We start from the raw sequence: 115,343 nt of genomic DNA, 5'->3' as shown, positions 1-115,343 counted from the left end.
AACGTATTAACCGGATTCAAGTTCATTGCGCAAGTGATGGCAAAAATTGATAAAAGTAAAACCGATTTCTTTTTATTCGGAGGAGAAGAATCTTTTGGTTATCTTCCGGTCTCTTTTGTGAGGGATAAGGATTCACTTTCTTCTGCTTTATTACTTTTAGAAATTCTTACAGAAAAAAAAGATCTTTTCAATTATATGGACGAGATTTATCTTAAATACGGTCTTTTTCAAGAAAGTCTCAAATCACTTACTTTAGAAGGAAGTGCCGGTAAAGAAAAAATCCGTAAGTCTTTGGAATCTCTACGAACCCTAGATTTGTTAGGAAAAAAAATTCATCATAGAAAAATTACCGGAATTCTCGATTATAAAACTCAGATCGCCAAAGGAAACGCTTCCAAATCCGCGTTTTCTGGTTGTCCTTCATCGGACGTGATTCAAGTCATTTTAGAAGGAAATGCAAAACTCACAATCCGACCTTCCGGAACGGAACCTAAAATTAAAATTTATTCTTCCTTTCAAAGCCTAAAAGCTCCTAAGTCCAAAGAAGAAATTAAAATACTTACCAAAGATCTTCTTTCTGAAATCAAAACTTCCGAAGAAATATTTTTACAACTGGCGGGGCTCTCATGAATGACGCAGACATCCACAAAGAACTTTTTCAACACACAAAAGAATTAGCGGATCATTATCTACTCAATACGTATGCAAGATACGACGTAGCGTTTCGTTATGGAGTTAACGAACTTCTATTCGATTTTGATAATAAACAATATATTGATTTCCATTGCGGAGTTGCGGTTACAAACCTAGGGCACGCAGATCCTGACATCATAGAAGTAGTCCGTTCCCAAGCGGATAAATTATTTCACACTTCCAATCTATTTTATTCTGAAGAAGCTTCAAAACTTGCAGAACTTCTCATATTAAACTCTTTTCCTGGAAAAGTGTTTTTAACCAATTCAGGAACCGAAGCGATCGAAGGAGCGTTTAAACTCGCAAGAAAATACGCATATTCAAAAAGTATCGTAGATCCTATCATCCTTTCCTTGGAAAAAAGTTTTCACGGAAGATCCGTTTCGGGTATGAGTTTAACCGGACAAGATAAAATCAGAAAAGGTTATGGAGAACTTCTAAAAGGAATCGAATTTATAGAACCGAACAACGACGAAGCCCTTGTAGCTGCATTCGAAAGATACCAGGGAAGAATCGTAGCCTTAATCGAAGAACCCATCTTAGGCGAAAGTGGAATTATACCTTTATCTAGAAATTTCCTTACACTTTCCAGAGAACTAACAGAAGAAAACGAAGCGCTTCTAATTTTCGACGAAATCCAAACCGGAATGGGTAGAACTGGAACGTTATTCGCATTTGAAACGATGGGTTTTAGTCCAGACGCAATGACACTTGCCAAAGGGCTCGGATCTGGATTTCCAATCGGCGCTTTGATTGTAGGAGAAAAATATCAGGACCTTTTTACGCAAGGATCTCACGGCTCCACATTTGGAGGTAATCATTTGGCTGCTGCGGTCGCTTATGAAACGATTCGTATCATTCAAACCAGAGAAATTTTAAACAACGTAAATATTTGCTCTGACATTGCTTTTACAAGACTGAGAGAAATGCAGGAAAAATATCCAGTGATTTCAGAAGTAAGAGGAAAAGGACTTCACATCGGACTTGAATTGAAAGTTCCTTCCAAACCAATTGCGGAAGCCTGTTTGTCCGCAGGGCTCGTAGTCAATGCAACGGCGGATAACGTAGTTCGGATTATGCCTCCACTTACAATTTCGACAGATTTTTTAAATCAAGGATTAGACATCTTAGAATCCGTACTCAAACAAAACTAAAAGGATCTAAAAAAGAATGAAGAATGTAGCAGTACTTTCCGGAGACGGAATCGGACCGGAAGTCATGGAGATAGCCATCTCCGTTTTGAAAAAGGCTCTCGGTGCAAAAGTTTCCGAGTTTCAATTTAAAGAAGGATTTGTAGGTGGAATCGCAATCGATAAAACCGGACACCCACTTCCACCGGAAACTCTTAAACTATGTGAAGAATCTTCCGCAATTCTTTTCGGAAGTGTGGGAGGTCCTAAATGGGAAACACTCCCTCCGGAAAAACAACCGGAACGAGGAGCACTTCTACCTTTGAGAAAACATTTTGATCTATTTGCAAATTTAAGACCTGCGATCATTTATCCAGAGTTGAAAAATGCTTCTCCAGTTCGTTCTGATATTATTGGAAACGGATTAGATATTCTCATATTAAGAGAGTTAACCGGAGGAATTTATTTCGGACAACCAAAAGGAAGAGAAGGATCAGGTCAGGAAGAATTTGCATACGACACGATGAAGTATTCCAGAAGAGAAATCGAAAGGATTGCTAAAGTCGCATTCCAGGCGGCCAGAAAAAGAAATAATAAAGTGACTAGTATCGATAAAGCAAACGTCTTGACTACTTCCGTTTTTTGGAAGGAAGTAGTAATCGAATTGCATAAGAAAGAATTTTCAGACGTCCAATTGAATCATCTTTATGTGGACAATGCGGCGATGCAGTTAATCGTAAATCCGAAACAATTCGACGTGGTTCTTTGTGAGAATATGTTTGGTGATATTCTTTCGGACGAGGCTTCCATCATTACTGGTTCAATCGGAATGCTTCCTTCTGCCTCTCTTTCCGAATCTGGATTTGGATTGTATGAACCTTCTGGTGGTTCTGCGCCGGACATAGCCGGAAAAGGAGTGGCAAATCCGATTGCTCAAGTATTGAGTGCGGCGTTGATGTTACGTTATTCTTTTTCTATGGAAGAAGAAGCAAACAAGATAGAAACCGCCGTGCGTAAAACGATTGCCTCCGGAAAAAGAACCAGAGACATAGCGGAAGTAGGATCTACGATCGTAGGAACTAAAGAAATCGGTCAATTGATCGAATCCTTTCTCTAAAAAGAGGTAAAAAAATATGAAAGCAGGTGTAGCTCCCAACGGAAGACCGTATCAAGTATTGATCGCAGAAAATTCCAGATTCCAAGCAAAACAGTTGGCCCAGATTTTGGAATCGGAAGGTTATCAGGTGATTGGGTTTGCAGAGAACGGAAAGGAACTCGTCAAACTCTATGATGAACACAGACTTGTAGATTTAATTACATTGGATTTAAACCTTCCAGTAATGGACGGTTATGCGACCTTTTTTGAAATTAAAGGAAAAGGAGTTCTTCCCAGAATTGTAATCGTTTCCGAAGAGAATACCCCCGCCGTTTTAAAAAATCTTATAGACGAAGGTGCAATGGATTATATTCCAAAACCGATTAAACGGGAAAAAATCTTGGAAAAAGTTAACGCAGCGATCAAAAAAGTTCCCAAGGTCTAACCTTCTTTCCAAATCAAATTCAGATTTCTTCCTACTTCTTTTTTACGATGACTGAAGAAATCTGAATTTTCTTCTAAAGTACAAATTTTATCAGATTGAAGTAAAACTCGAATTCCATTCTTCTCCAAACGAAATTTGAGAAAGGATTCTAAATCGAGTAAAATTTTACCTTCTTTGTCCCTTCTCAAACAATCCGAAAATTCTTTTCGAAACAAAGAAGCTACGTCTTCACCTACTTCATATCTTAGACCACTTGCATAAGGTCCTAGATAACCTACAAGTGAACCTTCTTTTAAAATAGAATCTGAAAAGGAACGTTTTAAAGTTTTTTCTGTAATTCCAGCCAAGGTTCCTTTCCAACCGGAATGAATTGCTACAAACTTAGGGCTTTGAGTAGACCAAAAAAATAAAGGCATACAATCCGCAGTTTTAATACATAAAATTTGATTCAACTCTTCTCCGATCCACGCATCTCCTTCCGGAAAAGAAAGATTCTTGGAAGTTCTCAGATCAACAACTCCGTCACCGTGAACCTGATTCAAAAGATAAACGGAAGATTCCGAAACACCAATCCGTTTCGAAATTTCGGACCTTTGTGTTTGCACCTCCATAGAAACCAGGGGGAGTTCCTTTTTCCCAAGGATAAGAATTTTGATCTTTTCTCGGTTTGTAAGCGGGAACGATCGAATAAGAGACATTGATTCCAAAAGTAAATCTTTAACTCAAACCGGCGAGTATTAAAAGCTTGTCCTAAAACCTCAAAGAATTTACACGATAATTCTTTAGAAATTTCTAATAAAATGCAGTAGTTCCTACATTTTAGGTTGCATTTGGCAATTTGCGAACTTTCGAGCAGTTCTAATGTCGTTAAATTTTTGCAGTAAGTTCCTACATTGGACGGTTTTGGGACAAGTTCTAAAGTAATCGAAGCCGTCTGTTTTAGTTTATCCGAAACGATCGGTGTCACGATCCATAAACCTGAGATTACAGACACTACGACGGAAGCTATAACACGATTTCGTTGACAATCGATCATTCCTTTTTTCAAAGTTTATTTGCAACGCGACTTTTTTAAAAATGGAAAAACAGATTTTTGAGGAATATCTTGATTTTAACGATTTTAGTCTTCGTTTTTGCACCTCGCCGCAAAAATAAAAAAGAAAGGAGATAAAATTGTATACCGATTTGGAAGTCGAGGCGATCTACGAAAAGTTCCTTCATAAAAAATATCAGACCGATCACCAAACTTCGCCGAGAATGAAACGCTTCCAATGGTGTTCGGATTCTCAGAATTCAAAACAACTTGCCAAAAATTCAAAAAGATAAACTGCGAGATTGATGCAATCGAACCAATTACGAAAACAGATTTCGTTCCCCATCCATAAAGAGGAGCCAATCAATCGTATTTCATAAAACTTATAGATAAAGTTTATGAATCCACCTGCATTCCCGTTTAAAGTACGTGATCTAAAGAAACCCCTTTGGAAGATTGGATCATGATAACGAATTCTTTGCAAAAAACAAAGGTCAAGATCTGTGGAATTAAAGACCTAGAAATTGCAAAAATTTGCAAAGAAGAAGGAGCCGATTACATCGGATTCAATTTCGTATCGAGTAGTCCTAGAAAGATCGAACTTTCAAACGCTCAAAAAATCGTGGAATATTATAAATCGGAAAAAAATTCTCCCGAAATTGTACTTTTGTTTTATCAAAATTCATTCGAAGAAATTGAGTCCATTACATCGGTATTAGATCACGATTTAGTTCAATGGGTTTGGGACGACCCCTTAATCAATCGGAAAAAACTTTTATACAAACGACAAATTTGTTCTTATAGAGTCCAAACTCAGATTCATGATCAGGATTTAAAAGACATTGAAGCGGAGTTTTTAATCTTAGATAGTTATTCTAAAGGTGTGGGGGGCGGAACTGGCGAAACATTCAATTGGGAATTGATTTCCAAAGTTAAAAGAAAGTTTCTTTTAGCTGGAGGTTTAGATCCGTCTAACGTAGTCAATGCGATTGAAATCGTAAAACCGTTCGGAGTAGACGTTGCCAGTGGAGTAGAATCTTCTCCAGGAATCAAAGATCCACAAAAAGTAATTCAATTTATCAGGAACGTAAAATCTACATCATGAATTTGGAAAGTACAGCAACTTCGGCAGAATATTGGAGCGATTTAGCGGATGCTCTCAATACACCTATGATGAAACAATTCCTGGCGATCAAAAAGGATTTCCCGGATACAATTCTTTTTTTTCGGATGGGAGATTTTTACGAAATGTTTTTAGAGGATGCTAAAATTGCTTCCTCGATTTTAGACATTGCACTCACCAAAAGACAAAATGCAGTGCCAATGTGCGGAATTCCCTATCATTCCAAAGATAATTATATATCCCGTCTTTTAAACGCAGGAAAAAAGATTGCTATTTGTGAACAATCTAAACCGGAAGAAGCGGGTTCTAAATTGATGACTCGGGACGTGGTTCGGATTATCACACCTGGAACGGTAATTGAAGAAAATCTTCTTTCAGGTTTTCAAAACAATTATTTAGCAGTATTACATCTTAAAAAAAGTCTAATTTACTTTGCTATCGCCGATTTTTCGACTGGTGAAGTGTTTTATTCTTCTGTCTCAGTTACCGGTCTGGAAAGATTAATAGCCGAATTAGAAAAGTTTAAACCTTCCGAAATTTGTGTTCCAAAATCTGAACATACTTTCTTTCAAGAATTAGAATATTTTAAAAATAGAGAATTCACGGTTTTAAAAAACCAAATAGAAACTTCCGAAAAAGATTCGTTTCAGGTCCTTTCAAAATATTTAAACGAATATATCCGAGAAACATACAGAGATAACAAACTGGTTCTTAGAGAACCTAAAATACTGAGCTCTGGAAAATTTCTAGAAATGGATCGGGAAACGATTCGTAATTTGGAACTTGTAGAAAACGAAAAAGAAAAGAACAACACTCTTTATTCTATATTCAATTTTTGCAATACTGCAAAAGGAAAAAGACTGCTCAAACAAAGGATATTATTTCCGGAATGTGATCCTGTTGTTCTTTATTCTCGTTGGGAAAAACAAGATATTCTTTTAAAAACGGTATTAGCCCCTTATATCACCGCATTAAAAGACTTCGGAGATTTGGAAAGAATTCTAACACGTTTTAGAGGAAACCACGCATACCCTAGAGATTTTCGTTCCTTATTAAACTCAATTTCTTCAGGTATAAAATTAAAAGAAGAATTGGAAAAAGTTTCTTATCCATTCTTGATCCCGATCGAAGAATTAAAAAAAATTTCTGATTTTATCCAGGAACGCCTACATCCGGGAGACGATCTACCGGTGATTTTAGGAAACGGTATCTTTCTAAAAAAAGGATTTTCTCAAAAACTAGATCAGGCCAGAGAAGCTGGAGTCAAAGGAAAAGATTGGATCTTAGATCTTGAAACGAAAGAGAAAAAAAGAACCGGTTTAAATACACTAAAGATTCGTTATAATAAAATCGTAGGATATTTTATAGAAATTTCCAGGGCTCAAGCGGAACAAGCTCCTAAAGATTATCTCAAAAAACAAACACTCGTAGGAAGTGAACGTTTTACAATGCCTAAGTTAGAAGAGATAGAAAGAACCATTCTGGAAGCAGATGAAATCATACAAGAAATTGAAAGAACGGAATTCAATCGAATGGTGGAAGAAGTCTTAAAATTTTCATCTTCACTTCTTTCTTTTTCAGAAGAAATTGGAGATTTAGATTTTCAAATTTCGCTTTTAACCGCCAAAGACAAGTTTGGCTGGATTCGCCCAAAACTTTCCGAAGATCGTTCTTTAGATCTGAACGACTCTAGACATCCAGTTGTAGAAGCAACTCTTCCACCTGGTCAAGAATTTATTCCCAATTCCGTTTATTTAGATACTCAGGATAAAGCGATCGCAGTTTTGACAGGTCCAAATATGGCGGGTAAATCTACGTTTATGAGACAAATCGCCCTCAATCAGATCTTATTTCAGATAGGTGCCTTTGTTCCCGCAAAATCTGCAAAACTTCCGATTGTAGATAAATTATTTACTAGAATCGGAGCGGGAGACAATCTCACCGCAGGAGAATCTACGTTCTTCGTAGAAATGAAAGAAACCGCGAATATACTCAATCATTATACGGAGGATTCTTTAATTCTATTTGATGAAGTAGGTAGGGGAACTTCTACTTATGACGGAATGAGCATCGCTTGGTCTATTCTAGAATATCTATCTTCTTTGTCCGTAAGACCTAAGACCATCTTTGCGACACATTATCATGAACTTACGGAACTTTCCCGTTTAGGAGGAATATTCAATCTTTATCTAGAAACTTTAGAAAAAGAAGATAGAGTTTTATTTCTTCGAAAAGTAAAAGTGGGAAAGGCAAAAAAATCTTTTGGGATCTATGTAGCAAAGATTGCGGGAGTACCAGAACCAATTGTAAAAAGGGCAGCAGAACTACTAACCGATTTAGAATCCAAGAAAAAAGAAATTAAAATCCAAGAAGCACAACCTACTCTATTTACAGAACCAGAAACTAAAAATTTTAATTCACAAACAGAGGAATCCATTTTAAAACTCAAACTAGAAGAAATGACTCCGATAGAAGCATTAAAAACTTTGGAAGATTTTCAAAAGAAGTTAAGGAAACAAAAATAAAAGAACGTCCATAGGAGCAAAATCAATCCAGTTTACGATCTGCTTTTTTAAACCTTCCTTTGCGTGAAAACCAATCCCAATTCCGGCTTCGTTTAACATCAAAGAATCATTTGCACCGTCACCAATCGCCACTACTTGAGAAGGGTGAATTTTTTCCCGGTCTCGAATTGTTTTTAAATACTCTAATTTTTTATTTTTGTCTACGATTTCTCCAAGAACGTTTCCAGAAAGCTCTCCATCTTTTTTTTCTAAAATATTTGCATAAACTTCATCTATTCCATACTGTTTTTGGAACATTTCTAAAATATCCGTAAAACCTCCGGAAAAAACTGCGGTTCTAGTATTATTTTCCTTTAATATTTTCAGAAGTCTTTCTACACCAGTATTCAATTCCAATTTAGGATATAATTCTGTAAAAATAGAACTAGAAAGACCTTTTAGATAAATACATCTCTTTTTTAAAGCCTCATGAAAATCTAGGTTTCCTTCCATGGCCTCTTTGGTTACAGAAGCAACTTCCTCATAAACTCCAGCGAGTCTTGCCAATTCGTCTATAACCTCTTGACGAATCAAAGTAGAATCCATATCAAACGAGAAAAAACTTTTTTCCTTAGGATCCAGCAAACGATTCACTTGAATCAAATCCGTATTTTTTTTAGCAAAAGTTTCTCTCAATTGAAGTAATTCGGAACGTTCTAAGATACGTGGAATTTTCCATTCAATACAACTCCAAAAACCTCTATTCCGTATCTTAGAAGAAGAAAGTAAAAAGGTTTCTTCCGGTTTTAAAGAAATCCCCCCCCCCATTCCTAATAGGATTTCTTTTCGAATTTCTTCTGGCTTTTCTGTAAGAACTAAAAGCAAGGGAACCTTAAAGATAGGGTAAAAGTATCGGTTTTAATTTATGAATCCAGGCTCGATATGCTTTTTCGTTCACATGAATTTTATCCTGGCCTGGCCAAAATTCCGAATCCAAAACGGGTCGATCCTTTTCTCTCAAGAATTGCCAACCGTCTAAAAATTCCACATTCTTATAAGGTCGAATGATAGAAATCCAGGTAAGATTGAGTACGGGAGAAACTCTATTTACAGTTTGATTCCGAACAGGAGGAATTCCTAAAATAACTATTTTTATATTCGGGTTGAACTTGAGAATTTTTTCTAAAATTCGATTTAAATTCGTTTCTGTAATATGTAGACATTTTCCTTGGATGAGATCATTTCCACCAATCTCTAAAACGATTACTTTTGGATTTAAACTTAAAACGTCTTCTTCTATTCTTTCCAGAAGAGTTTCCGTCAAATCTCCACCAATACCGCGATTAACCGCACCTGGAAATTCTTGGACCATCAGCTCTTTGGGAAACAATTGAATCAAAGAATCTCCTACAAAGACTATATTTGCAGATTTAATTTTCTGATTTTCAATTTTATAAAAATTTCGAAGCTCGGCCCATGCAGATTTGTATAATCCGAACGTTTCGGAATCGCGAAAACCGGATCCAGACCAACATTCAAAATTAGGACTAGAATAATCGTCCGTATATGATTTCTTAATCAAGGAAGAACAGTAAGTAAAAAGAAAAAGCAAAGAAATAGAAAAAAGAAACTTTGCCAAAGATAAACTACTGCTCCTGCGGTTCTTTCATGTGAAAGCGTTTGTGCCAATCTGCGATTTGTGCTTGAAGATAGTCTTCAGAATCACAGATTCGGAACTCAATCGGATTGTTGGAGGCAGTATCAATTAGCTTAGCTTCTATGTAACCGTTTTTCAGCTTATTGATTTCTATTTTATATTTCATTCATCAAACTCCAGTAATGCCAGATTTTTAGATCAATGTAGGCTTTCAATCGATTCTAAAAAAGGGAACAACCTTTTTCAGATCCCAAAAGAATAACTTTAATTCTGACATTTCCATATTATTTTTTCAATTTTTTTCATTTCGAAATTCAAACAACAAGACACATAACGCATTCGAAAATCGAATTTTACCTTTCTTCGCCTAAATCGTGTTTCATGTTTAAACTCAACTTCATATCCAAATTCTGGAATTTTAAATTACGAAACGGTGTATAACAATCCACATTGTTCTCAGACTCAATTTAATAAAAAAAAGTTGCTGGGAAAGCTTAAAAAATATTAAAATCCACTTTTTTTGAAATTTTTTAAATCTTTAAAATTTCTTAAATTTATAGAGTTCGGGAAAATTTTTCTCAGAATAAAATGATTCCGTGCCGAAATTTTCTGGAAGAATTTCCCCATTGGATAATTCAGGAACAAAACCGGCGTCCCGGATCATTGCAACCGTTTCTAAAATCTCCGACCCCTTTACGTTTAAATAACCGGAAGAGAATAAGGAATTAGCGGCAAACAAAGCTGTTGCGGAAAGGCTTCTAAGATGTCCTTCTCTTCCAGCCGCAATTCGAATTTCAGAATCCGGATTTATCAATCGAAACATACAAAGAATTCTTACACAAAGTTCCGGAGTTAAAACGCTTGGATTTTTAATTGTATGCCCTTTCACTGGAATGAAAAAATTCACTGGAATTGAAATTACACGAAAAGATTTTAGTTGAAAAGCAACATCCACAATATCTTGAAAAGACTCCCCCATTCCCACAATCACTCCACTACACATTCCGATTCCAGCCTTAGAAACCGAGTCTAATGTTTGAGCTCTTTGTAAATAAGTATGAGTATCGCAGATTTCCGAATAATGATTTTCAGAAGTATTGAGGTTATGATTGTAACGATCTAGACCAGCTTCTTTTAAAACTTGAGCTTTTTCTATATCTAACAAACCCGCAGAAAGACAAACCTTCATGTTGAGTTCGTCAGTAATTCTTTGAATGGTAGAAGCAAGTTTTTCAGTTGTTAAACGATTCGGCCCTGTTCCAGAAGTTACCATACAAAAACGATAAGCTCCGTTTTTTTTAGCCTGAACAGCATCCTCATAAATCTCTTGTTCGGATTTCATAGGGTATTCCTGAACGCCTGAGTTTGCGTTTTTTCTTTGGGCACAATAACCACAGTCTTCCGGACAATAACCATTTTTAATATTATCTAAAATATGAATTCTTACTTTATTTTCGAAGTAACGATTTCTTTCTTGAAACGCTTTATCTAAACAGGTAGTTAAAGGAATGACACCGTTTAGAATTTTTAAACCTTCTTCTTTTGTAATTATACTAGGGGTTTCGGAGAATATTTTTTCGGATGTCTTGAGCATTCTGCAGACAGATTCAAGCAAATGAGTTTTCTTGAAAAGTCTAATTCCCAAAAGAAATTTCAGAGAGGGTTTCTCGGATCGCGGAAAAGATTTTTTCCAAAGAAGAATTTTCTATATTGTATGGAGGAGTAAGATAAATTACGTTTCCCAAAGGACGGAGTAAAACTCCTTTTTCTAGAAATTTCTTCTTGAGAATTTTATTTCCAGGATAATGATAACCGCTTGCTTTACCTACTTCCAATTCTAAAACTCCTACGGCCCCTAAAACCCTACAATTTTTTACTGCTTTTGGAAATTCTTTCGCGATCTTTTTTAAACCTACGTTGAGTTTAGATTCTAACCTTAAAATTTGTTCCAATCGATTCTCTTCAAAAAAAATTTTTAAAGAGGCAAGCGCCGCAGAACAAGCAATCGGATTTCCGGTCATGGTATGTCCATGGTAAAATCCTTTTTCTGGATCAGCAGTTACAAAAGCTGAATGAATCCGATCCGTTGTCAACGTTACGGCAACCGCAGAGACACCAGCACTCAGCCCTTTTGCCAGCGCAATAAAATCGGGTCGTATCTTTGCTCTTTGATAAGCAAAAACAGATCCGGTTCTACCAAAACCAGTAAAAACCTCGTCCAGCAAAAGTAAACTGCCGTATTTTTTGGAGATGGTTTCTAATCTTTGAAGGACTTCTTCTTTATAAAAAATCATTCCTCCAGAACCTAAAATCAAAGGTTCAATTACAATTCCTGCAACTGCTTTCGGACTTTTTTGAAAAAATTCTTCTATCGGATCAATACATTCTACCTTGCAAGATTCCGGTTTTTTACCCATAGGACAAAAGTTACAATTAGGAGTTTGAAATTCCTTTGTAGGGAACATCAATCCCTGAAAAACACGATTGAAGACAGAATTTCCGCCTACGCTCATAGTCCCGATCGTATCTCCATGATAAGAAGAATTCCATTTTATGAATATTTTACGATCGACTTCTCCTATATTTTGAAAATACTGATAAGCAAGTTTAATCATAATTTCAACAGCAGTCGAACCGTTGTCTGAATATAAAACTTTTTGAAACAGCCCATCTGTAATTTTTAAAAGTTCGGCAGCAAGTTTTTCAGCGGGATCGTGTGTAAAACCCGCAAGCAAAACATGATCTAATTTTTCCAACTGATTCTTAACCGCTTGAACAATTTTAGGGTGATTGTGTCCGTGAATACTTACCCACCAGGAAGAAATTCCATCTATATAAGAATTCCCTAATTCATCGTATAAAAATTCGCCTTTGGCTCTTTCTATTTTTAAGGGAGAATCCGGTTCAAATTGTAGAGTAAAAGGATACCAGATCATACCAGTATATTTTTTATAGATTCGTCTAGATCAAATTTTGGAATACATTCCTCTTGAAAACATTCACAACTAATCCTTTCATTAGAATTCAAAAAGAAACTTCCAAGGGAAATTACACCGCTCCATTCTGTGATCGTTCGGATATTATCTTCCGTAGTTTTATCTGGAATTCCTAAAAAATAAATTCCTTTCAAATCGATATTTCTATTTTGAATTGCTTCAATTGAAAGAAGAGTTTGATTGATCGCGCCCAAAGAAGTAGGTGCTACTAAAATTAAAGGTATCTCCGCTTGACGAATTACTTCTAAGGTAAGCATTCTACGATTCAATGGTACGAGTAAGCCACCCGCTCCTTCTATAATGATTTTCTCATCACGAATACTATAAAGATGTCTAGAGAGTTCATCTGTATCTATTTCCGTTCCTTCCAGTTCGGAAGAATAGTGAGGGGAACCTGCAAATGCCAAAGAATAGTAATTTTTCAAAACATAACTTTCGTGTAATCCTGTAAGACGCATCAGAGTGATACGATCACTATCATCTCCAGTCTGAACCGGTTTAAAATACTTAAGCCCTAAAGACTCTCCATATTTTCCTAAGATGAGAGAACTAAAAAAAGTTTTCCCTACATCGGTTCCAGTACCTCCTATAAAAACTGCCATTAGAACTCCGGTAAAATAGAAATCAATTTTTCTAATATAGATTCAGTCGTATCGGAATGAATACTGATTCTAAGCCTGGGAACATTCACAGTGGGAGGCCGAATCGCCTTTACATAAAGTCCGTTTTTTCTACAAAGTTCTGCAGCGTCTAAAACTTCTTTTTCGGACGAAAACAATACGGGAACAATCTGGGATTCAGAAGTAGTCTTTGGATAATTTTTAGTCTGAATAGAAACTCGAAAACGACTGGCTTTTTGTAAAAGATCTACTCTTTCTTTTTCCATAGACTTTACAATTGAAATGGAAGTAGGAACCGCATGTGCAATAGCAGGCATAGGCGCTGTAGAATAAATGAATGTTCTCATTTTGTTAATCAAAAATTCTTTTCCAATTTTAGAAGTTCCTATCCAAGCACCTTCCAAACCTAAAGATTTCCCACTTGTATATGTGATAAAATCCACTTCTTTGATTTTTTCTGAACCTAAAACTTGAGAAACCCTACCTTCTCCTTTTTGTCCAAATACACCAATTCCATGTGCGTCATCTAAGATTAAAACCGCATCGTATTTATTTTTAAGGTAGAGAAGATCCTCAATCGGTGCCAAATCCCCATCCATACTAAAGACGGTTTCAGATATGATAATTTTTTCTTTTCTATTGGACTTTTGAAGAAGTTCCTCTAAATGATTTAAGTTTAGATGTTTATAATATATTTTTTGTGCGCCGGAAAGACGGATTCCATCTAAAATTGAAGCGTGATTGAGCCTATCCGTAAAAACCTCAGACTTGGCATTTGCAATACAAGAAATCAATCCTACGTTGGCTGAGTAACCATTTGAGACCCAAAGAGAAGTTTCAGTTCCTATCCATTCGGAGCAGCACTGCTCGGCTCTTTCAAAAGAATTTCTATGTCCACTAACCAAACGAGAAGCACCAGATCCAGCACCATAAAGATCCAATCCTTCTTTTACGCTTTCAATAAGTTTAGGATGGTGAGTAAGCCCCAGATAATTGTTGGAAGATAAATCTACTCCGTAAGGAATTTCTAGAGATCGAAATAAAAAATCCTTTTTCAAGGATTCTAAAATGGAAGAGGTTTTCTGAATGAAATTAGATGGACTCAGGTTCAAAAAACCTCTTTGAAATGTTAGAGCATTTCCTTCACTTCATTTCTTTCTGAAACAAGTTCTTCATGAGTGATTTTAAATTTTTCTTTTGCAAAATCGTTTAATGAAATACCTTGAATGATTTCTACTTTCTTTCCGTCAGACTTTAAAGGAAATCCAAAAATAAGTCCTTTTTCTGCTCCGTAAGATCCATCGGAAACAACCGCCGCAGAAAAACAATCCCCAGGAGCAGTAGGAGTGATGATTCCTCGAACCGTGTCTACTACCCCATTCGCTGCACTAGCTGCAGAAGAGGCACCTCTTGCTTTAATAATTTCTGCGCCTCTTTGTTGTACATTTTTGATAAAATCACCTTTTAACCATTCGTGGTCTGAGATTACATCGGTAACCGGTTTTCCAGAAATTTTTGTATTGTAAAAATCAGGGTACTGAGTAGCGGAATGATTTCCCCAAATTCCAAGATGAGTCACTTCTTTTACAGGAACTCCTGCTTTAGAAGCAAGTTGGGATTTTGCTCTGTTTTCATCCAATTTAGTCATCGCAAACCAACGATCTTGAGAGATTCCTTTTGCGTTATTCATAGCGATCAAACAGTTTGTATTACAAGGATTCCCAACTACTAGAATTCTCACGTCAGAAGCAGCATTTTTTTCAATCGCTTTTCCCTGGTTTACAAAAATCCCACCATTAATTTTGAGTAAATCTCCTCTTTCCATTCCAGCTTTTCTAGGAACGGAACCAACTAACAACGCCCAGTTGATCTCTTTAAAAGCCGTATCCAAATCGGAAGAGACGGTCACCTTTTGCAGAAGAGGAAACGCACAGTCTTCCAATTCCATAATGACACCTTTAGCCGCAGGAATTGCAGCTTCCAATTCAAGCATCTGAATTTCAACTGCAGTATCGGCGCCGAACATTTGTCCCGAAGCAATTCTAAAAAGTAAAGAATATCCGATTTGTCCCGCAGCGCCTGTAACAGCGACTTTTACAGTCTTACTCATATTTGGGTGACTCCTAATTTCTAATTTTAATTTTTAAGTTCTTGATCAATTACCTTAATAAAAGCTTCTATCGGTTGAGCACCTTCTATCATAACTCCGTTGATAAAAAACGCAGGTGTTCCACTGACTCCGTATTTTTCACCTTCCGCCATATCTGCTTCTACTTCCTTACGCACTTCAGAATCATTCACACATTGACTAAAAACTTTCATATCCAACCCTAGCCCTCTTGCTAAATCCAAAACTCTGTCTTTAGGAAGATTTCCGGAATTGTCAAAAAGAACTTTAAAAAATTCCCAATACTTTCCCTGAGAAGCAGAACAATTAGCCGCAATATGCGCAAACATTGCGTTTGGATGAAAAGAAAGAGGATAATCCCTAAAAACCCAACGGATTTGATCTTTGTATTTTTCTCTTAACTGAGAATTTACTGACTGACTTCTTTTACAGAATGGACATTCAAAATCAGAAAACTCTATCACGGTGACTTTTGCGTTTTCTGGTCCGATAGAAGGATTATTTCCAGCCAGAATTGTATTATCTCTAAGAGGGGGAAGTTCTTTGACCTTTACGGAAATATTATATTGATTTCGAAGTTGTCCAAAGAAATTATTTCTTGCTTCTTCTTTCTTTTGCGAAATGAGATGATTTTCGATTTCGGCTTTCACCTGATCAAAAGACTTTCCTTTTAATGCTGGAGAATTCTTATATTGTTCATAGACGGCTCTCATTTCTTCGATACTAGGAGCCGAGACCGAAGGTTCCAAAAGTTCTTTTTCAGAAACATTACGCTCTTTTGCCGCGAGAGATACTACTTTTTTACTAGCAAATTCGGAAAGAACACGATAAAGACGATCATTTGTTTCCGAATAGAACTTACGAGCAATTCTAGGATTTTCCTTTTCAACGTCTTTGATCGTATAATTTTTGCCGTTAATTTCAACGACTCCGTCAGGAGAAAAATACGAAATTAGCGGAAAAATGGTAAACGCGATATAAATCAAAAAAATGGCTGAAAGTATCAGCAGGGGTCTGAATTCCTTAGTTTTCAGTTTTTCGATTATGTCTTTCATGGAAATATTCCCTCCAATGGTCGGAAAAACGACGACTTAGTTTCCCCTACTTGCCAACTTAGAAATCTGAGACAGGGTGGCAAACTATAAATTCGGATTTCATTTTTGCCACTTTTAAAACCCTAAAATCGAAAGCGGAGATGAAAACAGTTCTTAAACAGGAAAAAATCCGAAAAATAACTAAAGTGTTTCTCTGATTACCGATAGTTTTAATAGAGAAGATCGGTTTGATCTTATTTTAAAAAGGAGGTTGGCTTTATGAATATAGGGGGACTTACAATCCAACCATTTTTGTCTTACTGGTTTCAATTTAACAAAGAAACGGAACCAGTAGCTTCTGAGGCACAGAACCAAGAAGAAATTTCCATTTCCGGAACAACACCCAGTGCAAAAATCAATGAAATCAAACCGGAAGAGCTTGTTATGAAACCTTCTCCTGTGTCTTTTGAAGAGAGGATGAATCAAGTTATCAGTCCTGAACAAATGAAAAATCTTCTTTCTATGATGACACGCTCTAGAATGAGCGAAAATTTAAATAATCACAAAATCGATATAAGGCGATAAAGAAAATTTTGGTTTTAGGTCTTATCTACACGGTCGGTCTGGACATTTTTTTGATCCTGATGGGTTCTGCTGCATTTCTTGGTTTATGTTTTCTATTTTTTAAGGAAGTCATTTATCCCGCCATAAAAAAAGGAAGTGCAGGGATCGGAACTCCGCCAGAAGAAGGAGATCGATTTCTGCTCGTGGTTCCCGAAAGTCAGAGAAATGTTCGGTTCAGTGTGGGACAAACTTCTGGAAATATTAGAACTTACTGTAACACGATTTCCGATAATCATTTGATATTTAACTTAAAAAAAGCAAAAGACTCAGAAGATTACGAAATTCAAATATTAAGAAATTCTGCTGTACTATTCAAACCACCTGGAATGCCTACTTTCTCTAAAATGGAATCCAGCGAAAAATTAGATAGTTATGAAGTGATCGGTAAAAGTGCAGATTTTAGAATTTCAGACAAAGTAGTAAAAGAAAGAATGACTCAGTATTTTGAAATTGGTCTTTCCTCTGAATTTTTTATCAATAATTTTGGAAAAGAAAGGATGAGATTTATTTTTACGATCACAAAAATCCACCCTGGTCTCAACCGAAAAACTCCAATCAAAAAAGGTCTCTACGCCTTTGGTAAAGAAGAAAGAGAAGAACCAGAAGAATGATTTTTTGAAATCCTGAAAGGTTTTTTTGTGATTTTTCTTTCTTACGTCCCTAAATAATCATCAAGTCGTTTTGTCGTTTGAATCAATAGAAATCGTTCTTAATTTTTAAGTACGTTATGTACTATAAAATTGTAAACTAACCGATACGATTATACATTTAAATGAACAGAGAAAAGTAATTATACCCTATTTATTTTTATTAACGCTGATTGTTTGTAAAAAAGAGGAAGACACCAATCTACTTTCTTTGTTTTTTAGCAAAGTTAAAAGGACCGGCCTAAAAAATGAGACCGAGAAATACAAATCGCTCCACATACAATGATTAAAGTCAATCAGACGATTTCTGATATGAACCGTTTTTGGTTTTTTGAAGGAGCAGACGATACAGAAATAAAAACGTAAAATTCTCAAATGTAGCGTAATTAATTTTTAATTCTCTCTTTTTTAACACACATATTTTAATCAATTAGAATATTCTCAAATTTTAATTTCTTTTGAGGATTCTAAAATACCATCCTCTTCTACTTTTAAAGAAAGAATCTGACAATGAAAATGATTTTCTTGCACAAACTCGGAGATTTTTTCTTTGAGAATCTTTTCGACTCTTACTGCCTTATTTCTTTCCGAAAATAAAAGAACAGAAGGACCACTCCCGGAAAGAGAATATCCAATTAAATTTTTATGGATCTGCATTAAAAAAGGATTTAATTCGAATTCTGAATGCATTCTATATGGAGTGTGAATTCGATCATCCAGCGCCAGTTTCAAAAGTGAAATTTTTCCGGAGTCCAAAAATTCCATCCAAGTAACAACCCGACTCATATTAAAAATCACGTCTTCTGTGGAATACGAACTAGGAAGAGTTTTTCTAGATTGATGAGTAGAAGTTTCTAAATTCGGCACGATCAAAAAACAACGCACTTTCTTTGGAAATTTTTTTTTGACAAATTCTAAACGATTTCCGTTGAAATAAGAAAACACAAAACCACCTAAATAAGCTGGAATTGTATTATCCGGATGTCCTTCGATCTGACCAAGATGAAATAAAAACTCGTTTTCTTTAGGAATAGAAATTTCTGGATAAAATTTTTTATGTACAAATCTAGCAGAACAGACTCCAGCAACGGCTGCGCTGGCGCTAGAACCAAGCCCTCCTTTCATGGGAAGTTTTAAATCCATCAAAAGAGAATATGGAATAATTTCTTTTCCTGATAAAAATCTTTTAAAATAAGATCGATACGATGATAAAACTAGATCTTCATCCGGACCAAATGGAAGTGTTTCCATTCCTTTTACAGAAGTTTTAAACTCCTTTCCGGGTAAAAATTGAAATTGAAATTGATTGTAAATTCGAAACGCAAGACCAAAAAGATCAAAACCTGGCCCTAAGTTAGCCGAGGTTCCAGGAACTCGAATGGAATATTGTAAAATCGAAGACATAAAAAGAAAATCGATCTTAGAAAGATCGAAAAAGTTACGACCAGAATTTCTTTCCGAATGAAAACGTCATTTTATTTTCCGCTTTCAAAATCAGGATTTTCATACACAACTACAAATTCTTAAATCAGAAACTGCAACTCGTGAACACAATCAAACAAGAAAACTTGTGGGAATTCCAATTTCATTTTTGCGAAAAAAATCCGATGTGTTGCTTGAGTTCTTATAAAGAACCTCAATTCAAAGAAAAAGAGTTTTCCGGGTCTTTTGAAAATGAATTCTGCCTGATTATGCACTTTTCATTTTTAGATCTAACCGTTTTACTTTTCTATGTTGGTTTGGTTCTTTTTTCGGGATGGTTCACTTCTAGAAAAAAAGATAAGGATTCCGCTTCTTACTTTCTTGCAGGAAAAGAAATTTCTTGGATTGCTTTGAGCTTTTCAATCGTTGCCACAGAAACGTCTACTCTTACTTTTTTGAGCATTCCTGGACTTAGTTATTCAAGTAATCTTACCTTTCTTAGCCTCGGTTTGGGTTTTGTTTTAGGAAGAATTATCGTAGCCAAACTTTTTATTCCTATGTATTACAAATCCGGTTTTATTTCCGTTTATGAATGGGTAGGAAACCACTATGGAAAAATTTCTCAAAAGACGGTCACATTTTTATTCAAACTCACTCGCATTTTAGGAGACGGAGTGAGAATGTATGCATCCGCTATTCCGGTTGCGATTTTACTTGAAGTTTTCTTAAAACAGTTTTCTTTATTAAAAACCACAAATCTACACATAGAAATTTTAAGTCTTCTACTCATTTCCGGAATCACAATTCTTTACACAGTTCAGGGAGGATTTCGTTCCGTGGTCTGGGTAGATTCGATTCAATTTTTAATCTACGTCGCAGGAGGAATTTTTGCGCTTTTCTATTTAGGTTCTATACTTCTTAAAAATGGATTCGACGCTTCTTATCTGATCGAAAATGCAAATCAAACAAATAAGTTTCAAATTTTTGAATGGACAGATTTTTCATCCGCTTATTTTTTTCCCACTGCTATTTTAGGAGGAATTCTTTTAACCTTAGGAACCCACGGAGTAGATCAGATGTTTGTTCAAAGAATACTCGCGTGTAGATCAGAATCGGACGCCCAAAAGGCGATGATTTCTTCTGGAATTTTTGTATTTTTTCAGTTCGTATTATTTTTAAGCATTGGAGTTTTATTATATTTTTATTATAAAGATCCCTCTATTCCTAAAGATAAGGTTTTTTCCAAATTTATTTTAGAGGAAGTACCTTCGCCAATCACAGGTTTTTTATTAGCCGCTATTTTGGCTTCGGCTATGTCTACATTATCTAGTTCTATCAATTCTCTTTCTTTGACTACTAAAGTAGATTTAAAAATAGAACAATTCGGTTCTGGTACTTTAAGCTTATTCTGGGGGATGATTCTTCTCTTAAGTTCCCTACTTCCTCTATTTTTAACAACCGGAAAAAAGGGTCTTGTAGAATTAGGATTATCTATCTCTTCTTATACTGTTGGTCCAATCATTTCAATTTTTCTAAGCGGAAGAATACAAAGTTTTTATTATATGCAAAAATTAAAGGATTCTTTTGCGTCTTTGGCGATCGGACTAACTCCAATTTTAACATTAATTTTCGGTAAATGGACCGGTTCCAGTTTTACTCTTCTGGTTCCATTCGGGATCGGAACCTGCTGGTTGCTCGGATTTAGTTTACTACAAATTCAGAATCGTCTAACTTCTCAAAAATAGATTCCAAAATTTTTTTAAACTCAAATGACTTTGTAAAATGAATATAATGGTCACCGCCAGGAATTAAGTAAAATTTAGAATTTGGAAAAAAATTTCGAGCTATCTCAATGTCTTCTTTATGAAAATATTCCGAAACTCCTCCTGTAATAAAATACGTTCTTCCTGTATATGGATAATTTGTATATTTATCAAAAAAGTCCTGAAATAACCTAGGAGAATTCGCAACTCCTTCTACGTTGAGTTTCCAACGATAACCTCCGTTATTTTCGAGACGTTCTAAGTTCATCTCTAAAAAATTTCGGATAAAAGCATTCGGAAGAATTTTTGTCAGTGCCGAATCAATTTCCTGCCTAGATTTAAAACTGGAAACGTCCGTTCTAAGACATAAAAGTTCGCTTTCATAATGAAACGGATAGTTTCTAGGAGCAATGTCCTCTATAAATAATAAAGACAGAATATTCGGATTTTTTAATGCAAATCCCATAGAAACAAGTCCACCCATGGAATGTCCTAAAATCACCGGTTTTTCTAGTTTTTGTTTTGTTACCCATACTTCTATATCTTCCACCATGGAAGCAATAGAATGTTCACTGGAATGCGGAGAATCTCCATGATTTCTGAGATCCAAAAGATATACGTCTGCATACTGACTTAAAAAATCTCCTACACTCAGCCAATTTTTGGAAGATCCAAAAAGACCGTGTAAAACAATAATCGGTCCACAAACGGGAGAAAAAAATTTACCGTTTTGAAAATCAATTTTACGAAAACTTAAATTTACTGCAGACATTCTTTGTGGATTATTTTTAGAAAATTATGATATTTTCTACCGTATCTATAAGGAAGAGATTGTAGATCTTTTCGGAAAGATTCGTAAATTTCTTTTCTGGATTCACCTTTTCCGCACTGAATCGTTTCTGGATCTTTTGTTAAAGTTTCTAACTTTTTGGAAATCTGATTGGCAAAAACATTCGCATAATTACCGTTTGGGTGCAATTGAAGATAACGAATTCTTCTTTTTTTCTCTTCATTTAAAAAACAAAAAACGTCTCTTTTGCAATTGATTTCTGGAGTATGTTTTACTCCTAAAAAAGCCGCAAAATCTCCGGGGCCCTTGTCTTTAAAATCTTCCCCAATTTTCCAAAACACCTCCGGATTGATCTTAGCGGGTTTGCCCGGAATAATTTCTTCCGAATGTTTGGAAATATAATCCGTTAATTTAGATTCTTTACGTTTATTTTCTAGTTCTTGCAGAATTTCTAATATTCTAATTAAAACTACAATTCTTCTAATTTTTAGATAAATATATTCGTCTCCATGATAATTTTTATTTTCTTCCACGGAACTCAAATATTGAAAAACGGATTCTAATTCGTTCAATCCAGTATTAGTAGAATATAACATTCTATCGATAGAGCGCAAGATTACTTTATAAGCACCTTTTTCTTCCAAATCGAAAAGATACTGAGTTTCAACCCAACCACTCAAACCGGAAGAATCGGATACAAAACGAAATTTACGATCGTTTTGTCTTTCGTTTTTACTCTGAACGATTTCACCAAAGCTGAGACGACGTAGAATTTCAGATTTTTTATCTGGAAATAAATAAAGAGGAGAATTTGGTTTTAGAACCAATCTATCCCCTCCCCAAAGACATGGAAAAGAAGTAAAAAAGATTAGGATCAGAACGATCCGTCTCATCATTTACTAGTTCAAATCCCTTATCATTTCCGCGATTCTTTCCACCCCGCGTCGGATGTCGTTTTCTCCCATTGCGTAAGAAAGTCTGAGAGCCTGGTCTTCTCCAAATGCAATTCCTGGAACCGCGGCTACTTTATATTTTTCTAATAAAGTGCTACAGAAAATTTTACTGAGAGAGGTTTCGGAAGATCCTTGTTTTAGTTTTATAAAACCAGTAGTTTTGTAAACATCCGTCAAATACGGAAATACGTAAAAGGCTCCTTGAGGGTTGTTACATTTTACACCCGGAATCGCATTTAAAAGAGAAACGATAAGATCTCTTCTGACTTGAAACGCTTTTCTCATCTCCTCTACACAGGATTGATCTCCTGCAATTGCAGCTTGTGCAGCTGCCTGAGAAATCGAAGAAGGATTCGAAGTAGATTGACTTTGAATCGTTTCCATATTTTTAACGATATTCAAATCGCCCGCCCCGTAGCCAATTCTCCAACCGGTCATGGAATACGTTTTAGAAACTCCATTGATTACAAAGGTTTGTTTTTTAAGTTCCGGAGACAACATAGCAAGATTAGAAAATACGAATCCGTCATAGACTATTTTTTCGTAAATGTCATCGCTCATGACTTGAATTCCGGTAGAAAGTACAACCTCTCCCAAAGCTTCTATATCTTTCTTAGTATATCCCGCACCGGTAGGATTGGAGGGAGAATTTAGAATCAAACATTTTGTCTTAGGAGTAATTACCTTTTTCAATTGTTCCGGAGTAATTTGAAAATTTGCCTCCGGAGTAGTGTTGACAATCACAGGAACACCTTCTGCCAAACGAACAATATCCGCATAACTCACCCAATACGGAGCGGGAATGATTACTTCGTCCCCCGCATTTAAGGTTGCGAGAAAGTAGTTGTAAATAACTTGTTTACCACCGGTTCCAACGATTACCTGACTTTTATCGTAATCAAGACCATTGTCTCTTTTGAACTTGTGGACGATTGCTTCTTTCAATTCAACCGTTCCAGAAACAGCCGTATAACGAGTCATTCCCCTATCGATTGCATTTTTTGCAGCGTCTCTGATATGAGATGGAGTTTCAAAATCCGGCTCACCGGCTCCAAAACTAACAATATCTTCTCCCTTTTTTTTCAACTCGTTTGCCTTAGCAGTAATTACGAGAGTAGGAGAAGGTTCGATGACATTCAGCCTCTTTGCGCTGAGATCCATGCTATTCCTCTTTTTTTATTTTGATCCGTTTTTTCAATTACACGGAAAAAATTAGACATTATTCAATTGTAACTGAGCCAATTCTTCTTGAGCTTCTCTAAACTGGTCCAAGGTATAAATCTCGTATTCATATCCTTGTTCTGTAAGAAACAACTGACGATTTTGTCCAAAACGTTCTTCGTTTGTATCTCTGGATATAAGAGAATAAAATACGGCAGTATTATCGTGACCTTTAGGTCTCAAAATACGACCTAATCTCTGTGCTTCTTCTTGTCTGGAACCAAAAGTACCAGAAACCTGGATCGCAATATTGGCATCTGGCAAGTCGATTGAAAAGTTCGCCACTTTACTCACTACAAGAGATTTGATTTTACCGGAACGGAACGCGTCATACAATGTTTGTCTTTCCGGAAGAGGGGTTTTACCTGTAATCAAAGGAATATTAAATTTCTTTGATATTTCTTCCAATTGATTGATATACTGTCCAATTACTAACAAATGAGACTCGGAATGTTTTTTCATGATGAGACCAATCGCCTTCATCTTTTCTGGATTTTCAGAAGCCAGTCTGAACTTTTCTCTATCGTCCGCAATGGAATATTTCAGACGAAGATCGTCTTCCATATTAACTCGAATTTCTTTACATTTTGCTTCTGCAATCCAAGATTTACTTTCTAACTCTTTCCAAGGAACGTCATATTTTTTAGGTCCAATCAGAGAGAATACGTCTTCTTCTAAACCGTCTTCTCTTACCAAAGTAGCAGTCAAACCGAGTCTTCTTTTTGCCTGAAGTTCGGAAGTCATTCTAAACACAGGGGCAGGAAGTAAATGTACCTCGTCGTAAACGATCAATCCCCAATTATTGGCCCCGAATAAATGAAAGTGGGTAAAATCTCCGCCTTTTTTCTTTCTATGAGTGAGAATGTTGTATGTAGCAATTGTAATAGGACGAATTTCTTTGACTTCGCCAGAATATTCTCCTATATCTTCAGGAGGAATATCCGTTTTATCCAGAATTTCATTTCTCCATTGACGAATAGAAAGTGTGTTTGTGACTAAAATCAAAGTTTCAGCACCTACAATTTGCATTACTCCGATTCCTACGATGGTTTTTCCAGCGCCACAGGGAAGTACTACAACTCCAGAACCACCTTCGTTTCCTCCGCCAGCGTGAAATACTTCCACACAAGCTCTCTGATAATCTCGCATTCCAAATTTTTTGCCACTGATGCTCGTAGGTCTTAAATTAAATCCGTATTTATTTCCCTCGTCATAACCGGCCAGGTCTTCAACTGGAAAACCAATCTTGATCAAAGCTTGTTTGATATGACCACGATATTCTTTTTTGATATATATCTTATCTGGGAAAGTAGATTCTATAAACGGTTGAACGGCTCTATGATTTCCAATTTCTTGCAGGAATCCTTTTTCATTGGATAGAATTGCGAGTTCCCCGGATTCTTCTTTAACAAGTTTTACCTTTCCGTACCGACTGATCTGCTCTCGGATTTCGTTGACTATGTTTTTGGGAACAGAATACCTAGAGAATTTTTCCAAACATTCAACAATTTCATCCGCAGACATTTTGATTGATGCGGCGTTCCAAAGGGAAAGTGGGGAAATTCTATATGTGTGAAGGTATTCCGGACTTTTTTCCAATTCAGCAAATTTGGAAACTACACTTTGACAGGCTTCAAATTCCGGATTATCCACCTCTAAAAGCATGGTTCTGTCGCTCTGAACGATTAAGGGTTTACTCATTTGTATCTGGTTTCCTGTTTGTTTAGACTGAAAATCGACCTCTTTCTGTCAAGAAGAATGCGAACATAAGTTCCAACCGAGTAAGAAACCTATAAATAGAATAGCAAGACGCTTTTCCCACCGTAATGATTGCAATTATAGATTCTCAAATTCAGCTGTAGTTACGACTAAAAATCCGAAAAAGAATTCTGTAAGAACTTGGTCGAGAGGCTTTTCTTTATCATAAAATTATATTTTTACAAGTAAAAAGGTTTCTTTTGTGGGAACTCCCATAAATTTAAATTTTACAACTCATTCCGATCCGTGTGGGAACTACTACTTTTTTAACTTTCTTACGTCGAGTTCACACTAAGCCTTGTCCCAAATCCTGCCGAACGCCAAAGAAATGAGACGCTGAATTTCCACCAACCTTTAGACCCTTTTTGCTGAGTTTGAACGCGACCCGGAAAATTCAGCGAGTGCGGCCTCCCTCTAAGCATAACCTTACCCACAAATATTTGATCTCAATATAAATCTGTCGGAGTTACGACAAATCCTCTGTAAAACTTAGTTCCCACCCTTTTATTTTTGGGTGGGGGTGGAGGCGGTAAAGTTCGGAAAATTTTTCTCTATCAGAAAAACATACTTTTTGCAAGTAAAAAGACTCATTCTTGTCGGAACACTTGAAAAATGTGCCTTTTTGAGCCCAGAACGGCGATCCATAGAAAGCCCGTTCTGTTGAGTTCATTCTGATTCTAAAATCCTATTCAACTTGTGGGTAAGGTTATGCCCTCTAAGGATTAGCATTCAGGAAGTGAAATTTGAGTTTCACAAAAATGTGAGACCCTACTACGAAAATTTAACAACATTAGAACTGCTCGAAAGTTCACAAATTTCTAAATGCGACCTGCAAAGCGACTATAGAAGCGATGCATTGAGTTTCACAAAAATGTAGGAACTACTGCATTTTATTAAAAATTTCTAAAGAATTATTACGTAAACTTTTTGAGGTTTTGAAACAAAAGCCCTAAATACATTTCACAACGATTTGAAAACTTCCGCTCTTTTTTTCTTGGGGAAGAATGGTAGTTAAGGAAAAGCCATTTACAATCGCATTTCCTGGTGCACTCATCGGTTCTATCGCAATTCTATTCTTAGAGAAGTCTGTATAAATTTGAAAATAAGAAAGTTGTATATCGTTTTTATTCGACAAGTTAGATCGAATTCGAACTTCATAAGAATCGTCTGGAATTTGCAAAAGAACCCAAGCGTCTTCTCCAAAAAATAAAGAATCCAAAACTGGAATTTTTTCTAATCTAAATCGATCCGTTTCTCTTGTATAAATTGGATATATAGGCGTCAGATCTTCTTTTAAAGGAATCTGTTTTGAAAGATTAGATCTAAGAACACAAGACTGTTTGTCAGATTGGATTCTAAAATAAGGATGATACCCATAACAAAATCGAAACGGATATGAATTATGGTTTAAAAAATCGGTTTTGAGAGTCAGAATTTCTTCGTTGAAAATTCTTCTAAGAGAATACGTCTCTCGAACGATTACATTTCCCAAGGAAGAATTCAATAATTCTTTTTCCGGAGAAAGTTCAAACTGGATAGAATCTTCCGTCTTTTGTAGAATCTTGCGCTTCCAAGCAAAACCAAGCCCGTGGATAGGATAACCATTTTTATCTTTATTTGTGATGGAGGATAATGAAATCCATTCTTCTCCCAAACGAATTCGATCATTTGTATGTCGATTGACCCATGGATACATTAAATAAGAACCGGAAGAAAAAAAAGATTCACTTTGATTATAGCCGGAAATAATTTCCAACTCCTTTCCACTTAAGGGATGTTTCCAAACCCAAGAAAGAATTTGTTCACCGTGATCCGTAAATTTTAACCGAGAACAATCGCTAAAAATCTCAAACACATCGCAAACTTTTCAGAAATTCAAAATCCTTTCCATTCATTTTGTAAAAACGGCTTTTCTAGACACAAAATTTAAGAACTGGAAAGGAATTGAAAACCTATTTGATTCGAGGAAACTGACGATTCCACAGGAGAATTTCTTTTGAAACACTCGATTCTAATTTGGACCCAAATTCTTTTTCTAAATCTTTTTTTTTCTAATTGTTACGTTCCAGTAAATGCGAATTTATTTCCCTCAAAAACAGTGGAATTAAGGGAGAAACTTATTTCCGGTCAAAATGAAGATAAGATTCTAATCATACCTATAGACGGAGTGATCAGTGACGAAGGTGAAAAAAACTTTTTTGGAGGCCAAGAAGATTCTATCTTAGTCGAAGTCAAAAAACAACTAGAACTCGCAGAATTAGATCCGGAAATCAAAGCAGTAATTTTGAAAATCAATTCTCCAGGCGGTTCTGTTACTGCAAGCGACATCATTTACAGAGAAATCCTTCAATTTAAAACCAAAAAGAAAATTCCTGTAGTTTCTCTTTTTATGGATACTGCTGCCAGCGGCGCCTATTATATTTCTATGGCTACCGATCTTTTGATCGCTCACCCTACTTCTGTGACCGGTTCTATCGGTGTAATTCTTTCTGGAATCAACGTCAAAGAAGGTTTAGATAAACTTGGAATCAAAGATCAGTCGATTCGTTCTGGTGGAAATAAAACCATTGGTTCTCCATTGGAAGAACTTTCCCCGGAGCAAAGAAAATTACTTCAATCCATTGTAGATGATCTTTTTGAAAAATTCTTTGATATTGTCAAAAAAGGAAGACCTGGAAAAAATCCGTCGGAACTTCGTAAAGTTGCAGATGGCAGAATTTTCACAGCGTCCCAAGCGCTTCAACACGGTTTAATTGATAAAATAGGTTACTTTGACAACGCAGTACAAGAGACGATGGCTCTTTCGAATTACAAAAAAAATCCGGGAAATACAAATCCTAGAATCATTTATTATACTCGTAGTACCAACCAAAGAACAAATTTTTACCAAGTACAGTCCACTGAACTCAAACCGGATTCTACTATTTCTAAAATTCTAGGAACGAGTAGACAAGTTCGTTTTTTATATCTTTGGTCTTACTAAGTAAACATTAGAAATTTAGGAATCTATTAATATCAATGTTATTCAATTCCCTACCCTTTTTATTTTTATTTCTGATCACGTATTTGATCTACTGGAATGTAGACGTACCAGCGAAAAAGAAAGTTTTATTCGTTTCTTCCATCGTATTTTACGGTTATTCTCATATAACGTTTTTGATTCATTTTCTTCTAATAATCGGGATCAATTATTATCTTTCTGTTAAACTCTGGGAAAAGAAAAAAAAAGGGGAATCCACAAAAGGTCTTCTAAAGTGGACGATCATACTCAATACGATCAACCTAGCATTTTTTAAATATTATTATTTTCTAATGGATTCTCTAAGCACATTTACCGGTATGGAACTTTGGCAAAGGTTAGGAACTTCTGTAGAAATCCTTTTACCTCTTGCTATTAGTTTTTACACGTTCCAATTAATTGCACTTCAAGTAGATATTCATAGAGATCTAATTCCGGAAAAAATCAGCTCTCTGGATTACTTTTTATTTATCCTTTTTTTTCCTCAGCTGATTGCAGGGCCGATCATGAGATCAACCGATTTTTTGCCCAAACTCAATTTTCCTGAAATCGATAAACAAAGAATGAAACAAGGAATCTTTCTTTTAATCTTCGGATTATTTAAAAAGTCAGTTTTAGCGGATTCTATCTCTGGAATCATTTCTCCTCTTTATTTGGAACCTGACCAATATCATTCTGCTTCCGTTTACATCGGAGCGTTCGGTTTTATTTGCCAGGTTTATTGCGATTTTTCTGGATACACAGATATTGCCAGAGGTTGTGCGTTTTTACTTGGATACGAAATTCCTGAAAATTTTAAAGGACCTTTCTTATCTACTTCGTTCCGAGAATTTTGGGGGAGATGGCACATAACGCTTTCTTCTTGGCTCAGAGATTATATCTATATTCCTCTTGGTGGAAGTAGAAAAGGAGAACTTAGATCTCAGTGGAATATGTTTCTTACGATGTGTTTGGGTGGTCTCTGGCACGGAGCCAATATAGCATTCGTTCTTTGGGGAGCTTATTTAGGTTTTGTACTCGCTATAGAAAGAATCTTAGAACCAAAACTAGTACAAGGCACAAATATTATTTCGTCAAAAACGATTCGTTTTTTAAGAAACACAATTACTCTGAACCTATTCTTAATTTCCGGTTTATTTTTTAGGGCCGGTTCTGCCGGAAAAAATTCAGTTTCCTTTTTGTTTGATTTGATGAAAGGTTTTCAAAATTTTTTTTCTGGAAAAGTTCTTCCTCGTTGGGAAGAACTCTTGTTATTCATACTACTAACCATAGGTTTTAATGCTCTTCAATACTTTCCTAAATCGACGGAAAAAATAGAAAAGCGTTCTAGGGTCTTAATTCCTGTCTTCAGTGTCATTTTACTTTTACTCTTAGGCGTATTTGGAGACGGCGGCGGGGAATTTATTTATTTTCAATTTTAAAACCTTTTGTTAAAAAAAGGATGAAAATTTGAAAGGGAGGTTGAATTGAATCATAAAAGTAAATCTCTTCTTTTAAATTTAAAATTACGCGAGTTTAATATAACCAATACGAAAGCGATTATTCTGTTGTACCTGTCGAATAACCTAACACTGCGATCCGTGGAAAGTAGTGTTACCGAGTTCAGGGAATGAGACATTGAATTCAAGAAACAACATTGAGCTTAAATTCATTCCTTTTATTTTTTTTATTTTTCTCGAATGTTCTACTTCATGGATTCGAACCCTTCCTCCTAATTCTATCTTAGAAACAGATCCAGAAAAAATTCCTGAGGGAATATATATGAGAAATCGGCCTGAAAGATCTCACATCAATACTCTTTTCTATAAAAATATCGTTCAGGAAAAAATCTTACTGAATCGTAAAAATCTAACATTTGAAAAATCCATGAAACGGGAAGTGAAGGATAAAAACGAATATACAACTCATATCGTAATTGGAAAAGGTAAGTATTGTGTTTCAGGAAACTGGGTTTTGTTGGAGACACACGAAAAAGGAGAAGTTTTTTTTCAGGGAAATAGAGAAACATTTCAAATCGAATATCTTCCATTTGATCATAAATTGTTATATCACTACGACCCTTTTACCAAAACCCTCGTCCCATTATTGTATGAATCCGGTTATCAGGAAAAAAAATACGGACTGTTAGACGGAATCCACGAACCCTATTTGGAAGATCAGTATTTTCAAATTTCGAGAAAAAATTTTCTTAAGAAAGAGTTTCAGTTTCACGCCTATTTTTATCAACCATGAATTTGAAAGATTATATCAAAAGCTACTTCCAAAGAGTCGGCTGGATTCCACCTATTATAAATTTGGTCTGTTTTATCGCCCCAATCGTATTTCTACAAAACTCTTCGTTTTCGGAAAAAGAAAAAATTCTACTTTATTTAGGTATCATTGGTTTTATTTATTTAGTAAATTATATTTCTTTTATATTCTTTCTCACAAAAAAAATCCTTCCAGAGGAAGAAATACGTTCAAAGATGAGAAAACGTTATCGAAAGGGCGACGACCGAATGCAGAGTTATCTTTTTCCCCTACCTTTAGATGACGAAAACTACGAAATCTACGGAAGAACTCTCACATATAATCCAATCGGAGGCGATTTTTATAACTTTTTAACGGATCCTCAAGGAAATTATTGGATCGGTATAGGAGACTCTGTGGGACACGGCTATCTCGCCGGAATTTTTAGTATGATGATTTTTCAAAACATGTCCTTACTCGTAAAACACAACTTAAGTCCTTACGAAGTTATAGAACAAATCAACGAAGACCTTTTAAAAAGAACGGAACAAAACCCTAAAATTAATCCAAATCTATATGCAACTTTCCTTTTAATCAAAATAGACAAGGAAGGAAACTTGGAACATTCAGGTCTTCACCCTAGTTTTGTAATCCATCAAAAAAAAACGAGAAAAAACAAAATCATAGAAACCGATGGAAAATTTGTATCGATTACCATGAATTCTACTTTAAAAAATGTACAAGGCAAAAGTAAATTTCAATTGGAAACAGGGGATATAGTATTTTGCTTTACAGACGGACTCTACGAACAAAAAAATAATGGAAATCTATATTTTGGTGAAAGCCTATTTCAATTTTTAGATGAGATTCCCAAAAACGATCTTACTAAAATTGCAGATGTACTTTTCACCGAAATCCTAAAACATACGGGTGGAAAACTTCAGGACGATATGACGATTCTGATGATTCGCAAAAAATGATTATGTTAGAATTGAGCGAGCTTGAACTTAAAATCCTAAATCTAATCCCTCTAGAAGAAAGAGATGTTCGTAAACTGGGCAGAATTCTTCAGGACGTTTCCCTGGTTACCGGAATGACCGAAGACGAAATCATAGATTTTATCCCTTTCGGATTGGAAGATGAAATTCACATTCTAAAAATTGAATATAATTTCAATAATTTTAAAAAAGCTCTTGTTTCTAAACTCACTAAAAAAAGTTATTCTCCTCCAGGACTTTCCTCTCCAATCCCGGAAACGGTTCGCCAAACTTTTTAGAAACTATTTTTTTAAATCAAATCTCTGAATTTTATACTCGTTTTTCGAAAATTAATTGAATCATAAATTAAAAGAAAAAATTCTCCACATTTTCAAAATTAATCTGTTATATTTTAGAACCAATTAAAATACGATGTCTTTCGAAGAAGGGTTAAACTATTTTTTCGTCAAAGCAGATTCCGATTCTGTCGTTCGACTAAAATCTACAATAGATCCATTTTACAATTTTAAGCCAACAGAAATCGAAGAACTACCATTTCTATTCGCATTTCCTGCACTCATACCTAGATTCTTATATTCTTTAGAATGGAATCGAATTTCATTTTCCTCAAAGTCTATAGACTTCAAAGCTTACTTGAGTTTTAAAGAAGGGAAAATTTATTCTAAAAACGAACGTTTTCCAGAAAAATCTTTTGAGATTTCGGATAACGTTGAATTTCCAATTTTACAAAATCCATATCTTCCAGTTGGCTCTATTCCCTTTCAAATTTCTAGACGAGAATCAGAGCTTACTACCATAGGAGTTGTAAGAACTGGAAATTTTATTTTATATAAACAAATAAGAAACAAGATGTTTTCAACACGTTATTTATCTTTAAAAGATATAATAAACCCAGAATTATCCGAATCGGAAGTAGAGAAAAAAATTGAATCTCTTTACTTCAACGCAAAACAAAAATCATATTTATTTCGTTTGGTAAAAATTCTTTTTGCAGGAACTCCCGCAGAAGAGCAAACAATCGTTTCTAATCTATTCAGCCACGAACCTGAGTTCGCCATATTTCTACGAGATCAAATTTTCCAGATTGAAATTCTTCCTTTGATACACGGTCCTTTTTTAAATCGGATTTTAACGTCAATGGATGAAAGAATCATTCGATTTTCTTATCCTAAACTTTCTCCTCCAGTCAAAGTGATGATTGAAAAAAACATTTCCAAAAACAAATTAAAATCAATCTTAAATTCTCCGATTAAAAAACCAGAAGCGGGCGAATCTCTGGAAGAAATAGTTGAAAAGGAAATTTTTAAAAACTTTTCCAGAAAAATTTATTATGAAAATGGAATATTCCCTATTTATCAAGAATCTTTAGAAAATTCTAAAACCGATCCAAATCAAAAAATGGAAGTGATGTTTCAAAGTCTTGGGGAAACTTTTAAATTCAATTTTCAAATTTTCGGAACTCGTTCTATTCGACTTTACTCCGTAACAAAAAAAACGATTCTTTTCCAGGTTCTAGAATGGATAGAAATCGTCCGAATGGATACTTTAATTTCTAAACGGGAACGAAACGAACAATTCTTTTTAAAAATTCCTCCCGGAAGAATTTTAGAAATTCTTTTTTTTTCTGAATTTAGAGTTTTATGCGGAGCTGGAATTACATCCTCTAAAAAGACATTTGAATTTTGTTTATTAGGTTTTGATTATTGATTGGTTCGGATCCTATGGACAGAATCCTTCCAAATCTGAATCTCTTTTTCTCTCTGAGGTTGTTTCATCTGTGGAGAAAACTCCTTACTCGTTTTTAGTTTCTTTTTTAGATCCACTACGGAAGGAAAAAATCCCCTTTCTAATCCCGCCAAAAATGCCGCACCTAATACCGTGGTATCTACATTGGAAGGACGAACTACACGTTTTCCTAATATATCAGATTGATACTGCATCAACCAAGAATTTCCAGTCGCACCCCCGTCTACTTTTAAAACTTTTAATTTAGAACCAGTATCGTTTTCCATTGCCTCTACAAGTTCATAAGATTGGAGGGCAATCGATTTGAGCGCAGCTCTTGTGATCTGTTCCGCTGTAGTATCTCTTGTCAGACCTAAAATTGCACCCCTCGCGTTCATATCCCAATAAGGAGCACCTAACCCTGCAAAGGCGGGAATAAAAACTACATCGTCTTCTTTTTTTACCGAAGACGCATACTTTTCGGAAATTTTGGATTCTTTAAAAAATTTCAGATTATCTCTTAAAAATTGAACGACAGCGCCTCCTATAAAAACGGATCCTTCCAAACAATAAACAGTCTTTCCTTCCGGTCCACATCCTAAGGTAGTAAGTAAATTGTTCTTAGAAATCTGAAAATTATTTCCAGTATTAAAAAGAAGAAAACATCCGGTTCCATACGTGTTCTTGGCTTCCCCAGGCTCTGTGCAAAGTTGGCCAAATAAGGCCCCTTGTTGATCTCCCACAAGAGAGGAAATTGGAATTCCGTCAGGAAGTCCTTTTACCTTTTCCGTTCTTCCGAACAATGAACTAGAATTATGCGTCTCTGGTAAAATAGAATCAGGAATTCCTAATATTTGAGTTAATTCCTTATCCCATTCTTTCTTTTCGATATTGTAGATCAAAGTTCTACTTGCATTCGTATGATCGGTCTTATGCGATTTTCCGTTGGTCAAACGATATAGTAAATACGTATCTATGGTTCCAAAAAATATCTTTCCTTTTTCCGCTCTGGCTTTTACACCTTTTACATTTTCCAAAATCCATTGAATTTTGGTTCCACTAAAGTATGCATCTAAAACCAATCCCGTTTTTTTACGAAAAAAAGATTCCAATCCTTTAGATTTAAGATCCATACAGGTTTCAGAAGTTCTTCTACATTGCCATACGATCGCATTATAAACAGGTTTTCCGGTATCTTTATCAAACAATACTGTGGTTTCTCTTTGATTTGTAATTCCAATTGCGACTGCTTTAGAAGGACTCAACTTTCCATTTCGAATCGCTTTTAATATGAGCTTTTCAGTTTTGGCCCAGATTTCTTCCGCATCGTGTTCCACCCAACCAGGTTTCGGATAATGCTGGTTAAATTCGGAATACGCGCTGGAAATTACGTTTCCTGATTTATTAAAACAAAAAATTCGAATCCCGGTAGTTCCGGCGTCTATACCGATGATATAATCACTCATAGAAGATCGTCTCCAAAAAATTTAAAGTGAAAGATGAAATTTAATTTATAATATTAGAAAAACTGCAAGCTATACTTCCAGTTCTAGGCCTTCATGCGCCATGATAATTTCAAGACGATTGTTGGGATCAAACATCTCTTTATATTTTAAGGCTCTTAAATAAACAGCGTCTAACTTTTCATCGTCGTAGGAAGGATCGTGATGAAACATCACTAACTTTTTTACATTGGCCCGTAAGGCTATGTCCGTAGCCATAGAAGCCGAACTATGCCCCCAATCGATTTTTTGAAGTGATTCTTCGAACGTATACTGAGTATCAAAAACGAGTACGTCCGCTCCTCGAAAATAGTTTAGATAGTCTTGAATATTTTCCATCTCGTCCAGATTAAATTCCGCGTCTGAAGCAAAGATAAGAGATTTACCTTCTTCTTCAAAACGATAGGAAAAACTTCCGCCCGGATGACGAACCGATTTAGAAATTGCCGAAATGGATTCGGTTACAGGAAATGCTTTTCCTTCCGGAATAAATTTAAAATTTTTAGTGGCTCTAAATCCTTCATAAGGAACCGGAAAATGTGTAAAGCTATGTTGATACTTAAGTCGTTCTTCTAAGTTATCCACAGAACTTAAAAACTCAAATACGTTTCCGGGAGAATAAAGAGGAACAAAAAAAGGAACACCTTGGATATGATCCCAATGGGTATGGGTAAAAATCCATTTTGCCTTTCCTTTTCCCTCCAGGAAACCTTCGTGCAAAATAGAATTTCCCAATTCTCGGATACCGGTACCACCGTCTATGATGACTAAATTGTCTTTTTTATCTCGGATTTCAATACAAGTCGTATTTCCCCCATAAGTACTCCAATAAGAAAGAGAAAGTGAATCTAAAAAGGAGTCAATTGCATCAGGGCTTTGTAGGTCTGCTGGAGTCGCTAGGCTAAGAATTTTTTGCACCTTACTGCGAATCGATTCTCCGCGAACCGAGGAAGAAATCGAACCGCGTACACCCCAAAATTTTATGCGCATAAATTAAAAAACAGTTCCGATCTGTGGAGGATTTTTCAGGAAAATGTTGTCTAAATTTACCGATTCCATTAGGATTTCCAGCGAATTCTTTTTTATTTGTAAAAAATTTCTTATAGGTAAGTAGTTCTTAAAAAATTTTGTTTACCTAGTAAATCAATCGAATACGATTTAAACTGATTCGAGCAAAATAGACGTGGAAAATTTTAATACAGAAATTCTTACCGAAGGCACAACTTGTACGATTAAAATTCAAGGTAGTATCAGCCTCAAAAACGCATTTGCCCTCAAGGAATTGATTATCAAAAAACACGGAGAGGGTTTTACGGAAATTATTCTGGATTTTTCAGGAGACGCATACTTGGACTCCTCCGGAATCGGAGCCATTTTTAATTCCCAAAAATACGTAACAGAAAGAAATGGTTCCCTCAAACTCAAAAATATCAGTAGAGACGTAATGACCATTTTAAAAATCGCGAATTTAGACAAACATTTGGATATTATTCGTTAGGCGCTCTTCTGGAAATCCATCGAATCTATACAAATAGCCCTCTTCGAAACTTCACCTATATTCTTAAAAATTCAGAAACTTCTCAAACAATTTCGATTGATCCTTATGATTCTGATCAAATCGAATCTTTTTTAGATAAAAAAGGTTGGAAACTCGACTTTATTCTCAATACACACGAACATTCCGATCATACCTCCGGAAACCAAGGATTGGTCCGTAGATATGGCTGCACAGTCTATTCTCATCCAGGAGGAATCGGAAAAATTCCACACGCAACTCATCCTGTCCAAAAGGGAGATAAAATTCTATCTTCTGCAAAAGAATATTTAGAAATTTTAGATACCCCTGGTCACACTTTTTGCCACGTTTGTATTCTTCTTGTAGAAAATCAAAAACCCACAGCGATTTTTACGGGAGATACTCTTTTTAACGCAGGTGTTGGAAATTGTCTTCGAGGAGGAGACCCAACAATTCTTGCAAAAACAATTTTAGAACAGTTTTATCCTTTAGAAGAGGAAATCCTTCTCTACCCCGGCCATGATTACTTAGAAACGAATTTAAAGTTCACATTATCTCTGAATCCTTCCAATCAAGACGCAATTGATGCTTTAGAAGAATGTTCACGCCTACCTAAAAACATAGAATTCCTTACAACCAATCTTGGTAAAGAAAGAAGAATCAACACGTTTCTTCAATGTGATCATCCTTCTTCCGAACTTCTAAAAAACGTTTCTATAAAAATTTCTCCGAAACGTCTCTTAGATCAAAATCCCACAGAACTTTTTATTTTGATTCGTTCGTTGAGAGATAAGTGGTAAATTGAAATACAGTTTTATTTCTAAATTTTATTTTTGAAAAATTTTAGTTTAAGATCTAATCTTAGAAATCGTTTGCTCTCTCCGACATCGGTTTAAAATCTGTAACCAAGGCGGTTCTTTTTTATGAAAGAATATGATATTATTGTAATTGGAACTGGAGGGGGAACAAAATTAGTTACTCCTCCTTCTAAAATCGGTTACAAGATCGCCGTAATCGAAAAAGAAAATCCAGGCGGCACCTGCCTCAATCGAGGATGTATTCCTTCTAAGATGTTGATCTATCCCGCAGAGATCCTTTCTCTGACAAAACATTCAGAAAAATTTCAGATTTCATTTCCTAAAAAACCCGAAGTAGATTTTAAAACTCTTATAGAAAGGATTTCTAAAACCGTAGATGACGAATCTGCTTCTATCCTTCCCGCTTATGATAAAAATTCAAACATTACTTATATTTCAGGAACAGCGAGTTTTATCTCGGATAAGGTTATCACAGTAAACGGGGAACAACTAACCGCAGAAAGAATTTTTATCGCCTCAGGTGCAAGGCCAGCGATCCCGGATATTCCTGGACTTGCTGGAACCCCTTTTATGACAAGTAGAGAAACACTTAGAAGAACCGATCTTCCCAAATCTATGATTGTAATCGGAGGTGGTTTTATTGCATTAGAACTAGGTTTTGCTTATTCGTCTTTTGGTAGTGAAGTCACTTTTTTAGTCAGAAATAGAATGCTCAAAAACGAGGACAAAGACATAGTTGATGAGTTCGAAAGAATTTTTACAAAAGAACACAATGTATTATTACACACAAACATTCATAAAATAGAATATAATAAAAATTTATTTTATGTAGAAGCAATTTCACAGGGAAAAACGATTTTGCTTCAATCCGAAGCCCTTTTGGTAGCCACTGGAATTAAACCCAACACAGATCTTTTAAATTTACAAAATACGAATATTCAGACGGATAAAAACGGATACATAGTCGTAAACGAATATTTAGAAACTACTTCTCCAGGTGTATATGCATTAGGCGATATTACAGGAAAATACTTTTACAGACATTCCGTAAACTTTGAAGGAGAATTTTTATTCCGCACCTTATACCAAGAAAAAAAAAGAACTCCTATCGAATATCCTCCAGTCCCACATGCAGTGTTTACACATCCCCAGATCGCCAAAGTAGGAAAAACAGAAGAAGAACTAATCCAAGAAGGAATCGACTACGTAGCTGCAAAAAATTCATACAGTGCTAGCGCTACTGGAATGGCGAGATTATCCGATTCCGGATTTGTAAAAATCCTAATAGATAAAAAATCCAAAATGGTTTTAGGAGCTCACGTAATCGGAGACGAAGCTTCGAACTTGATTCATCTTTTTATCCTTTTAATGACGATGAAAGGCACTTTAGACGATCTTTTAAAAATGATCTACGTACATCCTGCGTTACCCGAAATTGCAAGAAATGCCGCTCGAAAAGCAAAAGAACTTTTACAATCCAAAAAATAATAGGAATATTCAAAATTTATGAAGTTTGCGTTGCAAATTGAAAATTTAGTCAAAACATACTCAGGTGGAGTCACGGCTCTCAAAGGGATCAGCCTAAATGTAGAAAAGGGAGATTTTTTCGCCCTACTTGGTCCAAACGGAGCCGGAAAGTCTACCACGATCGGTATTTTAAGTTCGCTCGTAAATAAAACTTCCGGCAAGGTTCAAATCTTTGACGCGGATTTAGATAGAAATCTTTCTAAAGCGAAATCGTATATAGGTGTTGTTCCCCAAGAATTTAATTTTAATATCTTTGAAAGAGTAAGTCAGATCGTAGTCAACCAAGGTGGTTATTACGGAATGGATCGTAAGATAGCGCTGGAACGAGCTGGAGAATATTTACAACAACTCGGACTGTATGAAAAAAGAAAAGAAGCCGCCGGTAGACTTTCTGGAGGAATGAAACGAAGGTTGATGATCGCAAGGGCTCTCATTCATAATCCTAAAATTTTAATTTTAGACGAACCAACAGCAGGTGTGGATATTGAACTTAGAAGGTCTCTCTGGGAATTTCTGCAAAAGTTGAACTCCTCCGGTATCACCGTGATCCTTACTACTCATTACTTAGAAGAAGCGGAAAGTCTTTGTAGAAATATCGCCATCATAGATCAGGGAAAAATCGTAGAAAATACTTCCATGAAAGAACTACTCCAAAAATTAGATCACGAAACCTTTATCTTAGATTTTACCGGACATCTCAACTCTTATAAAACGATTCCGGGTGTGGAAATCAAACAAACAGATAACTCCACTTTAGAAGTTTCTATTTACGGAGATGCTTCTTTAAATGATTTATTTAAAATTTTAGATCAGAACGAAATTAAAATTAGTAGTATGAGAAACAAATCCAATCGTTTAGAAGAACTATTCCTGAAATTGGTAGAGAAAAAATTATGAATCTATCTGAAAAATACAACGCATTTAAGACCATAGTTATTAAAGAAACCGTTCGAATTCTACGGATCTGGATTCAGACGATCATTCCTCCTGGAATCACAATCTCACTTTACTTTATTATCTTCGGAAAGTTAGTCGGTTCTCAAATAGGAAACATAGGGAATCATACTTATATACAATTTATCGTTCCTGGCCTTGTAATGATGTCTGTGATTATCAATTCGTATAACAATGTAGTATCTTCCTTTTTCGGTGCTAAGTTTCAAAAAAATGTAGAGGAAATTTTAGTGTCTCCAACTCCCCCATCCTTAATTGTTTTAGGGTATACAATAGGTGGGGTGATCCGAGGAATTTTAGTGGGAATTTTAGTGATTGCAATTTCTTTATTTTTTACAAAATTAGAAGTTTATAATTTTCCTATGTTAATTGCTACCGTATTTTTAAGTTCTCTTCTATTTTCAATTGGAGGATTTTTAAACGCCCTTTACGCCAAGAAATTCGACGACGTGACAATCATTCCTACTTTTATTTTGACTCCTTTGACTTATTTAGGTGGAGTATTTTATTCCATTCAGATGCTTCCTCCTTTTTGGCAGAACGTTTCCAAATTAAATCCAATTTTATATATGGTAAATTCGTTCCGTTACGGATTTTTAGGAATCAGTGACATTCATCCTTGGTTTGCGCTTTCTATGATTGGAGCGGCAACCTTATTCTTTTATATTCTTTCCGTATATCTATTAAAAAAAGGAATTGGAATCCGAAACTAATCTATGAGTTTTAAAGAAGAAATTCGCTCTCAATTAATTTCTTATTTGAATCCTACTTATATAGAAGTGGAAGATTTTAGTGCACAACACTCAGGTCACATTGGAAATCCGGAAAATAAACCCGAAGGCACTCATATCAAAATTGTATTAGCCTCTCCTAGTTTTTTAGGAAAATCTAAATTAGAACAACATAGAATGGTATATTCTATTCTTAAACCTTGGATCGATAGAGGTTTACACGCAATTACTTTAGAAACGAGTTCTTAAAAGTGGGCCATTCTTCTATGAAATGAATTGAACTTAAATTCTCCCAAACGAAAATAAATTTTTGACTTCTAATTAGAACTATATAATAAAATACCCAATCCAATAGTCTACACTTCAATCCTGTAAATTCAGGAGTAAGAAAACCGAACAAATCCTGTGTTGTGGACCGCACTTTTAGCTTCAGTCAATCAATTGCATAAAAGAAACGTAATATAATAATCATCCTTAGTTTCAATTGATTATAACGTGAGTTCATGGAGAAATTCTTTTTATAAAAACCTGATTTTTCCATAAAAAGTGAATGTTTTAAAATTTATTATGCGACTTAATCTGTGGGAACTCTCACAAATCGCGGATTTACCAGTTAAACTTTGAAAATTGTGGGAACTACTCGACTCGAATCACAAAAAATAAATGTTTAAAAATTTGTAATACGACTTAATCTGTGGGAACTCTCACAAGTCGCGGATTTACCAGTTAAACCTTGAAAATTGTGGGAACTACTCGACCCGAATCACAAAAAATAAATGTTTAAAAATTTGTAATACGACTTAATCTGTGGGAACTCTCACAAATCGTGAATTTACCAGTTAAACTTTGAAAATTGTGGGAACTACTAGGAAATTCATCGTCCAATTAGATTTTTGTACAAAACCACTATTTTGCGACCATCATCAAAACTTAAATCCCATTTTAAAGTGAGTTCAACTGAGAAAGACTTTTCTAGAAGTATGAGTTCCTACAATTTTAGAATTTGTTCGTAAAATCATAATTTGCAATAGTTCCCACACTTACATACGATAGGTTCATTGTTATAAACTTCTATTATTTAAATTGTGGTAGTTCCCACATTTAAGGAGTCGATCTATAAATTTCAAATTTCAACTTTTTTCAGAATCAAGGGTTCCTTACGCCAAATTCACATATGAGAACACGATTCGGAAAACTCAGCAAATGGCTCCCTAAGGACCCATCACCTTACCCACAAGTTGAATAGGATTTTAGAATCAGAAGGCTCAAAAAGGCACATTTTTCAAGTGTTCCGACAAGAATGAGTCTTTTTACTTGCAAAAAGTATGTTTTTCTGATAAAGAAAACCTTTTCACCTCCTCCCCCACCCAAAAATAAGGGCGGGAACTAAGTTTTACAGAAGATTTTGTCGTAATTCCGACAGATTTATATTGAGATCCAATTATTTGTGGGTAAGGTTATGCTAAGGACCGGCATTCAGGGAGTGAAACTTCGAGTATCCACAGAAAGCAAGATGCCGAATTGAAAAGAGCGCTCTGTTGAGTTCCCCCACGTATCGATCCCTTTTACGTTATACCGAATTCACATTAATTAGCTACGTTTCAATCAATTTCCCATCAGATCCTATCGAACTTATCTGAAATGACTCTTTGTGATAAACACTTAGGCACTCAATTTGATAGAGATCAGTAATCTTACACGCATAAAATAATTTTGAGAACAAACAACTAAAAACAAACCTACTTGCCTTCCTTTGAAAGGAAATCACAAATCAATATTTTAGAGAATTACGATATGATTGATTGATATATTTAGAAAATATCAACTGATCATTCTGCCTTAAAAAAAATAAGCAAAGCAGAAACCACCTATCTTCTGAATGCCTCTTTTACAATCTGTATGAGTTGTATTATTTACAATTTTGAAACATACTTTGCACAAAAAAACTTTATAAATTGTCTGAAAAAAGACAAAAGGAAAAATTCTAAAGATAGAATTTAAATCATTCTCTAACAAAATTCATAAACTTAATTTCCGATTAGATCGATTTTATCTTTGTAACAAAAAAATCTTGACCAAAATACTATAAAAAACGTTTCAATTTGGGATTGTAACAAAAATGGCTTTCTAAATTCTAAAACTTAAATCTTCAAAAAACTCCATTGGATTGAAGTCTAACAAAGAAAGAACGATGACAATAGATGAAATTAAAAATAAAATAGAATCCGGTCTTCCCGATTCTAAGGTAACAATCTTAGACCCTTATAAAGACGGAGTACATATCAAAGCGATTGTAATTTACAAAGGATTTGAAGGTAAATCCATTTTGGAACAACATAGAATGGTTTACGAAACTTTAAAAGAAGAACTAAAACAAGAAGTGCACGCTTTAGCGTTAGAAACGAGGATACAAGAATGAACAATGACTTAAAACAAAAAATAGACGGTTTAATTGGATCGAATAAGGTCTTTTTATTTATGAAAGGAACTCCAGAAGCCCCTATGTGTGGTTTTTCCGCCGGTGTGTCTAACGTATTGAGAAGTTTAGGAATTCAATTTGGATCTTTTAATGTTCTCTCAGACGAAACGATACGCCAAGGAATCAAAGAATATGCAAACTGGCCTACCATCCCACAACTCTACATCAACGGAGAATTTATAGGCGGTCACGATATTGTAGTAGAGATGGCTAAAACAGGAGATCTTCAAAAAAAAGCAGGGATCTTAAGCGCAGGATGAAGTTATATCACTTTCAATCCTGTCCTTACTGCTCTTACGTAAGAGACGAGTTTCAAAAAATGGGACTCGTCTCTGGCAAAGATTATGAACTGATAGAGGCCAGTCGTGGAACTCCCGGAAGGGAAGAAGTAATTCAACTAGGAGGAAAAAGCCAAGTTCCTTTTTTAGTAGATGGGGATACACGTATGTATGAATCCAGAGACATTGTAGAATACGTAAAACTTAAAAAAAAATTTTAAAAACCAAGTAAGTCTAAAATTTTATTTCCTACATCTCTATTCTTACCTTCATACGGATAATTATGAATGTATAAAACCGGATTGAAGTTTAACTCTAATATTCTATAATCTCCCTTTTTTTCCAAATCTTGTAAAATAATATCTACTCCGCATATCTTTGCACCCACCGATTTTGCGGCCTTTACGGCAAGTTCTTTATAATATGGATGCGCGAGATCGGTCACATCCATAGAATCTCCTCCAGTGCTTATGTTCGAATTCTTTCTTAAAAATACTTTTTGGTCTTTTGCGGGAATAAAATCTTTAGTAAAACCGGATTGTTGTAAAACATCTAACTCAGTATCGCCTAACTGAATTTTTTCTAAAGGAGTCACGTGTCCTACTCCTCTTCTAGGATCTTCATTTTTAAAAGATACAAGGTCTTGGATTGTATGAATTCCATCTCCTGTAACATTAGCCGGAATTCGGTTACAAACCGCTACGGTTTCTTCTCCGATCACTAAAAAACGATATTCGTTTCCTTCCGCGAATTCTTCCACGATGATAGACTCGGAATGATTGAATGCAATTTTAATCGCTTTTTTGGCATCTTCTTCGGAAGTTCGAGGAGGTAAAACTGATATTCCGATTCCGAAATTCGTGGTTACAGGTTTCACTACCATTTTCCGATCTAAATTTTTTTGCCAAAAAAACAAAGCCGACTCTGAATCTATAAAACTATCTCCTGCTGGAACCTGTAAATTATATTCGTACATTATAATTTTTGAAATTGTCTTATTTTCCATTACAAGAAAAGTTATGTAAGAATCTAGTGCAGTTTTAGAAGCTTCTTTTACGTATTGAACAAGTCCGTTTTGATTTTTAAGTCTTAAAAAATGATTTTTACGATCTAAAATTTCTACTTCTAATCCTCGATTCAGAGCATCTCTAAGTACAATTTGGGTAGAAATTTCTAGATCTTCAAATCCTTCTAAAACGAATTTTTCCGGAGAAAGAAATTCTCCCGGTTTCAATTTCAATGATTGCATAGTTTAACAGTAGGATACTGAGTTTGAATTTCCTGTTTTTCTAGTTCTTCTTTTTCCTGAAAAGAACGAATCGTTTCTTTTTCCATTTTCATCAAGGTTCCAGGTGAATATTCTAAATAGGAAAACATTCGTTTATTTTCTTGAGCAAGTTCAATTCCCTTTTCTCTAAATTCTATATTGCGTTTTAGAATTTCTGAAAGTAATTTTCCAGAAGGAGTTTTATCCGGATTTTTCCACTTTTTGATTTGGAAATCAATCGCTTCTTGATACGTACGTCTTCCAGCATGAAGATCTAAAATTTTAGCGTAGTGGCGAAGAGACTCCGAGTATTCCGCACCTGCTTCTTGGAAATTTCTCTTGGATCCGTTTACGTTAATTTTTAATTCTGGATTCCTTCCTTCCCAAATCACTGAATTCAAATTTTCTTTTAAGCTAAAGTTCTCTTCTTCGGAAATAGAAGGAGATACTTTTAACAAAGAATCTAAAAGAATCAATTGAGTAAACGCAAGATTAGATCTACAAACTCCTACGGGAGAATATGGATCTATATCCAAAGAACGAATTTCTATATACTCAATTCCTCTTTGAAGAAGAGCGTCTAACGGTCTTTCATCTCCTTTTGGAATTTGTTTCGGACGAATTGGAGAATAAAATTCATTTTCTATCTGAAGATAATTTGGATTGAGTTGAGCGTCCTTATTTTCGGAAAAAGAAACGTATTTAGGGTACGGAGTATGAACCGCGTAACACATACGATCCACGTATTCTTCCAATGAATTATAATGAATTCCTAATGTATCTTGAACCTTGCTCGTATATCCGATCTCGCTCATTCTAAGAGAGGTAGCATAAGTTGAATATAATGTAAAATTCTTATGTTTTTCGAACTTCAAACTTCCTGGATTTGGTAAAAACGTAAAATCAAAAACAGGAGAAGATCCTGTAAGATAAGTCAAAAAATGAACCCTTCTTAAAAAATTCCGAATTACGTGTAAGTATAAAGAAGAAATCTCTTCCTTTGTAAAATTAGAAATTTCTTTTCCCAAAAACTGTCTGAGGAAAACCTTTGAAAAAGAAAAGTTATAATGAACCCCGGAAATAGTTTGCATCCTTCTTCCATAACGAAGGCCCAATCCATGACGATAGATCGTTTTCCATCTTCCGGAGTGAGAAGTTCCATATTGTCCAAGTGGAATTTCGTTTTCTTCTTCGGGTAAAACAGGCGGCATACTAAAAGGCCAGATGAGTTCATTTTCCAATTTGCGAATCGTAAATATATGCAAATCTTGTAATTCTCTAATATTTGCTTCTACTTTAGGACGAGGGTGAGTCGCATATTCTAGTTGTGGTTCTGCAAAATCGGTCTTGATATAGTGATTGGTCAAACTAGAACCTAAATGAATCGGATGAGTTGTTCCTGAGAGAGTTCCATCTGGGTTGACTCTCATACTTTCTTTTTCTAAACCGTGTTTTGCTTTTACCGCGTGTCTCAGAAGGATTTCTAAAGAAACCTCTTCTATTTTTGATTGAGTAAGTTCTTTTGTTTTCAAAGTCCGCCTGTGGCCCCTTCTCCACGTGGATCGCAAGCTCCATAGAGCATTCCATTCTCTCTTTTGACAGAAAATAGTTTCGCAAAGTTCGGAGCAATTCTAAGATCGTGTTTTTTAGAGGAAAGACCATCAAATACGTTTCTTTCATTTACTGATTTTTCTATAAATACCGCATCCGGAAAAAATTGATGATGTATTCTTCCCCTGGCTACGGATTCATACAAAGTCAGATTAAAATCTAAATTATAGATCAAAGACTGTAAAACGGCGTTTACGATATAAAAACCTCCAGGAGCACCAGTAACTAAAAAAGGTTCTTTATTTTTAAATACAATTGTAGGAGACATACTGCTCAAAGGAGTTTTCTTAGGAAGTATAGAATTTGCTTCCGCACCGATTAAACCGTATACATTTGGTTCTCCTGGAGCTCGACTAAAATCATCCATTGTATCGTTTAACACAATTCCAGTTCCAGGAGCGACTACAGAAGCTCCAAATCTAAAATTGATAGACTGAGTTGTAGAAACTGAATTTCCTTCACGATCCATAACGGAAATATGTGTAGTTTGTGGAGATTCTACTCCAAAGTTTAAAGTTTTTAAAAAAGAAGAGCTACTAGAAGCTGTTTTAGGATTAAAATTTGAAATTTTTTCTTCCGCGTATTTTTTAGAAACAAGACGTTCAATTGGAATTTTTGTAAAGGCAGGATCTCCACCTAACATCGCTCTGTCCGCATAACCTCTTCTCATCGCTTCTACAATAAAATGATAATATAAAACAGGATCTTTTTCATACGTCTCTTTCAGAGGTTTTGTTTCCACCATAGACAACATAGTCAGTAAATGAACTCCAGAAGAAGGAGGAGGCATCGTGTAAATCGTATAATCGTGGTAAGTTGTATGTACTGTTTTTTTCTCGATTACTTTATAACCGCTCAGATCTTGTAGAGTGATAAGACCATCGTTTTTTTTCATCGCATTGACAATCGAATTCGCAATTTTACCGTGATAAAACTCTTTATCGCCAGTTTCGGAAATGAGTCTGAGAGAATTTGCAAGATCCTTTTGAACGAGAATACTGTTTAACTCCGGAATTTTTCCTTTGGGAAGAAAGATATTTTTCATTTCTTCGCTCATATCTTTAGAAGATTTTTGAATTGCGGACTGAAGGTCTGGATAAACTGGAAATCCATTCTCGGCGAGTCGGATCGAGGGGGAGATCACAGTTTTAAGCGGAAGTTTTCCAAAACGTCTTTGGATCTGCACAAGCCCTGCAACGTTACCCGGAACACCTACTGCCCTAAACCCTAAAAGAGAATCTTCCTTAGGTTTTAGTTTATACATATCTCTAGAAGACGTATTCGGCGCCCTTTCTCTAAAATCGAAAGCGATCGGTTCTGGAAATTCTTTTAAATAAAGAATTAAAAAACCTCCTCCTCCCAAACCAGTAGAATGGGGTCTTGTAACAGAAATTGCAAAAGAAGTCGCTACTACTACGTCCACTACATTTCCGCCTAACGCGCCTACTTCGATCCCGGCCTGTGTCGCCTCAGGAGAATCGGAGGATATCATTAAATTTTTACTTTCACTAAAGTAATCAGTATGCGTTTTTTGGTGGGAAGGAACTACGAGCAGATCGGTGGAAATTTTTTTCCCCTCAATCAGAAGAGAATTTTCCCTACAAGAGAAGAGTAAAAGTATCAAAAAGATACGAATTGTAATTTGTTTCATCTGGTTTCCGGTTTTAATTCTTTTTTCCGGAAGAGAATTCCATTTCGATTCCTTCTTTACCGGAAATCAATTTTGCTTTTCCACCGGATTTTAAAACGCCAAAAAGAATTTCTTCTGAGATCCGTTTTGAAATATGAGTATCAATCCATCTTTGAACGGGTCTTGCGCCAAACTCCGGAGTATAAGCCTTATCTGCGATGTAAACGAGTACATCTTCGTTAAACTCCAATTCAATTTGTTTAGAATTCAATCTTTCCTGTAAAAGAGCAAGCTGTTTTGCAACCACTTTAGTTACATTTTCTTGATTTAAAGAAGAGAACTCTATAACCGCAGTAAGACGATTTCTAAACTCTGGAGAAAATTGTTTTTCGATCGCTTTCAAACTTCTATCTTCTAAAAGATCATTTGCAAAACCTACAGGATTTGTAGAACGTTCTCGTGCACCCGTATTTGTGGTCATTACTAAAATTACCTGACGAAAATCGGATTTTCTTCCATTATTATCTGTTAGAGTCGCGTGATCCATAATCTGTAACAGTATATTATAAATATCTTCATGAGCTTTTTCGATTTCGTCTAGAAGCAGAACACAGTGAGGATTTCTATAAACCGCGTCTGTAAGTTGTCCCCCTTGTTCAAAACCTACATAACCGGGAGGGGAACCGATCAAACGAGAAACTGTATGTTTCTCCATATACTCGCTCATATCAAAACGAATTAGTTCCACTCCTAAGATTTCAGCGAGTTTACGAGTTAATTCCGTTTTACCTACACCAGTCGGACCAGCAAATAAAAAAGAGCCGACTGGTTTTCCTGGCTCAGAAAGCCCACTTCTAGAAAGTCGAATCGACTGAACAAGTTGGTCAATTGCAGAATCTTGTCCGTAAATTTTGGCCTTTAGCTCTTCATCTAAATTTTTAAGTTTTTCCCGATCGTCTGCTTTGACTGTGACTGAAGGAACCTTTGCAATTTTAGAAACTAAATCTTCAATTTCACGAACCGTGACAGTTTTTTTACCACTTTCTCTAAGACGAACCCTAGCACCAGCCTCGTCCAAAAGATCAATTGCCTTATCCGGAAGTTTACGATCTAAAATATATCGCGCCGATAACTCAGCAGCTTGCTCTACTGCAGAAGAAGAATATTTGACCTTATGAAAACTTTCGTATTTTTCCAAAAGACCTTTTAAAATTTCTATCGTTTCGGAAATAGAAGGTTCTCCTACTTCTACTTTTTGAAATCTTCTGGAAAGTGCATGATCTTTTTCGAATATAGTTTTGAATTCTTTATAGGTAGTAGTTCCGATACAACGAAGCTCCCCGCTGGAAAGAGCGGGTTTTAAAAGATTAGAAGCATCTAAAGAACCACCAGAGACCGCTCCGGCTCCTATAATCGTATGAATTTCGTCTATAAAAAGAACGTGATCTTCTTGTGCGGTGATTTGAGCGACAACGTTTTTCAGCCTTTCTTCAAATTCCCCTCTAAACTTAGTTCCGGCGAGTAAAAGCCCCATATCTAAAGAATATACTTTCAAATTCTTTAATGGTTCCGGAACCTTTCCGTCCACCACTCTTTGTGCAAGTCCTTCCACAATGGAAGTTTTACCAACTCCTGCTTCTCCCACAAAGATAGGATTGTTCTTTCTTCTTCTACATAGAATATGAATGGTCCGATCGAGTTCGTCTTCTCTTCCCACCATAGGATCTAATTTTCCTTCTTTTGCTTTTGCGGTTAGATCCACACAAAATGCTCGTAGAGGATCGGAGATTTTTTCCCCTTCTTCTCCTGCCATTTCTTTGCCTGGATTTTTTTTAGAATCTTTACGAATCCCGTGAGAAATATAACGAACGATGTCCAGTCTGGAAATATCCTGAGAACCTAAAAAATAAACAGCGTTGGATTGATCTTCTCGAAATAAAGCGGCAAGAACATCTCCTCCATCCATTTTTTTATTTCGAGTAGATTGAACATGAAACTCAGCAAGCTGAAGAACGTGTTGTACACCAATCGTATAAATAGGGTCTACTTCTCCAGAAGATTCCGGAAAAGATTCCAGTTCACTTTCCAAATAATCGATCAAATCCTTTCTTAACCTTTCTATATCGGCTCCACAGGCTTCCAAAACTTCTTTGGCAACAGAATCATAAGTCAGAGCTAAAAGTATATGTTCCAAGGTAATAAATTCGTTTCTTCTTTTTTTAGCTTCTTCCCAAGCCTTTCTTAAAGTACGTTCCATTTCTTCCGTAAGAATCATGACTCCTCCTCTCCTTCCTCCACTTCCATCGTACAATGAAGCGGGTATCCATGTTGTTCCGCCAATTGTTGCACTTGCGCCACTTTGGTTCTTGCCACGTCGTGAGAATAAACTCCGCATAACGCCTTACCAGTAATATGAGCTTTCAACATGATCTGTTGACTTTCGGCACGGCTTCTATGAAAGACCATCTGTAAAATCCAAACAACAAATTCCATAGGAGTAAAATCGTCGTTCAGTATAATAACTCTATATTTAGAAGGTTTTTTTAATTTTATCTTCTCTTTTGTAAGAGTTTGTTCTTCCGTATCGAATCGAAAGATATCACTCATGATTCATAACTCTCCTGATCCGTAGGTCTAAGATTCAGAACTTCATTTACAAATAAGCCATTCGTATAAACTCTTTTTAAGGGGGAATGTTCATTTGTTTCTTGGATCATTTCCTGCATATGCGATCTTTCTTCTTTTAAAAAACGTTCAATTGCATTTCTGGCACCGCTATGAAAAATCAAATGAGAACTATAAGTAGGCATTGCCGGAAAACCTCGAACAAACTTATGCTCACCCTGTGCGCCTGCTTCAAAAACTTTGATTTTCTCTCTGATTGCATACTCAATCAATTGATAAAAACAACATTCAAAATGAAGATGAGGATAATACTCCAGACAACCCCAGTATCTTCCATAGAGAAATTCTCCTTTTCGTAGATTGAAAGTTCCAGCAATCGCTTTACCTTCTCTATAGGCAAGGACGAGTACAATTCTATCTAAAAACGTTTCAAAAGAAGAATCAAAAAATTTACGGTTTAAATATGCAGAACCCCATTTGCGAGAATGTGTATCTGAATAAAAACTCCAGATTGAGTTCATGTCGGATTTTGAAATTTCATTTCCTTCTAAAACTTTAATTTCAAAGCCGTAACTTTTAACGATTTCTCTTTCTCTTTTGATCTGCATCCTTTTTTTAGATTTCATCGCTTGTAGATAATCTTCAAAATTAGAATATCCAGGATTGATCCAATGATACTGATGAGAAAGTCTGGTTACAAATCCATATTCAGAAAGCGTTTCCGACTCTTCTTTATTCAAAAATAAAAAATGAACTCCGGATAATTTTTGTTTTTCACAATAACGAATTAGTTCCGGAATCAAATAAGAACAAACTTCTTTCAACGTTAGACTCTCATCGTGTAAAATCCTTTTTCCGTTTGCAGGAGTAAAAGGAATGGCAACCAGACCCTTTGGGTAATAAGAAAGTCCTGCTTGTGTAAAAAAATGAGCCCATTGAAAATCGAAGATGTATTCACCGTAAGAATCAAATTTTAAAAAGAAAGGAATCATAGCCGAAAAACGATTTTCTTTCCAGAGAACGCAGTATTTTTGAATCCAAGAAGTGGATGGCCCGATACAACCGGAAACTTCTAAAGAACGTAAAAAATCATATTCTAAAAAAGGACTTTTAGGATCGGAAATACGATTCCATTCTTCCTTGGAAATAGAAGAAATAGAATCTAAAAATTCTACACCGTTCAAAGAATCAGAATTCATAGTAATCCTTGGACGATGATCACAACGCTTTTGTTAGAGATCGAGTGAAAAATGCTTTCGAATCTTTTGAACCGCTCTGTGAGTAATTACCTTGACGTTGGATTCGGAAAGTCCGGTTTTTTCAGAAACTTCTCGAACACTCATTCCGTCTAGTTTGAGATGGGTGAGAATTTGTTTTTGTCGTTCGTCTAAAACGTCCAGCCATTTTTTTAAAATTTCCCTGGCCTTTTCCGGTTCTTCTTCGATCGGTTCGGGTGAAGCAAAAAATTCTAAATTATCCGTGGCGAAAACACGATCTCCACTTTTCTTTTTCCGTAGATAATCGATCGTCTTGTATCTGGCAATTGCAAAAATCCAAGGTGCAGGATGACGATCTTCTCTATAAGAATCCCAGGCCTTATAAAGGCCGATTAGAATTTCTTGAATTAAATCTTCTCGATCTTCTTCGTTGCTAATACGTGGACTGAGATATGATCTGAGAATTCCAGTTACGAGTCTAAGAAACTTTTCAAAAGAAATTTGATCTCCTTCGCGTGTTTTACGGATCAGAGTGGAACATTCTTCCCAAATTTCTTTTTTAGCTGACATGTAACTAATTACTTAGAACCTTCGAAAAGATAAGAAACTGTACTTGGATAAGTTTAGAAAAAGCTAAAACCGATCTCTTCCAGTTTGGACCAGGAAGAAATTATTGTCCAATCATTCTTGAAAATTGAAAAATTTCCGAAGTGCTCACAATCAATGTTTCGTAAAGAACAAACAACTGAATCCTTAATTCGAAGAATGGTAGAAGAACCTCCCATTCTAAAACACGAACGGAATCGTTTTCTCATTTTAGCACCTATTTTTATAATCGTAATATTATTACTTTATTTAATTAGTTTTCATCCTTTTACAAGTCGTTGGATCCATCTTCCGAGCTTGTGTCCGGATTTCTTATGGATTTCTTCGATCGGTCTATATTCTTTTTGGATATTATCTAAATTGCGTTTTCCTGAAGAATCCTTTTCCAAATCGGTTCGTTTTCCACTAATATTTGCGTCCTTTTGGATTTTATATTCCGTATGTATGTTTGGATTGGATTTAATTCTAGAAGAGAAAATTCAAACCCATATTGGAAAATGTTGGATCATTTTATCGATTATAAATCTACTTTTTGCAGGATACGGAATTTTGATTTTAAGAACGGGTAAACCAGGAAATCCTATTTTAGCCGCGGCAATCCTTTCTATTTTCAGCCTGGCATTTGCAAATTTCTTTCTTAAATTCTTTTGTATCGATCAATCCTCGTTTCACATTCTATTTTCTCACGTTTCTTCAAGTTTAATTTTATTTCTTTTTAGTTTTTTTATATTTAAGAATATTTTAAAATGGTAAAATATATATAATCTAAAGTAAGTTCGTGGAGAAATTTTCTTTAAATATATTAGAGTTGTTGAAAAATTCCATAACAACAATTAACAAAACGCTTCAATCGGCCGTTTCCATACAACGAAAACCCATAGAGAATTAATTTTTCAACAATTCTATTGCTTTCGAAATTTATTTATCAATTTACAATCGAAGAGTTTATAAGTCTCTTTGTTAAATTAACCGACCTTTCTCATTAAACTAACGCGAGTTCTACATAAAAATTGAATTCTTCTGTAAAATAACGTAGGAACTACCACAACTCACAATTTTACGGATGTATTCTGAAAGTATGAATTCCCACATTTTTATTTTACGGATCAGTACAATAGAATTCCCTAATTTTTGAAAGTTTTACTGTACAATCTTAACTTGTGGTAGTTCCCACAGATTAAGTCACATTACGAACTTTTAAACATTCATTTATCGTAGTTAAAATCTGTATGAGTTCCCACATTTTCAAAATTCAACTGTAAAATTAACGTATGTTCGTGTTCATGAAGAAATTTATTTTTCTGAAAAAAGTTGGAACCTAAACTTTACGGATCAATTCCCAAAATGTGGGAACTATCACAAATTACGATTTTACGAACAAATTCTAAAATTGTATGAACCCATACGTTTAGAAAATTCTTTCTCAATCTCTTAACACAGAACTCACGTTAAAACATAAATCCGTATGAGTTCCTACATTTCATTTTTACAGAAAAATCAGGATTTATAAAACGAATCTACTATATCAAGATTACATTATATCCAAAAAATAAACCTAACTCTTAGTAAACGCTTAGAATTCCCAAGCAGTCCTAAATACTTCTTTTTCTTCTGCAAATCGAATAAGTTTCGATAAAAAAGGATCTTGTGAAAGTGTGGAACTATCACCGATACAAAGTAAAAGATCCCTGGCTCTAGCCATACCTACGTTGATCCTTCTCGATTCTTTTAAAAAACCGGAACGACCTTCCAAATTAGAACGTACAAAACCAAGTAAAATGCAACGATTCTCCCTTCCCTGAAACGAATCGATTGTAGAAACGTTGATTTTTGTAAGTCCTACATCTCTTAGTTTTTCAGAAATCAATCGAACTTGAGCGCGATAAGGAGAAAGAATCGTAATCTCATCTTCTGGCCAGTCGTTTTCCTTTAAAAGAAAACAAAGACGCACCTGCAAATCCGCTTCAAATGGATTGGAAATACTATCATCTAGAATAACTTCCTCACTATCGGTTCCAGAAGTATCGATCCACTGAAACGCATTCAAAAAAGGGAATGTTTTTGGAAAGTTAGACTTCCTTTCTTTTTCAGAACGCCCCGATTTTAAAAGACCCGAATAAAATTCTTTCGAAGGAAAAGCAGATATTTCATCTTTCATTCTGTATTGTGTATCGAGTAAAAAAACGCGTCCGTACAATTCTAAATTCTCAACAGCTTTTTCAAAAAGTGTAGTTTCAAGATAATTTTTTTCAGAAAATAAAGTAGGAGGTAATTGTTTGTGATCTCCTGCGAGAATCACACGATCCGATTTTAAAATCGGAATCCAAAAAGCTGGTTCCAAAGCCTGAGAGGATTCGTCTAACACACAAAAGTCGAACGTTCTATTTTCTAAAATACCTCGGGCCGAAGCAACCGGGGTAGAAACGATTACAGGATGAGAAGAAACCAAACTATCTATCAGCCCTATTTCCATAGAACGAATCGTTTTTTTAAGTTCCTTCACTTCTGTAAAAAGTTTTTTTCGTTCTTCTCTTTCTTTTTCGCCAAAATTCCGTTTAAATTTTTTGGCCTGTTTTGAAATTTCGATTACGTCTTTCCTATATTCGTTTAATAATTTTCCGTCTGGATGGTGAAATAGTTTATAATCTAAGGTAGAATGGATTGCGATTTCGTTGATCCGAGCCGGATGACCAAGTCTTAAAACTAGAATTCCTCTTGCCGAAATTGATTCAACAAGAAGATCACAAGCAGAATTTGTAGGAGCAGATACTAATATCTTTTTTTCTTCTGCAACGAGTTGGCTTACAATTTCAGTTAATGTAGTTGTTTTGCCTGTACCCGGTGGTCCGTGAATAATCATTACGTCCTCAGATAAAACTGAATGTATAACTGCATTTTTTTGAGATTCGTTCAAAGACGTACTAATTCTTCCCAAGATACGAGAACGATCGGAATCTCGAGTTGAAATCAAATCCGGTTTTCCATAACCCAAAAGAAGTTCTCGATTTACATACAATCTTGTTCCTTTAGTCGCCAATCTAACAGCGTCTAATGCGTTAAACATCTCTTTGTAAGAAGTTTCATCCGGCAAAAGATCTAAAAAACATTTTCCTTCTTCTGCCCATTCCGGAACCTCTTCGATCGAAATTTTAATTTTTTCTTTATGAAGAGAAACTAATATAGCTTTAGCTCGATCTTCATTTTTACCAAATTGAACCGGGGCGCCGGTTTGAAACTTTATAGGATATTCTTCTTGATTGGAAAATCGAAAGGTTAAAATCCAATTTCCTTCTCTTCCCAGAGTTTGTTCTTCGTAAACAATAGGATATAAAGTGATTCCTTGTCGAACTCTATCCGGAATCGGACGTGATAACCAGTCTTTTGAAAAAATAGAATCTTCTTCTTTCTTTTCTCTTTCGAGTTCGGTTTTAACAAACTCTAACTCAGAAATAGAATCAGAAAAATTTCTATCCTTCAAAACCGATCAGGGGATAGGACTACAATTCTGTAGACCTGTGATTTTGAATCTTCTTTGATAGAAAGACCTTCCGCAAATCGAATCGCACTAGCAAGAGTTGTACCTGTAGTTTGACCTGCGAAAATTCCTTCTTTTTGATAGAGATCGGATTGATATAAAAGAGCTTGTTCCCGATCCACGCCTACATATTCGTCTACGATCTTAGGATCGAAGGATTCCGGAAGATAAATCGAACTTTCATTTTGAACCATCTTACGAATGAATCTAGATTTTTGACTGACTCCCATAATCACCCGAACAGAAGATTTTTTAGACTTTAGAAATCTTCCAACACCGGAAAGAGTTCCACCAGATCCACCACCTGCAACAAATGCGTCCACATTACCACCAAGATCTCTCCAAATCTCAGGGCCTGTAAAAAGATAATGAGCATTTGTATTCGCCATATCTTTGTACTCGTTTAAGATAATAGTATTCTTTTCTTTTTCTTTAATTTCCTTAGCTCTTTTTAAAAGAGAGTCGTCCCAATTTCCTTTTGCCCCTGGAACTATTTCTACATGCGCCCCAAAAGTTTGTAAGTCTTTGATCTTTAGAGGATCAGTATCACCTGCCACTAAACAACGAAATTTATACTGACGAATTGTACAAATCCAAGCCAGACTCATCGCGGTAGTATTATAACCGGGTTGAATCACTTGTCCTGCCGGTTTTAATTCTCCTCTTCTTTCAGAAGAAAGAAGCATAGACAGAGCCGTTCTATCTTTTACCGAACCGGTAGGATTACAGAATTCTGCTTTGAGATAAAATTCTACATTAGGAATATGAGAACCAATTTGATTCAGACGGATGAGAGGAGTATTTCCGATCATCTGCAAAATCGTTTCTTTAACTGGTTTTGCTACGCTCAACTCCCGCCCAAAAGATTTCTGAATGTTGTTCAGCGCGCTAAGGAAACTATTTCCGAATTCGTCTATAGAACGGGATATTTCATCAAACATATATTTTCGGTAGAATTATATGGCGTATAACCAAGGTTCAACTTCTTTCTGCTTTTTTTCAAACTCTCCAATCTTACTTTCTTGTTTTAGAGTTAGACCTATGTCATCAAGTCCGTTATAAAGACAGTATTTACGAAAAGAATCCACTTCAAAATAATATATTTTTCCAGTCGGTCCGGTTACAGTTTGTTTGTCCAGATCCACTATGACTTTCGCTCCTACGTTAGTCGAAACTAAATGGAACAGCTCTTCTACTTCTTCCGATTTTAAAATGACTGGAAGCATTCCGTTTTTAAAGCAGTTGTTGAAAAAAATATCCGCGTAAGAAGGAGCAATGATTGCCCTAAACCCGTAGTCTTCTAAAGCCCAAGGAGCGTGTTCTCTGGAAGATCCACAACCAAAGTTATCTCTGGTGATAAGGATAGAAGCTCCCTTATATCGTTCTTGATTGAGGGAAAAATCAGGATTGAGTTTGGTACCCGCGTCGTCTAAGTATCTCCAATCGTGAAACAGATGAACTCCGAAACCGGTTCTTTCTATCTTCCGTAAAAATTGTTTTGGAATGATCTGATCCGTATCCACGTTGGGTCTGTCCAGTAAGGCGGCAATTCCATTTAATATAGTAAAGGGTTTCATAATATTCTAATTTACCTTTTTATTTCCAGTTTCGAATATCCACAAAATGGCCTTCGATAGCCGCGGCGGCGGCCATTTCCGGTCCTACTAGATGGGTTCTTCCACCTTTTCCTTGACGACCTTCAAAGTTTCGGTTAGAAGTAGAAGCACAACGATCTCCCGGTTCTAATACGTCGTCGTTCATCGCAAGACACATAGAACAGCCTGGATTTCTCCATTCAAAACCGGCCGCGGTAAAAATTTTATCCAGACCTTCTTGTTCCGCCTGACGTTTGACTCTGCCTGAACCAGGAACCACAATCGCCTGAACCTTAGAGGAAACTTTTTTTCCTTTTACGGTAGCAGCGGCCGCTCTTAAATCTTCGATTCTAGAATTAGTACAGGAACCGATAAAAACTTTATTAATTGAAATGTCTTCTATCTTCTGGCCCGATTTGAGATCCATATATTTAAGCGCAGACTCAATTCCAATTTTTTCCACCGGATCATTTGCATCTTTTGGATCTGGAACGACTCCTTTTATCGAAACAACCTGACTGGGAGAAGTTCCCCAAGTTACCATAGGAGCGATTTCATCTGCATGAAGAATTACGGTTCTATCAAATTTAGCACCTTCGTCCGTTACATAGTGTTTCCATTTTTTGACCGCAAGATCCCATTCAACTCCTTTTGGAGAAAAGTCCTTTCCTTGAATATAATTAAAAGTAGTTTCATCTGGTGCGATTAAACCTGCTCTAGCTCCCGCTTCGATAGACATATTACAAATAGTCATTCTAGCTTCCATACTGAGGGCTTGAATTGCAGAACCTCTATATTCGATCACATAACCTGTCGCACCTGCGGTTCCAATTTTTCCAATGATCGCAAGAATGATGTCTTTTGCTGTGACCTTATCGGAAAGTTTTCCATCGACTCTAATCTCCATTGTTTTTGCTCTTTTTTGAACTAAGGTTTGAGTCGCAAGAACGTGCTCTACTTCGCTGGTTCCGATCCCGAAAGCAAGCGCACCAAACGCACCGTGTGTAGAAGTATGAGAATCTCCGCATACGATTGTCATTCCAGGATGAGTCAGTCCCATTTCAGGAGCAATTACGTGAATGATTCCTTGGTCAGGGTTTTGAAAATCATAAACGCGGATTCCATTTTCGTCGCAGTTCTTTTTTAAAGTCTGCATTTGAATTGCGGAAACGGGATCGGCCAGACTTAAATCACGTGTTCTAGTAGAAACGTTATGATCCATTGTGGCAAAAGTAGCTTCAGGACGACGAACCTTTCTGCCTGCAAGTTTAAGTCCTTCAAACGCCTGAGGACTTGTAACTTCATGAATGAGATGGCGATCTATATAGATTAGATAGGATCCAGCATCTAGTTCTCCGACTAGATGATCTTCCCAAATTTTTTCGAACATTGTCTTCATCGAATTCTAATACTCCCCGAAAGAATTTCTTTCGGAATTTTTATAATTGGTTTCTCGAAATGGAATCCGTCTAAATTCCATCGTTGAGAAATCGGGTCTTTTCGTCTACCCGGATCTATTGTAAGTGAAAAGTAACAAATTTGGAAGATTGAAAATTCTAACGGGCTCTAAAAACGTAGACAGTTTTTCCTAAACTGATTTCATCAAAGTCATAAAGAATCCTAGGTCTTAAAATTTTTTTTCCGTTGAGATAAGTTCCACCATCAGAAATCAAATCGTATAATACGAAACGGTTTTTGATCTTACGAATTCTTGCGTGTTGTTTATTGACACCAGGATCGGAAACAACTACGTCGGAAAGTTCTCCGTTTCCCAAAGTTGTTTCTGCCTTACGAATCGGAACTTGTTTTCCAGGAGACCTACCTTCTTTTTGAATTAGAGTAGCAAGATCATAGACTTCCGCTGCTTCAAATTCAAGTTCACTCACAGGTAAAGAACGAGAAACGTGTACACCTTCCGGGTTCGCATACGGAGAAGAATGAAACTGATCCCCGTACATTCTCTGATACACTTCTCTTTCTTCACCTCTTGCTTGAAATTTTCTTTGTTCTTCTCCAGGTTCATCTAAATCCACATTTTCTTTTCGAAATAAGAGAAGAAGTCCAATCAAAGTAAGAACGAGTAAAAAACCAATCGTAGGAAGAAACACTTCCGGACTGAGCAAAACAAAACGGAGTTGTTTTATAATTCCTGGTTTGTATGTGTAAGTAAACTTTCCGCCTCTGGAAGATTCCCAATCTACTCGAATAAAATCCACCTCCCCTTTCCAAAAATCGTTTTGAAAGGGAGAATTATATCGAATCTCTGCAGAGTATTTATGAAAGTATTCAAAATCCGTTAAGAACTTAGAGATCAAATCAGTAGAATCAATGTCATAAAATTCTCCACCGTAAATCCGAACGAGCTCTAAGTTAGAAAAATTACGTTTGCCTATCACTTGGATTGGAAGACCGGAAGTAGATAACCCCTGTCTAAGACCCGGAGGTAATTTGTATTCTGAATCTGAAACTAATAAGCTCAAATAAGATTCTTTGGTTAAAGTTGTATTCAATTTTTGGAATACTAGATCTAGATTCGCTCCGGTATTATAATTACTGAGAGAACCAGGTACTCTAGCTTTAGAAAGAGCGGTTTGTCTATCCAAATCCTTTTCTACAACAAGAAGATCATCCGAAAAAAAGATAAAACTGAAATGATCTTCTTCTCCGGAAGATTGGATCACTTTTTGTAAAAATCGAGTATTGAAATTATTTTCTTCTAGAGAAGTTCCGGATTGAATTAAAAAAACAGAATGTATTGGACGATTCCCTTCTTTACGAAGAACTTTTGGTCTAAGAACAGTTCTGGTTTCAGATCCTTTGGATTCCCGAATTAGAAAATTTTCTCTTTCCAAAGGAAATTGTTTTTTATCTCGAATAAAAAGTTGAATTGAAGGATAAGAAGAAGAATCCTTATCCTCCACGATAAAAGGAGACTTCTGCGCCCAAAGCGGAGAAAAAAATAAAATTAACGTCAGTAAAACTGCATACCTCATCGTTCGCACTCTACTATCTGAGATCAACTTTCAAAAAGTCTTTTTCCATACTCAGATTTAACAATCCATTCTCCCTGAATTGGTCTTTTGAGAATTTCAGCCCAATCTCCCTGATAAAGGATACTTATAGTATCGGCCAAAGATTTGGCGATAGAGATTTCATGAGTAATAAAAATAAGAGAAAGTTCTTTTTCTTTTCTGAATTTCATCAAAAGTTTGAGAACTTCTGTTTCGCTGATCGAATCCAAGGCTGCAGTTGGTTCATCCGCCACAACAATTTCTGCCCCAGAATAAACCGCTAAAAGAATCAAAATCCTCTGTCTCTCTCCTCCAGAAAGATAACTTGGAAGAGAATCGAAAACTTTTTCCGGTTCTAAAATGAAAATGGATTCTAATAAAGATAAAATTTTCTTTTTCTCTGCGAGTTTTAGGTTGTAAAGTGAAAACGCTTCTAAAATCTGAGATCCAGTTTTTCGATATGGATGAAAACCCCAAATCGGATTTTGTGGAATCAACGCAATTTTTTTTCCTCGAACATTCTGCCACTCTCTTTCGGTAAAATACCGAACGTCTTGGCCTAACAGAAAAAAACGATCAGACCTTAGAAAGAGCTCTTTTTCGGTCGTTCCCAAAAGACAAGACGCAAACGTAGATTTGCCGCTTCCAGATTCTCCTAAGATACAATGTACATCTCCTACATCGAGTGTAAAATCGATTCCTTTAAGAATGTGGCAGCCAGGAGTGGAAACCTTAAGATTAGAAATTTCTATGGCAACAGAATTCACAACAAACAGGTCATTCCATTTTGAAAAGGTTATATTCCACGATACTACAGATGATATGCCCGATTAAAATATGAGATTCTTGGATTCTAGCGGTCACGTTACTCGGAACGATAACGTCCAAGTCAGAAAGATTTTTCATTTTTCCGCCGTCACCACCTAACAACGATATGGTTTTTACTCCTCTCGTTTTTGCTTTTTCCAGCGCCAGTAAAACGTTTTTAGAATTTCCACTTGTAGAAAGCCCAATCAATAAATCTCCCTTTCTACCAAAAGCTTCTATTTGTCTTGAAAAAATTTCTTCGTAGCCGTAGTCATTAGAACAAGCAGTCAAAACGGCGGAATCAGCAGAAAGAGAAAGTGCGGGTAGCGCCTTTCTTTCATTTCCGGACTTATATCGAACTACCAATTCCGCAGCGATATGAGAAGCGTCACAAGAAGATCCTCCGTTTCCACAAAGAAAAATCGTGTTCCCAGCCTGTAGAATCTTGGAAACGATTTCACCAGCTTTTATGATGTCTTCTAAAATTGAATCAATACATTTCTGTTTGGTGGCAATAGAATCCCGAATCTGACCGAGGGCGATTTCTTTAATATCCATCTTAGGTGTTTCCTCTTTTTTTTCGAATCTGTTCGAGCACTTGAAAAAATTCCTTCTTTGCTTTTTCAAAATCCTGAAGAGAAAGATTTTCCGTATACGGAGAATTTTCTTTTTGATTACCGCTCACGTTTAAAAAATACAATTCATCCGAAACGATACTTTTAAGTCTTTTTGTAGAATTAGACTGAAAGAATTGTTCGAACTCTGATCCCATATACACGAGTAAAATACAAAGAATACTTGGTTTCAAACGAATAAAAATCTGTTGTTTCCAAAAAGGTTCCCAGTTATAAAAGTCCTTCCAAGTTTCTTGAGAAGAATCGGATTTTTCGTATAAAACCTTGATGTCTTCTTCAATTCCTTCTGGTTGAAATCTAGAAAATACACTTTTTAAATCGGAATGTTCGTAAGAAAGAATCCGATTGAATTCTGCTTCCGGAATAAAAACGACTCCACTAATTTTATCTGCTTGAACACTTAAAAAATTTCCGGTGCTGATCACGATAGAATATTCTCTTCCAGATTTTTCTTTTCCTTCGAGTCTAAAAAGTTTAGGGCCATTCTTTAGAATTTTATAATATTTTGTTTCGTGAATCAATCCGCCATTTTTCTTTCGAGTCACAAAAAAACGATCCGCTTTTTCCCTCAGTTCGGCCAATTCTCTCTTATAACCAAAACTTTCACGTACTGGAGGCGTTTCTTCTTCGGGACGTCTTTTTTTCTTTTTTCTTTGAAAAAGAGAAAAGAATTTTATAAAGAACGACTTAATGGCGCCCATAGTCCTCTTTCACGTTAGACGGTCGTTCTAAAATTTCTTTTTGCAGTTCGTATTGTTTGGCGTCTTTTAAAAAAGTAGAATATGCAGAAGAAACCGCAATTACCCAACCCGGAAAACCGTCTAAAAACCCGAACTTAAAAAAATACGTCTCTATAAATTTAGAAAACGGTTTGTAGATAGTTCTCAAAATAGAAAATCTTTTTCCTTTTTTTTGTCTTGTAAACGCAACAATCGAAGAGAACTGATTGATCGTATTTACTTGATGGGAAAGATCTCGAAAACTATAGTGAATAATATCTCCGCAAATTTTACTTCCTTTTCCTTGAATGCTAATATAATCGTGTGGATTTTCACCTACCCAAATCGCGTTTCCTTTTTTAAAAATACGATAACGATATTGAGGATACCAACCGGAATGACGTATAAACTTTCCCATGTGATAAGTCAGACGAGAAACTTGAAGACCGTTTAAAGTTTCATCGTCTTGTTTTTGTTTAAACGATAGAATTGAATTTTTCAGTTCTGTAGAAATTCTTTCGTCTGCGTCTAAAGAAAGAATCCAGTCGTATTTACAAAGTGCAATCGCATCGTTTTTTTGTTCGATATGACCTTTGAATCTCTGTTTATAAAATCTCACGGAAGAAAAAGACTTAGAGATCATTTCGGTTTTATCCGTGCTGATTGAGTCTAAGACCACAATTTCATCTGCAATTTCTAAACAAGATTCGATGCACTCTTTTATGTTTTTTTCTTCGTTGTAGGTAATGATAGCAACCGAAAGTTTTTTTCCGATCGATTCTTGTAGAATTCCCTTTTTTTGAGTTTGTTTTTTTTTCTTGGCTGGAATTGATTTTGCCATCGGTTTGATTGATTCCTGGAATCGGTTCTTTTTTCTAATGGTAGAATGAATTCCTTCTCTGTCATTGGTTTTTTAAGAGAATTTTTAGGAACTTAGGGAGAATAGATATTGAAATATAAAATTGCAAACGGACTGCAAACAGTTTCTTTAATTTCTTTCGGTTTGTTTTTATTTAGCTTTCCATTGTCGGTAAGTATATCTCAGATATTTGGAGCGACTACGATCCTTAGCACCTATCCTTTGTTTTTTTTAGAAAAAAAATTGAAACAAGTTTGGGATAAAATTCAAATTCCATTTTACAGCTTTTTAGGAATCTATATTCTACTTTTCTTATTTTCTATTTTTCAATCAGAAAGTTATTCTCCTTTTTTTAAAAAATTTTTAAAACAATCTGAGTCCGGCGATTTTTGGATGTTACTTATTTTCCCAGCGTCCTTTCTAATTGCATCCATAGAGAAAAATCACAAAACCTTAAGAAAATTTTTATTCATATCTGCGACGATCACAATTCTATTAGGTTGTATCAGTTTATTTTCAGAAGTTCGTATTGGAAAGTTTGTAGCAAACGGGTTTAAATATGCACCAGGTGATAGGCTACAACATTTTTCTGGAAGTATAGGGCCAATCAAACTCTATCTTCCTATCGGAATGATGAATACGCACCTAACATTTGGAGGACTTTTAGGACTTTTTTTACCCGGACTTTTTATAGATTGGATTCAATCCTTTCAACAAAAAAGAAGTTTTGTTTTCGGATTCAAAACTATTTTAATGCTTATAGGATTTATAATACTATTTTTCAATCAAAGTAGATCGGTTTGGTTAGGAGTAATATATGTTTTACTTTTACTCATACTTTCTCTGAGAAAACATTTACCTAAAATTTCCCTAAAAACAAAAATGATTTCTGGTTTAATTTTGATCTCCGTCTTTTTGTCTACAGTGTATTTTTTTAGAAACAACTGGCTAATCCAAAGATCAATTTCTCAAATATTCCAAACTCATAATACAGAAAATCAAAGATATTATATCTATAAAAACACAATTCCTTTGCTAAGTAAACATTGGTTTATCGGAATAGGAGGAGGAAACTACAAAGACTTTCATTGGAAAGAATCTTCGAATATGATCCAGAAAGAAGAACAACTTTGGTATGAACTTTATATCACTCCTAGAGGACACGCACACAACGATCTTCTACATTTTATCGTTACGGGAGGAATTTTTTCTGGAATCTTATTTTTACTTTTTTGGGGAAGATTGTTCGGTTCATTTTTTCAAAATGATTATAATACTCAGAATGGAATTTCGATACTTACAATCGGGATTTTAAGTTTGTTTCCAGCTGGTTTTTTTCAGTGTTATCTGTTAGACGATGAGGTGGTTCTACCATTTTTCGCGTTTTGTGGAATTTTTTTAGGAAGTAGTTTATCACTTCCAAAAGTTTTTTTTGACAAAATCAGAGAAAATAACTTACAATCAATCCCTAAAACTTTAAACAATTTACGATTTAATACTATATTCAGAAAATTGAATTTAATTTTAGACAAATTTATAATTTCTAAAATAGACATGCAGGACGAGGAAAAAGAAAATCAAAACATTTCGCATCATGATTCTCAATCTTTGAATTTAGATAAAACAGAAACAATTTTTAATTTAAAACAGAGCCAAACCGATTCTTCAAGTCCTAACACAGTTTTGACTTTTAATTTTTCTCTTTCTTTCTATAGATTAAAGAAAGAATTTTCGCAAAAGAAAATAAATTTTTTAAAAAAATTTGCATTCGAAAAAATAATTTTACATTTTAAAAAAAATTGGAATCTGTTTTTAAAAACAATTTGTGCAATCTTTATTCCAATGATTTTTTATTGGATTTTTTGGATTCCACGTTTAAATTTAGAACCTCTGGAAGTATATAACAGAAGAGTAAGATCTTCTGATCTTACTTTGACTCATGAAGTACAAAATAATATTCTAAAATACGAATTAGATTCAGAAGAAAAATCTCCGAGTATTTTTTCTTGGATTAATTTTAGACAAACGTCAAATTCATCTTTAAAATCGTCTCTTTTCAAAATTCAACCTTACCGTTTGAACGTATCTCAAGCTTCGTTACCTTTTCAAGTAGAAGGTTGTTTAACTCATCGTTATCCAAATCCTCCAAAACCTAGAAAAACTCCATTTAGTTTTGCGATTTACGTTCCCGAAAATTCGATCAATCCTCCAAAATCGGCAAAGATTACAGTCGTTACTAGAGATTCTTTTGACCAAGACCAACTTTATTGGGCACATGGAGAGGGAGATTTAGGAACCATTTCTGTGAATTTACAAAAAGGAAACAATCAAATCTTAATCCCTAATTTTCTAATGGATACAACTCCGAAAGAATTTCCGGAAGGAGTTTTTTTTCGTGATTTTAGAATTAGTTATTCCGGTTTTGAAATGGAGCGAAAGCCCGATCTTCCAAAATTGTATTTTGGTAGAATCTGTGATACTGTAATTCCTATAGAAAAATGAAAAGACTAACGTTAGATCAATCTAATATAACGCGAATTCGGTATAAGAAAAACTAGGAAAATTTTTACACTCATTAGAGTTGTTGAAAAATTCCATAGTTCAGATTAGCAAAACCGCTTCAATTGTCCGTTTCCATAAAATAGAAACAAATGGAGAATTAATTTTTCAACAATTCTATTTATGGAGATGATCAATCTTAGTCTTTAAAGGTTAAAAATAGTGGAGTTCCCACATTTCAAAACTTCTCCGTAAAATATAGATTTGTGAGAGTTCCCACAGATTAAGTCGCATTATAAATTTTTAAACATTCATTTTTTGTAATTAGAGCAGGAGTTCCCACATTTATTTTTTCTGGAAAAATCGGGTTTTTATAAATGAATCTCTTGTTCTAAATTCACGTCATTTATTCCTTATTTTGTATCAGAGAATTCGAATTTTTGTAATAGTTCCCACATAAAAAAACAAATCGCCGATTCCTTAATCGAACCCAAGTACTGACCGAACATATTTTGTATAAGTCGATCGATTTACAGATAAAATTAGGATGTGTGGGAACTCTTACAGGCAGTTTTTTACCAAACATATATAATCAACTAACGTAAATTCTGTATAACCATACGAAAGTGATGATTATACTGCGATCCGTGAAAGAAAAATCTAAATAAACTTTAAAATCTTCTGAGGTATTTTGAATTTCTTTTAAAATTGGTACCTGGAGCGAGACTCGAACTCGCACGAGATTGCTCTCACAGGATTTTAAGTCCTGGGTGTCTACCATTCCACCATCCAGGCAGGATACGACGTGTGTGTCAGGCGTCGCCCGGATTCGAACCGGGGATCAAGCTTTTGCAGAGCCATGCCTTACCACTTGGCCACGACGCCGTTATAGGGTATAATTTTAAGAGAAAGATCAGTGTCAATAGAAAAGTCTTTATGAAACAAAGAAGAATCTACTTTTATCGACTAGACGGAAGAGGAAAACTTTATCACGATTCTTCGGAATTAAAGGACCCTGAGTTCTTAGATTTTTTTATTTCTAGAATTCGTAAGAATGACACCGGAGAATATTTAGAATTTCCCTATCTTTCTATTTGTAACGGAGAATGGAATTTCATTCAACCAACAACTACGATTTTTGTTTTTCGAAAATTGGAAAACGGCAGACTATTTTACTCTCCCGGTCTATCCGTTTCTTTTCAACCAGAGAATTTAAAAGTTTTTCAAGAATCTATAGCACATCCTGCTCCACTTTTAGGAGAATGGGGCTCTTTTTCCAGCGAACTATTGTTAGATTTTTCAAAACAAATTTTTCAAAGGAAAGATTTACTCATATTTGAATATTTAGGAAAAGAATTTTCGATTTCGAAAGAAAAGTAAAAATTTCACAAAAGGAAATCCTATAAAATCCCAAAAAGAACTATCCTCTAGTCAAATTTTTACATAAAATCGCCGTTTTGCAGTTATCATAAAAATGAAAGAATCATTTTAGAGAGATTTTATAAATGAAGGTAAGTTCGACATAAGAAAAAATTTTCTAAAAGTATGAATTCCTACAATTTTAGAATTTGTTCGTAAAATCGTAGTTTGTAATAGTTCCTACATTATTTTACAGACAAACCTAAGTTTTGTGGTAGTTCCCACATCTAAGGTTCAATTGTTATAAAACTTCTACTTTCTAAATTGTGGTAGTTCCCACATTGAAGGAATCGATCTGTAAATTTCAGATTTCGACTTTTTTCAGAATCACGGGTTTCTTACACCGAACTTACATTCTTAATGAAGTAAGTTTGTGAAAGATATTAAAAAAACTTACTACCTAAAAACTATGAAAAAAATACCCAAAGTTTTCTACTGAAACATTACTTTGCGACGAAAATTTACGATACTCAATTCTATACGAATCAGTAATGTATGAGTTCCACATTGGACGGTTTTGGGACAAACTCTAATATTATTAGATATAAAATTTTCAACAACTCTACCGTTTACTGAACATCATAATCTATCAATATAACTTAAAGAACTTTACAAAAGTTTCTAGACTTTTTTTGAAAAGCAGTCGTGCAGAATAAATTTCTCAGTATGATTCCTAAAATTTACAATTAAACCTAGATTCCTCAAACTATATTTTAAATTATGCATATCGATTTGTTTCAGTACAAAATATGTATTATATAAATTAGACAATCTAATCTTTCAACGAAGCAAAGTTCATCTGTTTTCTGAACGCGCTTAAAATTTTCTCTCAATTTTTAAATCGAATCTACATTAAAATAATTGAATCAATTATTCCCACTCGATCGTTCCGGGAGGTTTGTTCGTGAGATCAAAAAATAGATAACGAATTTCAGGAATTTTTAGAACTTCTATTTTAATTTCTTGTAAAACAGAACGTTCCATCCTAAAAAAATTAGCAGTCATCGCTTCTTGAGATTCTACAGGACGAAGGACGATACTTTTTTCATTCTCCTTTTCTCCAATCGGAAGTAAAACCACAGGCATCTGCCAGATTTTATTATAAAGTCCCAATTTACGAATCACGGATTCAACTGTAAAATCAGCTTCACGGAGTAAGTCCGAACATTTTTTATCTAACTGCATTCCAGTAAATTGAAAGTTCCATTTTTTAAGATCCGATTCAAAAGGTAAAAGAACCACTCGATTGATAAAAGAAAATCGGTTTGAAAGATGAGTAGCTACACGATCTAAAGTGTTCCAATCTGTTTCAATGTCGTTTAACACAACACAATTGGCATAAGACCTTCTGTCTCCTTTGACACCCACACTTGCAATCGGAAGAATTTTTCCGGACAACCCATCTTGGGTCGAAAGATAGGAATCAATTTCCAACTGATCCTTATCGGTTCCTTTTTTTTCTACTGCGAGCATACGAACCACAAGCCCCGGTCCTGGAAACGGATGACGCCCTACCCATTCCGATTCCAAACCCAGAAGGACACCTAAATCCCTTACCTCGTCTTTATAAAGATCCCGAATCGGTTCTATTACTTTTCCTTGTTCAATCAGTTTTTGAATCGCTTCTACCCGATTGTGATGCGTTTTAATGGTATGCGAATGTTTGGTTCCACCAGATTCGATCGTATCCGGATAAATAGTACCTTGACCTAAAAGCCAATCTCCGTATTCCAGATCTAAATCTTTTACAGCACGATCTCTCGCTTCTAAAAATAAATTACCTACAATTTTTCTTTTTTCTTCCGGATCGGATTTATCTTTTAAACTTTTATAAAAAAGAGAGGATTCGTCTCTCACTGTTAGGTGAATATTCTGAAAAGTTAATTTTTTTTGAAGAGAAACAACTTCGTCTTTTCTCATAAAACCAGTATCAATCAAAAAACCTAAAACTCTTTCAGCACCAAGAGCCTTACACAAAAGAAGGTAAGAAACCGTAGAATCCACACCTCCAGAAACGAGCATAAAAATTTTCTGTTCTTGTTTAACTGTTTCTTGAATCTCTTTGATTTTTTCTTTTAAAAACTGATCGATTCCCCAAGTTTTAGAAACCCCACAAATTTGAATGAAATTATCTAAAAGAACCGAACCTTTTTCGCTATGACTAACTTCTGCATGAAACTGAATTCCAAAAATTTTCTTAGATGAATTTGCAACAACCGCATAACCGCAATCTTTAGAAAAAGCAATTTTAGAAAAACCTTCTGGAAGTTTTACAACTTCATCCGCGTGGTTCATCCAAACCTGCTCCCCACCTACGAAATTTTTCAAAATAGAATTTCCATTGGTTCCATGAAGTTGTAGAGAAGCAGGACCGTATTCTCCAGTTCCAGAACGTTCTACAACACCGCCTAATAATTTCATAATAAGTTGATGACCGTAACAGATTCCAAGTATAGGAATTCCTAAATCAAAAATTCTAGTTGTAACGGTAGGAGAATTTGGCTCATAAACGCTTTCCGGACCACCGGAAAGAATGATACCTGAATACTTTTGATAATTAGAAATAGGTTCTTCGTTAGAAAGAATTTCCGTATATGCCCCAAGTCTTCTAATTCTAGAAGCAATTAAATGAGCATATTGTCCGCCAAAATCAACCACGGCGATTTTTTTATGGATAACCATTTCAAGCCTCTTCTGGACTTTGCTATCGATTCGGGAAAAAGAGTTTTCGCAATTACAAGATCAAAAAATCTGGTTATCAAGGAAATTGTCCATGAAAACGAATCATCCAGAAACCTACGACGGAAGACAGGATCATATCCCTTCTTTACAAACTCCCGAGATCGAATCTTTCACCAATGTTTATGAGGGAAAAGATTACACAATCGATTTTACGGTTCCTGAATTTACTGCAGTTTGTCCCAAAACAGGTCTTCCCGATTTTGGTGTGATCTTAGTTTCCTACATTCCCAACAAACGTTGTATCGAACTTAAATCCTTTAAAGAATATATCTTAAGCTATAGAAACGTAGGTATCTTTCATGAATTTTTGGTGAACAAGATCTTGGAAGACGTAATCAAATCGATTGACCCAAAATACTTGAAAGTGATTGGAGATTATAACGCTCGAGGCGGAATTAAGACGATCGTAACCAGAGAATACAAAAAACCTTAATCGGAATTTAAAACGACATGGACTCTATTACGTTTTTAGGATATATTGCATCCCTACTAACAACAATCTCATTTTTACCCCAATTGATCCGAATATTGATGGGAGGTAGCACAAAAGACATTTCTAGAAACATGTATATTGTACTTGTCACAGGTGTATTTCTTTGGTTTATCTATGGATGTTTAAAACAAGATTTTCCCATCATTCTGGCAAACGCATTTACGTTTCTCTTTGCTGCGACTATACTTTATTTCAAACTAAAAAGTGATTCTAAAGTAAAATTAAAAAATAAATCGAATGAGGAATGAGTTTTTACAAATATTAAATCGACTGCATTAAAAAAGAATTTTAGAATCATCGAATATTTTTAAGTTTGATTTTTTACTGTTCCCCACATATTAAAATATTATGAATTTCAAAATAAGTTTGTATTTCAAAAACAGAATTTAAATACATCATTATTACTAAAGTTATTGAAAAATTAATTCTCTATCTGTTTCTATTTTATGAAAACGGTCAATTGAAGCAGTTTTGTTAAATTTGAACTACAGAATTTTTCAATAGATTCCCATAAAACGGCTGTTTTGAGAACATACTATCATTTAATTTTAAAAATATCGTATTCAAATATTATAAAATTGAAATAAAAAGCCTTGGTTTTTCTGTAAGAAAAAACCAAGGCTTCAAACTTACTGAGGTTTTACTTGGTCCTTTAGAGACTTTCTAGAATTTTCCAAAGCTTCTTTTTCTTTATCAATACCTGATTTGATATTTTTTCTCTCTTCATCGGCAGCATTTTTAATAGCTTCTTTTTCAGCCTTACCGGATTCTTTGACTTCGTCTATCATTCTACGATTTTCTTCTTTAGTCGCATTGATGAGTTCTTGGTTTCTTTGTTTTTGCTCTTCCAAACCTTGAAGAATTCGCTCTTTATTTTCTTTAAAGTCTTTTAAGATCTCTTCTATTTTTTGTCTTTGTTCTTCTGTTACAGATTGAACGGTAGCGGAATCTTCTTGTAATTCTTTTAGCTCATCCTCCGAAAGTTTTTCTTCTTTCTGGCTTTTACCATCTGAAATTATTTTTTCACCCGCATCTGCAACGTTACTTTGATCAGGATTATCGTTATCCACCACTTCCACGGATCCTTCAGAAACGAGAGTTTCTGTTTGTGCTCCGTCCACTTCTACTTGAAAGTCAGTACCACGAACCGCCGCAGTAGAAGTAGGAGTTGTAATTTTAAATCCGGAAGATTTACTTAACTTAGTACCAACTTTAGAAAATATCTTTCCTTTGTTGAGGCTAATGTCGGAATAAATTTCAGAATTTTTAGAATCTACATAAATCTTGTTCAAAGTAAGTATTGTATTTTCTTTGATACGAATGACAACACCGTCCATCAATTGAATGTCTGCATAAGAATCCTTAGTGGTTTCAATTTTATCTTCCGGTAAAATAAATTCAGAAAGTCCTGTTTTTTTTATTTTTCCAGCTTTATCATAGAGTTTAATGTTACCTTTTATAAAAGTAAAAACCCCACCTTGTAGATCTTCCTTTTTAGATTTTGTACAACTAGCTAAAAATAATACGATCAATACAAAACAAAAACTTTTCTGAATCATTTTAGTTCTCCTATCTATAAATTCTTTCCGGGCAAGGTAACATAAAATTCATTGCAAGTCCACAGTTTTACCTGTTTTTTACTATCCACGAAGTAAATTCAAATTCTATAAGATTGATTCTACTCCATTAGAAAAGGACTTGCCGTCTAAAGGATGATTGGAAAATTGAACTTGAAACCTGTTTTTTAAGCAACCGGGACGAACTGACCCAGGAGAATCGAGCCTATGGCGACTAAAATTGCGTATGTAGACAAGGATAACTGTACTTCCTGTAATCAATGTGCAGACAATCTTCCGAAATACTTTCAAATGGACGACAACGATACTTCAGAAACTCATATCGGAGGAGAAATGATCAACCAAGCTCCGATTCCTGAAGAAGACTGGAAAATTGTTCAAAAAGAAATGGATGAATGTCCAGGCGAATGTATTCAGTGGAAAAAATAATTTTTTAAATAAAACGACTCTTTAAATTCAAATTTTTAAATCAGATTGAAAGTTTGTAAAATTCTAAGGCGGTTAAAAAAACCGTCTTTTTTATCAGAACTTATCCAAAATCCGAAATGCCGATCCTTAGAGAGGCATTCGCTGAGTTCTCTAAGTTGCATTTTAGGACGTTAGAAGTAACTCAGCGTCTCACTTTCCAAGGATCACGTTCTATAATAAATTAAAACTAAAGACGACTGTTATATCATATTTCCTACATGCAATTTATTGACCAGAGTTGAGAGCCCGGTCCAGCTATCTGTAGCACAAGCCTGATTCGCCTAGATTTTCTTACGTCAAATTCATGTTATATAATAAAATTTTATAAAAGTGCATTCAAAAATCTTTTTGAAAATTTTTAGAAGTTTAGAAATTGAGTTTTTAAAATTTCAAAATGAAATTAAAACATACTACCAATAACTTCAAAGAATTCTAATATTCTTGTTCAGAACGAGTAGAACCCAAAAGTTCATCTGGAATATCTTCTACTCTTTCACCGATCTGAATGGCGAGTCTGCTTCCTACTCTTCCAGGAAGGCATTTGAACTTTTTTCTTTCTCCTACTTTTACGATCATCTCTGATCTTGTAGAAGTGTTTTCGAGTTTTACTACATCTCCAATAGAAAGATTCATAAAATCGTTAATGGAAACGTCCACAGACCCAACTTCCGCAATCAAAGGAATGGCTACTTGATCCAATCTTTCCTGAATCACGGCGCGGTTTTCATCCAATTCTCCCTTACGAATGGAAGAATACCAATATTGTGCTGATAGTTTATTGATGATCGGTTCGATCGTGATATAAGGAATACAAAGATTCGTCATCCCTTCCACTTCTCCGATTTTAGTTTCCAGAGTAATCAAAACCACCATGTCGTTTGGAGGAACTACTTGAGCAAATTGAGGGTTTGTTTCAATGTTTCCAAGCCTAGGTCTTAAGTCTATCACTGTGGACCACGATTCTCTCATGTTTCCTAAAATTCTTACAATAATTCCTTCCATTACGCTCATTTCTATTTCAGAAAGTTCCCTGGAAATTTTTGCCTGTTCTCCTTTACCACCAAACAGACGATCGATGATCGTAAAAGAAATTGATGGATCAATTTCTAAGATTGCAGAACCTCTAAGAGGGTCCATGTTGATTACTGCAAGTGTTGTGGGATTTGGAATGGAACGAATGAACTCTTCGTAAGTCAACTGATCCACAGAAGCAACGTGAACCGAAACAAGCGCTCTTAGCTGAGCAGAAAGCCCTGTGGTTGCAAGACGCGCAAAGGTTTCATGCATCATTTGTAAAGTACGGATTTGGTCTTTTGAAAATTTATCCGGACGTTTAAAATCGTAGATCTTTACTTTTTTTTGTTCAGAAACGGAAGCATAATCTGATTCGCTTACTTCACCGGAACTGATGGCGCTAAGTAACGCGTCAATTTCATCTTGGGATAAAATTTCTGTCATTTCTTTACCTTTGCTACTAAGTTAGACACTTTCCAAAAACCTCCCTGTTCATCAGGAACTTTTCGGAGAGTGTAAGTATATTCATATTTGGCACGAAGACGATTTAGTCTTCTTTCTACAAAAACAGTCACCTTTGCCAAACCAGGTGAAACGGATTCTGTATTTAAAATTCTATAGGAATTCAAAATCCCTGCTCTAGATTCGGTAAGATAACGTTTGAAATTCTCCAAAAGAAAATCTCTTTCAGATTCTTCAGCACGATTATATTCTTCCGCATATTGATCGTAACTTTGTACGTATTCTGGAAAATAAATCCATTTAAAATGATGAACCCAATTTTTTTTCTTTTCAGAACCTAAGAATAAATGAATTACTTCCTCCGGCTCTAAACCGTCCACGGAAGGATCTTTTTCCGGAATAGAAGAAAGAACCGGCTCGTTATGTTTTTCTTCATAAAAGAAATAGGGTTGATTACGAGAACGAATAAAAAGCGCCGGCATTTCATGAACGTTTGGATGAAAATAAGCAGTCACAAAATATTTTTTTCCAGGATTTAAGTCGAAGCGGGAATTCAAATCGATTTCTTTAGAAAATACTTCGTCCTTATGAAGTATAATTTCTTTGATTTCTTTTCCTTCCAGAGACTGGATCATATTTCTTCGTTTTGATTCTGTTCTTTTTTCTTCATCCTTTTCCGGAATTTGATTTCCGTCCTCGTCCCGAACCACAATTCGATAAGATTCTAAATCTCTTCCAGATGGGAAAATTCGAACTACCTCTTCCCCTGTATTTGTAATAGACATTTTTACTGGAATTCTATCATTTTCCCGATAATGGATTTTTTTCAAATCCAAGGTAATCATTCCCTGTTGTTTGAGATAATTTTCGGATACAGAACCTCTTGTGTCCCGTTTTGGAAATGAAAATAGAATCGAAGAAATTAAGTATAAGATTACCAATAGAACACGGATCATTCTGCTTTATTTTCGGCAAATTCTCCTAAAACCCGCGAAAAAATACTCAAAGTAATAAGGCTCCCAGAAGCTCAAAGTAAAAGTGTGGTAGTTCCCACAGATTCGTATGTTTCTCGGACATAAAACAGATTACGTCTCATCAAAGTTCGTACATTTACAATATGACAGTTTGTGGGAACTCCAGTATTTGATTAACGTGATGAATTCGACTCCAATGATTCATTTTTTTAAAAAAGTTGGGATTTAAATTTTGCAGATCGATTCTTAAAATGTAAGAGTTCCCACATTTTACGATAATGAATTATGGATTCATTTTCTGATTTTTAAAGACTACGAAACCTCTCAAAAATTCAAATTTCATGAAAAATTTCCGAGTAAAAAGAATGTTTGATGATGTCACTTTAAAACTCTCTTATGTGGCTCGATCATTTCAGTTCTGATATTTGTTTTTATTTTTTTGAGATCAAAAAAGTTTTATGAAACGGACTAAATCACAACACGTTATTCATATCGGTCTAAAAGAACATAGACAAACTCAACGATTCTTTTACAATCCTTATAACTACTCTTAAGATCATCCCTTTGCATCTTCAATAATCATCTCCGCGATTCGGATCAATCTTTTGAGAATCGCCTCCACCTTATCATAGTCTTCGTAACAAGAAACGAGTTTTTCCATAGGAGGTTGAATGAGAGAAATCGCTTTTGAAGAAAGCATCAAGGCGGGTAAATTGTCTTCGTTTAACAAATTCAAAGATTCTAATTCGTTTAGAAACCGATTAATTTCTTTGATGAGCGCCTCGTCTCCTATATCATTTTTTTCGAAAAAGGATTCAATTTTTAGAATATAATCTGTAAGAACCTGTTTGATCCTTGCCTCATCGTCGGTAGGCTTCCGTTTTGCAGTCAAAGAATTAATCGTTCCGTATTTTGACATTGCAGTTTCATAAAAAGAGTGTACTTCCTGTCGTTTAGAATGAATGATTCGAAAAATCTTTATAATTCCAACCAAACGGTTCGGAAGATTTTTTCCTTCGTTCGTCTCTAAAATCGAAGTTCTAGATTCCTGATCGTGCGCAGGAAGTACAGACAAGCATTCTAAAATACGACCAGTGCTAGAACCAGACACATAATTTGCCAGTTCATGAATCACTGCTAAGTAATTTTTTGCCTGAGTTTTATCCTTTGCAAAAGTCATTGTGGAGTTGTAGTTACGTTTCTTTTATCTACGATAAGCACCTTTTTAATCGTAGTTTTAGAGTTACCAGTCTTTACGATTTTATCCACTACGTCTTCTCCAGTTACAAGTTGTCCAAAAACGGTATGAAGCCCATCTAAATGAGGTGTATCCACTTGGTTGATAAAAAATTGAGAACCATTCGTATTAGGTCCGGCATTTGCCATTGCCAGAGATCCTTTAACTGCTTTATGAGACTTTAAAATTTCATTATATTTGTATCCAGTTCTAAAAAGAATTTCTAAAACGGATAATTTTTTAGCGTCTTCAAACGCTTTTTCAATCAATTCTCTTTTGGTTTCTACCTCTTCCCTATTTTTAATTTGAAGTTCGTTTGCTACAACTTTTTGCAATTGATATTGATAGTAAGGAGATTCTCCCGCTTTTACTTGATCAAGCCCAAGTGATTTTCCGTTGATTTCATCTTCAAAACGATAACCTGGCCCCCCCGTTCCGTCTCCGTTCGGACAACCTCCTTGAATCATAAAATTTTCAATCACCCTATGAAAGGTCAAACCGTCATAAAAAGGTTTTTTTACTTTTTGTCCGTTTCTAGATAAAAATTCTTTTTCACCCTGAGCAAGATCAATAAAATTCTGAACTGTTTTAGGAGCGTCCTTATCGAACAATTCAAGCACCATCGTTCCTTGAGTAGTCAAAAATATTGCGTAGATACCAGGTTTTTCAGGCAAAGGAACAACTGCAGTATCCGGTTTTGGGACCACTACGGAAGAAATAGTATAAACTTCCGGTTGGTATTTGGTTTGAGTAAATGGATTTCGATTACACGTTAAACAACAAACAAGCGTTAATATTCCAAAAATAATTCTCATAAAAACAATCTTTCTGCTTCCTTCAAAGAATCCAGCGCAATTTTTAACTGCTCTTCCTGTCTTTTTTTAGAAGTTCCTCCATAAGAAATTTTTTTATCCGCAGAAAGAGAGAGAGAGACCGCATCCTCATATTCCTTTCCTACAAAATATTTCGAAATCGAAACTCGATCCGATTCAGGTAAATCGAACAATGTCTTTTTTTGTTTTACACAAACTCCAACAAGAGTTCCTACGAGTTCATGAGCCGTTCGAAAAGGAATTTTCTTCTCGTTTACGAGAAAGTCAGCGAGATCCGTCGCGGTCGCAAATCCATTTTTTAGGGAAACCTCTGCCCTTTCGGGAATCCAGATCCAACCTTCAATCATCTCTCGAATTCCCTCTAAACTAATCTGAACAGTTTCGATCGAATCAAACAGAGCTAATTTATCTTCTTGCAAATCTCGGTTGTATGTGGAAGGTAAACCTTTTAGCATTACTAAAAGATGATTTAAATTCCCAATTACCCTTCCCGATTTTCCACGAATGAGTTCTGCAATATCAGGATTTTTTTTCTGAGGCATGATAGAAGAACCGGTTGTAAGGGAATCTGGTAGTTTTAAAATTCCAAATTCTTGAGAAGAATAAAGAATTATATCTTCACAAATTCTAGAAACGTGGATCATTAACTGAGTACATGCAAATAAGAATTCTAAAATATGGTCCCTACTGGAAACTCCGTCCATAGAATTCGGGGATACTTTAGAAAGTCCTAATTCTTTTTTCAAAAATTCCCTATCAGTCGGATAGTTAACTCCCGCCATTGCTCCAGAACCTAGAGCTAATTCCTCCGAAGCCTTAAACGCAAAACGAAAAAATTCCTGATCTCTTTCCAAGGCCCAAAACCAAGAAAGGAGATATTGGGACGCGCGAATGGGTTGTGCTATTTGTAAATGGGTATAACCGGGTATAATTACGTCCAAACTCTGTTTTGCTTTTTGATAAAGAGAGGATCTAAGATTTATGATGGATTTAAGAATTTCTTTTCCTTGATTTAAAATATAAAGTCTTACGTCTTGAGTAACTTGATCATTTCTAGATCGTGCAGTATGTAATTTTTTTCCGGTTTCACCTATTAATTCCGTTAGACGAAACTCTATATGCATATGAATGTCTTCTAGTTCCGATTTGAATTCGAATTTTCCTTCTTCTAATTCGGTTTTAATCTGTGCGAGAGCGATTTCTATTTTAGACAATTCTTCTGAATTTAAAATTCCGATCTGTTTTAACATCCTAGCATGAGCTATACTTCCTTGAATATCCTCTTTATAAAGTTTATGATCGAAGGATATGGATTGTCCGATCCTTTCTAAAATCGAAGATGCGTTTTCTTGAAATCTTCCACCCCAAAGTTTTTTTTCTTTTTCAGTCATGATGATCTTTACCAGATTATTTTTGATTACTCTTTCTGATACTCTTCTTCCAGGTTTTGAATCCAGTTTTTCAAAACTTCTAATTCTTCTTCGGTGATTTTTGCAGAAGGATGTAGAAGAATATAATCAAGAGGAGGCATTTCTCCTTCTTCAAGAACTTCTAAAATAGAATCCCCTTTTGTAGATTTTTCTTTTTTACTTAAAAGCTCCCATTCTGAAAAATTGAGTTCCATTTTACCTTCTTCTACATGGCGATATAAGTAAAAGTTGATCGGGAAAATTTTAGAATACCAAGGCCAAAGAGTCAGATCAGAATGACAGTCATAACAAGATTGATTTAATATCTTTTTGACTTCATTCGAAGTTTGAATTTCGTTTTGATTCTTTCCTTGAGGAGGATGTAAAGGTAGAAATTGTAAAATTAGGATCGTTATTACAGCCGCAATTGAGAAGAGAAATTTCTTTTTCATATCTTTTTTCTGGATATTACCTTTCTTTTCCATTTTTTTTAAATAGAAAAAACAGATTGAACTTTGAAAAAAATTTACGAATCTTTTTTACTCTGGAAAATGATCTTTCATGCTTGATTTTATTTCCAATCTACCTACAACACTTTGGATCGGAGGAGGCGTTTTACTGGTTCTAGCCGAGTTTTTTATTCCGGGAACGTTTGTAGCTTTTTTAGGAACTTCAGGTATTATTACCGGAATTGTAGTATATTTTTTTGATATTTCCATCGGCTGGCAATTTGGACTTTGGGTTTTTCTTTCCACACTATTAATTTATGTAGGAAGTACTACAATCCGAAAGATTTTTCCGGCTCAAATAGAACATTCTATTCCTAAAAATGATGAGGTAGGAAAATTGGTTCCCGTAGTCAAAGATATTCTCGTAGAAAGAAAAGGTGGCCGAATTCTTTTTCAAGGAGTCGAATGGGACGCAATTTCTAAAAAATCCAGAATCCCTAAAGGAAACAAAGCGAGAATTTTGAGCCGAGACAATCTTACATTTTTCGTCGAACCTTTGGAATTTCCAGAAAAGTAATTCTAATTTTAAAATAAAAAAAGGAGATTTTATGTCCGCAGGGTTTATATTCACGTTATTTTTTATAGCGCTGGTTTATCTGATCCGTAAGACGTTTATCGTCGTTCCCCAACAGTATTGTTACGTCATAGAAAGACTAGGAGTGTTCAATGGCGCTTTAGAAGCAGGGTTTCATTTTCTTTGGCCAATCATAGAACTAGTCAAATACAGACAAAACCTAAAAGAAATAGCGATCGATATTCCACCTCAGATGTGTATTACAAAAGACAACGTTTCTATATCTGTAGATGGAATTCTTTATTTAAAAGTTGTAGATGCGTATAAGGCGTCTTATGCGATCGAAAACTATATGTTAGCAACTCAACAACTAGCCCAAACCACTCTTCGTTCTGAAATCGGTAAACTCATTTTAGATCAGACCTTTGCTGAAAGAGATGATATTAATTCACACGTTGTGCGCGCTTTAGACGAAGCAACCGATCCATGGGGGATCAAAGTTACAAGATATGAAATCAAAAACATATCCCCGCCAAAGGAAATTCTTCACGAAATGGAAGAACAGGTAAAAGCAGAACGAGTGAAACGAGCAGAGATTACCATTTCGGAAGGGGAAAAACTTTCTAGGATCAATCGTTCTGTGGGAGAAAGAGAAGAAGCGATCAACATCTCCGAAGGAGAAAAGATGAAAAAAATCAACGAAGCAGAAGGTAAAGCTTTAGAAATCGAACTGATTGCCGCTGCAAAAGCAAAAGGTATTCGTATGATCGCAGAATCAATTTCCAAAGAAGGTGGAGAAGAAGCAGTCAATCTACAAATTACGGAAGACTATTTAACTGGACTCGGAGAAATTCTAAGTACATCTAAAACTACAATTCTACCTGCGGAACTAGCCAACATAGCAGGTGTATTTGAAGGACTTTCCAAAGTAACCGGAAAGTTACCTGAAATCAAAACACAGAAAGAAAAGGGAGGTCAATAAAATGGAAACGTTTCAAACCACATTTGTGATCATATTCTGGACTTTATTTGGAATTTATTTTACATATAAACTCTATCGTTCCATTCGAATCGTTTCCGCTCAAGATTGTATCGTAGTTGAAAAATTTGGTAAATACAGTAGAACCCTACACGCTGGACTTCATCTACTTTGGCCATTTATCGAAAAAGACTCATATCATCATACTTTGAAGGAACAAGCCACAGACGTTCCTCCTCAAACCTGTATTACGAAAGATAACGTAAAAGTGGAGATGGACGGAATTCTTTATTTAAAAGTTTTAGATCCTTATAAGGCAAGTTATGGAATCAACGATTACCAGTTTGCGGCTTCTCAACTTGCTCAAACGACAATGCGTGCCATTATAGGAACTATGGATTTAGACGTTACGTTTGAAACAAGAGACGCAATTAATAATAAAATTTTAGAAGTATTAGATCAAGCTGCTGAACCTTGGGGAATTAAAGTCAATCGTTATGAAATCGTAAACATTACCCCTCCTAAGTCCATTTTAGAAGCAATGGAAAAAGAGAAAAAGGCTCAGATTTCCAAGAAAGCACAAATTTCACTTTCGGAAGGGGATAGAGATGCAAAGATCAATCGATCTCTGGGATTCAAAGAAGAAGCAATCAACAAATCTGAAGGAGAAAAACAAAAAAGAATCAACGAAGCGGAAGGGGTTGCCAAAGAAGTTGAATCCATTGCGACCGCAACTGCAAAAGGTATCGAACTCATCGCCCAATCCATTCACTCTCAAGGAGGAAAGGATGCGATCAAACTACGAATCGGTCAAAAATTTATTAAAGAATTTGAAAAAATCTCCGGTAAGAAAACGGAAATTGTGCTTCCTTTAAACCTAGCTAATTTCCGTTCGATTCTAAAATCCGTTTTAGGAAACGAAGATCAGAAAAATTAAATCTGGAGTAGTTCCTACTTAACGTGAGTTCAGCTGAGAATAATTATCTAAAAGTATGAGTTCCTACAAATTTTAGAATTCGTTCGTAAAATCGTGATTTTGTAAGAGTTCCCACATTTTAGGAATAGATCTGTAAAATTCAGATTTAGAATTAACTTTTTACGGAAAAATGGATTACTTACGTCGAACTCAGGTTAATTGATTATGAGCTTTTGAGCAAGTTCAACAATCAATTCTGTAATTAATGGAAATTCACAAACTTTTCAGAAAAATTGGAATTTGTGGGAACTACCACATACAACACAAATTCTCTATATGGGAATACTTCTGCAAAAAAACAAATCGAATGTGGAAACTCATACAAAGATTATAATAACAGAGAATACTAAAAACTATAAATCATACAACGGTTTCTGTGGAAACCTACCACATTTATAGGAACAACTAAAACAGCTATAAAAAAGTAAGGCCGGATTCTAAAGCCTTCTACTTTGATCTACAATCTCCGTAATTTGAATCCCGTAAAAATCATCCATTGCAACCAGTTTCCCTCTTCCTACTAAACGACCATTCGCAAGAATATCTAGATCCTCTCCCACATTTTTATCTAATTCTACGACAACACCTTCATTCAAACCGTTGACGTCTTTGATAAACATATTTGTCCTACCCAACTCTACAGTAAGAGCTAGGTTTACATCCATGAGTAAGTTTAAATTTGTGGATTGAGACGGAGAAGACTGACGAGAAGTCGGTCTAGGTGCTGCAGGCGCAGGAGTTGGAGTTGGAGAAGGTCCCAAAGCTGCGGAAATATCTGCAAAAGAAGGAGAATCAGTTCCGGAGCTATCCCCTCCCCCAGTCCCAGTTCCTCCACCTTCACCTCCGAGAAGTGAATCTAATTCACCACTCAGATTGAAATCAGACCCGCCACCGCCTGAAGGTGCAGCAGATTCTCCACCACCGCCAGTTAAAAGTGCGTCTATATCCTCTTGTGAGAGTGACCCTTCTCCCATTTTTTTTTCTCCTTCACAAAACCGATGGTAAATAAATCGACAGAATCATAGATTCCTACAAGAGTATTTTCAGATTGAAACGAGGTACTTTCCACTTTGAGTTCCCCCTCCACTTCTAAAGAAACAACCTTTTCCGAAGTAGATTTTACAAAAACAAAAAGTTTTCTTCATGGAGAATTGAGCGCACTCGGTTTTTCCAACGTAGACCTTCCAGTAATTACTTCTGAAAAAAAAGATCTTAAGATCGAATTTACTGTCACTTCCATCTCCAAGGCGGCCCTACTAGACTGTTTTCAGATTCTTAAAAACCATATTGAAAATTTAAGAATCCATACCTTCGAACCAGGTTATTATTGTATTCAAGCATTGAATGAAAATCTGTTCGAAACAAAAAACCTTTTGGACACGATTCGATTTCGATTCTATTCCGGAAGAACTAAAAATCGAGTCGAAATCACTAAAAAAGGAGATTTTACAAGAGAAGAATTATTTGCCATACTAGGTCTTTTCCAATTTTTAAAATCGGAAAAAAGTATCGAAACCGCAAAACCAGAAGAACTTTTGGCTTCTTTAGGAGTAGAAGTTTTTCATCCAGAAAACGCAGAAAAAAACGGAAAATCCATTTCCTTTGACCAAATAGCAGGATATGAAGGGGTCAAACAACAAATCCTAGAATCGATCATTCTTCCCTTAAAAAACCCGGAAATTCTCACCGAACTTTCTAAATTGACCCGAAAATTTCCAAGCGATATAAGACCTCGGGCCGTTCTTTTTGAAGGAGATCCAGGCGTCGGAAAAACTACAATGGCTCGGGTAGTTTCTTGTATGACCGGACTTCCCCTCATTTACGTCCCCGTAGAATCAATTATGAGTAAATACTACGGAGAAAGCGCTCAAAATATGGCCTATGTATTCGATGCGGCGGCTCTTTTTCCGGGCTGTCTTATTTTTTTAGATGAAATTGATTCCCTGGCCGGAAACAGAGAAGAAGGTATGTTCGAGGCTACTAGAAAAATTCTTTCAGTTCTTCTACGTAAGATAGACGGTTTTACTAGCCAGAGAAATTCAGTTACAATTGGAGCTACAAATCGAAAACAAGATCTAGATCACGCACTTCTTTCCAGATTTGACCGAACCATTTATTTCCCTTTACCCGATCTAGAGGAAAGATCCAAAATTTTAGAGACCTATGCGATCCATCTTTCCAAAACCGAAAGAATGCGGATTTCAGAAGGTTTGATTGGACATTCTGGAAGAACAATTCGAGATTTTTGCGATTTAATAGAAAGAAAATGGGCTTCTTATCTAATCGAAAAAGGATTGAAACCCGTCCCGCCACCCTATGAGCTGTATTTGGAAAATACCTCCAAATCTGAGAAATAATCTGGGATTTTTGAATAAAAAATGATCTGCTCATTCAATCTGGAGTCTATTATTCCGATAATACACATAGGATTTTATAACCTCCGTGTTATAGGATTCAAATATCCGCTTACTAAGGACAAGGGGAATGAAACTTCAAAAGCTATTTTTAGCAGTTTTAATCGCAATTTCGACCGCGGTATTTTCTCAGCAAAATTCCGGATCCGATCAAAAATCACAACCATCCAGTGCCCAGTTAGGCCAATCTATTCTGGAAACTGAGAGAAAGCTAGACGAAAAGATTTTCGAACTGAACCAGAGACTAACGCGTCATACGGTTCTTATGAAAATGAAAGTCAGAGTTCTTCCTTTCAGAACGGTTTTGTTTAAGGGAAAAGCAAACAACGACGAATGTACACCTGCGATCAACCAAGAAGATCCAGCAAATAATTGCATTCGTGTCGAAGTCTACGACTTTATTCGAGACGAAGAAAGAGGTTTGAACAAAAACGTTCAAGGAGCTCTTGCGAAATATATGGAGATCTACTTTGAAGGTCAAAATAGCAACGATCCTGAACCGAGAACCGAACCTCCTAGAAATATCAATAAACTAAAATCCAAGATCTATAAGAATAACATGGTATTGGAAGATAAAATCATATCCGAAGTGATGGACAGAGGACCAAACACTCAACCGTCTCACAACGATAAGGTGGAAGTATTCTTTCAAAAAGACAATTATCCAGAATACGGTCGTCCTGAAACTCCAGCCGAAAAAGGTGTTGGTAAATACATCCTCGCAGGTGTAGAAAATACAAAGACTCATCCGATTCGGAACTCTTTCAAAAAAGAATTCTATATCAAACACCTGGATCAGTTTGACAGACTCTTTACCAAAATTTTCGATTACAACGACCAGTTAGGAAACGAAAACTACAAAGAGAACGTGGACGCCTTAAAGGATTCCCTCCGCTACTAAAAAGTGCGAACCATTCTCCCTTGTCCACGATGCCGGACGGAACTCAGAATCCCACTCGATTTGGGAAAACTGACCGTTCGGTGTCCGCGGTGTTATGAATCTTTTTTATTTGATCCAGAAATAGCTCGTTTGCAGAATCTTGAAGAGGATTCTAAAGAAGACAATCCCTATCTCAAGAGTTCCATTCATTTATTTTTGGAAAATTTAAAACGAACACTTTTGAATTTCAAATCTAGATTCAAAAATCCGCATCTACTTTATCAAACCCCAGGCAAAAAACTTGCCAGAAATTTTTTATTATTACTTTTAGCGATTGGAATCGTTCGCACTTGTTTTTTTTCTCCGTTTGAGGATTTGCAAAATTCAAATCCGTTCCCAGATCCCCCGGAAACTCAACCTCAAGAAATTCAACCGGAAGAACAACCTATTCCCAAGTTTGAAATTTAATACGACTTACTTTTGAATCTACTCATTTGTAAAAAAGAATGGAGAATTGAAAAATCGAGTCGATTTTCCATTCAAGACCCTAAAAAAATCAATCATATATGCAATATTTTGAATAAACGAGAAGGTGATCGTTTAAAAGCGGGACTGATAGATACAGATCTAGGACAATTCTTTCTTGAAAAAATAAATAAGAATCAAATCGTAGGAATCTACAAACCAATCTTAGTTCCACGACCTCGTTTTCCAGAAGTCCATATTCTAATGGCAATCAATCGGCCCCCTACGATTCGAAAAATCCTTCAGTTAGCAGGAACTTGGGGAGTTACATCAATCCATTTTTTTATCAGTAAAAATTCTAGAAAAGATTATCTAACCTCTCCTATTTGGAACCAAAACGAAATTGAATCCGAACTTTTAGAAGGTATGGAACAAGGAAAAAATATATTTCTTCCTAAAGTTTGTTTCGACTTTCAAAATCAAATCGAAAATATTCTTATAAAAAAATTAAAAGAATTAGATTTTACATTTCGTTTTATTTTAGATCGAAAAGGTTTTACATTTACTCAGGTATTTAAAGAAAAAAAAATAGATTCAAATTTTGGAATGTATTCTAAAACACCTCGCGTCTTAGCCGTGATCGGTCCAGAGAGTGGATTTATTCCAAATGAAATCTACTTTTGGAAACGTTTTGGTTTTAAAAAACTAAATCTCTCCGATCGAATACTTCGCACCGAAACAGCTTTTGCGTTTTTACTTGCAAGACTTGAAGAAAAAACAATTTTCTAAAAAGATAAACCACCGGAAAATAATATTTTCTGTTCGTCTTGAGCTTCGTATTGACTGGAAGCCGTGTCATAAACCCATTTACGTATATTCTGAAGTCTGATTGTTATAAGACCTAAATTGATAGCCAATTCCAAAGCCCCTTGAGATCGATCATCTAATTTAAAAGCTTCTTTATTTTGATCAAAAGCTTTTTTCATATAATACCCATTAATGAGGAACATACTTCCAATCGGAATATAAACTCCTAGAAACACTCTGGAGTTATTCGGTCCGGCATAGTTTTCATAGTTTGATTCGATCGCAAATCTATAAAAATTGAATAATACAGTTGTAAAATGTCCCTTTACCTTAGGTCCATCTGGATCAGCTAATTTTGCGGCTTCTAATTTGGTCTGTGGAATATGACTTTGTAAATTACTCTGAAATCTTTCTAATTCGTAAAAACTATCAAAATACATAGGAATATATGTTGCTGTCATATTTCTATATTCAGGTTTTATTTGTACATAAATGTCCTTTCCACCCAATCTAAGTATTGCTCCATAATGTGTACCTTTTGCGTTTTCTATCTGTCTGATTTTATTTATGTCATAGTAAGGAGTCAGCTCTATATATTTCGCACTAAGTAATTTGTATTCAAAATCGAAACCAGTAATCGAAAGTCTTTCCGTAGACTTGACGAGTGGATTATCATTCTCATCTACTTTTAGCTTTCCTGTAGTATCAAACTTAAGTTCCGAAGGAGCTTTAGTATCAAACGCGGTTGTATAACCAATTGCAAACCGGTTGACCCAATTATCTTGATTAAATATCTCTTTCAAATTTTGAGGTTTTTCCGGTTTTTTATCCGCAGGAATCATTTCTTCTTTTTTTTGCTGTGTCTTCTGATCTTCAATCAAAGCACGATAAGATTCCTTTTCTTCCGCCCCTACTTCCTCATAAACTTTTCTTCTCCCGGCTTCATCGGCTACGTTTCCTTGTGCAATTGTCATCATCGTCAAAAATTTGGACCTGCCGGTAACAATATCAAAAAGTTTATATCCAACGGCAAAGGGTCGGATATAAACCCTTGCTGAACTGACTTCTCTTGTATAAATTGAATTGGAAAATACCTGTACCCCTCCAAAATCACTGTTTATATCAGCTTGAAGACCTACGTTATACACATCTAAACGTTGATTGTTTACGTATCGATTTACGATCGTTCCGTGACCTATATAACCATCGAATAGTTTTCCTAAATATGCAGAATATGTAATTTCTCCGGGAGTGTATTTTCCATACTGACCAAACCAAATATTATTGATCAATCTAAGATAATCGCTTTTTTCATTGTAATCGAAAGACCTAAGTTTCCCTATCTTAGAATTTTCTTGTTTTGGTTCCGTATCGTAGATCAAAAAATTTAAAGGTAAAGTCAACGAAGCTCCAAAATCACCTCCGAAGTTCAAATTGACGGTAGGTGCTACATAGAGATAATAATCTTTCTGATATTTATTGATCCCAAGATCATAAGTAAACGGCTCTGTGGGATGCATATACTGTCTACCCGGTGGAATCCAAAGTTGCGCTTGAATTCCAGTTTGGATTCCAAAGAAAAGAAATAAAAATACGAAAAGATATTTAGAACGTTTGGTCATGTCAGATTGATTTAAACCGAAAATTCCTTAGAAAATCCCGCTACACTCTCCTTACAAATAAAGTCTTACTTAATTTTCGGAAAGAAATGAAGATCAATTTCTAAAAATTCAGCCCATTTCAATCCATTCAGCGACTTTACAGTCTTAGGTGTTAAATAGAATCAAAAAGGACTAGAATTGCAAAGGAAATTTTTTTAAATCTCATTCGTATAAACAGAATTCAATTTCAATATAACGGATTTTAGTTTGACTTCTGGGCAAAAATTCTCAGAATACGAAAAAGGAGAATTAAAACCAAAATGCCTAGAAATTATAAGCCAGAAACAATTGCGCTGCACGGAGGTCAATCTCCAGACCCTTCTACTTTATCTAGGGCAGTTCCAATTTATCAAACTACATCTTATGTGTTTAAAAACACTGAACACGCCGCTAAACTTTTTGGCCTACAGGAATTCGGAAATATCTATACAAGGATTATGAATCCTACCACAGACGTTCTTGAACAAAGAATCGCCGCTTTAGAAGGCGGAGTTGCAGCGCTTGCTACTGCTTCCGGTCAAGCGGCGGAAACTCTCGCATTACTAAACATAGTAGAAGCTGGTCAAGAAATTGTGGCCTCTTCTTCCCTTTACGGCGGAACTTATAACCTCCTTCATTATACGTTTCCTAAATTAGGAATTAAGGTACATTTTGTAGATCCCTCGGATCCTGAAAATTTTCGCAAAGCAGTCAATGATAAAACCAGAGCATTTTACGCAGAAACATTAGGAAATCCTAAATTAGATACTTTGAATCTGGAAGCGATTGCAAAAGTTGCACACGATTCGGAAGTCCCTTTGATAATAGACAATACCTTACCCTCTCCCTATTTAGTCAATCCGATCGAACACGGTGCAGATATTGTAGTTCATTCTCTAACTAAATTTTTAGGAGGGCACGGAACTTCAATCGGAGGTATTATAGTCGATTCCGGTAAGTTTAATTGGGGAAACGGAAAGTTTAAAAATTTTACAGAGCCAGACCCAAGTTATCACGGTTTAAAGTTCTGGGAAGTTTTTGGTAAGTTCGAACCGTTCGGCGGAGTAAATATCGCTTACATCATCAAAGCAAAAGTACAAGGACTTCGTGATATGGGTGCCTCTATTTCTCCTTTTAACGCCTGGCAAATTCTACAAGGTGTGGAAACTCTTCCTCTTAGAATGCGTAAACATTCCGAAAACGCTCTTGCAGTCGCAGAATATCTTACCAAACATACTAAAGTTTCTTGGGTAAACTACCCAGGTTTAAAAATGGATAAGAACTATTCTCTTGCAAAGAAATATCATAAAAAAGATCTTTACGGTGCCATTCTAGGTTTTGGGATTAAAGGTGGAGCTGTAGAAGCAAAGAAATTCATAGACGGGTTAGAATTATTTTCCCTTTTGGCAAACGTAGGAGATGCAAAATCTTTGGTGATCCATCCAGCGTCTACGACTCACCAGCAGTTAACTCCGGAAGAACAACTTTCAGCTGGAGTTACTCCTGACTTTGTTCGTCTTTCCGTCGGTTTGGAAAATATAGAAGATATTTTATTCGATTTAGAGGAAGCTCTGAAGAAAGTTTGATAGTAAAGAGGTTTTGATTTTTTTGTATTTCAAAGGAGTTAAGTTCCTTTGATTTATCTATAGAAAGTAAGTATTCAACAGTAGAGCGACAACTCAAATGGAGTTTAATCGCGAACTGGATCGTCCAAAAACTATAATACTGCTCAAATGAAATTTAATCTGTGAAAACGAATACACTTTATTATATGTTTGAAAGCCGGTTTCTTTTGAAGTTTTAACGACAAAATTTTTTTAGAAAAAAGGTTATCACCAAATTTTATGAATGAAACTGGATCTATCGGAATCATTGAAACGAAATACGCAGAATTCAAAGAACTCATTTTGAACAACGGATCTGTTTTATCTCCGGTTGTAATTGCCTACGAAACTTATGGTACCCTTTCTTCTTCTAAAAATAACGCTATCTTAATCTGTCACGCTTTGTCTGGAGACGCTCACGCGGCAGGTTATCACTCTGGGTCAGATAAAAAACCGGGTTGGTGGGACGATTATATCGGACCCGGAAAATCCTTTGATACCAATCAATATTTTATTATCTGCTCCAATGTAATCGGAGGTTGTAAAGGTTCTTCTGGTCCCCTTTCGATTCATCCAGAAACCTCTACTCCCTATGGTTCTCGTTTTCCTTTTGTTTCCATTCAAGACATGGTGAAAGCACAAAAACTTTTAGTTGAATCTTTAGGAATTGAAAAACTTTTCTGTGTCGCTGGCGGTTCTATGGGCGGAATGCAAGCCTTAGAATGGAGTATTGCTTATCCCAATTCACTTTCCAATTGTATCGTAATGGCTTCTACTGCAGAACATTCTGCAATGCAGATAGCTTTTAACGAAGTAGGAAGACAAGCAATCTTATCTGATCCAAATTGGAAAAATGGTCTCTATGATGAAAATTCACCTCGTAAAGGTTTGGCACTTGCCAGAATGGTAGGACATATCACTTATCTTTCGGACGATAAGATGCGGGAAAAATTCGGCAGAAACCCTCCTAGAGGAAACATACTTTCCACCGATTTTGCTGTTGGAAGTTATCTAATCTATCAAGGAGAAAGTTTTGTGGATCGTTTCGACGCAAACTCTTATATCTACGTTACAAAAGCCTTGGATCATTACAGCCTTGGAAAAGGGAAAGAATTGACCGCTGCTCTTTCTAATGCAACTTGTAGATTTTTAGTAGTATCTTATAGTTCCGATTGGTTATACCCTCCTGCTCAGTCCAGAGAAATTGTAAAGTCTTTAGAAGCCGCCGACAAACGAGTGTTCTACGTAGAACTTCAGTCCGGTGAAGGTCACGATTCTTTTCTTTTAAAAAATCCAAAACAAATTGAAATTCTAAAAGGATTTTTAGAAAACCCAAATTAATTCATGACTCCTCTTGAAAAAAAAACATCCATCGATTTGGCTTTGAAAGAAAGACCGGACTTCGCCTACATTCTCAACTTGATTCCTTCTGGTTCGAGAGTTTTAGATTTAGGATGCGGAAACGGAACATTACTCTATCTTTTAAAAGAAAAAGGAATCCGAGGACAGGGAATCGAAAAAGATGAAGATTGTATCGTAGAATGTATCCAACGAGGAGTTTATGTTCATCACGGAGATATCGACGAAGGTTTGGAACATCATCAAGACAAACGTTTTGATTACGTAATTCTCAACCAAACGATTCAAGAAACTAGAAATCCAGGAGAAATTTTAAAAGAATCGTTGCGGATCGGTAAAAAAGTAATCGTAGCATTTCCAAACTTCGGACACTGGAACGTTCGTTGGAAAATTTTGACCACGGGTAAAACACCTGTAACAGATTTGCTTCCCTATCGCTGGTTCAATACTCCTAACCTTCATTTTCTTTCGGTTTTGGATTTTATAGAATTTTGCGAAATCCAAAAATTTAAGATCGAAGACAGGGCTTACTTCAGAGATTTATCCCAGGTTCGCTTTCGCCCCAACTTCTTTTCTAAGCTTGCGCTTTTCGTAATATCCTAATTTTCTAATAAAGAGAACGTTTTAGTCCTATTTCTATTAGATCGGAAAAAACTTCTTCCATAGAAATTCCAGCCGCTTTGGCTTGTTGAGGAATTAGACTCGTTTCCGTCATTCCAGGCAACGTGTTAGTCTCTAAAATATGAGGTTCTCCGTTTACGATAATAAAATCGGTTCTAGAATATCCGCTACATCCTAAAGATCTATGTGCAGCTATAGCAAGTTCTTGAACACGTTTCATTTCTTGTTCCGAAATTCTAGCAGGTGTGATTTCATGAGAACCTCCTTGTTTGTATTTAGATTCGAAGTCAAAAAATTCTCCCCCAGGAACGATTTCAGTTGCGGGTAACGCAATCTTTTTGAATTTTCCGTCTCTGTATCTTTCTAAAACCCCACAAGAAACCTCAATGCCAGTCAAAAAAGACTGACTCATCACTTTAGAATCGGATTCAAAAATTAAAGCAAGTTTTTCTTTCAGCTGTTCCCTATTTGTTATTTTATAAACAGAGACGCTCGAACCACCTTCCACTGGTTTTAAAAATTGTGGAAAACCTAGGGTTTCTAATTTTGTAATCACTGCATCGGTAGAATTTAGATATTCTAATTTATCAATTTCGAAAAAAGGTGCAACCTTCTGACCGGATTGTAAAAATATCTGATTGGCTCTGGTTTTATCCATTGCAATCGCAGAAGCAAGAACTCCAGAACCAGTATAAGGAATTCCTAAAATTTCTAAAAACCCTTGGATCGTTCCGTCTTCTCCCTGGCCTCCGTGAAGACCTAAAAAAGCGATATCCGCATCCAAAGAAAAAATTTGATTCGTTCTGGACACTCCGTATCTTTTTTGAAATTCTTCCTGAAATAAATCTGGAGAATTAGACACTTCAAACGGAATCGACATCCGATATTCAGAAGGGACGACCCAACCCCCATCCTTGGTTAAAAGAATGGGTTTGACCGAATGTCCCATTGTATGCAATGTCTTACAAATAAAACATCCGGTTAGAATCGAAATACTGTGTTCCGTAGAACTACCACCAAAAAAGACTGCAATCTTTGCCAAAAAAAATTCTCCGATTTCTATAGAATCTTTTGCATCGTAATTATACTTTTCTACTCTGAAAACATATTTTCAGAATATCCTTCTAAACCTGTGGGAGAATTCAAATCGGAGTATGATCAATTCTGGTTTTTGTATCAAAAAGAAATCAGAGCCGGAGAATCAGAATTGATCTTTCGTCCGTTTTACTCCAGTTATAGAGAAGAAAAGTCTGCATATCGGTTTCAAACGGTTCTTTATCCGATCTATTATAGTGAAGAAACAAAATACTGGAAGGTTTGGACTTTCCTGTTTTTTTTTACTGGAACTTCCGCGTTACACGAAGACGTAGGAGAAGATTCAGACGTTTTAACCCCTCTTTTATTTTGGGGTTGGGGAGATACGGCTAGAGAAAAATACTTCGGCTTTTTTCCTTTAGCTGGAAAATTAAGAAACAAAATCGGTTATTCAGAACTGAGCTTTTTTCTTTTTCCTATTTATACAAATTGGAAATACAAAGACTACGAAGCTACCTCGATTCTTTGGCCCTTCTTTTTATATGCTTCTTCCGAAACCAGAGAAGAATTTAGAATTTTCCCTTTGTATTCTAAAAAAGTTCATCGAGGTAAGTATGAACGTTATTCTATCTTGTGGCCCTTTTTTCAATGGGGAAGTACATTTCAGGATAAAAAAGAGCCGGTTCATTATAAACTTTTTTTTCCATTTTTTGGATTCAAAGATTCAGAAACCGGAAATATGAAGTCCAGAGGATTTTTAATCCTTCCACTTTTAGGTTCTCTATTCGGTTACGGATATGATAAACGAACAGGAGAACAAGACTATAATGCATTATTTTTCTTGTTTCAATACGGAACCAATCAGGACGAAGACTATCATAAATTTATATTATTTCCTTTTTTTGGACATTATAGATTTGCATCTAAACAAACTACATTTATCACCCCTTTTTACTTTCACTTACAGACGGACACGTATCATATCCAATCAGATGATACATTTCTAATTCCATTTTATTTTTATTCTAAAAGAAAATACGTTCAATGGGAACGGGACGAAAGTTATTTGAAACTCTGGCCGATTTTTAAATATCAAAAAGACAGAGAAGGAAATTTAGTTTGGAATGTATTATCCTTATTCCCGGTTAAATCGGAGGTAATAGATAGAATCTGGGACCCTCTTTGGTCCCTAGTGGAATATCAAAAACTTTCCAACGGAGAAAAAAGATTTTCAGTTTTGATGAGGGCTTATTCTCAAAGATGGACTGAAACGGAGTTTCATGCAAGTATTCCTTTTGTTCTAGAACTTTCGATTACTCCCGAAAAAACTTCCTGGAAATTCCTTTACGGTCTTATCGGCTATGAAAGAATCGAAACCAACCGGAATCTTCAAATACTCTGGTTTATCAAGATATGACAGGACCTATCAAAGAAAAACTTACCGAATTTTTCTACGCTAGTGGTTTTACAATTCTTTTAGTATATGAGAGTATTCTAAACCTTCCTTATAGTTTTTTCAAAAGAAAGGAAATTTTAGATCAGATGTATATTACAGGAGTCGGAAGTATCTCTGTGGTTTCGATAGTCGCCGTTTTTACTGGAATGATCATGTCGCTTAACACCGGACTGGGACTCAAAGACTTCGGCGCAGAAGGTCAAATCGGTCTTTTGATGACAATTACTTTGACCAGAGAAATGTCTCCTTTTATGACCGCGTTGATTCTTGCTGCTTCGATCGGTTCCGCCATGGCCGCGGAAATTGGAACGATGAAAGTTTCCGAAGAAGTGGACGCACTCGAAGTGATGTCCATCGATCCGGTGCGTTATTTGATCTTTCCTAGGATTTTAGGATTTTCGGTCATGGTACCTGTGTTATGCGTTTATTCTACTGCTCTTGGAATTTTAGGAGGAGCGATCGTAGGTTATTTTCAACTTGGAATCGACTATTTTACTTATTTTAGAGACGTGTTTGATAGAATCGCTTCGATTCCGGGCTTAAAAGATTTATATGTAGGAATTCTAAAAGGTTTTATATTTGGAATCATCGTATCTGCGATTTCTTGTTCGCACGGACTTAGAACATCCGGAGGAGCAATTGGAGTCGGTCGAGCCACAAGAGAATCTGTAGTTGCTTCATTTTTGATGGTGATCTTTACAGGTTATATGATTACTGCATTATTCTATAGAGATTAAACCATGGAACCGTTTGCAATCGAACTTAAAAACGTACATAAAACTTTCGGCAAAAGAAAGATTTTAGCGGGAATGGATCTTCATGTAAAAAAAGGAGAAACCTTAGTAATTTTAGGTCCATCCGGAACTGGAAAATCGGTCACTCTCAAACATATTACCGGGCTTTTAGAACCGGACGCAGGAGATTGTTTTATATTTGGAGAAAGTATTTCCAGAGTAGACTCTAAAGTAAAAAAGAAACTACGTGCAAGAATGGGAGTTTTATTTCAGTCGGGAGCTCTGATCAACTGGCTGACAGTCTTTGATAACGTAGCACTTCCTTTAAGAGAACATAAATTGGCTTCGGAAGAAAAAATCCAAAAGATCGTAATGGAAAAACTAAAATTAGTAGATATGGTGATCGCAAAAGATAATTTTCCGAACGATATATCCGGTGGTATGAAAAAAAGAGCAGGAATCGCAAGAGCAATTACTACCAATCCGGAAATCATACTTTATGATGAACCTACTTCCGGTTTGGACCCTGTGATGTCTAACGTGATTAATGAACTTGTATTAAAAATTCAAAAAGAAACCGGGGCCGCACAAGTTGTAGTTACACACGATATGTCTAGCGCTTACATGATCGCAGATCGAATCAGCTTTGTTTACAAAGGGCAAATTGTATTTACTGGAACCCCTGAAGAAATTCAAAATTCAAACAATGAATTGATCCAACAATTTATTCACGGAAAAACTACAGGACCTATGATCCTCGAAACCAAATCGTAAAACTGCTTAATATATAAGGAGAATTGAATATGAATTCGTTACGTTATTTACTTGTAGGTATCATTTTTACAGCTGCGATTACCGTAGTAGGTTATTTTACAATTATTACGGAAGGCGGACCCATCAAAAAAAAGGGAGAATTTATGAAGGTCACCTTTAGAAACGCGGAAGGAATCAAAGTAGGAAATAAGGTAACCGTTCAAGGGGTGCCTTTTGGTTACGTTTCTGCAATCAGACTAATTCAAATCGATGAGAATGGAACCGAGGTTCAGTCTGGAGAAATGGGAATTGGAACCAGAGTAGAAATTACGATGTTACTAAGAGAAAAAATCAGTCTCTATGACAACTACGATATTATCATTAAAAATGAAAGTCTTTTGACCGGACGTGTAATCGCAATCGATCCAGGCACTGCAGATCTGGAACCCAAACAGCTCAAAACGAGAACAACTCCAATTACTATGATAGACTATAAAACAACTGGTTCTCTGAAAGGTCGTGTATTACAAGATCCTTTGGTAAGTTTATCGGAACTGATTTCAGAAAACAGAGGGGATATTCGAAAAACATTCTCTAATATCGCAGATATTACCACTAAAATCAATACCGGAGACGGAAGTTTAGGAAGATTGATTAACAACGACGATGTTCATAAAAATGTAAACACAGTTTTGACAGACGCTCAAATTGTACTAAGAGAGCTTAGAGAAGGATTAGAAGATACAAGAGAACAAACTCCTGTGACAAGCTTTATACGGGCTGCCTTAAGTGCTTTTTAATATTATAAGATCTGTACCAAGACTGGGATAAATCTTACAGCTTAATTTTTCTGACAAATTTAATTAAAACTTTAAATACACCATAAATTATTTTAATGTTATATTATGATTAATAAATATACTATATCCATCATAGGCACCGGAATTATGGGTCGTGGAATGGCGGTAAATCTTGCAAAAGCCGGACATAGTCTCAGACTCTACACAAGAAACCTTTCTAAAATCCAAGATTTAAAAAAAGATAACGTGCAAATTTTTGATTCTCCCGTAGAAGCCGCTAAAAATTCTGATTTAGTAGTTCTTTGTCTGACCGAAGATCAAATCGTAGAAAAGGAAACGATTTCTTCAGGACTTTTAGATACAAAACCTCCCATCTTAATCGATTGTGGAACAACTTCTCTTTCTTTGACACTAAAACTTTCAAAGTTATGCTCGGAGAAAAAAATTCGTTTTTATGATTCTCCTATGACCGGTTCTAAAAACGCCGCAAGAGACGGACAGATTCTTTTTATGATAGGCGCCAAACAAGTAGATATAAAAGACATTCAATTCTTCTTTGAAGTTTGTGGTAAAAACGCAGTCTATTGTGGTTCCATTGGAGGAGGTCAAAAGGCAAAACTTGCACTTAACATGATCCAGGCGGGAATTTTTCAAGTTTATATGGAAGGTTTTGAACTTGCAAAAAATTCCGAGTTAGATCCTTCAATACTAAAAGAAATTCTTCTTCAATCCGCTGCTAAATCGGGAATTGCAGAATTCAAATTTCCTTATGTATTTTCAGGAGACTACGAAACTCATTTTTCTCTCAAAAACATGAGAAAGGACGTTTATCACGCAATAGAACTTGCCAAAGAAAACAAAACAAACCTTTCCCTTTGTAAAAATCTTCCGGAAATCTACGACTTAGGAATGAACGCTGGTTATGCGGAAAATGACTTTTGTAGTTTAAACGAAGTCACAGCGAAGATCCGTCCTCCCAAATCAGAGAATCTGTAATCGCTTTTCCTTTTGAGTCTACTTTTAAACGAATGTGTACTTTCTCTTTTCTAAGTCTCTTTTCATATTCCAGAGCCTTTGCCTCGTTCACATAAAAACGTTCGTTTGCAATCTCAAAACGTCCGTATTTGCAGGTTCCACGTAAATATACTTTACAAAGACTCTTATCCTTTAAAGTTCCCTCGTCACAATCTTCTACAAAAAGTCCTTCGTTTTCATAAATCATACCCAAATGAGGATAACAAATACAACTCTTTCCATCTGAATTAGATTGATTCAATATTTCATTTTTTTGTCTTTTACAAACAGCGTCACCTTCGCTAGTTTTAAACCCAATATTATATTGAAGATAGTGTCCCGAAAGTAAATCTCTTGGATCATAACCTTTGATTGGTAGAATCAATTCCTTTCCTCTAGTTTTAGTAAATTCTAAAGTTATAATCTCCGAAACGAAAAACAAGATCGGAAACACCAAAGCAATAGGAAGAATTAGTTTGAAAATTTTCATTCTCCTCCTCCTAATAAAACTCTTACCTTAGATCTATATTTTAAATATCCGATCGTAAGTACTATAATAAATAATCCAGAAATGATAAGCCCAAATCCAGTATAGGTAAGACTTCCAAATAGATCAAAATAAAAATATAAGAACCGAATTCCTATGATTGCTAAAGAAAGGTCGAAAATCCTTTTATGGTTTCGAAACGCGGATGCAATTGCCAACCAAAATAAAATGAATAAAAATGAAGGTAACAACTGGATAGAATAATTCCAAATATGTGCTCCTATCGTTTCTGCTGAATGAATATAACGAAATGGATGTGGAAAACACAGTAAGAAAAATAAAACCAAACCGATTCCTAAAGATTTTTTTTGATTAGAATCAATTTCAGAATTAGTAATTAGAAGATAGAAAATCGGAGTTAGAATCAACAATCTACAAATCATAATCACCCACGGAAATGAAAACAGATGATTAATCCCATTTTCTGTACCCGAACTACCATAAAAATTGGAAAGATTTGGAAAAAACCCCATTGACCAAGTTCCAATAACCCAAAAAATTACGGCCCAAAGAAATAGAGTATTTTTTCTAGATTCCAAAACAAATTTTTCAGAAGCTAACCAAAATCCAGTAAAACCAATTAGAGAATAATAAAGATATTGAGTCCAGTAACTCTGATTTTGTTCAAGATGTTCCGGATCATCCCAAGTGTGTTGCTGTATCCATCCAATCATAAAAATTTGAAACCCTAAAATCCAAAGATGTAAAAAGGTTTTAGAATCAGTCGTAATTAAGAACAAACAACTGAGTATACACCAAAGCATCGCTGCTTGATAATACTCTCCTTCTAAATTGTAAACCTGAGAAATCAATCCAATCATTCCTAAAATCAAAATTGAATATAGAACTATAAAAACTGTAAATAGATTCGGATTTTCCCGTTTCCAAAAACTTAGTCCTGCGACAAAAGTAAGAACGATAAAACTAAATCCCAATTTTACAAGATCATCAAGCTCTTCCCAGTTAGCCGCAATAATCGCAAGGACGCCAATACCGATGATTACTACTCCTAAAATGAGGAACGAATAGTATAAATATGAAGATTTTCGGTTTTCTTCGAAATTTAAAATCGCCTCTGATTGTTCGGAAGCGATCAATCCCGCACTTACCCATCTTTTTAGTTTTTGTTCTAATCGCATAGATGGGAAACGTTAAGGAGAATCAAATTAAATACAAGAAGTTTTTTTAAACGGAAGAATCTGAACTCGTATTTTAAATCAGTAACTTTTTAAATACAATTTAATTTTTTAAAAAAGCTAAACCCCAGTCTCTTACGTTACCCGCTCCTAGGGTGACTAACTTATCTCCAGGTTTTAAAAAACTTTTCAATGTGAAAATTCCTTCTGAAATTTCCTTAGGAAGAATTTTTGCGGGGAACTTCATAAAATCTGAAATGAGTTCCGCTTTCACTCCGTAGATAGGATCTTCTCCCGCAGAATAAATCGGTAAAAGAAATACGATCTCACCCGAATCTAAACTTTCTGCAAACTCTTTATAAAGATTTTGTGTCCTAGTATATCTATGTGGTTGAAATAATATGACCGCCCTTCCTTCTTTTTTCAACTCTTCCATAGACTGTATCACTGCTTTGATTTCAGTGGGATGGTGACCGTAATCGTCATAAACTTCAATCCCATTCTTACTTCCTAAATATTCAAGCCTTCTGTTTACTCCGGAATACTCTGAAATTTTAGAAACCAAGTCAGAAAGAGGAATTCCGGTTTCAAAACAGGCCAAGATCGCCGCCAAAGCATTTTTTAAGTAGTGTTCCCCTGGATATTTTAGAGAAAAAGAATATTCTTTTTTTTGAAAATAAAAATACAGAATTCCGGATTGTATTGTGTAATACACAATTTTATCTGGATCGATGCCGTACAAAACCTTAGAAGTTTTTTCAGCCCCAGCAATATCCGAATTTTTTAAGTCATCCTTTGATTTTTCTGAATTTCGAGACAAACCACTCGTAAATTCGTCTGGATTTTTATATTTAGAAAATCCTAATATTTTAGAATGATCGTGTATAAGTTTAATGGAATCCCTAATTCCTATATCGTCTAAATTTAAAATCAATCTTCTGGATGCGCCTTCCATATAACGTACGAACGCATTCAACAAATTTTCTCGAGTTTGATAATAATCTAGATGATCCTCATCTACGTTGGTAAGAATTCTCATTTCCGCATAATGATTGTTAAATGTCCCATCCGATTCGTCCGATTCAAATACTCCCCATTCTCCCTTTCCCCATACACCACCTTTACCACCTAAAAACGCTACTTCTCCCCCTACCATTACGGACGGTGACATTCCACACTTTTCCAATAAAAACGCCGTCATCGCAGTTGTAGTCGTTTTTCCATGCGAACCTGCAATCGAAATTTGTTTTTTCTCCGACATGATTTTATGAAGTAGTTCCGATCGATGGATCAAAGGAATTCCTTTTTCTTTGAACTTTTTCACCAAAGGATGGTTATCCAATCGGATCGCAGAAGAATACACAGCTATACTGTAATTTTCCACTTCTAAAATATCAGATTTATGGAATACGTTTGCTCCATTTAAAATCAATTTTTCTACAATTCCGGAATTTTTACCGTCATATCCGCTTACCTCAAAGCCCTTGCTCAAAAGTAAAAACGCAAGAGAAGACATTCCAGAACCGCCGATTCCCAAAAAGAACGGTTTTTGAAAGGATTTTGAATCCATCTTCAATCGAGAGAGAAAAAGTATTTAGCCGTGTCCTTAGAAGCGTCCACGTGAGAACATTCAAGAGAACTAATCGACATGTCGTTTAACAAATTTACGTCATTTGCCATTTGGTCTAAAACACGAAAAAGATGAGACTCATCCTCGTCTTTTTGATCGACCACGATGGCCGCTCCGTTAAGTTCAAAATATTTTGCGTTTGCCATTTGGTGATCGTCTTTTGCATAAGGATAAGGTATTAAAATCATAGGCAATGCAAATGCGGCGCACTCAGAAAGAACCCCCGAGCCAGAACGAGCAATAACAAAGTTTGCCCATTCATAGTGCTCCTTCATATTGTCAGAATAAGAGATAAGCTCTGCGTCCTTTTTGGATTTTTTAGAAACCTCTTCGTAAAGAGCCGAACCAGTTAGCACTCTAAATCGGAACTGCTTGTTGATTTCCTCGTGACTCATCAAAGCGATTACAATATTATTGATCTGTCTCGCACCTTGACTTCCTCCCATCACAAGCACATTAAATTGTTTCTTTTTTTTAGTGTCGTATTTTTCAAAAAACTTAAGAGACATTTTAGGGATCGTTTTTTTTCGAAGAGGATTTCCTAATACTTGATAATCGCATGGAATTTTAGAATTTTTAGGCGGTAAACTAAACGCCACTTTGCTCGCAAACCGGAAGAACAATCGATTTACATTTCCTGGAATTGTATTTTGTTCACACAGATAGATTTTTTTTCTAAAAAATATTCCATAAAGAATAGAAGACACCGTGGAGTATCCCCCCATTCCTATGACTACATCTATATTTAATTTTTTGAATATAAAAAAAGTCTTTATAATTTGGATAGTATATCGAATAGGAAACAGAAAAAAATTACTGGAAAGAGGTGGAAGATTATGCCATAAAACCGGACAAGGAGCTTGTTCTAAATCTGGATTATTTTTATTACGAACCAAAGAATATAAATACAAATTTTCGTATCCGATTTTTTCTTTCAATTCAGTCAATACTTCCGCAAGTGCAACTCCCGGTGAAATATGTCCTCCGGTCCCGCCGGCCACGATTACAATCGATTTCATAATCCCAGATTTTCCTTTCGAGTAATATTGACAAGAATTCCGAGAGAAATTAATACGATCAGAATTGAAGATCCTCCGTAACTCACAAACGGCAAACTGATTCCAGTAATCGGAAAAATTCCAGTTACCACAAACATATTGATGATAAACTGAGTTCCTAAAACGATCAAAATTCCCGCCCCTAAGTAAAATCCAAATGGATCTTGAACTTTTTGGATCAGATAAAAACTTCGGAACAATAAAAGTAGAACCAGAAAAATAAATGTCATAAATCCAATAAAACCAAAATCTTCGACAAACGTAGCTAGTACAAAGTCGGTATGACTGTAAGTTAAATACCTGTGCGCATAACCAGACGCCAATTTATTTCCAAACCATCCACCATCTAAAAATGCTCGAAACGAAGTCACAAGCTGATGACCTTCGTCAAAACGATACCGATACGGATCGAGCCAAACCTCCACCCTTTTCTTTCGATAACCAACACGATCGATTAAAATGTAAATTAAAGGAAGCGAAACAATTCCTGCAATGAGCAGGTTTCGAAATGGAAATCCGAATAAAAAAATAAAACCTAAAATGACAAATAGAATTTCGAGTGTGGTTCCAAATGCGGGCTCTACAAGAATCAACACGATCACTGTCAAAAGAAGTAAAATGGGTATTAAAAGTTTTTTATAGTCCAGAGTAATTTCTAATTTCAATTTTTGAAAGAGAGAGGCTAGATAAACAAGTACCGCCACCTTAGCCACTTCGGAAGGTTGTAGTTGATACGGCCCTATAGCAATCCATCTATGAAAGTTTCTTCCGTAATACGTAGAAACAGATTTTCCAATTCCAGGAATAAAAACCAGAATCAAAAGACCAATCGCCAAAACAATTCCGATTAACGCTAGTTTTTCGAGTTTTTGATAAGGAAATAAGGAAAAGAAAAAAAAGAAAACTAATCCCACACAGATCCAAATCGTTTGTTTTTTTAAAAAATATTCGGAATCTTTAAACTCTCTCCAAGCGGTAATACTGGAAGAAGAATACATAACACATAGCCCGGTAAATAAGAGAATAAAAATCGTCACGATCAAAAGAACGTCTAAGGAATTTTTTCCGGGAAGCCAAAACTCTCTCCACTTTCTTATGATAAAATTGATCATTGAATTTTCAAAGTCGAGAGAGATATAATCGCCAAAATGACTGCAATGATCCAAAAACGAATCACTATCTTAGTTTCCTTCAATCCACCTAACTCAAAATGATGATGAAGCGGAGCCATCTTAAAGATTCTTTTTCCGGTCAGTTTAAACGAACCTACTTGAAGTATCACCGAAAGAGCCTCACTCACGAAAATCGCTCCCAAGATTAAAAGTAAAATTTCCTTCTTCAAAAGAATCACTATCATCCCGAGTGTTGCTCCTAAAAACAAAGAACCGGTATCACCCATAAACACTTGAGCGGGGTGTGCATTGAACCATAAAAAACCAAAAAGTGCACCTGTGAGTGCGGAAAGAAACACTGAATATTCGTGTGCCCCCGGAAGATAAGGAATGTTCAAGTAATTCGCTACAATAGGAGTTCCGGAAAAATAAGCAATAACTCCTAAAGTCATCACTGAAATCAAAACGGTTCCCGTTGCAAGACCATCAAGTCCGTCCGTCAAATTCACAGCGTGAGAAGAACCAATAATGACAAGAATTGAAAAAGGAATAGCAATTATGCCTAACGCAATTACGGGTCCTTTGATAAAAGGAAAAAATAAATCAGTAAGTTGAAAAGAGATCTTACCAGTTTGACCAGTCGTTCCTGTATAATAAAAAAATAATATACAAAAAATAAAAGAGATCAAAATTGAAAGTATAAACTTAGTTCTTGCCCTCATTCCACCTTTGATTTTTTTTACTGACTTCATATAATCGTCCGCAAAACCCAACACAGAAAAAGAAAGGGAGAATACGGAAAGTAAAATCACATTCGGATTTTTTAAATTTCCCCAGAGTAAAACTGAAATCAAAAGAGAACCTATGATCAAAAGTCCTCCCATCGTAGGTGTTCCTTTTTTAATTTCGTGAGACTTGGGACCGTCATCTCGAACGGATTCTCTAAATTTTAATCCGTATAAAAAGTCGATGATCTTATGTCCGAACCAAAACGTGACTAACATAGAAGTCAAACCGGCCATCAGAGCTCTAAAGGTAACATAACTGAAAATTCGAAGCGAGTCTAGATGATTGAAATAAAGATCATAAAGATAATAAAACATTTTTCCTGCCCTGTTTTCAAAAAAACGGAGTATTCTTTTTTTGTATCGGAAAATTTCTAAAAAAGCCCGAACGCTTTTTGAACTTCTTCCACGTCACTGAAATGACGTTTTTCCTTTCCAATGATTTGGTATTCTTCGTGTCCTTTACCAGCCACAAGTAAACACCCTCCTTCGGGTAAACAAGAAATACCTTCTACAATTGCTTTCGCACGGTCTACTTCCCGTAAAAGTGGAATAAAACCGGAGGAAAACCCGGTTTGAATTTCATCTAAAATCGTTTCTGGTTTTTCCGTTCTAGGATTATCGGAGGTCAAGATCACCTGATCGGAAAGTTCTTCGGCGATTCGAGCCATTTTAGGACGTTTGGTTCGGTCCCGATCTCCTCCACATCCGAACAAAGTAATCAAACATTTAGGTTGAGAATCTCTTACACTTCGAATTATATTTTCGAGAGCATCCGGAGTGTGTGCGTAATCCACGACCGCCATCCTGGAACGATCTTTGCTGTAGATGATCTGAAATCTTCCAGGAATCTGAGGAATTTTTTCCAGAGAGTTAGACATCTTTTCCAGATCTAAACCTATACCAATTCCGGTCAAAAACGCAAGAGCCGTATTTCGAACGTTAAATGAACCGAGCAGATTGGTTGAAATCTTTCGTTCCTGGTTTCCAGGTAAGCCTAAAACGTAGGAAGTACCTTGTAAGTTTAAAGAAATGTCACTTATCTTCCATTTTCTATATATATCGTCTAACGCATATATTAAAAGATCAGGAAATCGATTTAGAATTTTATGATAGAGTTTGCTGCCATTTGGCGCAGAATAGTCTAAAACCGCAAAAGTAGATTTAGAAAAATCTAAAATTTCAAAAAGACGAAATTTACTTTCAAAATAATCCTCCATATCGGAATGAAAATCTAGGTGATCTTGAGTAAGATTTGTAAATACTCCTGCCCTTACAGAAATCCCGTTCATTCTACCTAATTTGAGACCGTGAGAACTTGCCTCCATAAAAACGGTAGTGATTCCTTCTTCTTTCATTTCTTTGAGTATTAAGTTGAGAGAAGAAGCATCCGGTGTAGTATAACCTGTGTCTATCACTCTATCTCCAAACTTAACTCCAATTGTTCCGATCAATCCACAATTGATTCCTTGGTCTTTTGCTAATGAGAATAGAATATTCGTCAAAGAAGTTTTACCGTTTGTCCCGGTTACGGCTACAATATCCAAATCTTTAGAAGGATGTCCTAAAAGAAAAGATGCGATTCTACCTTGTAGCTGCTCCGGATCTATTTCACATTCCAAAAAAATTTTGGAAGAATTCATAACTTCTAAAAGATCATTCAAAACATTTGAATCGGTTCGTAGTAAAATTAGGGAAGCTTTTGCGTTGGAAATAAATTCTTTCTTTTTGGAACCAATAGAATCGGCTACACAGAATATATCGTTTTTGTTTGTTTTTCTAGAATCCGATTGAATATATTCGATTTCGATTGAATCCGGATTTTTTCCGGAAGGAAAAGACTTTAGTTTGATTTCTGGAAATTTAAGGAGAAGACTGGTTAACTTCATTTTCATCTTCGTTTTTTTCAGGAGGTAAATTCAAAGTGACGATTCTATCCCCCACTGTGATAGGAAGATAGTTGTATGTTTTTCTGTAAAGAGTTTCGATTCTTCTCGCGGAAGTATAAGTGGCGACTCCAATTTTTAAATCGTCGTTCTTTTTAATCTGTTTGATTTTTTCATTCGTAGCAATTCCTATTTCTCTGTTGAGCCTGGCGACTTGAACGTTCTGCCAAACATAAAGAAAGAATAAACTTAAAAAAAGAATCACTTTTCCTAGGTTCAAAAATAAAGTCCAGAGATCTCTCCAAACGGAATGTTTTAGTAACGCAGAAAACGACGACATCTATTTTTATTCTTCCTCTTCTTCGAAATTTTTATTTCTATATTTTTTATCGACCGATTTTGTTTTTCTAAGTATTCTCAATTTTGCTGAACGAGAAGCGGGATTCTCGTCAATTTCCTCTTGGGAAGGAAGAATCGGCTTTTTAGTAAGAAGCTCAAATCCGTTTTGTTTCGCATAATCTCTAAAAGAATTTTTAACGATTCTATCTTCTAGAGAATGAAACGAGATCACTTGTATCACTCCTCCCAAACGCAAAAGATCCAAAAGGAGTTTGAGTCCATTTTCGATATGAGCCAACTCCTGATTGACTTCAATCCGAAGCGCTTGAAAGATTCGAGTTGCTGGATGTCTTCCCGGCGGCCAAAACTTTCGGGGAATTATTTTAGAAACCAAATTCGCAAGTTCAAAAGTAGTTGAAATTGAATTTTGTTTTCTAGTTTCTACAATCACTTCTGCGATTTTTTTGGACCATCTCTCTTCTCCATACGTATAAAATATATTCATCAATCTATCTTTAGGATATATATTCAGAATTTCTTCTGCACTCTGTCCACTATTTGGGTTGAGTCTCATATCCAAAGGTTCTGATTCTCGAAAACTAAAACCCCTCCCTGAATGAAAAAGATGAAATGTGGAAATTCCAAGATCCAGTAAAATTCCCTGTGGAGTTTGATCAATTCCATAAGAAGTTAGAAGCTTTTGATTGATCTCGGAAAAGTTTGTTTGGATCGAAACGACCCTTTCTGAAAAATCGGAAAGCCTTGTGAGCGCCCTTGAAAGCATAATTGGATCTCTGTCACAAAGTATAATTCTGGAATTGGGAAATTCTTTTAAAAATAAAAAGCTATGCCCTCCTTCTCCAGCAGTTCCATCTAAAAATAATACCGGATCTTCTTTTTGAAAATTCTCCTTAAAAATTTGAAGAATCTCTTTTCCTTGAACTGAATAATGAACTGGTTCCAAACTAGTTCCATTCTTTTCTAAAGTGATGGTCCTGCAAGGAGATTCCATTATAACTCTAAATCATGAAAATTCTTGACGGCCCATCTGTAGAAATTCTCAAAAATTGAATCGAATCGGTTATTTTGTGTGGGTTCCCACATTTTCAGGGTTCTACTCAATTTCTCGTTTTTGAAAATTTAAAAGTGGGAGTTCCCACATTTTATCTTTTTCCGGAAGGATGAACTTATACCTCAAATTTACTATAAAAACACATGAATAGATTTTAAAAATCTATTCATGTTTTACAAACGTACGCTAATTTTTTGACACAAAAGAAGATTCAAATAATTTGTGTGTAATGGAAGATTCAAATTCTACACAATGGGACGAACCTAGGAAAAATCTTTTTTCTATTCACAAACTGGATTATGCGAGAGGGAAAAGACCCGATGTAGATTGTATTCTTTGCGGAATTTGTAGAAAGGATCCGGAAGTTCCTAATCTTACCGTTGCAGAAACTAATTTTACTATTGTTTCGGTAAATCTTTACCCTTATAATCCTGGACATCTAATCGTTTTTCCAAAACGCCATATACTTTCCTACGAAGAATTAACCAAAGAAGAAGCAATGGAAATTCATGAAGGAACTGTAAAAGCAATTTCTATTTTAAAAAAACTTTGGAACGTTCAGGGTTTCAACTTAGGTTATAATCTAGGTAAAAATTCGGGAGGTTCAATTCCTCATATTCACGAACACATCGTTCCTAGATTCCCAAACGAAGCCGGATTTTTAGACGTATTAGCAAATTCAAGAATTGTAATTTACGAACCTTATGAAATGCAAAAGGAATGGATTCGAATCTGGAAAGAATTTTCATAGAAATTTTTTGAAAACGTTTCAATCATCAATAAGCTGAATTGTATCAAAAGAAATAAAAACGGAATCTGAATTGTTTTCTCTTTATTCAAGAGCTATATAATAAAAACCAATTTGTACCGCGAAACAGTGTTTTATGATAAAAATTTACGTTACTTTTATAGAGATTAGTAGTTGATCATTCTTTAAAATTAAACACTAGGTTTTTAAAACGATTTTGAAGAACTAATTTAGTTTGATTAGTGATTTTTTTAAATTACTTAGAATTACTCTTTTAGTATTTTTATTCAGAAAAGAATATATTTCTGTGAGAACTACTGATCCTATAAAATTAAGTTCCGTAAATTTTAATTACAAAGTACTGTTTCAAAACAAAATATTGAGTATCGTGTTATAGCTCTGAATAACACAAATCTAATTTTATAAAAAAACTTTCAAAAGATTAGATATTTCCGAGCGAAAGGTCAAAACTCTTCATTTTAAAATTAGACCACAGGTTTTTTTTGATATACCGTATGTCCTAAAAATTTATAGCTCTCCGAAATTCCGAATAAAGTTTCCGAATGCCCGATGATAAGCAATCCTCGATCCTTTAAAACGGCTTCAAAATTTTCGAATATTTTTTTTTGAGTCGGTTTATCAAAATAAATGATCACGTTTCTACAAAACACACAGTCCATCTTTTCAGGAATTGGATAAGGAGTTTCCAGAAGATTCGCCTTTCTAAAATCGATTAGATTTTTAAGTTGTGGTTTTGCGTGATATGTCAATTCCCCTCTTTCGGGATCTTTATGTTTGACAAAGTATTTATTTTTAAGTTTATCGTCCACAGGCTGAAGACGATCCTCTTTATAAATTCCTTCCTTGGCGGTATTGATTACATTTGTATCTATATCAGATGCATAAATTTTAATGTCCCATCCCGGTTTGAATGCAAAGTATTCTAAACATGTAATTGCAATCGTATAGGGTTCTTCTCCCGTTGAACACGCGCTAGACCAAATTCTGAGAATTTTTTTTCCATTTTTTGCTGCCTTCTCTTCTATTGAAGGAAAGAAGGTATCTCTTAAAAACTCAAAATGATGATTCTCTCGAAAAAAATCCGTTTTGTTAGTAGTAATTCGATTGATGAGCTCGGTAAGTTCGCTATTAAAAAATCCATGATCGGCCCTAAGTTTTCCTATATATTCAGAAACGTTTTTTAAACCGAAATGTTTTGCTCTTCCGTTGAGTCTGGATTGAACCATGATCTTTTTATGATCTGCGAGAAAGATTCCGGTTTCCTTGTACATGAGGGATTTGACGAATTGAAATTCCTCGTCCGAAATCGTAGTTATTCCGAATTGGCTTTCTGTCATATTTTGAAATGGTTTATAAAAAACCGAATCCTCTGTCAAGAGTTACAAATTTAGGTTTTCAAGATATGAATTAAAAAATCGTTTTGTAATTTTTCTCAATTTTAATTCTTATCGTTTCGAATCGATAAAAACTTTCTGGTTGAAAACCGTTGATAAAATGAGACGGTATAAAAAATGGAATTCAAACGTTGCGTTTTTTGAAACTTTTTATGGAACCTTTTGAAAGAAACGAACAAGAAAATGAAGACGATTTTTCGGCTCGCTGGGAAACGACAGACCCAATGTTGCTTTCCATCGTAAAATCGTTTTTAGATTCTAGAGAAATTCATTATTTTGTAGTCGGAGAAGAATTGTTTTTTTTAGAAGGAGCCGCCGTTCCAGCGGCCAATCACTGTGCAATTCTATATTTAGCAAACTCAGATTATCCGATTTTATTGGAGTTTTTAGAAAGAGAAAATCGTTGAAAATTGGAATTGTTAAACATTTAAACGCCAGACCATTGACTTGGGGATTCGAAAAAAATAAGAAACACGAGATTGTTCCGGAAAATCCCGCCATTTTAAAAGATTATCTATTAAACGGAACCATCGATTTAGGATTGATTTCTTCGATCGAATGTATTCGAAACGATCATGTCTTAAACACTTATTACGGTACCGGAGTCTGCGCTCGGGAAAAGGTAAGGTCCATTCTCTTTTTTAAAAATAAAAGAGAAAATTTTCCTCCCAAACAAATCTTAACGGACAATGGATCTAAAACGAGTGTGGCCCTAGTTCGAGTTTTAATTTATGAAGAAAGCGGTTTGATTCCCTATGTAGAACCTACCGATTCAAAATTGATTCAGGAAAAAATTTCAAATGGAATCGGTTCACACATGTTATTTGGAGACAACGCTCTTTTGGCAAAATGGAATCCAGAGTTTTACGAGGTCAAGGATTTAGCTCAGTGGTGGAACGAACTTACAGGACTCGGTTTTATATTTGCCCTTTGGGCGAGTAAAAAATCCTTAAAATTAGACGATCTTATCTTCATTCAATCTTTAGAATATGGAGTTTCTCACATAGAAGAAATTATCTCTCATGAATCCAGACTTTCTTCCACCCTAGTCCGAGAATATCTTACAAAAGAACTTCATTATAAAATTACGGAAGAAGATCAAAAAGGATTTTTACTTTTTAGAGAGAAATGCAGCCAGTTGAATCTTTTATAAAAACTTGATCTAGTATTTTTGAAGAGTTAATTTTGAGCCTCAGAACGAATCGATTTTGCAGAAACTTATTCTATTTAACGTGAGTTAGATGTAAGAAAATCTAGATGAATAAAAACTCAATATTGTTTTCTGAACTCAAGTAACATCTATCCAGGCTCTGTCTATAACAGAAAAGCGATGAATTAATTTCAATGGTCGCTCTTACTCAGTAAAACGTGAATTCGATAGAATCAATACAAAAGTAATTATTATATTGAGTTACTCAAACGGCCTAAAACGCGATTCATAAAGAGCGTTTTGCTGAGTTTGAACACGATCTATAGAAAAACTTATATTTAAGTTTTATCCCAAAACTTGAAAAAAATCGTACTGAACCTTTTCATAAATTGCAGTAATTCCCACAAATTGTGTAATTTTAGCGAGTTTTGGTTTATAAGCCTGCTTTTGTTTACGTATAAGTTCCCACACTTTCAAAATTCATCTGTAAAATCGTGATTTGTGGGAGTTCCCACATTTTAAGTTTCTCGGAACAATTTATAAACTTTTGAACAATATTAAAAATTGTATGATTTCCCATATTTTTGTGAAACTACGATCCCATTCATGAATTTTTAGATAAATTCCGTTCAGAAGCAGGATTTTGAGTATTCTATAACGTGAATTCGATGCAAGAAGATGAATTTTCTAAAAGTATGAGTTTCTACAATTTTAGAATTGATTTGTAAAAATTGCGATTTGTGGGAACTACTGCATCATTATATAGACAATCTTAAGTTTTGTGGGAGTTCCCACATTTTAAGAATCGATCTACAAAGTCCAGATTCTAATTTTTTCAGAAAAATGAACACGGATTTCTTACACCAAACTCGCGTTAAATAAATATATTATAAAAAAATAATATAAAAATATATTCAATTATATGATTTTACAAAATAATCAATAAATTACAGTGATCCTATAATCCCAAGAATTATTTCCCGTCCTCTCAATCGTTTCCGCAAGAGGTAAACGATAACTGAGTTTTCCCAAATTTACGTCTCCTCGATTAGATCTACAAATAGAAGCGATCGGAAAATTTACCTTAAATAAAATAGAACTTGTACGTAATAAACGAAGAGTTTCCGAATAAATCTTTTTTTCCCCATCTTTCTTGAGGGTTTCAGGTGAACGACTAATCATAGGAATTTCTCTTTTAACATAAAGAGTATTTCCTTTTTTACGAACCTGAACCTTTCCAAGCATCGCATCTTCAATTTGGGAAAGATCTTGAAATTCCACCTTATAATAGACCTTCGCTTTTTCGCGAAATAAACTCGGGTCCGTTTCTGGAATTACGATTTTTTGATATGTATAGTCTTTTAACGAAATATTTCTAGAGAAAAAACCCTTATTCAATCTTCCTAAAATTTCATCTTTTTGAGTGGGAAGGAATTTGATGAGAGATTCATCTGAATTTCTACGAGTAGGAACCACATAAGCAATTTCTAATGTCCCAGAAAAATCATGATTGATTGTAAGTGTTTCCTCATAGTCGAAACAATTGGAAAGTAATAAAATTAGGACAAAAACGAAAAACTTAAAAATTTGGCCTGAAAAATGGCTCATACATCTAATCTGTGACCGAAAAGGAATCCGTCAACGTAAATCCCGAAATAGAATTTACTTATCGACGCCTTCGCCAACGCTTCCAAAATCGATATGATCGAATTTATGTAATATCAATATCATAATCTTTCGAACATCACTCTCACTGAGCGAAATTTGCGAACAGACCAGCAATTGGAATCTTATCTCGAGTAATCCGAAAATTTTCGTAAATACCCATTTTTAGAACAGTCAAAAATCATATTAAAGATATAAGCAGCTCTTAGGCAAAGATCTAACCGCGAAACCTAAATAAAGCGGAAAGAATTCCCTCCTTGATCTTGGTTCCGATTCCTGGTTGGTCTCTGAGTCCGTGTTTCTTCAAAAAAGATTCCACATGTTGAAATACGTCGTCTTCCGCACGATCACCCATTACAAGACAGGCGTGACCGTAATCATCGGAAGCTCCGTTCGCTTTAGAAATCACTCTAAATTCTTTTTTTCTAGAACTTGCCTTTTCATACACGGAACGAACAGATTCCGGAGTTGCAATCACATCTTTTTCTCCAGCAATAAACAAAGAAGGTACAGAAATTTTTTTCTGAAGTTGAACATAATCATAAAACCCATTGAGAGAATGCATCCGTTTCGTTTCTATCCAATGCATAAACTGTTCCGTAACTCCATCCGAAACATTCTCAATTGCGTTTTTCATAATTTTCTTAACTGTTCTGGAGGAAGTTGTATTAGGGTTATATAAAACTTCGTCAATCGGAGTATAAAGTTCCCCAGCCAACGGTGCGAGAATAGAAGCCCCAAATTTAAGATCCAACATCTTTCTCGCACGTGGAAACCTAGAAAGCATTCCGATTAGAGTAATTCCGATATGGTTTAGGTTTCCTGGTCCACCTAACGATACAAAAGCGGCAATGTCTTCTACATCTTTTTTATGTTCAGATATACAAAAATGCGAATATAAAATCATCGCCCCCATAGAATGGCCTACATACGAAATCCTATCGGAACCGGTGATTTTTTTCACCTTTTCAATCATAGCTGGAACATCATATTTTACGATGTCATCGAAAGTAAAATCCTCGTAACGTGTAGGACTCTCATGATAAGATCTTCCACAACCTCTAAGTGAAACCGCAAACACGTCATATCCTCTAAGTTTCAAATAATAAGGTAAAGAATGTCTTCGATCCAGATCCATCACAAACTTATTGGTAGCAATTCCATGAACCACCAACACAGGTGCTAATTGAGGATTTGGTTGAATAGGAACATGTCTGTGAAGAGCCAGATTCCATCCGTCTTTGGTTTTAGCAAAATGAACTTCATCGGCGATGTCTTCTTGTCCGTATAATTTTCCGATCCAATTTAAAAGAAGAGGATGGATCAAAAGTATTAAGATCAAAACGCCTGTAAAAATAAAAGCGAGCGTAGAAGCAAATAATGCAAATAATAATAGAATTAAGAACGTAGTCGCCAAGTAGAACGGACTTCTACGATTCTTGAGAATTGCGATCACAGAATTAAAAATATTGGAAATTCTGAAATGTCAAGAAATAGAAGCTGCTTGCCCGAAAAATCCTGGAAAAGATTCTGGTAAAGGATTCTTCATGTCTAAAACACCAGAATACAAACTCTATAAATCACCTAATGGATGGTATTCCATGGTAATTCCAGTGCATTGGGTTCATATGGTCATCGAAGGAATTCCAGCATTTTTCGAAGAAAATGGAAGTGGTGCTCTTCAAGTTTACGCATTTGAAAACAAATCGGGAAGTTACAATCTTAGAGAAGAATTAGAAAGATATTTAAAAACTCACGAAATCAATTTTGAAGAAGATAAAATCGCAGTGTTTGATAACGAAGAAGGTAGCAAGATTATGGCATGCGAATTTACAAAAGAAGATCGATTCTGGATGGTATATATGATTGCAAATCGCAAAAGAATGATCCTTCTTACATATAACAGCGATGAGACGCCTCACAATTATTTAGTTAACGAATTAACAACAGTAATCAGTTCTATTCGATTTTTTTAATATTTTTATATATACTTTCACTTGTTGTTAAAGATAGTGATCTGATCTAATTTAGAAATAAAAATATTTAATACTTACATAAATCGCAAAACAAAGCCTATACTTTTTATTATACACGAAAAATTTCTGATACTATTTTTAATCTTTTTTATCTATTTTTATAAAACCGAATATTATGAATTTTCGTTGTAAAACACGCTTCAGTGGGAAACATTAGGAGTTCTTTTATATAGCCCTTAATTTATTTTTCAAATTTAGGGACCAATAAAATGATGAAAATTCTTCTGATGTAAATTGGAAAGGATGGTCTTAAACTTTCTTCGCAAAAAAAGATACAGGGAATTACAAATTTTTATAATTTTTTAGGAATTACTTACTCAGAACTATATAAAAAAGTATTAATATTTTGTGCTGAAACAGTGTCCTAAAATCAAAATTACTACCCGAACGTATAAAAATAATACCTCAAATTAAAGATTGATTTTACAAAGATATGGAATTTTCAAAAAATTACATTTAATCTGAGTTTGTTGGCCTTTTGAAGAAAATCCCGCATTTTAAGTTTTAAAACAAGTTCAGCATAAATATTATTTTTATGCATACGAGTAATCACGGTAATCAATCTTATAGCGTTTGCTACTATGACTATATAATAAAACATTGAATCCAATAGTTTACACATCAATAATAGAGTTTTTGAAAAATGAATTCTCATCCGTTTCTATTTCATGAAAACGGTCGATTGAATCAGTTTTGTTAATCTCCAGTATGGAATTTTTCAACAACTCTAACGCAAATTCAATGTAAAAAAATTTAGGCAAATTCGGCGTTGCCGAACCGTGCGTTCAGCTCCAGTCAATAAATTGCATAAGAGAAACGTTATACGATATTTCGTCTTTAGTTTCAATTTATTATAAAACGCGATCCTTAAAACTCAGAGAATGCGTTTTAAGGATCGGCATTCAGAGAGTGAGACGCTGAGTTACTTCGAGCACCCATGAATTTGAAAGAGCGTTCTGCTGAATTTTCCTACACTTCAATCGTTTTCATATTGGATTCTATCAAATTTATTCGAAATGACACTTTGGGATAAACACTTAGATACTTGATTTAATAGAGATCAGTAGTTTAAAGTTTACGTGAATTCGGTATAAAAAATCCGTTTTATCTTAGGTCAATTTTTTCGTAAAAAATAGATGTGGGAATTCTTACAAATCGTAGATTTATAGTTAAACTTTGAAAATTGTGGGAACTACTATAAAATACAAAAAAATCACCGTCCAATGAATTTTTTACACAAAACCGCTGTTTTGCAACCATCATCAAAATTGAAAACCTATTTTTTTAATGTGAGCTCGGTTGAGAAAGAATTTTTTAAAAGTATGAGTTCCTACAATTTTAGAATTGATTCTTAAGATCGTGATTTGTGAGAGTTCCCACACTTGAATACGACAGATTCAATCGTTATAAACTTCTATTTTATAAATTGTGGTAGCTCCCACATTTAAAGAATCGATCTATAAAGTTCAGATTCCAACTTTTTTCAGAATCATGAATTTCTTACGCCGGAACTCACGTTATTTTAACATAAGTTCAGTGTAACCAAT

The 115,343-nt window shown here is 35.3% G+C and carries 108 protein-coding genes, 2 tRNA genes and 1 pseudogene (1 of these 111 running past the window's edge); 49 read left to right on the top strand and 62 right to left on the bottom strand.

Annotated features, from left to right (window positions below; translation table 11 throughout):
* The 4 genes in view from BW942_RS02120 to BW942_RS02105 are tightly spaced (at most 16 nt apart) and all read left to right on the top strand, a layout consistent with a single transcriptional unit that may run on beyond the window.
* Positions 1-630, top strand: partial view of a phospho-sugar mutase gene (locus BW942_RS02120; RefSeq protein ID WP_001015901.1) — the 3' end only. Its footprint begins 1,134 nt before the window's first position; 630 of the gene's 1,764 nt are visible here — the last part of the coding sequence; its start codon lies beyond the left edge, outside the window; the stop codon is at positions 628-630.
* Positions 627-1,847, top strand: a complete 1,221-nt coding sequence (locus tag BW942_RS02115) for an aspartate aminotransferase family protein (protein ID WP_000995952.1) — start codon at positions 627-629, stop codon at positions 1,845-1,847. The genes BW942_RS02120 and BW942_RS02115 overlap by 4 nt, the downstream gene beginning before the upstream one ends.
* A gap of 16 nt (positions 1,848-1,863) precedes the next feature.
* Positions 1,864-2,940 (top strand): 3-isopropylmalate dehydrogenase, encoded by a 1,077-nt coding sequence (gene leuB, locus BW942_RS02110; RefSeq protein ID WP_000799846.1) that lies wholly within the window; start codon positions 1,864-1,866, stop codon positions 2,938-2,940.
* Positions 2,941-2,956: 16 nt separating this feature from the next.
* Entirely contained in the window at positions 2,957-3,364 is a 408-nt protein-coding gene (locus BW942_RS02105; protein ID WP_000643584.1) for a response regulator, read from the top strand.
* Here BW942_RS02105 and BW942_RS02100 read toward each other — a convergent pair.
* Positions 3,361-4,062, bottom strand: a complete 702-nt coding sequence (locus BW942_RS02100; RefSeq protein WP_000052874.1) for a purine nucleoside phosphorylase YfiH/LACC1 family protein — start codon at positions 4,060-4,062, stop codon at positions 3,361-3,363. The genes BW942_RS02105 and BW942_RS02100 overlap by 4 nt on opposite strands.
* Before the next feature lie 422 nt (positions 4,063-4,484).
* Positions 4,485-4,760: a hypothetical protein gene (locus BW942_RS02090; protein ID WP_000035409.1), complete on the bottom strand. Its 276-nt coding sequence runs from the start codon at positions 4,758-4,760 to the stop codon at positions 4,485-4,487.
* 100 nt (positions 4,761-4,860) lie between these two features.
* Between BW942_RS02090 and BW942_RS02085 the strand changes: the two genes are divergently transcribed.
* Entirely contained in the window at positions 4,861-5,502 is a 642-nt protein-coding gene (locus BW942_RS02085; RefSeq protein WP_001984951.1) for a phosphoribosylanthranilate isomerase, read from the top strand.
* Positions 5,499-8,045 carry a DNA mismatch repair protein MutS gene (gene mutS / locus BW942_RS02080; RefSeq protein ID WP_001047644.1) on the top strand — a complete coding sequence of 849 codons (2,547 nt, stop codon included), beginning with the start codon at positions 5,499-5,501 and terminating at the stop codon, positions 8,043-8,045. Before BW942_RS02085 ends, mutS begins: the two co-directional genes overlap by 4 nt.
* Here the strand turns inward: mutS and serB are convergent.
* The 9 genes from serB to BW942_RS02040 all read right to left on the bottom strand — a co-directional run bounded on the left by serB (position 8,028) and on the right by BW942_RS02040 (position 16,480).
* The gene (serB, locus tag BW942_RS02075; RefSeq protein ID WP_000927928.1) at positions 8,028-8,909 is read right to left on the bottom strand and encodes a phosphoserine phosphatase SerB; all 882 of its coding nucleotides are present in this window, start codon (positions 8,907-8,909) and stop codon (positions 8,028-8,030) included. The two genes, mutS and serB, sit on opposite strands and share 18 nt — an antisense overlap.
* Positions 8,910-8,916: 7 nt before the next feature.
* Positions 8,917-9,663 (bottom strand): GDSL-type esterase/lipase family protein, encoded by a 747-nt coding sequence (locus BW942_RS02070; RefSeq protein ID WP_001051394.1) that lies wholly within the window; start codon positions 9,661-9,663, stop codon positions 8,917-8,919.
* Positions 9,664-9,670: 7 nt separating this feature from the next.
* Positions 9,671-9,847 carry a hypothetical protein gene (locus tag BW942_RS21360; protein WP_000875511.1) on the bottom strand — a complete coding sequence of 59 codons (177 nt, stop codon included), beginning with the start codon at positions 9,845-9,847 and terminating at the stop codon, positions 9,671-9,673.
* A gap of 372 nt (positions 9,848-10,219) precedes the next feature.
* Positions 10,220-11,275: a biotin synthase BioB gene (gene bioB / locus BW942_RS02065; protein WP_000921250.1), complete on the bottom strand. Its 1,056-nt coding sequence runs from the start codon at positions 11,273-11,275 to the stop codon at positions 10,220-10,222.
* Between the two features lie 40 nt (positions 11,276-11,315).
* A complete protein-coding gene (bioA, locus tag BW942_RS02060) occupies positions 11,316-12,617 on the bottom strand; it encodes an adenosylmethionine--8-amino-7-oxononanoate transaminase (protein WP_000638432.1) in 1,302 nt (433 codons plus the stop codon).
* Positions 12,614-13,279 (bottom strand): dethiobiotin synthase, encoded by a 666-nt coding sequence (gene bioD, locus BW942_RS02055; protein WP_000257883.1) that lies wholly within the window; start codon positions 13,277-13,279, stop codon positions 12,614-12,616. The genes bioA and bioD overlap by 4 nt, the downstream gene beginning before the upstream one ends.
* Positions 13,279-14,409, bottom strand: a complete 1,131-nt coding sequence (locus BW942_RS02050) for an aminotransferase class I/II-fold pyridoxal phosphate-dependent enzyme (RefSeq protein ID WP_001054325.1) — start codon at positions 14,407-14,409, stop codon at positions 13,279-13,281. The genes bioD and BW942_RS02050 overlap by 1 nt, the downstream gene beginning before the upstream one ends.
* A 17-nt stretch (positions 14,410-14,426) precedes the next feature.
* On the bottom strand, positions 14,427-15,407 hold the full coding sequence (locus BW942_RS02045) for a malate dehydrogenase (protein ID WP_000048017.1): 981 nt from the start codon (positions 15,405-15,407) through the stop codon (positions 14,427-14,429).
* Between the two features lie 26 nt (positions 15,408-15,433).
* A complete protein-coding gene (locus BW942_RS02040) occupies positions 15,434-16,480 on the bottom strand; it encodes a DsbA family protein (protein WP_000651714.1) in 1,047 nt (348 codons plus the stop codon).
* A gap of 258 nt (positions 16,481-16,738) precedes the next feature.
* On the opposite strand from BW942_RS02040, the gene BW942_RS02035 reads away from it, so the two are divergent.
* Together BW942_RS02035 and BW942_RS02030 are read left to right on the top strand one after the other, a co-directional pair.
* Complete coding sequence (locus tag BW942_RS02035) at positions 16,739-17,044, top strand: hypothetical protein (RefSeq protein ID WP_001020482.1); 306 nt, start codon at positions 16,739-16,741, stop codon at positions 17,042-17,044.
* Positions 17,045-17,052: 8 nt separating this feature from the next.
* Complete coding sequence (locus BW942_RS02030; RefSeq protein WP_000242794.1) at positions 17,053-17,694, top strand: hypothetical protein; 642 nt, start codon at positions 17,053-17,055, stop codon at positions 17,692-17,694.
* A gap of 477 nt (positions 17,695-18,171) precedes the next feature.
* Here BW942_RS02030 and thrB read toward each other — a convergent pair whose 3' ends face one another.
* Complete coding sequence (gene thrB, locus BW942_RS02025; protein WP_000095033.1) at positions 18,172-19,134, bottom strand: homoserine kinase; 963 nt, start codon at positions 19,132-19,134, stop codon at positions 18,172-18,174.
* Positions 19,135-19,421: 287 nt separating this feature from the next.
* Between thrB and BW942_RS02020 the strand changes: the two genes are divergently transcribed.
* Positions 19,422-20,897: a sodium:solute symporter gene (locus tag BW942_RS02020; RefSeq protein ID WP_002067908.1), complete on the top strand. Its 1,476-nt coding sequence runs from the start codon at positions 19,422-19,424 to the stop codon at positions 20,895-20,897.
* On the opposite strand, the gene BW942_RS02015 is transcribed toward BW942_RS02020, so the two are convergent.
* From BW942_RS02015 to BW942_RS01995, 5 genes are all read right to left on the bottom strand, one after another.
* Complete coding sequence (locus BW942_RS02015; RefSeq protein WP_001277162.1) at positions 20,854-21,687, bottom strand: alpha/beta fold hydrolase; 834 nt, start codon at positions 21,685-21,687, stop codon at positions 20,854-20,856. The genes BW942_RS02020 and BW942_RS02015 overlap by 44 nt on opposite strands.
* Positions 21,675-22,598 carry a hypothetical protein gene (locus BW942_RS02010; protein ID WP_001971371.1) on the bottom strand — a complete coding sequence of 308 codons (924 nt, stop codon included), beginning with the start codon at positions 22,596-22,598 and terminating at the stop codon, positions 21,675-21,677. Before BW942_RS02010 ends, BW942_RS02015 begins: the two co-directional genes overlap by 13 nt.
* Positions 22,599-22,604: 6 nt before the next feature.
* Entirely contained in the window at positions 22,605-23,819 is a 1,215-nt protein-coding gene (locus BW942_RS02005) for a pyridoxal phosphate-dependent aminotransferase (protein ID WP_000365890.1), read from the bottom strand.
* A gap of 51 nt (positions 23,820-23,870) precedes the next feature.
* On the bottom strand, positions 23,871-25,580 hold the full coding sequence (locus BW942_RS02000; protein ID WP_000042798.1) for a DNA repair helicase XPB: 1,710 nt from the start codon (positions 25,578-25,580) through the stop codon (positions 23,871-23,873).
* Between the two features lie 1,006 nt (positions 25,581-26,586).
* Entirely contained in the window at positions 26,587-27,492 is a 906-nt protein-coding gene (locus BW942_RS01995) for an aldose epimerase family protein (protein ID WP_000461624.1), read from the bottom strand.
* Positions 27,493-27,633: 141 nt separating this feature from the next.
* On the opposite strand from BW942_RS01995, the gene sppA reads away from it, so the two are divergent.
* The 6 genes from sppA (at position 27,634) to BW942_RS01965 (ending at position 33,590) form a co-directional block, all read left to right on the top strand.
* On the top strand, positions 27,634-28,620 hold the full coding sequence (gene sppA / locus BW942_RS01990; RefSeq protein WP_000682856.1) for a signal peptide peptidase SppA: 987 nt from the start codon (positions 27,634-27,636) through the stop codon (positions 28,618-28,620).
* A 35-nt stretch (positions 28,621-28,655) separates the two neighbouring features.
* A complete protein-coding gene (locus tag BW942_RS01985; protein WP_000898568.1) occupies positions 28,656-30,077 on the top strand; it encodes an MBOAT family O-acyltransferase in 1,422 nt (473 codons plus the stop codon).
* 196 nt (positions 30,078-30,273) lie between these two features.
* Entirely contained in the window at positions 30,274-30,888 is a 615-nt protein-coding gene (locus tag BW942_RS01980; RefSeq protein WP_001088575.1) for a hypothetical protein, read from the top strand.
* Positions 30,885-31,865 carry a PP2C family protein-serine/threonine phosphatase gene (locus BW942_RS01975; RefSeq protein ID WP_001049331.1) on the top strand — a complete coding sequence of 327 codons (981 nt, stop codon included), beginning with the start codon at positions 30,885-30,887 and terminating at the stop codon, positions 31,863-31,865. Before BW942_RS01980 ends, BW942_RS01975 begins: the two co-directional genes overlap by 4 nt.
* A 2-nt stretch (positions 31,866-31,867) precedes the next feature.
* Positions 31,868-32,161 (top strand): hypothetical protein, encoded by a 294-nt coding sequence (locus BW942_RS01970; protein WP_001971687.1) that lies wholly within the window; start codon positions 31,868-31,870, stop codon positions 32,159-32,161.
* Positions 32,162-32,294: 133 nt separating this feature from the next.
* Positions 32,295-33,590, top strand: coding sequence for a hypothetical protein (locus BW942_RS01965; RefSeq protein ID WP_000007225.1), 1,296 nt, complete (start codon positions 32,295-32,297; stop codon positions 33,588-33,590).
* On the opposite strand, the gene glpK is transcribed toward BW942_RS01965, so the two are convergent.
* Both glpK and BW942_RS01955 read right to left on the bottom strand, forming a co-directional pair.
* A complete protein-coding gene (glpK, locus tag BW942_RS01960) occupies positions 33,584-35,074 on the bottom strand; it encodes a glycerol kinase GlpK (protein ID WP_001286755.1) in 1,491 nt (496 codons plus the stop codon). The two genes, BW942_RS01965 and glpK, sit on opposite strands and share 7 nt — an antisense overlap.
* Before the next feature lie 69 nt (positions 35,075-35,143).
* Positions 35,144-36,100, bottom strand: coding sequence for an MBL fold metallo-hydrolase (locus BW942_RS01955; RefSeq protein WP_001220497.1), 957 nt, complete (start codon positions 36,098-36,100; stop codon positions 35,144-35,146).
* A 193-nt stretch (positions 36,101-36,293) separates the two neighbouring features.
* Here BW942_RS01955 and BW942_RS01950 point away from each other — a divergent pair, with 193 nt between their 5' ends.
* From BW942_RS01950 to BW942_RS01905, 9 genes are all read left to right on the top strand, one after another.
* On the top strand, positions 36,294-36,608 hold the full coding sequence (locus BW942_RS01950; protein WP_000427211.1) for an STAS domain-containing protein: 315 nt from the start codon (positions 36,294-36,296) through the stop codon (positions 36,606-36,608).
* An 8-nt stretch (positions 36,609-36,616) separates the two neighbouring features.
* Positions 36,617-37,426 (top strand): hydroxyacylglutathione hydrolase, encoded by an 810-nt coding sequence (locus tag BW942_RS01945; RefSeq protein ID WP_155572240.1) that lies wholly within the window; start codon positions 36,617-36,619, stop codon positions 37,424-37,426.
* 123 nt (positions 37,427-37,549) lie between these two features.
* On the top strand, positions 37,550-38,932 hold the full coding sequence (locus BW942_RS01940; RefSeq protein WP_000666066.1) for a dihydrolipoyl dehydrogenase: 1,383 nt from the start codon (positions 37,550-37,552) through the stop codon (positions 38,930-38,932).
* Positions 38,933-38,950: 18 nt separating this feature from the next.
* Positions 38,951-39,868: an ABC transporter ATP-binding protein gene (locus BW942_RS01935; protein WP_000666552.1), complete on the top strand. Its 918-nt coding sequence runs from the start codon at positions 38,951-38,953 to the stop codon at positions 39,866-39,868.
* Positions 39,865-40,638 carry an ABC transporter permease gene (locus BW942_RS01930; RefSeq protein ID WP_001053844.1) on the top strand — a complete coding sequence of 258 codons (774 nt, stop codon included), beginning with the start codon at positions 39,865-39,867 and terminating at the stop codon, positions 40,636-40,638. The genes BW942_RS01935 and BW942_RS01930 overlap by 4 nt, the downstream gene beginning before the upstream one ends.
* Before the next feature lie 3 nt (positions 40,639-40,641).
* On the top strand, positions 40,642-40,905 hold the full coding sequence (locus BW942_RS01925; protein ID WP_000008605.1) for a BolA family protein: 264 nt from the start codon (positions 40,642-40,644) through the stop codon (positions 40,903-40,905).
* 1,942 nt (positions 40,906-42,847) lie between these two features.
* Positions 42,848-43,075, top strand: a complete 228-nt coding sequence (locus BW942_RS01915) for a BolA/IbaG family iron-sulfur metabolism protein (RefSeq protein ID WP_000150944.1) — start codon at positions 42,848-42,850, stop codon at positions 43,073-43,075.
* Complete coding sequence (gene grxD / locus BW942_RS01910; RefSeq protein ID WP_001058137.1) at positions 43,072-43,395, top strand: Grx4 family monothiol glutaredoxin; 324 nt, start codon at positions 43,072-43,074, stop codon at positions 43,393-43,395. Before BW942_RS01915 ends, grxD begins: the two co-directional genes overlap by 4 nt.
* On the top strand, positions 43,392-43,634 hold the full coding sequence (locus tag BW942_RS01905) for a glutathione S-transferase N-terminal domain-containing protein (protein WP_000780847.1): 243 nt from the start codon (positions 43,392-43,394) through the stop codon (positions 43,632-43,634). The genes grxD and BW942_RS01905 overlap by 4 nt, the downstream gene beginning before the upstream one ends.
* Here the strand turns inward: BW942_RS01905 and gshAB are convergent.
* The 7 genes from gshAB to BW942_RS01870 are packed head-to-tail and all read right to left on the bottom strand — an operon-like array spanning position 43,631 to position 52,333.
* On the bottom strand, positions 43,631-44,662 hold the full coding sequence (gene gshAB / locus BW942_RS01900; protein ID WP_001191099.1) for a bifunctional glutamate--cysteine ligase GshA/glutathione synthetase GshB: 1,032 nt from the start codon (positions 44,660-44,662) through the stop codon (positions 43,631-43,633). The genes BW942_RS01905 and gshAB overlap by 4 nt on opposite strands.
* Complete coding sequence (gene gshA, locus BW942_RS01895; RefSeq protein WP_002969175.1) at positions 44,650-46,212, bottom strand: glutamate--cysteine ligase; 1,563 nt, start codon at positions 46,210-46,212, stop codon at positions 44,650-44,652. Before gshA ends, gshAB begins: the two co-directional genes overlap by 13 nt.
* Complete coding sequence (gene ggt / locus BW942_RS01890; protein WP_017861857.1) at positions 46,209-47,942, bottom strand: gamma-glutamyltransferase; 1,734 nt, start codon at positions 47,940-47,942, stop codon at positions 46,209-46,211. Before ggt ends, gshA begins: the two co-directional genes overlap by 4 nt.
* 13 nt (positions 47,943-47,955) lie before the next feature.
* Positions 47,956-50,196 carry an ATP-dependent Clp protease ATP-binding subunit ClpA gene (gene clpA, locus BW942_RS01885; RefSeq protein WP_001982061.1) on the bottom strand — a complete coding sequence of 747 codons (2,241 nt, stop codon included), beginning with the start codon at positions 50,194-50,196 and terminating at the stop codon, positions 47,956-47,958.
* On the bottom strand, positions 50,193-50,528 hold the full coding sequence (clpS, locus tag BW942_RS01880) for an ATP-dependent Clp protease adapter ClpS (RefSeq protein ID WP_001279894.1): 336 nt from the start codon (positions 50,526-50,528) through the stop codon (positions 50,193-50,195). The genes clpA and clpS overlap by 4 nt, the downstream gene beginning before the upstream one ends.
* A complete protein-coding gene (locus BW942_RS01875; protein WP_001083543.1) occupies positions 50,525-51,745 on the bottom strand; it encodes a GNAT family N-acetyltransferase in 1,221 nt (406 codons plus the stop codon). Before BW942_RS01875 ends, clpS begins: the two co-directional genes overlap by 4 nt.
* A 33-nt stretch (positions 51,746-51,778) precedes the next feature.
* Positions 51,779-52,333, bottom strand: coding sequence for an RNA polymerase sigma factor (locus tag BW942_RS01870; RefSeq protein WP_001274737.1), 555 nt, complete (start codon positions 52,331-52,333; stop codon positions 51,779-51,781).
* Positions 52,334-52,486: 153 nt separating this feature from the next.
* Here BW942_RS01870 and BW942_RS01860 point away from each other — a divergent pair, with 153 nt between their 5' ends.
* Positions 52,487-53,122: an NrsF family protein gene (locus BW942_RS01860; protein ID WP_000488571.1), complete on the top strand. Its 636-nt coding sequence runs from the start codon at positions 52,487-52,489 to the stop codon at positions 53,120-53,122.
* Between the two features lie 820 nt (positions 53,123-53,942).
* Here BW942_RS01860 and BW942_RS01855 read toward each other — a convergent pair.
* The 10 genes and pseudogenes from BW942_RS01855 to BW942_RS01810 all read right to left on the bottom strand — a co-directional run bounded on the left by BW942_RS01855 (position 53,943) and on the right by BW942_RS01810 (position 63,512).
* Positions 53,943-55,847 (bottom strand): AAA domain-containing protein, encoded by a 1,905-nt coding sequence (locus BW942_RS01855; RefSeq protein ID WP_000654973.1) that lies wholly within the window; start codon positions 55,845-55,847, stop codon positions 53,943-53,945.
* Positions 55,844-56,845 (bottom strand): PLP-dependent cysteine synthase family protein, encoded by a 1,002-nt coding sequence (locus BW942_RS01850; protein WP_000459126.1) that lies wholly within the window; start codon positions 56,843-56,845, stop codon positions 55,844-55,846. Before BW942_RS01850 ends, BW942_RS01855 begins: the two co-directional genes overlap by 4 nt.
* A 15-nt stretch (positions 56,846-56,860) precedes the next feature.
* The gene (gene leuD, locus BW942_RS01845; RefSeq protein ID WP_000802156.1) at positions 56,861-57,481 is read right to left on the bottom strand and encodes a 3-isopropylmalate dehydratase small subunit; all 621 of its coding nucleotides are present in this window, start codon (positions 57,479-57,481) and stop codon (positions 56,861-56,863) included.
* 19 nt (positions 57,482-57,500) lie between these two features.
* Positions 57,501-58,898, bottom strand: coding sequence for a 3-isopropylmalate dehydratase large subunit (leuC, locus tag BW942_RS01840; protein ID WP_000855526.1), 1,398 nt, complete (start codon positions 58,896-58,898; stop codon positions 57,501-57,503).
* Positions 58,895-59,081: pseudogene (locus BW942_RS21650) on the bottom strand (hypothetical protein). Before BW942_RS21650 ends, leuC begins: the two are co-directional and overlap by 4 nt.
* On the bottom strand, positions 59,056-60,492 hold the full coding sequence (locus BW942_RS01830; RefSeq protein WP_001268053.1) for an FHA domain-containing protein: 1,437 nt from the start codon (positions 60,490-60,492) through the stop codon (positions 59,056-59,058). Before BW942_RS01830 ends, BW942_RS21650 begins: the two are co-directional and overlap by 26 nt.
* Positions 60,493-60,515: 23 nt before the next feature.
* A complete protein-coding gene (locus tag BW942_RS01825; protein ID WP_001089500.1) occupies positions 60,516-61,277 on the bottom strand; it encodes an ATP-binding cassette domain-containing protein in 762 nt (253 codons plus the stop codon).
* A gap of 10 nt (positions 61,278-61,287) precedes the next feature.
* Positions 61,288-61,875, bottom strand: a complete 588-nt coding sequence (gene gmhA / locus BW942_RS01820) for a D-sedoheptulose 7-phosphate isomerase (RefSeq protein ID WP_000351733.1) — start codon at positions 61,873-61,875, stop codon at positions 61,288-61,290.
* 1 nt (position 61,876) lies between these two features.
* Complete coding sequence (locus BW942_RS01815; protein ID WP_000500892.1) at positions 61,877-62,653, bottom strand: LBBP_01157 family protein; 777 nt, start codon at positions 62,651-62,653, stop codon at positions 61,877-61,879.
* Entirely contained in the window at positions 62,640-63,512 is an 873-nt protein-coding gene (locus BW942_RS01810; protein WP_001129903.1) for a glycosyltransferase family 2 protein, read from the bottom strand. Before BW942_RS01810 ends, BW942_RS01815 begins: the two co-directional genes overlap by 14 nt.
* Before the next feature lie 108 nt (positions 63,513-63,620).
* On the opposite strand from BW942_RS01810, the gene BW942_RS01805 reads away from it, so the two are divergent.
* Positions 63,621-66,032, top strand: coding sequence for an O-antigen ligase family protein (locus tag BW942_RS01805; protein WP_000875499.1), 2,412 nt, complete (start codon positions 63,621-63,623; stop codon positions 66,030-66,032).
* Between the two features lie 706 nt (positions 66,033-66,738).
* Here the strand turns inward: BW942_RS01805 and BW942_RS01795 are convergent.
* A tRNA-Leu gene (locus tag BW942_RS01795) sits at positions 66,739-66,824 on the bottom strand.
* Positions 66,825-66,843: 19 nt separating this feature from the next.
* Positions 66,844-66,914 (bottom strand) — tRNA-Cys (locus BW942_RS01790).
* Positions 66,915-66,965: 51 nt separating this feature from the next.
* On the opposite strand from BW942_RS01790, the gene BW942_RS01785 reads away from it, so the two are divergent.
* The gene (locus tag BW942_RS01785) at positions 66,966-67,409 is read left to right on the top strand and encodes a DUF4505 family protein (protein WP_000813709.1); all 444 of its coding nucleotides are present in this window, start codon (positions 66,966-66,968) and stop codon (positions 67,407-67,409) included.
* A gap of 909 nt (positions 67,410-68,318) precedes the next feature.
* Here the strand turns inward: BW942_RS01785 and guaA are convergent.
* Positions 68,319-70,130 carry a glutamine-hydrolyzing GMP synthase gene (gene guaA / locus BW942_RS01780; protein ID WP_000234667.1) on the bottom strand — a complete coding sequence of 604 codons (1,812 nt, stop codon included), beginning with the start codon at positions 70,128-70,130 and terminating at the stop codon, positions 68,319-68,321.
* Positions 70,131-70,221: 91 nt separating this feature from the next.
* Between guaA and queF the strand changes: the two genes are divergently transcribed.
* Positions 70,222-70,623: a preQ(1) synthase gene (queF, locus tag BW942_RS01775; RefSeq protein WP_000856053.1), complete on the top strand. Its 402-nt coding sequence runs from the start codon at positions 70,222-70,224 to the stop codon at positions 70,621-70,623.
* A 17-nt stretch (positions 70,624-70,640) separates the two neighbouring features.
* Positions 70,641-70,931 carry a SemiSWEET transporter gene (locus BW942_RS01770; protein WP_000377382.1) on the top strand — a complete coding sequence of 97 codons (291 nt, stop codon included), beginning with the start codon at positions 70,641-70,643 and terminating at the stop codon, positions 70,929-70,931.
* A 381-nt stretch (positions 70,932-71,312) separates the two neighbouring features.
* Here BW942_RS01770 and lsa33 read toward each other — a convergent pair whose 3' ends face one another.
* Entirely contained in the window at positions 71,313-72,242 is a 930-nt protein-coding gene (gene lsa33 / locus BW942_RS01765; protein ID WP_000615236.1) for a surface adhesin Lsa33, read from the bottom strand.
* 225 nt (positions 72,243-72,467) lie between these two features.
* Here lsa33 and BW942_RS01760 point away from each other — a divergent pair, with 225 nt between their 5' ends.
* Positions 72,468-72,689, top strand: coding sequence for a ferredoxin (locus tag BW942_RS01760; protein ID WP_000201605.1), 222 nt, complete (start codon positions 72,468-72,470; stop codon positions 72,687-72,689).
* A gap of 471 nt (positions 72,690-73,160) precedes the next feature.
* Here BW942_RS01760 and fliM read toward each other — a convergent pair whose 3' ends face one another.
* From fliM to BW942_RS01725, 6 genes are all read right to left on the bottom strand, one after another.
* Positions 73,161-74,186 (bottom strand): flagellar motor switch protein FliM, encoded by a 1,026-nt coding sequence (gene fliM, locus BW942_RS01755; RefSeq protein ID WP_000136083.1) that lies wholly within the window; start codon positions 74,184-74,186, stop codon positions 73,161-73,163.
* Entirely contained in the window at positions 74,183-75,160 is a 978-nt protein-coding gene (locus BW942_RS01750) for a hypothetical protein (RefSeq protein ID WP_000621805.1), read from the bottom strand. Before BW942_RS01750 ends, fliM begins: the two co-directional genes overlap by 4 nt.
* Before the next feature lie 574 nt (positions 75,161-75,734).
* A complete protein-coding gene (locus BW942_RS01740) occupies positions 75,735-76,358 on the bottom strand; it encodes a hypothetical protein (RefSeq protein ID WP_000141650.1) in 624 nt (207 codons plus the stop codon).
* Positions 76,355-77,230, bottom strand: coding sequence for a peptidylprolyl isomerase (locus BW942_RS01735; RefSeq protein WP_017861711.1), 876 nt, complete (start codon positions 77,228-77,230; stop codon positions 76,355-76,357). Before BW942_RS01735 ends, BW942_RS01740 begins: the two co-directional genes overlap by 4 nt.
* Positions 77,227-78,639: an argininosuccinate lyase gene (gene argH / locus BW942_RS01730; protein WP_000136475.1), complete on the bottom strand. Its 1,413-nt coding sequence runs from the start codon at positions 78,637-78,639 to the stop codon at positions 77,227-77,229. The genes BW942_RS01735 and argH overlap by 4 nt, the downstream gene beginning before the upstream one ends.
* Positions 78,640-78,665: 26 nt before the next feature.
* Entirely contained in the window at positions 78,666-79,109 is a 444-nt protein-coding gene (locus BW942_RS01725; protein WP_000726283.1) for a heme-binding domain-containing protein, read from the bottom strand.
* A 109-nt stretch (positions 79,110-79,218) separates the two neighbouring features.
* Here BW942_RS01725 and BW942_RS01720 point away from each other — a divergent pair, with 109 nt between their 5' ends.
* The 3 genes from BW942_RS01720 to BW942_RS01710 are packed head-to-tail and all read left to right on the top strand — an operon-like array spanning position 79,219 to position 81,596.
* Complete coding sequence (locus BW942_RS01720) at positions 79,219-79,683, top strand: NfeD family protein (RefSeq protein WP_000883779.1); 465 nt, start codon at positions 79,219-79,221, stop codon at positions 79,681-79,683.
* A 31-nt stretch (positions 79,684-79,714) separates the two neighbouring features.
* Positions 79,715-80,662 (top strand): SPFH domain-containing protein, encoded by a 948-nt coding sequence (locus BW942_RS01715; RefSeq protein WP_001272390.1) that lies wholly within the window; start codon positions 79,715-79,717, stop codon positions 80,660-80,662.
* Between the two features lies 1 nt (position 80,663).
* Entirely contained in the window at positions 80,664-81,596 is a 933-nt protein-coding gene (locus BW942_RS01710) for an SPFH domain-containing protein (protein ID WP_000447378.1), read from the top strand.
* Between the two features lie 476 nt (positions 81,597-82,072).
* Here the strand turns inward: BW942_RS01710 and fliN are convergent, their stop codons facing one another.
* Positions 82,073-82,609, bottom strand: coding sequence for a flagellar motor switch protein FliN (gene fliN / locus BW942_RS01705; protein WP_000503773.1), 537 nt, complete (start codon positions 82,607-82,609; stop codon positions 82,073-82,075).
* A 96-nt stretch (positions 82,610-82,705) separates the two neighbouring features.
* Between fliN and BW942_RS01700 the strand changes: the two genes are divergently transcribed.
* The 4 genes from BW942_RS01700 to BW942_RS01685 all read left to right on the top strand — a co-directional run bounded on the left by BW942_RS01700 (position 82,706) and on the right by BW942_RS01685 (position 86,183).
* Positions 82,706-83,992 (top strand): AAA family ATPase, encoded by a 1,287-nt coding sequence (locus tag BW942_RS01700; RefSeq protein WP_000098174.1) that lies wholly within the window; start codon positions 82,706-82,708, stop codon positions 83,990-83,992.
* A gap of 127 nt (positions 83,993-84,119) precedes the next feature.
* A complete protein-coding gene (gene fcpB / locus BW942_RS01695; RefSeq protein WP_000775825.1) occupies positions 84,120-84,950 on the top strand; it encodes a flagellar-coiling protein FcpB in 831 nt (276 codons plus the stop codon).
* Positions 84,951-85,010: 60 nt separating this feature from the next.
* Positions 85,011-85,397 (top strand): hypothetical protein, encoded by a 387-nt coding sequence (locus tag BW942_RS01690; RefSeq protein WP_000517492.1) that lies wholly within the window; start codon positions 85,011-85,013, stop codon positions 85,395-85,397.
* A 12-nt stretch (positions 85,398-85,409) separates the two neighbouring features.
* Positions 85,410-86,183, top strand: a complete 774-nt coding sequence (locus BW942_RS01685; RefSeq protein ID WP_001050392.1) for a 16S rRNA (uracil(1498)-N(3))-methyltransferase — start codon at positions 85,410-85,412, stop codon at positions 86,181-86,183.
* Here BW942_RS01685 and impL63 read toward each other — a convergent pair.
* The gene (gene impL63 / locus BW942_RS01680; protein WP_000166979.1) at positions 86,180-87,823 is read right to left on the bottom strand and encodes a cytoplasmic membrane protein ImpL63; all 1,644 of its coding nucleotides are present in this window, start codon (positions 87,821-87,823) and stop codon (positions 86,180-86,182) included. The genes BW942_RS01685 and impL63 overlap by 4 nt on opposite strands.
* Positions 87,824-88,122: 299 nt before the next feature.
* Here impL63 and BW942_RS01675 point away from each other — a divergent pair, with 299 nt between their 5' ends.
* From BW942_RS01675 to metW, 3 genes are all read left to right on the top strand, one after another.
* A complete protein-coding gene (locus tag BW942_RS01675; RefSeq protein ID WP_001137844.1) occupies positions 88,123-89,427 on the top strand; it encodes an O-acetylhomoserine aminocarboxypropyltransferase/cysteine synthase family protein in 1,305 nt (434 codons plus the stop codon).
* A gap of 258 nt (positions 89,428-89,685) precedes the next feature.
* The gene (metX, locus tag BW942_RS01670) at positions 89,686-90,786 is read left to right on the top strand and encodes a homoserine O-acetyltransferase MetX (protein ID WP_001005981.1); all 1,101 of its coding nucleotides are present in this window, start codon (positions 89,686-89,688) and stop codon (positions 90,784-90,786) included.
* Between the two features lie 3 nt (positions 90,787-90,789).
* Positions 90,790-91,407, top strand: a complete 618-nt coding sequence (metW, locus tag BW942_RS01665; RefSeq protein ID WP_000188047.1) for a methionine biosynthesis protein MetW — start codon at positions 90,790-90,792, stop codon at positions 91,405-91,407.
* A gap of 4 nt (positions 91,408-91,411) precedes the next feature.
* Here the strand turns inward: metW and BW942_RS01660 are convergent, their stop codons facing one another.
* Positions 91,412-92,467, bottom strand: a complete 1,056-nt coding sequence (locus tag BW942_RS01660; protein ID WP_001062346.1) for a D-alanine--D-alanine ligase — start codon at positions 92,465-92,467, stop codon at positions 91,412-91,414.
* On the opposite strand from BW942_RS01660, the gene BW942_RS01655 reads away from it, so the two are divergent.
* The 5 genes from BW942_RS01655 to BW942_RS01635 all read left to right on the top strand — a co-directional run bounded on the left by BW942_RS01655 (position 92,423) and on the right by BW942_RS01635 (position 97,199).
* On the top strand, positions 92,423-93,877 hold the full coding sequence (locus tag BW942_RS01655) for a hypothetical protein (RefSeq protein ID WP_000489983.1): 1,455 nt from the start codon (positions 92,423-92,425) through the stop codon (positions 93,875-93,877). The genes BW942_RS01660 and BW942_RS01655 overlap by 45 nt on opposite strands.
* The gene (locus tag BW942_RS01650) at positions 93,874-94,653 is read left to right on the top strand and encodes an MlaE family ABC transporter permease (RefSeq protein WP_000147518.1); all 780 of its coding nucleotides are present in this window, start codon (positions 93,874-93,876) and stop codon (positions 94,651-94,653) included. Before BW942_RS01655 ends, BW942_RS01650 begins: the two co-directional genes overlap by 4 nt.
* 3 nt (positions 94,654-94,656) lie before the next feature.
* Complete coding sequence (locus tag BW942_RS01645) at positions 94,657-95,424, top strand: ABC transporter ATP-binding protein (protein WP_000433117.1); 768 nt, start codon at positions 94,657-94,659, stop codon at positions 95,422-95,424.
* 29 nt (positions 95,425-95,453) lie between these two features.
* Positions 95,454-96,203, top strand: a complete 750-nt coding sequence (mce, locus tag BW942_RS01640) for a mammalian cell entry protein Mce (RefSeq protein ID WP_001087254.1) — start codon at positions 95,454-95,456, stop codon at positions 96,201-96,203.
* A gap of 105 nt (positions 96,204-96,308) precedes the next feature.
* Positions 96,309-97,199, top strand: a complete 891-nt coding sequence (locus BW942_RS01635; protein WP_011172234.1) for an NAD(P)-dependent oxidoreductase — start codon at positions 96,309-96,311, stop codon at positions 97,197-97,199.
* Here the strand turns inward: BW942_RS01635 and BW942_RS01630 are convergent.
* The 9 genes from BW942_RS01630 to rsmH form a co-directional block, all read right to left on the bottom strand.
* A complete protein-coding gene (locus BW942_RS01630) occupies positions 97,159-97,707 on the bottom strand; it encodes a GDYXXLXY domain-containing protein (RefSeq protein ID WP_000688790.1) in 549 nt (182 codons plus the stop codon). The two genes, BW942_RS01635 and BW942_RS01630, sit on opposite strands and share 41 nt — an antisense overlap.
* Positions 97,704-98,903, bottom strand: coding sequence for a DUF2157 domain-containing protein (locus BW942_RS01625; protein WP_001235370.1), 1,200 nt, complete (start codon positions 98,901-98,903; stop codon positions 97,704-97,706). Before BW942_RS01625 ends, BW942_RS01630 begins: the two co-directional genes overlap by 4 nt.
* A gap of 100 nt (positions 98,904-99,003) precedes the next feature.
* Positions 99,004-100,470 (bottom strand): UDP-N-acetylmuramate--L-alanine ligase, encoded by a 1,467-nt coding sequence (gene murC / locus BW942_RS01620; protein WP_000377539.1) that lies wholly within the window; start codon positions 100,468-100,470, stop codon positions 99,004-99,006.
* A 2-nt stretch (positions 100,471-100,472) separates the two neighbouring features.
* Positions 100,473-101,549: a UDP-N-acetylglucosamine--N-acetylmuramyl-(pentapeptide) pyrophosphoryl-undecaprenol N-acetylglucosamine transferase gene (locus BW942_RS01615; RefSeq protein WP_000836517.1), complete on the bottom strand. Its 1,077-nt coding sequence runs from the start codon at positions 101,547-101,549 to the stop codon at positions 100,473-100,475.
* Positions 101,546-102,700, bottom strand: coding sequence for an FtsW/RodA/SpoVE family cell cycle protein (locus tag BW942_RS01610; protein WP_000606798.1), 1,155 nt, complete (start codon positions 102,698-102,700; stop codon positions 101,546-101,548). The genes BW942_RS01615 and BW942_RS01610 overlap by 4 nt, the downstream gene beginning before the upstream one ends.
* Entirely contained in the window at positions 102,697-103,803 is a 1,107-nt protein-coding gene (gene mraY, locus BW942_RS01605; RefSeq protein WP_000500387.1) for a phospho-N-acetylmuramoyl-pentapeptide-transferase, read from the bottom strand. The genes BW942_RS01610 and mraY overlap by 4 nt, the downstream gene beginning before the upstream one ends.
* Before the next feature lie 56 nt (positions 103,804-103,859).
* Positions 103,860-105,380: a UDP-N-acetylmuramoyl-L-alanyl-D-glutamate--2,6-diaminopimelate ligase gene (locus BW942_RS01600; RefSeq protein WP_000782604.1), complete on the bottom strand. Its 1,521-nt coding sequence runs from the start codon at positions 105,378-105,380 to the stop codon at positions 103,860-103,862.
* Positions 105,349-105,711, bottom strand: a complete 363-nt coding sequence (locus BW942_RS01595) for a hypothetical protein (RefSeq protein WP_000094079.1) — start codon at positions 105,709-105,711, stop codon at positions 105,349-105,351. Before BW942_RS01595 ends, BW942_RS01600 begins: the two co-directional genes overlap by 32 nt.
* Positions 105,712-105,717: 6 nt before the next feature.
* A complete protein-coding gene (gene rsmH / locus BW942_RS01590) occupies positions 105,718-106,722 on the bottom strand; it encodes a 16S rRNA (cytosine(1402)-N(4))-methyltransferase RsmH (RefSeq protein WP_000445616.1) in 1,005 nt (334 codons plus the stop codon).
* Between the two features lie 289 nt (positions 106,723-107,011).
* Here rsmH and BW942_RS01585 point away from each other — a divergent pair, with 289 nt between their 5' ends.
* Complete coding sequence (locus BW942_RS01585; protein ID WP_000390240.1) at positions 107,012-107,533, top strand: HIT family protein; 522 nt, start codon at positions 107,012-107,014, stop codon at positions 107,531-107,533.
* Positions 107,534-108,015: 482 nt separating this feature from the next.
* Here the strand turns inward: BW942_RS01585 and BW942_RS01580 are convergent, their stop codons facing one another.
* Positions 108,016-108,888 (bottom strand): CheR family methyltransferase, encoded by an 873-nt coding sequence (locus BW942_RS01580; RefSeq protein WP_002145390.1) that lies wholly within the window; start codon positions 108,886-108,888, stop codon positions 108,016-108,018.
* A gap of 209 nt (positions 108,889-109,097) precedes the next feature.
* Between BW942_RS01580 and BW942_RS01575 the strand changes: the two genes are divergently transcribed.
* Positions 109,098-109,352 (top strand): hypothetical protein, encoded by a 255-nt coding sequence (locus BW942_RS01575; RefSeq protein ID WP_001984210.1) that lies wholly within the window; start codon positions 109,098-109,100, stop codon positions 109,350-109,352.
* Positions 109,349-110,098: a menaquinone biosynthetic enzyme MqnA/MqnD family protein gene (locus BW942_RS01570; protein WP_000690060.1), complete on the top strand. Its 750-nt coding sequence runs from the start codon at positions 109,349-109,351 to the stop codon at positions 110,096-110,098. Before BW942_RS01575 ends, BW942_RS01570 begins: the two co-directional genes overlap by 4 nt.
* Before the next feature lie 342 nt (positions 110,099-110,440).
* Here BW942_RS01570 and BW942_RS21945 read toward each other — a convergent pair whose 3' ends face one another.
* The 3 genes from BW942_RS21945 to BW942_RS01560 form a co-directional block, all read right to left on the bottom strand.
* On the bottom strand, positions 110,441-110,572 hold the full coding sequence (locus BW942_RS21945; RefSeq protein ID WP_000870011.1) for a hypothetical protein: 132 nt from the start codon (positions 110,570-110,572) through the stop codon (positions 110,441-110,443).
* 462 nt (positions 110,573-111,034) lie between these two features.
* Entirely contained in the window at positions 111,035-111,703 is a 669-nt protein-coding gene (locus tag BW942_RS01565; RefSeq protein ID WP_000017889.1) for an LIC11874 family lipoprotein, read from the bottom strand.
* Positions 111,704-111,977: 274 nt separating this feature from the next.
* Entirely contained in the window at positions 111,978-113,216 is a 1,239-nt protein-coding gene (locus BW942_RS01560) for an alpha/beta fold hydrolase (RefSeq protein WP_000560489.1), read from the bottom strand.
* Between BW942_RS01560 and BW942_RS01555 the strand changes: the two genes are divergently transcribed.
* The gene (locus BW942_RS01555) at positions 113,200-113,736 is read left to right on the top strand and encodes a hypothetical protein (RefSeq protein ID WP_001216953.1); all 537 of its coding nucleotides are present in this window, start codon (positions 113,200-113,202) and stop codon (positions 113,734-113,736) included. The genes BW942_RS01560 and BW942_RS01555 overlap by 17 nt on opposite strands.
* Positions 113,737-115,343: the final 1,607 nt, after the last annotated feature.

Origin of the sequence: Leptospira interrogans (genome assembly GCF_900156205.1) — a bacterium.
In the GTDB taxonomy this organism is placed as follows: domain Bacteria; phylum Spirochaetota; class Leptospiria; order Leptospirales; family Leptospiraceae; genus Leptospira; species Leptospira interrogans.
Note: the sequence above shows the minus strand (reverse complement) of the source record. Positions and strands in the feature narration are given on the sequence as shown.

Excerpts from the sequence above, each read along its gene's own strand:
- leuB (WP_000799846.1), top strand. The coding sequence starts at position 1,864 with ATGAAGAATGTAGCAGTACTTTCCGGAGACGGAATCGGACCGGAAGTC.
- BW942_RS01770 (WP_000377382.1), top strand. The coding sequence starts at position 70,641 with ATGGACTCTATTACGTTTTTAGGATATATTGCATCCCTACTAACAACA.
- BW942_RS01595 (WP_000094079.1), bottom strand. The coding sequence starts at position 105,711 with ATGTCGTCGTTTTCTGCGTTACTAAAACATTCCGTTTGGAGAGATCTC.
- BW942_RS01625 (WP_001235370.1), bottom strand. The coding sequence starts at position 98,903 with ATGCGATTAGAACAAAAACTAAAAAGATGGGTAAGTGCGGGATTGATC.
- BW942_RS02105 (WP_000643584.1), top strand. The coding sequence starts at position 2,957 with ATGAAAGCAGGTGTAGCTCCCAACGGAAGACCGTATCAAGTATTGATC.
- BW942_RS01955 (WP_001220497.1), bottom strand. The coding sequence starts at position 36,100 with ATGCGCATAAAATTTTGGGGTGTACGCGGTTCGATTTCTTCCTCGGTT.
- BW942_RS01630 (WP_000688790.1), bottom strand. The coding sequence starts at position 97,707 with ATGAAAATTTTCAAACTAATTCTTCCTATTGCTTTGGTGTTTCCGATC.
- BW942_RS01830 (WP_001268053.1), bottom strand. The coding sequence starts at position 60,492 with ATGAGGTATGCAGTTTTACTGACGTTAATTTTATTTTTTTCTCCGCTT.
- BW942_RS02000 (WP_000042798.1), bottom strand. The coding sequence starts at position 25,580 with ATGAGTAAACCCTTAATCGTTCAGAGCGACAGAACCATGCTTTTAGAG.
- impL63 (WP_000166979.1), bottom strand. The coding sequence starts at position 87,823 with ATGACCAAACGTTCTAAATATCTTTTCGTATTTTTATTTCTTTTCTTT.
- BW942_RS02015 (WP_001277162.1), bottom strand. The coding sequence starts at position 21,687 with ATGTCTGCAGTAAATTTAAGTTTTCGTAAAATTGATTTTCAAAACGGT.
- BW942_RS01615 (WP_000836517.1), bottom strand. The coding sequence starts at position 101,549 with ATGAAATCGATTGTAATCGTGGCCGGCGGGACCGGAGGACATATTTCA.
- BW942_RS01715 (WP_001272390.1), top strand. The coding sequence starts at position 79,715 with ATGTCCGCAGGGTTTATATTCACGTTATTTTTTATAGCGCTGGTTTAT.
- BW942_RS01760 (WP_000201605.1), top strand. The coding sequence starts at position 72,468 with ATGGCGACTAAAATTGCGTATGTAGACAAGGATAACTGTACTTCCTGT.
- BW942_RS01965 (WP_000007225.1), top strand. The coding sequence starts at position 32,295 with ATGTCTTTCGAAGAAGGGTTAAACTATTTTTTCGTCAAAGCAGATTCC.
- lsa33 (WP_000615236.1), bottom strand. The coding sequence starts at position 72,242 with ATGATTCAGAAAAGTTTTTGTTTTGTATTGATCGTATTATTTTTAGCT.
- BW942_RS02085 (WP_001984951.1), top strand. The coding sequence starts at position 4,861 with ATGATAACGAATTCTTTGCAAAAAACAAAGGTCAAGATCTGTGGAATT.
- BW942_RS01935 (WP_000666552.1), top strand. The coding sequence starts at position 38,951 with ATGAAGTTTGCGTTGCAAATTGAAAATTTAGTCAAAACATACTCAGGT.
- BW942_RS01585 (WP_000390240.1), top strand. The coding sequence starts at position 107,012 with ATGGAAGATTCAAATTCTACACAATGGGACGAACCTAGGAAAAATCTT.
- BW942_RS01850 (WP_000459126.1), bottom strand. The coding sequence starts at position 56,845 with ATGTTTGATGAAATATCCCGTTCTATAGACGAATTCGGAAATAGTTTC.
- ggt (WP_017861857.1), bottom strand. The coding sequence starts at position 47,942 with ATGAAACAAATTACAATTCGTATCTTTTTGATACTTTTACTCTTCTCT.
- gmhA (WP_000351733.1), bottom strand. The coding sequence starts at position 61,875 with ATGGATATTAAAGAAATCGCCCTCGGTCAGATTCGGGATTCTATTGCC.
- fliN (WP_000503773.1), bottom strand. The coding sequence starts at position 82,609 with ATGGGAGAAGGGTCACTCTCACAAGAGGATATAGACGCACTTTTAACT.
- BW942_RS01610 (WP_000606798.1), bottom strand. The coding sequence starts at position 102,700 with ATGATCAATTTTATCATAAGAAAGTGGAGAGAGTTTTGGCTTCCCGGA.
- BW942_RS02010 (WP_001971371.1), bottom strand. The coding sequence starts at position 22,598 with ATGAGACGGATCGTTCTGATCCTAATCTTTTTTACTTCTTTTCCATGT.
- glpK (WP_001286755.1), bottom strand. The coding sequence starts at position 35,074 with ATGAGTGATTATATCATCGGTATAGACGCCGGAACTACCGGGATTCGA.
- BW942_RS21360 (WP_000875511.1), bottom strand. The coding sequence starts at position 9,847 with ATGAAATATAAAATAGAAATCAATAAGCTGAAAAACGGTTACATAGAA.
- murC (WP_000377539.1), bottom strand. The coding sequence starts at position 100,470 with ATGGATTCAAAATCCTTTCAAAAACCGTTCTTTTTGGGAATCGGCGGT.
- BW942_RS01645 (WP_000433117.1), top strand. The coding sequence starts at position 94,657 with ATGGAACCGTTTGCAATCGAACTTAAAAACGTACATAAAACTTTCGGC.
- BW942_RS01725 (WP_000726283.1), bottom strand. The coding sequence starts at position 79,109 with ATGAAAAAGAAATTTCTCTTCTCAATTGCGGCTGTAATAACGATCCTA.
- BW942_RS01720 (WP_000883779.1), top strand. The coding sequence starts at position 79,219 with ATGCTTGATTTTATTTCCAATCTACCTACAACACTTTGGATCGGAGGA.
- BW942_RS02045 (WP_000048017.1), bottom strand. The coding sequence starts at position 15,407 with ATGAGTAAGACTGTAAAAGTCGCTGTTACAGGCGCTGCGGGACAAATC.
- fcpB (WP_000775825.1), top strand. The coding sequence starts at position 84,120 with ATGAAACTTCAAAAGCTATTTTTAGCAGTTTTAATCGCAATTTCGACC.
- fliM (WP_000136083.1), bottom strand. The coding sequence starts at position 74,186 with ATGACAGAAATTTTATCCCAAGATGAAATTGACGCGTTACTTAGCGCC.
- BW942_RS02100 (WP_000052874.1), bottom strand. The coding sequence starts at position 4,062 with ATGTCTCTTATTCGATCGTTCCCGCTTACAAACCGAGAAAAGATCAAA.
- mutS (WP_001047644.1), top strand. The coding sequence starts at position 5,499 with ATGAATTTGGAAAGTACAGCAACTTCGGCAGAATATTGGAGCGATTTA.
- thrB (WP_000095033.1), bottom strand. The coding sequence starts at position 19,134 with ATGTCTTCGATTTTACAATATTCCATTCGAGTTCCTGGAACCTCGGCT.
- BW942_RS01565 (WP_000017889.1), bottom strand. The coding sequence starts at position 111,703 with ATGAGCCATTTTTCAGGCCAAATTTTTAAGTTTTTCGTTTTTGTCCTA.
- guaA (WP_000234667.1), bottom strand. The coding sequence starts at position 70,130 with ATGGTTATCCATAAAAAAATCGCCGTGGTTGATTTTGGCGGACAATAT.
- clpS (WP_001279894.1), bottom strand. The coding sequence starts at position 50,528 with ATGAGTGATATCTTTCGATTCGATACGGAAGAACAAACTCTTACAAAA.
- leuC (WP_000855526.1), bottom strand. The coding sequence starts at position 58,898 with ATGAAGACAATGTTCGAAAAAATTTGGGAAGATCATCTAGTCGGAGAA.
- BW942_RS01575 (WP_001984210.1), top strand. The coding sequence starts at position 109,098 with ATGGAACCTTTTGAAAGAAACGAACAAGAAAATGAAGACGATTTTTCG.
- argH (WP_000136475.1), bottom strand. The coding sequence starts at position 78,639 with ATGACTGAAAAAGAAAAAAAACTTTGGGGTGGAAGATTTCAAGAAAAC.
- BW942_RS01985 (WP_000898568.1), top strand. The coding sequence starts at position 28,656 with ATGTTATTCAATTCCCTACCCTTTTTATTTTTATTTCTGATCACGTAT.
- BW942_RS01600 (WP_000782604.1), bottom strand. The coding sequence starts at position 105,380 with ATGAAAATGAAGTTAACCAGTCTTCTCCTTAAATTTCCAGAAATCAAA.
- mce (WP_001087254.1), top strand. The coding sequence starts at position 95,454 with ATGAATTCGTTACGTTATTTACTTGTAGGTATCATTTTTACAGCTGCG.
- BW942_RS01875 (WP_001083543.1), bottom strand. The coding sequence starts at position 51,745 with ATGAATTCTGATTCTTTGAACGGTGTAGAATTTTTAGATTCTATTTCT.
- BW942_RS01810 (WP_001129903.1), bottom strand. The coding sequence starts at position 63,512 with ATGGCAAAATCAATTCCAGCCAAGAAAAAAAAACAAACTCAAAAAAAG.
- BW942_RS02040 (WP_000651714.1), bottom strand. The coding sequence starts at position 16,480 with ATGAAAGACATAATCGAAAAACTGAAAACTAAGGAATTCAGACCCCTG.
- BW942_RS02020 (WP_002067908.1), top strand. The coding sequence starts at position 19,422 with ATGCACTTTTCATTTTTAGATCTAACCGTTTTACTTTTCTATGTTGGT.
- BW942_RS01635 (WP_011172234.1), top strand. The coding sequence starts at position 96,309 with ATGATTAATAAATATACTATATCCATCATAGGCACCGGAATTATGGGT.
- BW942_RS01785 (WP_000813709.1), top strand. The coding sequence starts at position 66,966 with ATGAAACAAAGAAGAATCTACTTTTATCGACTAGACGGAAGAGGAAAA.
- metW (WP_000188047.1), top strand. The coding sequence starts at position 90,790 with ATGACTCCTCTTGAAAAAAAAACATCCATCGATTTGGCTTTGAAAGAA.
- BW942_RS02115 (WP_000995952.1), top strand. The coding sequence starts at position 627 with ATGAATGACGCAGACATCCACAAAGAACTTTTTCAACACACAAAAGAA.
- leuD (WP_000802156.1), bottom strand. The coding sequence starts at position 57,481 with ATGAAACCCTTTACTATATTAAATGGAATTGCCGCCTTACTGGACAGA.
- BW942_RS01750 (WP_000621805.1), bottom strand. The coding sequence starts at position 75,160 with ATGATCCGTGTTCTATTGGTAATCTTATACTTAATTTCTTCGATTCTA.
- rsmH (WP_000445616.1), bottom strand. The coding sequence starts at position 106,722 with ATGGAATCTCCTTGCAGGACCATCACTTTAGAAAAGAATGGAACTAGT.
- BW942_RS01975 (WP_001049331.1), top strand. The coding sequence starts at position 30,885 with ATGAATTTGAAAGATTATATCAAAAGCTACTTCCAAAGAGTCGGCTGG.
- BW942_RS01675 (WP_001137844.1), top strand. The coding sequence starts at position 88,123 with ATGCCTAGAAATTATAAGCCAGAAACAATTGCGCTGCACGGAGGTCAA.
- grxD (WP_001058137.1), top strand. The coding sequence starts at position 43,072 with ATGAACAATGACTTAAAACAAAAAATAGACGGTTTAATTGGATCGAAT.
- BW942_RS01710 (WP_000447378.1), top strand. The coding sequence starts at position 80,664 with ATGGAAACGTTTCAAACCACATTTGTGATCATATTCTGGACTTTATTT.
- BW942_RS01940 (WP_000666066.1), top strand. The coding sequence starts at position 37,550 with ATGAAAGAATATGATATTATTGTAATTGGAACTGGAGGGGGAACAAAA.
- BW942_RS01740 (WP_000141650.1), bottom strand. The coding sequence starts at position 76,358 with ATGACTTTTGCAAAGGATAAAACTCAGGCAAAAAATTACTTAGCAGTG.
- BW942_RS01930 (WP_001053844.1), top strand. The coding sequence starts at position 39,865 with ATGAATCTATCTGAAAAATACAACGCATTTAAGACCATAGTTATTAAA.
- BW942_RS01860 (WP_000488571.1), top strand. The coding sequence starts at position 52,487 with ATGTTTCGTAAAGAACAAACAACTGAATCCTTAATTCGAAGAATGGTA.
- BW942_RS01815 (WP_000500892.1), bottom strand. The coding sequence starts at position 62,653 with ATGGGCGCCATTAAGTCGTTCTTTATAAAATTCTTTTCTCTTTTTCAA.
- BW942_RS01925 (WP_000008605.1), top strand. The coding sequence starts at position 40,642 with ATGAGTTTTAAAGAAGAAATTCGCTCTCAATTAATTTCTTATTTGAAT.
- gshAB (WP_001191099.1), bottom strand. The coding sequence starts at position 44,662 with ATGCAATCATTGAAATTGAAACCGGGAGAATTTCTTTCTCCGGAAAAA.
- bioD (WP_000257883.1), bottom strand. The coding sequence starts at position 13,279 with ATGGCAGTTTTTATAGGAGGTACTGGAACCGATGTAGGGAAAACTTTT.
- clpA (WP_001982061.1), bottom strand. The coding sequence starts at position 50,196 with ATGATTCTTACGGAAGAAATGGAACGTACTTTAAGAAAGGCTTGGGAA.
- BW942_RS01970 (WP_001971687.1), top strand. The coding sequence starts at position 31,868 with ATGTTAGAATTGAGCGAGCTTGAACTTAAAATCCTAAATCTAATCCCT.
- BW942_RS01905 (WP_000780847.1), top strand. The coding sequence starts at position 43,392 with ATGAAGTTATATCACTTTCAATCCTGTCCTTACTGCTCTTACGTAAGA.
- bioB (WP_000921250.1), bottom strand. The coding sequence starts at position 11,275 with ATGCTCAAGACATCCGAAAAAATATTCTCCGAAACCCCTAGTATAATT.
- BW942_RS01650 (WP_000147518.1), top strand. The coding sequence starts at position 93,874 with ATGACAGGACCTATCAAAGAAAAACTTACCGAATTTTTCTACGCTAGT.
- BW942_RS02035 (WP_001020482.1), top strand. The coding sequence starts at position 16,739 with ATGAATATAGGGGGACTTACAATCCAACCATTTTTGTCTTACTGGTTT.
- queF (WP_000856053.1), top strand. The coding sequence starts at position 70,222 with ATGAAAACGAATCATCCAGAAACCTACGACGGAAGACAGGATCATATC.
- mraY (WP_000500387.1), bottom strand. The coding sequence starts at position 103,803 with ATGTTTTATTATCTTTATGATCTTTATTTCAATCATCTAGACTCGCTT.
- BW942_RS01735 (WP_017861711.1), bottom strand. The coding sequence starts at position 77,230 with ATGAGAATTATTTTTGGAATATTAACGCTTGTTTGTTGTTTAACGTGT.
- bioA (WP_000638432.1), bottom strand. The coding sequence starts at position 12,617 with ATGATCTGGTATCCTTTTACTCTACAATTTGAACCGGATTCTCCCTTA.
- BW942_RS02005 (WP_000365890.1), bottom strand. The coding sequence starts at position 23,819 with ATGGATCTCAGCGCAAAGAGGCTGAATGTCATCGAACCTTCTCCTACT.
- BW942_RS01580 (WP_002145390.1), bottom strand. The coding sequence starts at position 108,888 with ATGACAGAAAGCCAATTCGGAATAACTACGATTTCGGACGAGGAATTT.
- BW942_RS01915 (WP_000150944.1), top strand. The coding sequence starts at position 42,848 with ATGACAATAGATGAAATTAAAAATAAAATAGAATCCGGTCTTCCCGAT.
- BW942_RS01870 (WP_001274737.1), bottom strand. The coding sequence starts at position 52,333 with ATGTCAGCTAAAAAAGAAATTTGGGAAGAATGTTCCACTCTGATCCGT.
- metX (WP_001005981.1), top strand. The coding sequence starts at position 89,686 with ATGAATGAAACTGGATCTATCGGAATCATTGAAACGAAATACGCAGAA.